The organism is Kitasatospora sp. NPDC091335 (assembly GCF_044757205.1).
Taxonomy (GTDB): Bacteria; Actinomycetota; Actinomycetes; order Streptomycetales; family Streptomycetaceae; genus Kitasatospora.
In genome coordinates this window covers 294,972-407,288 of sequence record NZ_JBIVUM010000001.1, presented here as the reverse complement: position 1 = coordinate 407,288, position 112,317 = coordinate 294,972, and the positions used below count along the sequence as shown (strand labels likewise).

At 72.8% G+C, this 112,317-nt stretch carries 100 protein-coding genes, 1 other RNA gene, 3 pseudogenes and 1 riboswitch (1 of these 105 cut by a window edge); of the genes and pseudogenes, 47 read left to right on the top strand and 57 right to left on the bottom strand.

Going from position 1 to position 112,317, the window contains the following annotated elements; genetic code table 11:
* A protein-coding gene (gene hemA, locus ACIQOW_RS01845; protein ID WP_401078593.1) for a 5-aminolevulinate synthase crosses the window boundary here: on the top strand, positions 1 to 443 show its 3' portion. It extends 805 nt beyond the left edge of the window; the window shows 443 of its 1,248 coding nt (coding positions 806-1,248); the start codon falls outside the window, past its left edge; its stop codon occupies positions 441 to 443.
* Positions 440 to 2,008, top strand: coding sequence for a long-chain fatty acid--CoA ligase (locus tag ACIQOW_RS01840; RefSeq protein WP_401078590.1), 1,569 nt, complete (start codon positions 440 to 442; stop codon positions 2,006 to 2,008). Before hemA ends, ACIQOW_RS01840 begins: the two co-directional genes overlap by 4 nt.
* A 215-nt stretch (positions 2,009 to 2,223) precedes the next feature.
* Here ACIQOW_RS01840 and ACIQOW_RS01835 read toward each other — a convergent pair whose 3' ends face one another.
* From ACIQOW_RS01835 to ACIQOW_RS01825, 3 genes are all read right to left on the bottom strand, one after another.
* The gene (locus tag ACIQOW_RS01835) at positions 2,224 to 3,069 is read right to left on the bottom strand and encodes a GNAT family N-acetyltransferase (RefSeq protein WP_401078587.1); all 846 of its coding nucleotides are present in this window, start codon (positions 3,067 to 3,069) and stop codon (positions 2,224 to 2,226) included.
* 96 nt (positions 3,070 to 3,165) lie between these two features.
* Positions 3,166 to 3,363, bottom strand: coding sequence for a hypothetical protein (locus ACIQOW_RS01830; RefSeq protein WP_401078584.1), 198 nt, complete (start codon positions 3,361 to 3,363; stop codon positions 3,166 to 3,168).
* 1 nt (position 3,364) lies between these two features.
* Entirely contained in the window at positions 3,365 to 4,483 is a 1,119-nt protein-coding gene (locus ACIQOW_RS01825) for a radical SAM protein (protein WP_401079767.1), read from the bottom strand.
* A gap of 297 nt (positions 4,484 to 4,780) precedes the next feature.
* On the opposite strand from ACIQOW_RS01825, the gene ACIQOW_RS01820 reads away from it, so the two are divergent.
* Positions 4,781 to 6,043 carry a transcriptional regulator gene (locus tag ACIQOW_RS01820; protein ID WP_401078581.1) on the top strand — a complete coding sequence of 421 codons (1,263 nt, stop codon included), beginning with the start codon at positions 4,781 to 4,783 and terminating at the stop codon, positions 6,041 to 6,043.
* A 190-nt stretch (positions 6,044 to 6,233) separates the two neighbouring features.
* Here the strand turns inward: ACIQOW_RS01820 and rnpB are convergent.
* The 4 genes from rnpB to ACIQOW_RS01800 all read right to left on the bottom strand — a co-directional run bounded on the left by rnpB (position 6,234) and on the right by ACIQOW_RS01800 (position 9,925).
* Positions 6,234 to 6,631, bottom strand: an RNA gene (gene rnpB, locus ACIQOW_RS01815) — RNase P RNA component class A.
* Positions 6,632 to 6,644: 13 nt separating this feature from the next.
* Complete coding sequence (locus ACIQOW_RS01810) at positions 6,645 to 8,087, bottom strand: DHA2 family efflux MFS transporter permease subunit (protein ID WP_401079765.1); 1,443 nt, start codon at positions 8,085 to 8,087, stop codon at positions 6,645 to 6,647.
* A 193-nt stretch (positions 8,088 to 8,280) separates the two neighbouring features.
* Entirely contained in the window at positions 8,281 to 9,732 is a 1,452-nt protein-coding gene (locus ACIQOW_RS01805; RefSeq protein WP_401078578.1) for an RNB domain-containing ribonuclease, read from the bottom strand.
* Positions 9,733 to 9,775: 43 nt separating this feature from the next.
* A complete protein-coding gene (locus tag ACIQOW_RS01800) occupies positions 9,776 to 9,925 on the bottom strand; it encodes a hypothetical protein (protein ID WP_401078575.1) in 150 nt (49 codons plus the stop codon).
* A gap of 122 nt (positions 9,926 to 10,047) precedes the next feature.
* On the opposite strand from ACIQOW_RS01800, the gene ACIQOW_RS01795 reads away from it, so the two are divergent.
* Both ACIQOW_RS01795 and yaaA read left to right on the top strand, forming a co-directional pair.
* Positions 10,048 to 10,497, top strand: coding sequence for a DUF3995 domain-containing protein (locus ACIQOW_RS01795; protein WP_401078572.1), 450 nt, complete (start codon positions 10,048 to 10,050; stop codon positions 10,495 to 10,497).
* Between the two features lie 42 nt (positions 10,498 to 10,539).
* Complete coding sequence (gene yaaA / locus ACIQOW_RS01790) at positions 10,540 to 11,325, top strand: peroxide stress protein YaaA (protein ID WP_401078569.1); 786 nt, start codon at positions 10,540 to 10,542, stop codon at positions 11,323 to 11,325.
* Between the two features lie 53 nt (positions 11,326 to 11,378).
* Here the strand turns inward: yaaA and ACIQOW_RS01785 are convergent, their stop codons facing one another.
* Genes ACIQOW_RS01785 through ACIQOW_RS01775 form a run of 3 tightly spaced genes read right to left on the bottom strand, consistent with a single transcriptional unit; the run spans position 11,379 to position 14,126 of the window.
* Positions 11,379 to 12,518 (bottom strand): bifunctional RNase H/acid phosphatase, encoded by a 1,140-nt coding sequence (locus ACIQOW_RS01785; RefSeq protein ID WP_401078566.1) that lies wholly within the window; start codon positions 12,516 to 12,518, stop codon positions 11,379 to 11,381.
* 4 nt (positions 12,519 to 12,522) lie between these two features.
* Entirely contained in the window at positions 12,523 to 13,266 is a 744-nt protein-coding gene (locus ACIQOW_RS01780; protein WP_401078563.1) for a zinc ribbon domain-containing protein, read from the bottom strand.
* Between the two features lie 23 nt (positions 13,267 to 13,289).
* Complete coding sequence (locus ACIQOW_RS01775) at positions 13,290 to 14,126, bottom strand: Nif3-like dinuclear metal center hexameric protein (protein WP_401078560.1); 837 nt, start codon at positions 14,124 to 14,126, stop codon at positions 13,290 to 13,292.
* Positions 14,127 to 14,878: 752 nt separating this feature from the next.
* Between ACIQOW_RS01775 and ACIQOW_RS01770 the strand changes: the two genes are divergently transcribed.
* The 3 genes from ACIQOW_RS01770 (at position 14,879) to ACIQOW_RS01760 (ending at position 18,941) form a co-directional block, all read left to right on the top strand.
* On the top strand, positions 14,879 to 16,408 hold the full coding sequence (locus tag ACIQOW_RS01770) for a hypothetical protein (RefSeq protein ID WP_401078557.1): 1,530 nt from the start codon (positions 14,879 to 14,881) through the stop codon (positions 16,406 to 16,408).
* On the top strand, positions 16,405 to 18,396 hold the full coding sequence (locus ACIQOW_RS01765; protein ID WP_401078553.1) for an alpha/beta fold hydrolase: 1,992 nt from the start codon (positions 16,405 to 16,407) through the stop codon (positions 18,394 to 18,396). The genes ACIQOW_RS01770 and ACIQOW_RS01765 overlap by 4 nt, the downstream gene beginning before the upstream one ends.
* Positions 18,397 to 18,767: 371 nt before the next feature.
* Positions 18,768 to 18,941, top strand: coding sequence for a hypothetical protein (locus ACIQOW_RS01760; RefSeq protein WP_401078551.1), 174 nt, complete (start codon positions 18,768 to 18,770; stop codon positions 18,939 to 18,941).
* Positions 18,942 to 19,071: 130 nt separating this feature from the next.
* On the opposite strand, the gene ACIQOW_RS01755 is transcribed toward ACIQOW_RS01760, so the two are convergent.
* Complete coding sequence (locus ACIQOW_RS01755) at positions 19,072 to 20,157, bottom strand: alcohol dehydrogenase catalytic domain-containing protein (protein ID WP_401078548.1); 1,086 nt, start codon at positions 20,155 to 20,157, stop codon at positions 19,072 to 19,074.
* Between the two features lie 280 nt (positions 20,158 to 20,437).
* Between ACIQOW_RS01755 and ACIQOW_RS01750 the strand changes: the two genes are divergently transcribed.
* The 4 genes from ACIQOW_RS01750 to ACIQOW_RS01735 all read left to right on the top strand — a co-directional run bounded on the left by ACIQOW_RS01750 (position 20,438) and on the right by ACIQOW_RS01735 (position 24,522).
* Entirely contained in the window at positions 20,438 to 21,091 is a 654-nt protein-coding gene (locus ACIQOW_RS01750) for a class I SAM-dependent methyltransferase (protein WP_401078545.1), read from the top strand.
* Positions 21,092 to 21,276: 185 nt separating this feature from the next.
* A complete protein-coding gene (locus ACIQOW_RS01745) occupies positions 21,277 to 22,368 on the top strand; it encodes a hypothetical protein (protein ID WP_401078542.1) in 1,092 nt (363 codons plus the stop codon).
* 7 nt (positions 22,369 to 22,375) lie between these two features.
* The gene (locus ACIQOW_RS01740) at positions 22,376 to 23,413 is read left to right on the top strand and encodes an N-acetylmuramoyl-L-alanine amidase (protein WP_401078539.1); all 1,038 of its coding nucleotides are present in this window, start codon (positions 22,376 to 22,378) and stop codon (positions 23,411 to 23,413) included.
* Between the two features lie 188 nt (positions 23,414 to 23,601).
* The gene (locus ACIQOW_RS01735; RefSeq protein ID WP_401078536.1) at positions 23,602 to 24,522 is read left to right on the top strand and encodes a hypothetical protein; all 921 of its coding nucleotides are present in this window, start codon (positions 23,602 to 23,604) and stop codon (positions 24,520 to 24,522) included.
* Between the two features lie 126 nt (positions 24,523 to 24,648).
* On the opposite strand, the gene ACIQOW_RS01730 is transcribed toward ACIQOW_RS01735, so the two are convergent.
* The 3 genes from ACIQOW_RS01730 to ACIQOW_RS01720 form a co-directional block, all read right to left on the bottom strand.
* On the bottom strand, positions 24,649 to 25,710 hold the full coding sequence (locus ACIQOW_RS01730; protein ID WP_401078533.1) for a prenyltransferase: 1,062 nt from the start codon (positions 25,708 to 25,710) through the stop codon (positions 24,649 to 24,651).
* The gene (locus ACIQOW_RS01725; protein WP_401078529.1) at positions 25,707 to 26,450 is read right to left on the bottom strand and encodes a class I SAM-dependent methyltransferase; all 744 of its coding nucleotides are present in this window, start codon (positions 26,448 to 26,450) and stop codon (positions 25,707 to 25,709) included. Before ACIQOW_RS01725 ends, ACIQOW_RS01730 begins: the two co-directional genes overlap by 4 nt.
* 123 nt (positions 26,451 to 26,573) lie before the next feature.
* The gene (locus tag ACIQOW_RS01720; RefSeq protein WP_401078526.1) at positions 26,574 to 27,884 is read right to left on the bottom strand and encodes a glycosyltransferase family 4 protein; all 1,311 of its coding nucleotides are present in this window, start codon (positions 27,882 to 27,884) and stop codon (positions 26,574 to 26,576) included.
* 233 nt (positions 27,885 to 28,117) lie between these two features.
* Between ACIQOW_RS01720 and ACIQOW_RS01715 the strand changes: the two genes are divergently transcribed.
* From ACIQOW_RS01715 to ACIQOW_RS01690, 6 genes are all read left to right on the top strand, one after another.
* Complete coding sequence (locus ACIQOW_RS01715; protein ID WP_401078523.1) at positions 28,118 to 28,738, top strand: TetR family transcriptional regulator; 621 nt, start codon at positions 28,118 to 28,120, stop codon at positions 28,736 to 28,738.
* A 149-nt stretch (positions 28,739 to 28,887) separates the two neighbouring features.
* Positions 28,888 to 28,971: riboswitch (cobalamin riboswitch) on the top strand.
* 105 nt (positions 28,972 to 29,076) lie between these two features.
* Positions 29,077 to 30,318 (top strand): prenyltransferase/squalene oxidase repeat-containing protein, encoded by a 1,242-nt coding sequence (locus ACIQOW_RS01710; RefSeq protein ID WP_401078520.1) that lies wholly within the window; start codon positions 29,077 to 29,079, stop codon positions 30,316 to 30,318.
* A complete protein-coding gene (locus ACIQOW_RS01705) occupies positions 30,318 to 31,022 on the top strand; it encodes an SCO2322 family protein (RefSeq protein WP_401078517.1) in 705 nt (234 codons plus the stop codon). Before ACIQOW_RS01710 ends, ACIQOW_RS01705 begins: the two co-directional genes overlap by 1 nt.
* Positions 31,023 to 31,075: 53 nt before the next feature.
* Positions 31,076 to 32,185, top strand: coding sequence for an energy-coupling factor transporter transmembrane protein EcfT (locus ACIQOW_RS01700; protein ID WP_401078514.1), 1,110 nt, complete (start codon positions 31,076 to 31,078; stop codon positions 32,183 to 32,185).
* Positions 32,182 to 33,813, top strand: coding sequence for an ABC transporter ATP-binding protein (locus tag ACIQOW_RS01695; protein WP_401078511.1), 1,632 nt, complete (start codon positions 32,182 to 32,184; stop codon positions 33,811 to 33,813). Before ACIQOW_RS01700 ends, ACIQOW_RS01695 begins: the two co-directional genes overlap by 4 nt.
* The gene (locus ACIQOW_RS01690) at positions 33,810 to 34,646 is read left to right on the top strand and encodes an ECF transporter S component (protein ID WP_401078508.1); all 837 of its coding nucleotides are present in this window, start codon (positions 33,810 to 33,812) and stop codon (positions 34,644 to 34,646) included. The genes ACIQOW_RS01695 and ACIQOW_RS01690 overlap by 4 nt, the downstream gene beginning before the upstream one ends.
* Here ACIQOW_RS01690 and ACIQOW_RS01685 read toward each other — a convergent pair.
* From ACIQOW_RS01685 to ACIQOW_RS01670, 4 genes are all read right to left on the bottom strand, one after another.
* Positions 34,643 to 34,969 carry a hypothetical protein gene (locus ACIQOW_RS01685; protein WP_401078505.1) on the bottom strand — a complete coding sequence of 109 codons (327 nt, stop codon included), beginning with the start codon at positions 34,967 to 34,969 and terminating at the stop codon, positions 34,643 to 34,645. The genes ACIQOW_RS01690 and ACIQOW_RS01685 overlap by 4 nt on opposite strands.
* A 170-nt stretch (positions 34,970 to 35,139) precedes the next feature.
* Positions 35,140 to 35,439, bottom strand: coding sequence for a helix-turn-helix domain-containing protein (locus ACIQOW_RS01680; RefSeq protein WP_401078503.1), 300 nt, complete (start codon positions 35,437 to 35,439; stop codon positions 35,140 to 35,142).
* Positions 35,440 to 35,670: 231 nt separating this feature from the next.
* A complete protein-coding gene (locus tag ACIQOW_RS01675) occupies positions 35,671 to 36,759 on the bottom strand; it encodes a methyltransferase domain-containing protein (protein WP_401078500.1) in 1,089 nt (362 codons plus the stop codon).
* Between the two features lie 14 nt (positions 36,760 to 36,773).
* Positions 36,774 to 36,926 (bottom strand): hypothetical protein, encoded by a 153-nt coding sequence (locus ACIQOW_RS01670; RefSeq protein WP_401078497.1) that lies wholly within the window; start codon positions 36,924 to 36,926, stop codon positions 36,774 to 36,776.
* Positions 36,927 to 37,243: 317 nt separating this feature from the next.
* Here ACIQOW_RS01670 and ACIQOW_RS01665 point away from each other — a divergent pair, with 317 nt between their 5' ends.
* The 5 genes from ACIQOW_RS01665 to ACIQOW_RS01645 all read left to right on the top strand — a co-directional run bounded on the left by ACIQOW_RS01665 (position 37,244) and on the right by ACIQOW_RS01645 (position 44,014).
* The gene (locus ACIQOW_RS01665) at positions 37,244 to 38,557 is read left to right on the top strand and encodes an XRE family transcriptional regulator (protein ID WP_401078495.1); all 1,314 of its coding nucleotides are present in this window, start codon (positions 37,244 to 37,246) and stop codon (positions 38,555 to 38,557) included.
* A gap of 65 nt (positions 38,558 to 38,622) precedes the next feature.
* The gene (locus ACIQOW_RS01660; protein WP_401078492.1) at positions 38,623 to 39,273 is read left to right on the top strand and encodes a M15 family metallopeptidase; all 651 of its coding nucleotides are present in this window, start codon (positions 38,623 to 38,625) and stop codon (positions 39,271 to 39,273) included.
* A gap of 205 nt (positions 39,274 to 39,478) precedes the next feature.
* Positions 39,479 to 41,773 carry an excinuclease ABC subunit UvrA gene (locus tag ACIQOW_RS01655; RefSeq protein WP_401078489.1) on the top strand — a complete coding sequence of 765 codons (2,295 nt, stop codon included), beginning with the start codon at positions 39,479 to 39,481 and terminating at the stop codon, positions 41,771 to 41,773.
* A gap of 62 nt (positions 41,774 to 41,835) precedes the next feature.
* Positions 41,836 to 42,732 carry a LysR family transcriptional regulator gene (locus tag ACIQOW_RS01650; protein WP_401078486.1) on the top strand — a complete coding sequence of 299 codons (897 nt, stop codon included), beginning with the start codon at positions 41,836 to 41,838 and terminating at the stop codon, positions 42,730 to 42,732.
* Positions 42,733 to 42,802: 70 nt separating this feature from the next.
* Positions 42,803 to 44,014 (top strand): acyltransferase family protein, encoded by a 1,212-nt coding sequence (locus tag ACIQOW_RS01645; RefSeq protein ID WP_401078483.1) that lies wholly within the window; start codon positions 42,803 to 42,805, stop codon positions 44,012 to 44,014.
* Positions 44,015 to 44,076: 62 nt separating this feature from the next.
* Here the strand turns inward: ACIQOW_RS01645 and ACIQOW_RS01640 are convergent, their stop codons facing one another.
* The 3 genes from ACIQOW_RS01640 to ACIQOW_RS01630 form a co-directional block, all read right to left on the bottom strand.
* Complete coding sequence (locus tag ACIQOW_RS01640) at positions 44,077 to 44,400, bottom strand: antibiotic biosynthesis monooxygenase family protein (RefSeq protein WP_401078481.1); 324 nt, start codon at positions 44,398 to 44,400, stop codon at positions 44,077 to 44,079.
* Positions 44,401 to 44,623: 223 nt separating this feature from the next.
* On the bottom strand, positions 44,624 to 45,103 hold the full coding sequence (locus ACIQOW_RS01635) for a CYTH domain-containing protein (RefSeq protein ID WP_401078479.1): 480 nt from the start codon (positions 45,101 to 45,103) through the stop codon (positions 44,624 to 44,626).
* A 37-nt stretch (positions 45,104 to 45,140) separates the two neighbouring features.
* Positions 45,141 to 47,225, bottom strand: coding sequence for an MFS transporter (locus tag ACIQOW_RS01630; RefSeq protein ID WP_401078477.1), 2,085 nt, complete (start codon positions 47,223 to 47,225; stop codon positions 45,141 to 45,143).
* A gap of 328 nt (positions 47,226 to 47,553) precedes the next feature.
* Between ACIQOW_RS01630 and ACIQOW_RS01625 the strand changes: the two genes are divergently transcribed.
* The gene (locus ACIQOW_RS01625; protein WP_401078475.1) at positions 47,554 to 48,795 is read left to right on the top strand and encodes a peptidoglycan-binding protein; all 1,242 of its coding nucleotides are present in this window, start codon (positions 47,554 to 47,556) and stop codon (positions 48,793 to 48,795) included.
* 49 nt (positions 48,796 to 48,844) lie between these two features.
* Here ACIQOW_RS01625 and ACIQOW_RS01620 read toward each other — a convergent pair whose 3' ends face one another.
* From ACIQOW_RS01620 to ACIQOW_RS01605, 4 genes are all read right to left on the bottom strand, one after another.
* On the bottom strand, positions 48,845 to 49,432 hold the full coding sequence (locus ACIQOW_RS01620) for a TMEM165/GDT1 family protein (RefSeq protein ID WP_188296349.1): 588 nt from the start codon (positions 49,430 to 49,432) through the stop codon (positions 48,845 to 48,847).
* A gap of 296 nt (positions 49,433 to 49,728) precedes the next feature.
* Positions 49,729 to 50,514 carry an ABC transporter permease gene (locus ACIQOW_RS01615; protein WP_401078472.1) on the bottom strand — a complete coding sequence of 262 codons (786 nt, stop codon included), beginning with the start codon at positions 50,512 to 50,514 and terminating at the stop codon, positions 49,729 to 49,731.
* Positions 50,515 to 50,561: 47 nt separating this feature from the next.
* Positions 50,562 to 52,184, bottom strand: coding sequence for a dolichyl-phosphate-mannose--protein mannosyltransferase (locus ACIQOW_RS01610; protein ID WP_401078469.1), 1,623 nt, complete (start codon positions 52,182 to 52,184; stop codon positions 50,562 to 50,564).
* A 209-nt stretch (positions 52,185 to 52,393) separates the two neighbouring features.
* Positions 52,394 to 53,698: an MFS transporter gene (locus tag ACIQOW_RS01605; protein WP_401078467.1), complete on the bottom strand. Its 1,305-nt coding sequence runs from the start codon at positions 53,696 to 53,698 to the stop codon at positions 52,394 to 52,396.
* A gap of 144 nt (positions 53,699 to 53,842) precedes the next feature.
* Here ACIQOW_RS01605 and ACIQOW_RS01600 point away from each other — a divergent pair, with 144 nt between their 5' ends.
* Positions 53,843 to 54,424 carry a MarR family winged helix-turn-helix transcriptional regulator gene (locus ACIQOW_RS01600; RefSeq protein ID WP_401078465.1) on the top strand — a complete coding sequence of 194 codons (582 nt, stop codon included), beginning with the start codon at positions 53,843 to 53,845 and terminating at the stop codon, positions 54,422 to 54,424.
* A gap of 195 nt (positions 54,425 to 54,619) precedes the next feature.
* Here the strand turns inward: ACIQOW_RS01600 and ACIQOW_RS01595 are convergent, their stop codons facing one another.
* The 3 genes from ACIQOW_RS01595 to ACIQOW_RS01585 all read right to left on the bottom strand — a co-directional run bounded on the left by ACIQOW_RS01595 (position 54,620) and on the right by ACIQOW_RS01585 (position 58,084).
* Positions 54,620 to 56,437 carry a glycosyl hydrolase family 18 protein gene (locus ACIQOW_RS01595; RefSeq protein WP_188296343.1) on the bottom strand — a complete coding sequence of 606 codons (1,818 nt, stop codon included), beginning with the start codon at positions 56,435 to 56,437 and terminating at the stop codon, positions 54,620 to 54,622.
* Between the two features lie 302 nt (positions 56,438 to 56,739).
* The gene (locus tag ACIQOW_RS01590; RefSeq protein ID WP_401078461.1) at positions 56,740 to 57,363 is read right to left on the bottom strand and encodes an FxLYD domain-containing protein; all 624 of its coding nucleotides are present in this window, start codon (positions 57,361 to 57,363) and stop codon (positions 56,740 to 56,742) included.
* Positions 57,364 to 57,523: 160 nt separating this feature from the next.
* Entirely contained in the window at positions 57,524 to 58,084 is a 561-nt protein-coding gene (locus tag ACIQOW_RS01585; protein ID WP_401078458.1) for a DoxX family protein, read from the bottom strand.
* A 214-nt stretch (positions 58,085 to 58,298) separates the two neighbouring features.
* Here ACIQOW_RS01585 and ACIQOW_RS01580 point away from each other — a divergent pair, with 214 nt between their 5' ends.
* A complete protein-coding gene (locus ACIQOW_RS01580) occupies positions 58,299 to 58,931 on the top strand; it encodes a MarC family protein (RefSeq protein ID WP_188299409.1) in 633 nt (210 codons plus the stop codon).
* Between the two features lie 46 nt (positions 58,932 to 58,977).
* Here the strand turns inward: ACIQOW_RS01580 and ACIQOW_RS01575 are convergent, their stop codons facing one another.
* Positions 58,978 to 59,517 (bottom strand): NADPH-dependent FMN reductase, encoded by a 540-nt coding sequence (locus tag ACIQOW_RS01575; RefSeq protein ID WP_401078455.1) that lies wholly within the window; start codon positions 59,515 to 59,517, stop codon positions 58,978 to 58,980.
* A gap of 77 nt (positions 59,518 to 59,594) precedes the next feature.
* Positions 59,595 to 60,059 (bottom strand): Lrp/AsnC family transcriptional regulator, encoded by a 465-nt coding sequence (locus tag ACIQOW_RS01570; RefSeq protein ID WP_223244969.1) that lies wholly within the window; start codon positions 60,057 to 60,059, stop codon positions 59,595 to 59,597.
* A gap of 190 nt (positions 60,060 to 60,249) precedes the next feature.
* Between ACIQOW_RS01570 and ACIQOW_RS01565 the strand changes: the two genes are divergently transcribed.
* Both ACIQOW_RS01565 and kynU read left to right on the top strand, forming a co-directional pair.
* Positions 60,250 to 61,080 carry a tryptophan 2,3-dioxygenase gene (locus ACIQOW_RS01565; RefSeq protein WP_401078452.1) on the top strand — a complete coding sequence of 277 codons (831 nt, stop codon included), beginning with the start codon at positions 60,250 to 60,252 and terminating at the stop codon, positions 61,078 to 61,080.
* A gap of 107 nt (positions 61,081 to 61,187) precedes the next feature.
* Positions 61,188 to 62,414 carry a kynureninase gene (gene kynU, locus ACIQOW_RS01560; protein WP_401078450.1) on the top strand — a complete coding sequence of 409 codons (1,227 nt, stop codon included), beginning with the start codon at positions 61,188 to 61,190 and terminating at the stop codon, positions 62,412 to 62,414.
* Between the two features lie 177 nt (positions 62,415 to 62,591).
* Here the strand turns inward: kynU and ACIQOW_RS01555 are convergent, their stop codons facing one another.
* The gene (locus tag ACIQOW_RS01555) at positions 62,592 to 63,536 is read right to left on the bottom strand and encodes a hypothetical protein (RefSeq protein WP_401078448.1); all 945 of its coding nucleotides are present in this window, start codon (positions 63,534 to 63,536) and stop codon (positions 62,592 to 62,594) included.
* A gap of 76 nt (positions 63,537 to 63,612) precedes the next feature.
* On the opposite strand from ACIQOW_RS01555, the gene ACIQOW_RS01550 reads away from it, so the two are divergent.
* Complete coding sequence (locus ACIQOW_RS01550) at positions 63,613 to 64,266, top strand: TetR/AcrR family transcriptional regulator (RefSeq protein WP_401078445.1); 654 nt, start codon at positions 63,613 to 63,615, stop codon at positions 64,264 to 64,266.
* A 103-nt stretch (positions 64,267 to 64,369) separates the two neighbouring features.
* Here ACIQOW_RS01550 and ACIQOW_RS01545 read toward each other — a convergent pair whose 3' ends face one another.
* The 3 genes and pseudogenes from ACIQOW_RS01545 to ACIQOW_RS01535 form a co-directional block, all read right to left on the bottom strand.
* Positions 64,370 to 64,486, bottom strand: a complete 117-nt coding sequence (locus tag ACIQOW_RS01545; RefSeq protein ID WP_223244812.1) for an LPXTG cell wall anchor domain-containing protein — start codon at positions 64,484 to 64,486, stop codon at positions 64,370 to 64,372.
* 1 nt (position 64,487) lies between these two features.
* Complete coding sequence (locus ACIQOW_RS01540) at positions 64,488 to 64,673, bottom strand: pentapeptide repeat-containing protein (protein WP_401079762.1); 186 nt, start codon at positions 64,671 to 64,673, stop codon at positions 64,488 to 64,490.
* A 116-nt stretch (positions 64,674 to 64,789) separates the two neighbouring features.
* Positions 64,790 to 65,863 (bottom strand): annotated as a pseudogene (locus ACIQOW_RS01535) (choice-of-anchor A family protein); the annotation flags it as partial.
* A 239-nt stretch (positions 65,864 to 66,102) separates the two neighbouring features.
* Between ACIQOW_RS01535 and ACIQOW_RS01530 the strand changes: the two are divergent.
* The 3 genes from ACIQOW_RS01530 to ACIQOW_RS01520 all read left to right on the top strand — a co-directional run bounded on the left by ACIQOW_RS01530 (position 66,103) and on the right by ACIQOW_RS01520 (position 68,360).
* On the top strand, positions 66,103 to 66,810 hold the full coding sequence (locus ACIQOW_RS01530) for a 4'-phosphopantetheinyl transferase family protein (RefSeq protein WP_401078442.1): 708 nt from the start codon (positions 66,103 to 66,105) through the stop codon (positions 66,808 to 66,810).
* Positions 66,811 to 66,953: 143 nt separating this feature from the next.
* Positions 66,954 to 67,436, top strand: coding sequence for a hypothetical protein (locus ACIQOW_RS01525; RefSeq protein ID WP_401078439.1), 483 nt, complete (start codon positions 66,954 to 66,956; stop codon positions 67,434 to 67,436).
* 84 nt (positions 67,437 to 67,520) lie between these two features.
* Complete coding sequence (locus tag ACIQOW_RS01520; RefSeq protein WP_401078436.1) at positions 67,521 to 68,360, top strand: helix-turn-helix domain-containing protein; 840 nt, start codon at positions 67,521 to 67,523, stop codon at positions 68,358 to 68,360.
* A 12-nt stretch (positions 68,361 to 68,372) separates the two neighbouring features.
* On the opposite strand, the gene ACIQOW_RS01515 is transcribed toward ACIQOW_RS01520, so the two are convergent.
* The gene (locus ACIQOW_RS01515) at positions 68,373 to 68,813 is read right to left on the bottom strand and encodes a hypothetical protein (RefSeq protein ID WP_401078433.1); all 441 of its coding nucleotides are present in this window, start codon (positions 68,811 to 68,813) and stop codon (positions 68,373 to 68,375) included.
* Between the two features lie 136 nt (positions 68,814 to 68,949).
* Positions 68,950 to 70,005, bottom strand: a complete 1,056-nt coding sequence (locus tag ACIQOW_RS01510) for an Lrp/AsnC family transcriptional regulator (RefSeq protein WP_401078430.1) — start codon at positions 70,003 to 70,005, stop codon at positions 68,950 to 68,952.
* Positions 70,006 to 70,119: 114 nt separating this feature from the next.
* Between ACIQOW_RS01510 and ACIQOW_RS01505 the strand changes: the two genes are divergently transcribed.
* On the top strand, positions 70,120 to 70,923 hold the full coding sequence (locus tag ACIQOW_RS01505) for an inositol monophosphatase family protein (RefSeq protein WP_401078428.1): 804 nt from the start codon (positions 70,120 to 70,122) through the stop codon (positions 70,921 to 70,923).
* A 75-nt stretch (positions 70,924 to 70,998) separates the two neighbouring features.
* Here the strand turns inward: ACIQOW_RS01505 and ACIQOW_RS01500 are convergent, their stop codons facing one another.
* The 6 genes from ACIQOW_RS01500 to ACIQOW_RS01475 all read right to left on the bottom strand — a co-directional run bounded on the left by ACIQOW_RS01500 (position 70,999) and on the right by ACIQOW_RS01475 (position 77,981).
* Complete coding sequence (locus tag ACIQOW_RS01500; RefSeq protein WP_401078426.1) at positions 70,999 to 71,895, bottom strand: amidohydrolase family protein; 897 nt, start codon at positions 71,893 to 71,895, stop codon at positions 70,999 to 71,001.
* The gene (locus tag ACIQOW_RS01495) at positions 71,892 to 73,526 is read right to left on the bottom strand and encodes an acyl-CoA dehydrogenase family protein (protein WP_401078423.1); all 1,635 of its coding nucleotides are present in this window, start codon (positions 73,524 to 73,526) and stop codon (positions 71,892 to 71,894) included. Before ACIQOW_RS01495 ends, ACIQOW_RS01500 begins: the two co-directional genes overlap by 4 nt.
* Positions 73,510 to 74,151: a TetR/AcrR family transcriptional regulator gene (locus ACIQOW_RS01490; protein ID WP_401078420.1), complete on the bottom strand. Its 642-nt coding sequence runs from the start codon at positions 74,149 to 74,151 to the stop codon at positions 73,510 to 73,512. The genes ACIQOW_RS01495 and ACIQOW_RS01490 overlap by 17 nt, the downstream gene beginning before the upstream one ends.
* 250 nt (positions 74,152 to 74,401) lie before the next feature.
* The gene (locus ACIQOW_RS01485; protein ID WP_401078417.1) at positions 74,402 to 75,943 is read right to left on the bottom strand and encodes a S28 family serine protease; all 1,542 of its coding nucleotides are present in this window, start codon (positions 75,941 to 75,943) and stop codon (positions 74,402 to 74,404) included.
* Positions 75,944 to 76,227: 284 nt separating this feature from the next.
* On the bottom strand, positions 76,228 to 77,082 hold the full coding sequence (locus tag ACIQOW_RS01480; RefSeq protein WP_188300349.1) for a serine protease: 855 nt from the start codon (positions 77,080 to 77,082) through the stop codon (positions 76,228 to 76,230).
* A gap of 269 nt (positions 77,083 to 77,351) precedes the next feature.
* Positions 77,352 to 77,981: a TetR family transcriptional regulator gene (locus ACIQOW_RS01475; RefSeq protein WP_401078413.1), complete on the bottom strand. Its 630-nt coding sequence runs from the start codon at positions 77,979 to 77,981 to the stop codon at positions 77,352 to 77,354.
* Positions 77,982 to 78,132: 151 nt separating this feature from the next.
* Here ACIQOW_RS01475 and ACIQOW_RS01470 point away from each other — a divergent pair, with 151 nt between their 5' ends.
* From ACIQOW_RS01470 to ACIQOW_RS01455, 4 genes are all read left to right on the top strand, one after another.
* The gene (locus tag ACIQOW_RS01470; RefSeq protein ID WP_401078411.1) at positions 78,133 to 78,288 is read left to right on the top strand and encodes a hypothetical protein; all 156 of its coding nucleotides are present in this window, start codon (positions 78,133 to 78,135) and stop codon (positions 78,286 to 78,288) included.
* Between the two features lie 56 nt (positions 78,289 to 78,344).
* The gene (locus tag ACIQOW_RS01465) at positions 78,345 to 78,683 is read left to right on the top strand and encodes a DUF4190 domain-containing protein (protein WP_401078408.1); all 339 of its coding nucleotides are present in this window, start codon (positions 78,345 to 78,347) and stop codon (positions 78,681 to 78,683) included.
* Positions 78,684 to 78,855: 172 nt separating this feature from the next.
* Positions 78,856 to 79,740, top strand: a complete 885-nt coding sequence (locus ACIQOW_RS01460; RefSeq protein WP_401078405.1) for a metallophosphoesterase family protein — start codon at positions 78,856 to 78,858, stop codon at positions 79,738 to 79,740.
* Positions 79,741 to 79,925: 185 nt separating this feature from the next.
* On the top strand, positions 79,926 to 81,341 hold the full coding sequence (locus ACIQOW_RS01455; protein WP_401078402.1) for an MFS transporter: 1,416 nt from the start codon (positions 79,926 to 79,928) through the stop codon (positions 81,339 to 81,341).
* Positions 81,342 to 81,509: 168 nt separating this feature from the next.
* Here ACIQOW_RS01455 and ACIQOW_RS01450 read toward each other — a convergent pair whose 3' ends face one another.
* The 8 genes and pseudogenes from ACIQOW_RS01450 to ACIQOW_RS01415 form a co-directional block, all read right to left on the bottom strand.
* Positions 81,510 to 84,089 (bottom strand): FtsX-like permease family protein, encoded by a 2,580-nt coding sequence (locus ACIQOW_RS01450; protein WP_401078400.1) that lies wholly within the window; start codon positions 84,087 to 84,089, stop codon positions 81,510 to 81,512.
* A 32-nt stretch (positions 84,090 to 84,121) separates the two neighbouring features.
* The gene (locus ACIQOW_RS01445) at positions 84,122 to 84,877 is read right to left on the bottom strand and encodes an ABC transporter ATP-binding protein (RefSeq protein ID WP_401078397.1); all 756 of its coding nucleotides are present in this window, start codon (positions 84,875 to 84,877) and stop codon (positions 84,122 to 84,124) included.
* Positions 84,874 to 85,173, bottom strand: coding sequence for an SHOCT domain-containing protein (locus tag ACIQOW_RS01440; RefSeq protein WP_401078395.1), 300 nt, complete (start codon positions 85,171 to 85,173; stop codon positions 84,874 to 84,876). The genes ACIQOW_RS01445 and ACIQOW_RS01440 overlap by 4 nt, the downstream gene beginning before the upstream one ends.
* 269 nt (positions 85,174 to 85,442) lie before the next feature.
* Positions 85,443 to 86,120, bottom strand: a complete 678-nt coding sequence (locus ACIQOW_RS01435) for a response regulator transcription factor (RefSeq protein ID WP_188295108.1) — start codon at positions 86,118 to 86,120, stop codon at positions 85,443 to 85,445.
* The gene (locus ACIQOW_RS01430; protein ID WP_401078391.1) at positions 86,117 to 87,319 is read right to left on the bottom strand and encodes a sensor histidine kinase; all 1,203 of its coding nucleotides are present in this window, start codon (positions 87,317 to 87,319) and stop codon (positions 86,117 to 86,119) included. Before ACIQOW_RS01430 ends, ACIQOW_RS01435 begins: the two co-directional genes overlap by 4 nt.
* A gap of 146 nt (positions 87,320 to 87,465) precedes the next feature.
* Positions 87,466 to 89,991 carry an ATP-dependent Clp protease ATP-binding subunit gene (locus tag ACIQOW_RS01425; protein WP_401079760.1) on the bottom strand — a complete coding sequence of 842 codons (2,526 nt, stop codon included), beginning with the start codon at positions 89,989 to 89,991 and terminating at the stop codon, positions 87,466 to 87,468.
* A 146-nt stretch (positions 89,992 to 90,137) separates the two neighbouring features.
* Positions 90,138 to 90,842, bottom strand: coding sequence for a VIT family protein (locus ACIQOW_RS01420; RefSeq protein WP_401078389.1), 705 nt, complete (start codon positions 90,840 to 90,842; stop codon positions 90,138 to 90,140).
* Between the two features lie 129 nt (positions 90,843 to 90,971).
* Positions 90,972 to 91,563: pseudogene (locus tag ACIQOW_RS01415) on the bottom strand (HAD family hydrolase).
* Positions 91,564 to 92,203: 640 nt separating this feature from the next.
* On the opposite strand from ACIQOW_RS01415, the gene ACIQOW_RS01410 reads away from it, so the two are divergent.
* The gene (locus ACIQOW_RS01410; protein WP_401078386.1) at positions 92,204 to 92,845 is read left to right on the top strand and encodes a DUF4433 domain-containing protein; all 642 of its coding nucleotides are present in this window, start codon (positions 92,204 to 92,206) and stop codon (positions 92,843 to 92,845) included.
* A gap of 38 nt (positions 92,846 to 92,883) precedes the next feature.
* On the top strand, positions 92,884 to 93,954 hold the full coding sequence (locus ACIQOW_RS01405) for a macro domain-containing protein (RefSeq protein ID WP_401078384.1): 1,071 nt from the start codon (positions 92,884 to 92,886) through the stop codon (positions 93,952 to 93,954).
* Between the two features lie 140 nt (positions 93,955 to 94,094).
* Here the strand turns inward: ACIQOW_RS01405 and ACIQOW_RS01400 are convergent, their stop codons facing one another.
* Positions 94,095 to 94,247, bottom strand: a complete 153-nt coding sequence (locus ACIQOW_RS01400) for a hypothetical protein (protein WP_401078381.1) — start codon at positions 94,245 to 94,247, stop codon at positions 94,095 to 94,097.
* 2 nt (positions 94,248 to 94,249) lie between these two features.
* On the opposite strand from ACIQOW_RS01400, the pseudogene xerC reads away from it, so the two are divergent.
* Together xerC and ACIQOW_RS01390 are read left to right on the top strand one after the other, a co-directional pair.
* Positions 94,250 to 95,242: pseudogene (gene xerC / locus ACIQOW_RS01395) on the top strand (tyrosine recombinase XerC).
* Between the two features lie 401 nt (positions 95,243 to 95,643).
* On the top strand, positions 95,644 to 95,871 hold the full coding sequence (locus tag ACIQOW_RS01390; RefSeq protein ID WP_401078378.1) for a hypothetical protein: 228 nt from the start codon (positions 95,644 to 95,646) through the stop codon (positions 95,869 to 95,871).
* A 166-nt stretch (positions 95,872 to 96,037) separates the two neighbouring features.
* Here ACIQOW_RS01390 and ACIQOW_RS01385 read toward each other — a convergent pair whose 3' ends face one another.
* Both ACIQOW_RS01385 and ACIQOW_RS01380 read right to left on the bottom strand, forming a co-directional pair.
* Positions 96,038 to 96,628 (bottom strand): alpha/beta hydrolase, encoded by a 591-nt coding sequence (locus tag ACIQOW_RS01385; RefSeq protein ID WP_401078376.1) that lies wholly within the window; start codon positions 96,626 to 96,628, stop codon positions 96,038 to 96,040.
* Between the two features lie 473 nt (positions 96,629 to 97,101).
* Positions 97,102 to 97,230, bottom strand: coding sequence for a hypothetical protein (locus ACIQOW_RS01380; RefSeq protein WP_401078373.1), 129 nt, complete (start codon positions 97,228 to 97,230; stop codon positions 97,102 to 97,104).
* Between the two features lie 212 nt (positions 97,231 to 97,442).
* On the opposite strand from ACIQOW_RS01380, the gene ACIQOW_RS01375 reads away from it, so the two are divergent.
* A complete protein-coding gene (locus ACIQOW_RS01375) occupies positions 97,443 to 97,625 on the top strand; it encodes a hypothetical protein (RefSeq protein WP_401078370.1) in 183 nt (60 codons plus the stop codon).
* 23 nt (positions 97,626 to 97,648) lie between these two features.
* On the opposite strand, the gene ACIQOW_RS01370 is transcribed toward ACIQOW_RS01375, so the two are convergent.
* A complete protein-coding gene (locus ACIQOW_RS01370) occupies positions 97,649 to 98,623 on the bottom strand; it encodes an IS5 family transposase (RefSeq protein WP_401078368.1) in 975 nt (324 codons plus the stop codon).
* On the opposite strand from ACIQOW_RS01370, the gene ACIQOW_RS01365 reads away from it, so the two are divergent.
* The 3 genes from ACIQOW_RS01365 to ACIQOW_RS01355 all read left to right on the top strand — a co-directional run bounded on the left by ACIQOW_RS01365 (position 98,610) and on the right by ACIQOW_RS01355 (position 103,914).
* Entirely contained in the window at positions 98,610 to 101,153 is a 2,544-nt protein-coding gene (locus ACIQOW_RS01365; RefSeq protein WP_401078364.1) for a hypothetical protein, read from the top strand. The genes ACIQOW_RS01370 and ACIQOW_RS01365 overlap by 14 nt on opposite strands.
* 1 nt (position 101,154) lies before the next feature.
* Positions 101,155 to 101,586, top strand: coding sequence for a hypothetical protein (locus ACIQOW_RS01360; RefSeq protein ID WP_401078362.1), 432 nt, complete (start codon positions 101,155 to 101,157; stop codon positions 101,584 to 101,586).
* Positions 101,587 to 101,778: 192 nt separating this feature from the next.
* Positions 101,779 to 103,914, top strand: coding sequence for an RNaseH domain-containing protein (locus ACIQOW_RS01355; protein ID WP_401078359.1), 2,136 nt, complete (start codon positions 101,779 to 101,781; stop codon positions 103,912 to 103,914).
* A 30-nt stretch (positions 103,915 to 103,944) separates the two neighbouring features.
* Here the strand turns inward: ACIQOW_RS01355 and ACIQOW_RS01350 are convergent, their stop codons facing one another.
* Positions 103,945 to 105,747: a hypothetical protein gene (locus ACIQOW_RS01350; protein ID WP_401078357.1), complete on the bottom strand. Its 1,803-nt coding sequence runs from the start codon at positions 105,745 to 105,747 to the stop codon at positions 103,945 to 103,947.
* A 138-nt stretch (positions 105,748 to 105,885) separates the two neighbouring features.
* On the opposite strand from ACIQOW_RS01350, the gene ACIQOW_RS01345 reads away from it, so the two are divergent.
* Positions 105,886 to 107,667: a hypothetical protein gene (locus ACIQOW_RS01345; protein WP_401078355.1), complete on the top strand. Its 1,782-nt coding sequence runs from the start codon at positions 105,886 to 105,888 to the stop codon at positions 107,665 to 107,667.
* Here the strand turns inward: ACIQOW_RS01345 and ACIQOW_RS01340 are convergent.
* On the bottom strand, positions 107,651 to 109,792 hold the full coding sequence (locus ACIQOW_RS01340; RefSeq protein WP_401078353.1) for a tetratricopeptide repeat protein: 2,142 nt from the start codon (positions 109,790 to 109,792) through the stop codon (positions 107,651 to 107,653). The two genes, ACIQOW_RS01345 and ACIQOW_RS01340, sit on opposite strands and share 17 nt — an antisense overlap.
* Before the next feature lie 884 nt (positions 109,793 to 110,676).
* On the opposite strand from ACIQOW_RS01340, the gene ACIQOW_RS01335 reads away from it, so the two are divergent.
* Positions 110,677 to 111,318 carry a hypothetical protein gene (locus ACIQOW_RS01335; protein WP_401078351.1) on the top strand — a complete coding sequence of 214 codons (642 nt, stop codon included), beginning with the start codon at positions 110,677 to 110,679 and terminating at the stop codon, positions 111,316 to 111,318.
* 187 nt (positions 111,319 to 111,505) lie between these two features.
* On the opposite strand, the gene ACIQOW_RS01330 is transcribed toward ACIQOW_RS01335, so the two are convergent.
* Positions 111,506 to 111,844, bottom strand: coding sequence for a hypothetical protein (locus tag ACIQOW_RS01330; protein ID WP_401078349.1), 339 nt, complete (start codon positions 111,842 to 111,844; stop codon positions 111,506 to 111,508).
* Positions 111,845 to 112,317: the final 473 nt, after the last annotated feature.

The window sequence follows — 112,317 nt, the reverse complement described above, 5'->3', positions numbered from 1 at the left end:
CCCGCGCGTTCGTCTTCACCACCTCGTTGCCGCCGGCCGTCGCGGCGGGCGCGCTGGCCGCGGTGCGGCACCTGCGGGTGGACGGGACGGAACGTCTGCGGCTCGCCGAGAACGCCCAGCTGCTGCACAGCCTGCTGGACGACGCCGACATCCCCTTCAGGTCCTCCGACTCGCACATCGTCTCCGCGGTCGTCAGCGACGACGCCCTGTGCAAGCAGGCGTCGGCGCGGCTGCTCGACCAGCACCGCATCTACGTGCAGGCGATCAACGCCCCCAGCGTGCGCGCGGGTGAGGAGCTGCTGCGGATCGCGCCGTCGGCGACCCACAGCACGGCCGACGTGCGGAAGTTCGCGGAGGCGCTCGCGGGGATCTGGCTGGACCTCGGCATCCCGGGCGCCTCCGAGCGGAAGGGATCGCCCCCGGTCGCCGGGGGCACACGGTGACACGGCCACTGGCCGCCGTGCTCGCGGACACCGCGGCACGGCGGCCGGACGAGCCGGCGCTGATCTGGGACTCCTCCTCCGTCACCTACGGGCTGCTGTGGGAGCGGGCCCGCACCTGCGCGGCCGAGCTGCGGCGGCACGGGATCGGGCCCGGCGACCGGGTCGCGCTACTGCTCCCCAACACGCCGCAATTCCCCGTCGTCTACTACGGCGCGCTCGCCCTGGGCGCCACCGTGGTCCCGCTCAACACGCAACTGCGGTCCGGCGAGATCGAGTTCGTGCTCGCCGACAGTGGCGCCCGGGCACTGGTCTGCGCGGAGGCGACGGCGGACGAGGGGGCGACGGCGGCGGCCGCCGCGGGCGTCACGCTGTTCACGGTCGGGGCCGGTCACCGCGACGCCGTACGGCTCGACCCGCGTGATCCGGCCCCGCCCGTCCCCAGCCACTTCGCCGGCTCCCCCGACGACGTCGCGGCGATCCTGTACACGTCGGGCACCACCGGCCGCCCCAAGGGGGCCGTGCTCACCCACCGCAACATCGTCACCAACATCGAGGTGACGGCCGCGGCCCCGTTCGACGTGCGGCCCGACGACGTGCTGCTCTGCGCCCTTCCGCTGTCGCACACCTTCGGCCAGACCTGCCTCATGGGCACGGCGTTCCACGTCGGCGCCACCGTCGTCCTGATGCCCCGGTTCACCGCGGTGCCCGCGCTCGAACTGATGGCCCGGCACGGCTGCACCGTGTTCATGGGCGTGCCGACGATGTACCACGCGCTGCTCGCGGCCGTCGCCGACGGGGTGCCCGCGCCGCGGCTGCGGCGGGCGTACAGCGGCGGTTCGGCGCTGGCGGTACCGGTGCTGAACCGGGTCAACGAGGTGTTCGGCTGCCCGGTGTACGAAGGGTACGGGTTGACCGAGACCTCCCCCTGCGTCGCCTACAACATGCCGGGGTCGCCCGTCCGACCGGGCACGGTCGGGACACCGATCGACGGTGTCGAGGTCGCCATCGCCCGGGCCGACGTCGAGGGCCGCGTCGCGCTGCTGCCCCCGGGGGACGTGGGCGAGGTCGTCGTCCGCGGCCACAACGTGATGTCCGGCTACCTCGGGCTCCCCGAGGAGACGGCCGCCGTGCTCGTCGACGGCTGGTTCCGCTCGGGCGACCTGGGCGTGCTGGAGGCCGACGGCCGTCTGCGGCTGGTCGACCGGAAGAAGGACGTCATCCTCCGCGGCGGCTACAACGTCTACCCGCGCGAGGTCGAGGAGGTGCTGCTGCGGCATCCCGCCGTCGCCCAGGCCGCGGTGATCGGCGTTCCGGACGACCGCCTGGGCGAGGAGGTCTGCGCGGTCCTGGTGCCCCGGCCGGAGTCCGCGCGGTCCCCGGACCTGGCGGCCGACATCATCGACTGGAGCCGGGAGGCCCTGGCCGGCTACAAGTACCCCCGCCGGGTCGAGTTCACCGACTCGCTGCCCCTGGGCCCCAGCGGGAAGGTCCTCAAGCGCCTCCTGGTCTCCCGGCTGCTGTCCGAGCGGGACGGGACGGAGGCCTCTCCGCACCCGGGGCCGTGACTGCGGGAACCCGACGGGACGAGGGGAGCGGCGGCCCGCCCGAGCGGGCCTGCCCCGAACGGCCGGAAGGGGCCTCCGACGCGGGTCGGAGGCCCCTCCGGGGGCAGCGCCCCAGGGTAGCCACCTGCGGAAACGCCGTCCCCGGCAGTCCGGTCGCCGCGCAATCGCCACACCTCCGGAGGCCGCCACTCAGCCGGCTTCTTCAGAGGGCTTCGTCAGACGGTGGTGGTGCAGACGAATCCGAGGTCGGCCAGGCCCTCGCTCCGGCACAGCCGGTCGGATGCGCCCCCGGCAGCTGTCTGCAAGAGCTGGTAGTCGGCGTCGTACTCCTTGCCCCAGTGCATCGCCGCGCGCCACAGGAGCCGCCCGAGGCCGAGACCGCGGTATTCCGGCAGAACACCGAAGTACTGCGGGAGGAGTCGTCGCCTGCCGATGGGGTCGGCCATGGTCTCCATGGGGCCGGTCGCGCCTACTACGTGCTCGTCCCGGACGGCGACCAGCACGGGGCCGACGCTGTCGATCCGGGAGTGCAGGAACACGAAGCCCTCGCCGGCCAACTTCTCGGCGAACTCGGGGAAGGTGGTCCGGATGGCTTCCGGCTGTTGGCCGAGGGCCTCGATTCCCTCGACGGCCGGTGCGTCCTGGTCGAAGGTACGGAGCTGTACACGGGTAGAGGCGGCCACTGGGTCGGGGGCGTTCTGGAACCACACCACACGGGCTTGAGACGCGTCGCGCCCGGCGGCGAGCTTGGCGGCCAGCTCCTCGGCCTCCTGCCGGTGCTCGCAGGCGCCGTAGAGATGGACGCGCAGGATGCCGCGACCGGTGATGGTGGGGATCAGCGTGCGCGCCTGGTCCTGAACGACGGCGTCCACCAGGACTTGCTCGTCCTTGTGGTCGGACCACCGCCGGTCCTTGTCGTGCGGCAGGAATTCTCCAGTGCCGGCGACGGCGAACACCTCGGCCAGAAGCTCAGCGGAAACAGCGTCGGGGTGGAGTGGCCCGAGCGTCGGAAGATACGGGACGCACATCACGGGGCGCAGCAAGTCCCAGCGCAGATCCATACCCGCACCCTACTCGCCGGCCCTGCACGGCTCAGGCCCCGACGCGGAGAGCGCCGGGGCCTGAGCGTTACTGATCAGGTGCGATCAGCGGGTGGTTCAGTGCGGGTTGTCGTCGCCCGCGTTGCACGAGCACTTCACGCTGTCCATGACGTCGTCCAGGTCGCCGACGGCGATGATCTCGATGACGGGCGGGGTCGGGGCCGCGATCGGCCGCGTGAGGTACGGCAGGCGCTGGGCCGGACCGTCGTCCTGGAGCGGACGCCTCGGAGAGAGTTCGACAGCTACAGCAGTCATGTCACCCTGCTTTCTTGATCCCGTGCTGGCAGTAACTTGCGAGTGGTGCCTTCGCCTCCTGGTAGTGCTTGGCCAGCGGCCGGCACACGGTGCACGCGCCGGAGAGCCGGCAGCCGGAGCATCCACCGGTGCGAAGCATGAGGCGGTCGGCGATGGCGCCGAGCCGGGCGAGGCCGTCGATCCCCTCGGTGGGGAGGCTGATTTGGTCGTCACGGCCGATCTTGCAGATGGACACCAGCCCGTGTGGGTCGGTGTGGAAGAAGGTGTGTCCGGCGTTGCAGCCGCCGAACGGCTTGCGCATCCGCAGGTGTTCCTTGGACTGCGCGGTCAGCGACTCCGCCCCGCCGTAGATCGTCGGAGTCATGTTGGTGAAGACGTTGTACTCCAGCCCCCAGCCTTCGCACAGGGCGATCATCGCCTGTTCCTCGGTGGCGTTGTCCTCGGTGACGATGATGCTCATCCGCAGCGGCAGCTTGGCCCTGCGGCCGGCGTTCATGCCCTGGATGAACAGGTCCCAGGCGCCCTGCCGCTGGGTCAGCTCGTCGTAGCCGGCCTTGGTCGCCCCGTACATCGACACCGTGACCCGGTAGGGCGGGCGCTCGCGGAACATCTCCAGCAGGTTCTCCCGCCACAGCAACGAGGCGTTGGTGGAGACGGTGATCATCATGCCCAGCTCGAACGCGCGGCGGTACGAGGGCATGAAGTCCCGGTCCACGGTGGGCTCGCCCCCGGTGATCTGGATCCAGAGAACGCCGGCCTCGGCCATGATGCCCAGGCAGGTGAGTTTGTCCGCGAGCGGCATACCCGAGTTGACCTTGAGCCCGAGATAGCAGTGCTTGCACGTGTAGTTGCAGCCGAGGTTGATCTCCCAGCTGGCTCGCGAGTAGCCCCACGTGGAGGGCTGCCGGACCAGCAGGACGTCACCCGCAGGACGGCCGGTCACGTCCAGGTCGGCCCACTGGGCGCGCACGGCATCCGCCAGCCACGAGGGAGCTGTCCGGGCGGGGTCGTGGGCACGCAGCTCCTCGTAGTTGGCCTGCGGGAGCCGGAGACCGCCCCGGCCACCAGGGCGCACCAACAGGTATTCGTCCAGGAACGGACTGGCGATCAGGTCGTGCACGTGTTCCCCTCCTTCGCCGAGCGGTTCTGCCTCGTCGGTGTCGGCATGGATCGGGCCGCGCTCGGTGAGCAGCAGCGTCGTCATGGCCGTCAGGGCGGCCTCCGGTAGTCAGGGGCTGCCCGGCGCTCGTCCACGGGACCGAAGAGGATCGGTCATTCCTCGCACCGGGTGGCTGTTAGTCATTGAACGGCGCGGGCATGCCGTAGGAGAGGGGCCACGAAGGGGTGCGTTTTCCACCAGGGGACCACCGGGAGGCCAGAATTGATGCCCTGTCAACTATGAGCTAGGGGGCCGCAGGTGAGCGGTGTCAGCCTGGACGGGATCGGCCGACTGTTGCGGGAGATCCGCGAGGCGCATCCGAAGAAGACGCGCGCCGAGCAGGCAGAGTTGGTCGCCGCCGCAAGTGGCGAGTGGTGCGACTGGGAGACCATCAAGCGGTGGGAAACCGAGAGGCGAATTCCGCAGAAACCCTCGTACCAGGGGATCGCCGACGCCTACGGTCTGACCGTGGGCCAGGTGTCCGAGGCCGCCGCCGCCTCCCGGCGGTACCGGAGTGGGCGCAGCACGAAGGGCAACAGCGTGGACAGGCGGAAGTTCATCGGAGCAGGTATAGGAGCAGCCGCCGGCCTCGTCGCGCTGCCCGGCATCGCACAGGCCCACGAGGGGATCACCGCAGCGCTCAGGCCATCCGGAGAGGGTGATCTCGCCTACCTGGAGTCGGCGTTCGAGCAGCACCGGGGCGGCTACCGCGGCCGGGCACCGGGGGCGGTGCTGGCCGAGATGATGGGTGATCTCGATCTGCTGGGAGAGGTGCTGAACCGACCTCACCCGGCGCGTACCCGTGCGGACCTCGCCCGGACGGCGGCAGGCATCGCGGGCTTGGTGGCCATCGTCCAGCACGACCGCGGTGACCAGCGCGACGCCTACCGCTGGTTCGCCACCGCCGAGCAGGCCGCGCGGGAGTCCGGTGATCAGCGGATGATCGCGTGGGTGCTGGCCCGGCACGCCATGGTCCCGCTCAACTACGGCGCTCCCGGGGCGGCCGCTCGGGTCGCCGAGCAGGCCCGGCGGGAGGCGGGGAGCAGCCCGACGGCGGCCGCAGCGCTCGCTGCGGCCGTCACAGCGCGTGCTCTGGCAGCCTCCGGCGACCTCGAAGGCGCCCGGCGAGCGGTGGACGACGCGCGGAATCTGGCGGAGCGCCTGAACGGCGCCGAGGCGGCCGACACCTGGTTCGGCTACCCCGAGCAGAAGCACCACGTGCACCTGTCGCAGGCGTACACACTGCTGGGGGACACGGGCAGCGCCTACCAGGCGCAGGAGGACGCCTTGGCGCTCACGGACTCTCCGTCGGTCATGGCGCGCGCCCTGCTGGCAGTGGACACCGCCGCATGCCTCCGCGTCGACGGCGACCCGACCGGTGCGGCCGAGATGGCGTCCGGAGTGTGGGAGCGGCTGCCGGCCGCCTACCGTGAGGGCCTGATCCGATCCCGCACCGAGACGCTGCATCGCCGGCTCACCGGTCGGCCGTACGCGCTGCTCGGAGAGGCGCTGGCCGGCTAGCTGCAACGAGGCTACCGGGGGCTCTTGGACGCTGCTTCGACCGTTCTCACCGCCACACGATCGCCACCGCACACCCAGAAACAGGTTGCAGTAGGCGCGAAGAGTCGGCAAGCGATTACAGATCTTCGAGACATGAAAAGGCCCCTGATCTGCGAAGTTGCAGATCAGGGGCCTCACTCAAGCCAGGCGGCGGAAGAGTCGGCCTGTACGCCGGGTTCTGTCTCCCGGGTTGCTTGCGCGGCCCGGGGAGGCGGCCATCCATCTAGGGCTGCCGTTGCCGACAGCCTCGTGCGGTCCACCCGCGGACTCGGGCGAGCAGCCTTCGAACGTCCGCGCACGGTGCCCGAGGGCACCGATCTTGACCTTGCTCCAGGTGGGGTTTACCTAGCCGTCCGGGTCACCCCGGTCGCTGGTGGTCTCTTACACCACCGTTTCACCCTTACCCACCGCGAGAAGCGGTGGGCGGTCTGTTTTCTGTGGCACTGTCCCGCGGGTCACCCCGGGTGGGCGTTACCCACCACCATGCTCTGTGGAGCCCGGACGTTCCTCGGCGGGTCTGGGACCCGTCGCGACCGCCCGGCCGACTCTTCCGCCGTAGTGGTCATGGTAGCCGCTCGGGCGGCGCCTCCCGAACCCGGGACCGGACGGCGGGCGGCTCGGCGCCGAGCCGGGCGGCCACCCGGGCGGCCGTGGCGCTCGCCCAGGCGGTGGTGGTGACCAGGCCCAGGGCGAGGACGGCGCCGCCGAGACCGACCAGGATCCACCAGCCGGCGTGGCTGGCCGGGGCGAAGCCGGTCGCGACCGGGCCGGCCACCGCCGAGGTGACGACCGTGCCGATCACCGCCACGCCCAGCGACTGGCCGACCTGACGGCTGGTCGAGGCGACCGCGGCCGCCACCCCCGCCTGGGCGCGCGGCATGCCGGCGACCGCGGCGTTGGTGATCGGCGCGTTCACCATGCCGAAGCCGAAGCCGAACAGCGCGTACGCGACCAGCAGCAGGGCCGGCGGGGAGTCGGCGGCGAGCCTGGTGAGCAGCAGCCCGCTCGCGGCGAGGCCGAGCCCGGCCGCGACCAGCGGCAGGCGCGGGCCCCGGCTGCCGACGATCCGCCCGGACAGCGGCGCGCAGACCAGCATCATCCCGGCCATCGGCAGCGTCCACAGGCCGGCCTCGACCGGGCCGTAGTGCCGGACGTCCTGGAGGTAGAGGGTGTTGAGGAAGAGGAAGCCGCCGAGTGCGGCGAAGGCGCAGACCGCGGTGACGGTGGCCCCGGCGAACGGCGCGCTCGCGAAGAACCGCGGGTCCACCAGCGGCTCGGCCACCCGCCGTTCCCAGAGCGGGAACGCGATCAGCGCGGCCACCGCGGTCCCGGCCAGGGCCAGGATCAGCGGGGAGGTCCAGCCGTGGCCCGGGCCCTCGATGATCGCGGCGGTGCCGCAGCCGAGCAGCACGATCATCAGCAGCTGCCCCACCGGGTCCAGCCGGCGCGGCCGGGGCGCGCGGGACTCCGGGACGTAGCGGGCGGTCAGCGCGATGGCGGCGAGCGCCACCGGGACGTTGACCAGGAAGATCGACGGCCAGCCGGCACCGTCCACCAGGAAGCCGCCGAGCAGTGGGCCGAGCGCCATCGAGATGCCGACCACGCCGCCCCAGACGCCGATCGCCCTGGCCCGTTCCCTCGGGTCCGTGAAGGTGTTGGTGATGATCGACATCGCCACCGGGTTGAGCATCGAGCCGCCCACCGCCTGGAGCGCCCGGAACGCCACCAGCCAGCCCAGGCTCGGCGCCTGACTGCACAGCAGGGAACCGAGCGCGAAGCAGACCAGGCCGGTCTGGAACACCCGGCGGCGGCCGAAGCGGTCGGCCACCGAGCCGAACAGCATCAGCAGCGAGGCCAGCACCAGGGTGTAGGCGTCGATGATCCACTGGAGCCCGGACGCCGGGGCGCCGAGGTCCCGCTGGATCACCGGCAGGGCGATGTTCACCACGGTGTTGTCGAGGCCGACGATGAACAGGCTCAGGCAGCAGACCGCCAGGACGAGCAGACGGCGGCGGGCCCCGGGCTCGGACCCGGGGGCGGGCGCGGGAGCGGCGGCGCGGGGCTGGGGGGCGGGCACGGACCGATCCTCCCACCGCGGGACGGTCCGGGGCGGGTGGGCGGCGCGTCCGGGTGGCGTGTCCGGACAGCGGCGGCGGGCCCGGGCAGTGGTGGCGGGCCCGGACAGTGGTGGCGGGCGGCTACACCGCCGTGAAGCGGACGGTCCCGGTGGCCGGGTCGGCCGTCGTCAGCCGGACGTCGATCACCCGGCCGAGCGGCAGCCCGGCCCCGGCTCCGTCACAGCGGGCCCGGACGGCCGGGTCGCGCAGCTGGACGGTGCCGGAGCCCGGCCGCCTCTCGTCCACGTCGACGACCACCGCGGCGAAGGCCTCGCCCTCCCGGCCCGCCAGCAGCTCCGCCTCCACCAGGTCCACGCAGGCCCGTTCGACCTCGCCGGCGCGGCGGTCCCCGCCCGCCATCAGCGCCGGGACGGCCGGCAGCGCCTCGCGCGCCCAGTCCGGCACGTCCTCCCCCGCGGCCACCGCCGCGCACACCTCCTGGGCGAAGCGGTCGCCGAGCCGGCGCAGCGGCGCGGTGCAGTGCGCGTACGGGGCGGCGAGCGCGGCGTGGTCGGGCTCGGCGGGCACGGGCAGGCCGCGGGACTCGTCGAAGGCGTGGTAGCCGGCGCCGCGCAGCAGGCCCGTGCAGGCGGTCAGGAAGGCGGCGTCGAGCGGGGCGTCCGGGTCCAGGGAGCGGATCAGCTCGGGGTACGGCACCGACTGCGGCCAGTCCACGTCCAGCGCGGCGGCGATCCGGCGCAGCCGCTCGTACCCGGCGGCGGGCGCGGCGGGCAGGGTGCGCAGCAGGCCTACGCCGGCGTCCAGCATCAGCTCGGCCGCGGCCATGCCGGTGAGCAGGGAGATCTGGGCGTTCCAGCCGTCGGCGGGACCGGGGGCGCGGTAGCCGAGGACGTAGCCGTGCGAGGTCTCCTCGACCTCCTGCTCGGGCACCGGCAGGTTGATCCCGCCCCGGGCGCGCTCCTGCTCCTCGCGCAGCCCGCCGACGGTGGCGAGCAGGGCGAGCTGCTCGTCGGCGCCGCCGAGTCCGACCGCGCGCTCGACGGCGGCGTAGTCCAGGCGGCGGTGCGAGCGGACCACGGCGCGGCGCAGGTCGGCGAGGACGACGGCGCCGTCGGCGTCCAGGTCGAGCTGCCAGAGCAGGGCGGGGCGGGGCTCGCCGGGCAGCAGGCTGGCGGCGTCCTCGGAGAGCCGGGTGGGATGCAGCGGGACGCGGTGGTCCGGGAAGTAGAGGGTCTCGACCCGGCGGCGGGCCTCGGTGTCGATCGCGCCGCCGGGGCGGACGAAGGCGGCGACGTCGGCGATCGCGTAGTGCACCCGGTAGCCGCCGCCTGGGCGGTGGGTGAGGTGCATGGCCTGGTCGAGGTCGCGCGAGCCGGGCGGGTCGACGGTGAACAGCGGCAGGTCGGTGGCGTCGTACTCGGGCAGCCGGGGCCGCTCGGCCGCCTCCTCCGCCTCGGCGAGCACGGCCCGCGGCCACTCGGTGTGGATCTCCAGGCGGGTGCGGAGCTCGGTCAGCTCGGTGTTGATCCGGGCGGAGTCGACGGCCTTGACGCGCAGTTTTCGGCGAGGCATGCCCGCCAGGGTAGAGCGGGACCGGGTGGTTCCGGACGGAGGCTCAGCGTCCCGACAGCGACTTCAGGTCCTTCGCCGCCAGGGCGATCGCGTCGTCGTAGCCGCCGGTCGCGAGGCGGAGCACGAACGCCACGGCCTCGTCCGGGTGCGGGTCGGTGTACGGCTCGCCGTTGTAGTCGAGGAACAGCAGCATCGCCTCGAACGCGGTGCGCTTGTTGCGGTCGACCAGGGGGTGGTTGCGGACCGGCGGGCCGGCGGCGGTGTAAGCACTCGTACGGTGGGATCGACTGACCGGCTGCGAAGGGGGTTCGGGCGATGGGTGCGACGAGGGCGACCGGGGGCGTGGTGGCCGCGGCGCTGGCGGCGACCGGGGTGCTGCACGCGGTGTGGGCGGTGACGCCGTGGCCGTTCGGCTCCGCGGAGGAGTTCGCGGACAGCGTGGTCGGACAGGGCGACGGCGTGCCCCCGGCGGCCGCGTGTCTGGCGGTGGCGGGGGCGCTCGGGGCCGGGGCGTACCTGGTGGGGTCGGAGGCCGGGGTGCTGCCGGCGGTCGGGCCGCGGCGGCTGCGGCGGGCCGGGGTGCGGACGGTGGCGGGGGTGCTGCTGGCGCGCGGGGTGGCCGGTCCGGTGCTGTTCGGGCGGGTGGACGAGCGCTCGGAGCGGTTCCGGCGGCTGAACGCCCGGTACTACTCGCCGCTGTGCGTCGCGCTGGGGGCGGGGGCCGCGGCGGTCGCGCGGGCGGGGGCCGTGCGGCGGGCGCAGTAGGGTGGCTGGGTTCGTCCGCCACAGATCGTCGAGGAGTCCGCTGTGCTGGTGCTGTTGCCGCCCTCGGAGGGCAAGGCCGGGTCCGGGGACGGCGGGCCGGTGGCACTGGACCGGCTGTCGCTGCCCGGGCTGACGGCGGCGCGCGGCGCGGTGCTGGACGCGCTGGTGGGCCTGTGCCGGGGCGACGAGGACACCGCCGCCGACGTGCTCGGGCTCTCCCCCGGCCTGCGCGGCGAGATCGCCAAGAACGCCGGGCTGCCGACGGCCGGTGCCCGTCCCGCGGGCGAGGTGTACACCGGGGTGCTGTTCGACAACCTCGGCCTGGCCACCCTGGACGCCGCCGCGTACGACCGGGCCGAGCGCTCGCTGCTGGTGTTCTCCGGCCTCTGGGGCGCCGTGCGGATCTCCGACCGGATCCCGTCCTACCGCTGCTCGATGGGCGTCAGGCTCCCGGAGCTGGGGGCGCTCGGGGCGTACTGGCGGAGCGCGATGGCCCCCGTGCTCCCCGAGGTCGCGGACGGGCTGGTGCTGGACCTGCGCAGCTCCGCGTACGCGGCGGCCTGGAAGCCGGCCGGAGAGGTGGTCTCCAGGACCGCGACCGTCCGGGTGCTCCAGGAGCGGGACGGCAGGCGCACCGTGGTCAGCCACTTCAACAAGGCGACCAAGGGACGGATCGTCCGGGACCTGCTGGTCGCCGGGGCCGAGCCGAAGACCCCCGGCGAGCTGCGGGACGCCCTGCTGGAGCTGGGCCACCGGGTGGAGACGGCGGCGGAGGGCACGGCGCGCAAGCCGTGGCAGCTGGACGTGGTGGTCACCGAGGTGCACTGAGGTGCACTGAGCCGGGCGGCCGGGCCTGGTGCGCCGGGCCCGGCGTACCGGGCTCAGCGCAGGTGCGAGGTGTCGTTGAGCAGCCGCAGCGAGGCGTTGCCGTCCGCGTAGTACTGGACGGCGCAGATCGAGGCGGCGGACAGCTCCATCCGGTACATCGAGTCCGGCGGGGCGCCGAGCGCCAGCCGGACCAGGGTCTTGATCGGGCTGACGTGCGAGACCACCAGCACGGTCCTCCCCGCGTACCTGGCCAGGATCTTGTCGCGGGCGACACCCGCCCGGTGGGTGAGCGTGGTGAAGCTCTCACCGCCGCCGGTCGGCTTGGCCTTGGCGGAGCCGAGCCAGGCGGTCAGGTCGTCCGGGTACCGCTCCCGCACCTCGGCGAAGGTCAGGCCCTCCCAGTCGCCGAAGTCGACCTCGCGCAGCCCGTCCTCGTACCGGACCTCCAGGCCGAGCCGGGCGGCGACGGTCTCGGCGGTCTGCCGGGTGCGGCGCATCGGGGAAGCGACGACCGCCTGGACGCTGCCGCGCGCGGCCAGCGCCTCGGCGGCCCGCTCGGCCTGCCAGCGGCCCTTGTCGGAGAGCTCCGGGTCGCTGCCGCCGCTGCCGGAGAAACGCTTCTCCGGGGTGAGCGGAGTCTCGCCGTGGCGCAGCAGGACGAAGGTGGTGGGCGTGCCGAGGTCGGCGGGGGCGGCCCAGCCGGCCTTGGGGGCGGCGGTCTCCGGTGGCGGCTCGTCGGCGGTGCCGGCCGGGGCCTTCGGCCTGGGCTCCCACTGGCGCCCCGCCTTGCCCGCGTCCATCGCCTCGTTGGCCAGCCGGTCGGCGTCCTTGTTCCGCTCGCGCGGGATCCAGGTGTACGCCACCTGGGCGCGCGGGAAGACGGTGCGCGCCTCGGCGGCGAGCGGCCGCATGTCGGGGTGCTTGATCTTCCAGCGCCCCGACATCTGCTCGACGACCAGCTTGGAGTCCATCCGGACGTCGACGGAGGCGTCCGGGTCCAGCTCGCGGGCCGCCCTGAGCCCGGCGATCAGACCCTTGTACTCGGCCACGTTGTTGGTGGCGTGGCCGATGAACTCGGCGGCCTCGGCGACGATCTGCCCGGTGTCCCCGTCACGGACCACCGCGCCGTAGCCGGCCGGCCCCGGGTTGCCCCGGGACCCGCCGTCAGCCTCGACGATGAAGCGGGCCGCCACCGGCTCAGACGCCCGATTCGGCGGTGCGGACCAGGATCCGCGAGCAGTTCTCGCAGCGGACGACCTTGTCGGCCGGCTCGGCCTTGATGGCGTTCAGCTCGGTGATCGAGAACTCGGTGCGGCAGCCCTCGCAGCGGCGCTGGTAGAGGCGGGCCGCGCCGACGCCGCCCTGGGTCTCGCGCAGCTTGGTGTAGACCTTGATCAGGTCGGCCGGGATCACGGCGGAGACGGCCTCGCGGTCGCGCTTGACCTTGTCGGCCTCCGCGTCGATCTCGGCGAAGGAGGCGTCGCGGCGGCCCTCGGCCTCGGTGAGGACGATGGTGGAGTGCTCCAGGCGGGCGGACAGCTCCTCGACCCGGGTGACGGCGCTCTCCTGGCGCTCCATGATCCCCAGCACGACGTCCTCCAGGTCGCCCTGGCGCTTGGCGAGCGAGCCGATCTCGTGCTGGAGGTTCTCCAGGTCCTTCGGCGAGGTGATCGCGCCGGAGTCGAGGCGCTGCTGGTTGCGGGCGGCACGGGCCCGGACCTGCTCGACGTCCTGCTCGGCCTTGGTCAGCTCGCGGGCGGTGTCGCCCTTCTGGGCCTCGGCGGCGACGACGAGGTCCTTGAGCGCGGTGTGGTCGGCGGTGGCCTTCTCGATCTCGGCGTGCTCGGGCAGGCTCCGGCGCCGGTGGGCCAGCTGGTCGAGCTTCGAGTCGATGGCCTGGAGGTCGAGCAGGCGGATCTGGTCGGCGGGCGCGGCGTTCAAGCGGAGAGCTCCTGTGAATCGGGTCAGGCGGTGAAGGACATGGGGGCGTGCGCGGTCCACGGGTCGGTGACCCGGTGGGAGACCTTGGTCTCCACGGCCCAGCCGCGCTTGTCCGCGGCGGCCAGCAGGGCCCGCTCGGCCAGGGTGAGCCAGGGCCACTCGGTGGCCCAGTGGGCGGCGTCGATCAGCGCGACGGGCGCCGCCTCGGTGGCCTCGGAGGCCGGGTGGTGACGCAGGTCGGCGGTCAGGTAGGCGTCCACGCCGGCCGCCCTGACCTCGGCGAAGAGGCTGTCGCCCGAGCCGCCGCACACCGCGACCCGGCTGACCAGCCGGTTCGGGTCGCCGGAGACTCGGACGCCGGCGGCGGTGGCGGGCAGGCCCCCGGCGACCCGGGCGGCGAAGGCGGAGAGGGTCAGCGGGGGCTCCAGCAGGCCGATCCGGCCGGTGCCGCGGCGGCCGAGCGGGTCGGTCGGGTCCGGCACCAGCGGACCGGTCACCCGCAGGCCGACCGCTTCGGCGAGCGCGTCCGAGACGCCCGGGTCGGCGTGGTCGGCGTTGGTGTGGGCGACGTGCAGGGCGATGCCGTTGCCGATCAGCGAGTGCACCACCCGGCCCTTGAAGGTGGTGGCGGCGACGCTGGTGGTGCCGCGCAGGTAGAGGGGGTGGTGGGTGACCACGAGGTCGGCGCCCCACTCCACGGCCTCGTCGACGACCGCCTGGACGGGGTCGACGGCGAACAGCACGCGGTCGACCTCGGCCTGAGGGTCTCCGCAGACCAGGCCGACGGCGTCCCAGGACTCCGCCCACTGCGGCGGGTAGACCTCTTCGAGCGCGGTGATGACGTCGGACAGTTTCGGCACCTGTCGAGACTACCGTGCGCGCGGGGGCGGTCGGGCCTCGGCCGTTCGGGGCCGGGCCGGGCCGCGGGGTGCGCCCCGGCCGGGCGGCGTCCGATCCGTCCGTGGCCTGCCCGCCTCCTGCTCCGCGCCCGCTGCCCCTCCCCCTTGCTCGTCTCCCTTCCTCGCGGCCGGATCGCCAGTGGGCCACCGGTGGGCCGGACCGGGGCGCCGGCGACGTTCGGACGGGGGTGCCGAGGGCGTACGGATGCGCGTCAACCCGTGGCCGGACCTGAGCCGGCCTGCGGCGGAGGGCACGCGGACGGCCCCGCGCGGGCCGTGCACGCCGGTGCGCCGGGGTCCCACTGCTCACATCAGTGGGCTCGTACGAATTCGAAACCGTCGCTGGATCACCCTTAAGAGTGAAGTGACCGGCTCTGCGTTGAGCTGCCGGTTTTCTCGAAACTAACTTCAGTCCTGCGAACGGGAGTTGCCCCGGGCGCCGCGAGCAGTGGGCACCCGGTGGCGGCGGCCGGGGCGAAGGGATGGGGTGGCGAATGGAGGCGGGCAGATCGCCGCGTACGGCCGGGGACGGGGGATCGCCGGGGTGCGGAGCCGGTGCGGCGGGTCCGTGGCCGGAGGCGACGCGGGCGGTACTGGCCGGCGCCGGAGGGCGGGGAGGCCGCGGCGACTGGGACGTCACCGTCGGTGGTTCCTGGTGCACGGCCAGGCCGCCCACGGCCGTACCGCTGCCGGAGCGGGGGTGGAAGCTCCAGGTGAGTGCGGCCGCGGTGGCGGGCGAGGCGGTGCTCTCGGCGGTGGTCCGGGTGCTCGCCGCGGACCCGTGCGGCTTCACCTTCGCCGCCGCGCGGGAACGGCCGGACGGACTCGACTCCCGCGACCGCGACCGTGACCGCGACCGCGGCCCGGCGGGCACGTTCATCACCGTCTACCCTGCCGACGACGCGCAGTTCCGGCGGCTGGCGGCCGAGCTGGACCGGGCCACCGCCGGGCTGCCGGGGCCGGTGCTGCGCTCCGCCCGGCCGTACCGGCCGGGGAGCCTGGTGCACTACCGGTACGGGGCGTTCGCGCCGGCGGCGGAGCCGGGCGACGACGGGGGGTGCCGCTCGGCGCCGCGCGGACCTGCCGGGGAGCGGACCGAGGAGGCGCACCGGGCGCCGGGGTGGCGGCCGGACCCGTTCGACGGCCCGGGGGCGGGTGCCCCGCGGGCGGCTTCCGGCCGGGGCGGGGGCGGAGACGGGGTCCGGGCGGCCGGCCGGTACACGGTGACCACCGCCGTCCGGCAGGGCGCGCGGGGCGGGGTGTTCCTCGGGCGGGAGGTGTCGAGCGGCGCCGAGGTCGTGGTCAAGCAGGCCCGCGCGCGCGGAGAGGGAGAGGAGCACCGGGCCGGCCCCGACGCCCGCGACGCACTGCGCCGCGAGGCCGCGCTGCTCGTCCGGCTGGAGGGACGGGGGCTGGTGCCGCGCGCCCTCGAACTGATCGAGGGGGACGGCTCCGTCCTCCTGGTGCAGGAACGAATCGCCGGACAGCCGCTGGGCGACTGGGTGGCCGCCAGGCTGCGGCGCGACAGCAGCCCCGACGTCGACTGGGCCGAGGCCAGGACGGTGGTGCACGGTCTGCTGGACCTGGTCGAGCGGGTGCACGCCCAGGGGCTGGTGCTGCGCGGCCTCTCCCCCGGCAACGTGGTGGTCCGCCCGGACGGCACGCTGCGGCTGGTCGACCTCGGACTCGCCGCCGAGACCGGACGGCTCGCGGGCCCGGCCGGCTCCCCCGGCTACCGCGCCCCCGAGCACGGACCCGGCCGGCTCGCCCCCGCGCACCGCCGCGTCGCCGACCCGGCCGTCGACCTGTACGCCCTCGGCGGGCTGCTCTTCCTGCTGGCCACCGGGTACGAGCCGCTGCTGCCGGAGGACCTCCCGCGGGCCCGCCCGGTCGCCGAACGGCTCGGCCGCTGGCTCGCCCTCGCGGCGCGCACCGGCGGGACCGCGCGACGGCTGGCGCCGGTGATCCTCGGGCTGCGGGCCGAGGAGCCGGGGCAGCGGTGGGGGGTGGCCCGGGTACGGGCGGCGCTGCGCGAGGACGGCCCGGGCGCGGGTGCCGTACGGTCCGCCGCCGTCCCGCCGCCCCGGCACGCCCCGCCCGGTCAGGGTGCGGCCCCGACGGACCGGGTCACCGCCCGGACGCCCCCGGGTGCCGCGCCGCCCGCACACCGACTCCCGGCCGGCACCACGGGCCCGGCCGGCATCACCAGCCCGTCCAGCACCACAGGGGTGAGCGGAGCATGAACGTGGCCATCCGGACCATGACCCAGGCCCTGCGCCGGCTGAGCTTCACGTTCGCCGCCGACGGCAGCCACGCGGCCTGCCTGGCCTCCTCCGCCGACAGCGGCTGGTACGCGGAGAGCTGGCGGCTGCCGCCCGACGGCGGACCGGCCACCCCCACCGCGCTGCCGCTGTCCGGCAACCGCTCGGAGAGCCTGCGCTCGCAGCTGGTCGCGCTGCCCGACGGCTCGGTGCTGGTCTGCCGGCACGACGGCGAACGGCACGACCTGGTCCGCCTCTCGGCCGGCGGGAACACCACCGTGGAAGAGCAGTCGGGCTCACTGCGGATGACCGGGCTGCGGGTGCTGCCGCTCCCGCGGCCGGCCGGGGCCGGCCCGCGCACGCCGGTGGCGCTCGCTCTCGGCAGCGACACCCGCCCGGCGACCACCGCCTGGCTGCTGCGGACGGACGGGAGCGAGCCCGAACGGGTCGCCGAGATCCCGGGGCTGCACGGCGGCGGCACCTGGCTGGACCGTACGGGCTCGCTGCTCGCGCTGGACCGGGTGAACGCGGGCATGGTCCGCAGCGTGGTGCTCGACCTGCGCAGCGGCGGCGCCACCCCGCTGCTGGAGATCGGCCCGCACAGCAACGACCGGCTGGTGCTGTTCGACCCGGACAGCCGGTTCGCGATGGTGCGCAGCGACGCGCCCGGCACCGACCGGCTCGGCTGGGGCGTCCTCGGTGCCGGGGAGCCGGTGCGGTTCCCCGAGTGCCTGCACGTCGCGGGCATGTTCCTGCGGCCGGTCGCGCTGCGGGTGGCGGCGGACGGCCCCCGGGTCGCGGTGCAGATCGACCACGGCGCGGGTTCGGCGCTCGCGCTGTGGCGACCCTCGGCCGGGCGGCTGGACCCGCTGCCGATCCCGCCCGGGCGGCTCGGCTCCGTCGGGCACTGGGGCGAGGCGGGGCTGCGGCTGCCGTACTCCTCACCGGACCATCCGACGGCGCTGGCCACCCTGGACGTGGACGCGCTGCTGGCGCACGGCCCGCTGCCGGCCGCCTCGGGGCCGATGCCGCTGCCCCTGCAACTCGCCCCGCTGGCCTCCGGGTTGCCCGGTCCGTGGCGGGACACCGTCCTGCCGTGGCAGCCCGGCGGGGTGCGCCCGGTGCGGACCGCGCCGGCCGGCTGGCGGCTGGACGGCAGCACCCCGCCCGGCGACGGCGGCCGCTGGCACCCGGCGCAGAGCCTCGAACTCGCGGGCCCGGCAGGCCCGTTGGAAGCCGTGGTGTACGGCGGGGACGCCTGGCTGAGCAGCCCGCACCTGGTGCTGGCGCTGCACGGTGGGCCGGCGGACGCCTGGCGGCTGGAGTTCGACCCGGCGCTGCAACGGATGGCCGCCGAGGGCCTGGCGGTGGTCGCGCCGAACCAGCGCGGCTCCACCGGCTACGGCGTGACGCACGCGCTGGCCATCCGGGGTTCCTGGGGCGGGCCCGACCTGGACGACGTCCTCTACCTGCTGGACGGCATCGCGGGCCAGCGCGCCGCGCTCGGCCTGGAGCCGCCCGCCCTGTTCGGGGTCAGCTACGGCGCGTTCCTGGCCCTGCTGGCGGCGGCGCACGCCCCGGCCGGGCAGGTCTCCCGCTGCGCGGTGGTCGCGCCGTTCCTGTCCGGCGGCCGGCTTCTGGCCGAAGCGGCGCCCCCCGTACGGGCGTTGACCACCCGGCTGGGCGGCGGCGAGCCGATCGCCGACGCCCGCGGACCGCGCGACGTGCTGCAACTGGCGCACCGGCTGAGCGCGCCGCTGCTGGTGGTGCACGGCAACCGCGACGAGGTCGTGCCGGTGAGCCAGTCCCGTTCGCTGCGGCACGAGTTGCTGCGGATCGGCCGGGTCGAGGGCGAGGACTTCCGGTACGTCGAGGCGGCCGGCTCCGGGCACGAGGTGCTCGCCGAGGAAGGCGCCGCCGTGCTGCACGAGCTGCTGGGCACGTTCCTGCGGACCGGCCGTCCTGGCTGATCCGCAGGACCGGCCCACCGAGGCCCCGGGGCAACTGCCCGGGGCGCGCCCCGACACCGGCCCCGCACCACGCTGGGCGATCCGGGTGAACTCTCCGCAGGTGGGCTCCGGTTGCCCGGATTGGTCCGGACCAATCCGCCCCCGCCCCGGGTCGTGGTGCCGGCCCGCTTCCGCACCCCCGGAGCAGCACCGGACGCGCGTCATGATGTCGATAGGATCTCGTCAGTCCCGGCCGTTATGGTGGCCGGGGCACGGGCCGCGATCACCGGCTACGGGCGCGTACGGAGCGCCCGATCGGGGACCCGACCGTGCGCCACCGGCGCCGGCCGGGCGCCGATGACCTGCACCCTCCGCACGGAAGACGATTCTCAATGTCCGACACCCTCACCGACACCACCGGACCCGCGGTTGCCGGGACCGACGCCGACGAGAAGACGGCCGCGGACTTCGCGTCGCACGGCCGCCACCGCGGCCGCTCCGCCGCCGAAGACAGCCCGGAGACCGACCCGCACGGCCGCCACCGCGCGGCCGGGGCCTGGGGCTGACCCCACCGGCAGGACACAGCGGCACCCGCACGAGGGCCCGCCGGGAGAGCACGGACTCCCCCGGCGGGCCCTCGGCACAAGCCCGTCGGCACAAGCCCGTCGGGACGAGCCCGCCGCAACGGACCCGGCGTCACGCGTCCATCGTCACGACCGTCCGCAGCGCCTCGCCGCTGCGCATCTGCGCGATCGCCTCGTTGACCTCAGCGAGCCCCACCCGGTGGGTGACCATGCCGTCGAGGTCGATCCGCCCGGCCCGCCAGAGGTCCACGACCAGCCCGATGGTGCGCGCCACCGTGGCCCCGCCGTAGAGCGAGGGCAGCAGGCGCTTCTCGTTGAAGAACAGCTCGCCCATGGTGAACTGCGCGAGGTCGTCCTGCGCGCCCGCGCCGATGACCACCACCGCGCCGCCGCGTCGGGCGGCCTCGTAGCCGGCCCGGACGGTGGCCGCGCGGCCGACCGCCTCGAAGACGTGGTCGAAGCCGCCGCCGGGCAGCTTCCTGGCCGCCGCCTTCAGCTCCTCGGGCGCGATCGCCTCGGTGGCGCCGAAGGTCAGGGCGCGCTCGCGACGCGAGGCCACCGGGTCGACGACGGTGATCCGGCCGGCGCCGCAGACCCGGGCGCCCTGCACGGTGGCCACGCCGACCCCGCCCGCCCCGATCACCGCGACGGAGGCGCCGGGCTCGACCCGGGCGGTGTGCACCGCGGCGCCGACGCCCGTGGTCACCCCGCAGCCGATCAGCGCGGCGGCCTCGTACGGGAGGTCGGCCGGCACCTTGATGACGGCGTTCGCGGCGACCACGACCTCCTCCGCGAAGGCCCCGGTGCCGTAGAAGCCGGAGGCGCTCAGCCCGCCCTCGGCGATCAGGAAGCCCGGGGCGCCGAGGCCGCGCAGGCTGGCGACGCACAGGTGGCCGCGGTCCCGCAGGCAGTGGTCGCAGTGGCCGCACGGGGCCATCCAGCAGAGCACCACGCGCTCGCCGACGGCGAGGCCGGTGACGCCCTCGCCGACCTCCACCACGTCCCCGGCGCCCTCGTGCCCGGGGACGAACGGCGCGGGCTGCGGCAGCACGCCGCTCATCGCGGAGAGGTCCGAGTGGCAGAGGCTGGCGGCGCGCATCCGCACCCGTACGGTGCCGGGACCGAATCCGACGGCCGTCACGTCGTCGCGGACGTCGAGGGTCTCCTGGCCGGTCTCGTGCAGGACGGCTGCGCGCATGGTGCTGCTCCCGGGGTGCCTCGGATCGACGGTCGCGCCGATTCTGGCACGGGCGGAGCGGCCGGACTAGAACGCGTTCCACAGAGAACCGGCCCGCGGAGCTGTGGGAACCCGCCGTCCGTCCGCCGCCGGGCCGCTCCGCGATCCGGTCGGGCCGACACCTCCACGGGTCGGCACCACCGCGGACGCCCCGGCCCCGACCGGCCCGGCCACGGCTCCCCCGCTACCGTCGAGTAGGGTCCGTGCACGTCCGCCCACGCCCGACCCCGAGGAGCACCTCATGTCCGACCTGCTGCTGAGCGCCGAACCGGCGCCCGAGGTGCTGGCGGCGTTCGAGGCGGCCACCGGGTTCATGCCGGCGGACGAGGGCCTCGCGCTGTACGCGGCGGCGGTGGCGGCGGCCCGGAGCACCGGGCAGCCGGTGCTGGAGATCGGCACCTACTGCGGCCGCTCGGCGATCCTGCTCGCGGCGGCGGCCCGGGAGGCCGGGACGGTCGCGCTGACCGTCGACCACCACCGCGGCTCGGAGGAGCAGCAGCCCGGCTGGGAGTACCACGACCCGACCCTGGTCGACCCCGAGGTCGGCCTGATGGACACCCTGCCCCGCTTCCGCCGCGCCCTGCACGCCGCCGGGCTGGAGGAGCACGTGGTGGCACTGGTCGGCCGCTCGCCGAGGATCGCCGCGCTGTGGGGCCGCCCGCTGGGCCTGGTGTTCATCGACGGCGGGCACACCGACGAGCACGCGACCGGCGACTACGAGGGCTGGGTGCCGCACCTGGCGCCGGAGGGCCTGCTGGTGGTGCACGACGTCTTCCCCGACCCGGCGGACGGCGGCCAGGCCCCGTACCGGGTGTACCTGCGGGCGCTCGCCGAGGGCTTCGAGGAGGTCTCGGTGACGGGCTCGCTGCGCGTCCTGCGCCGCGCCGCCCGCTGACGCTCCCTCACCCGTCCGTCCCCACCGGCCGCCGGACCTCCGGACCGGTCGATCCGCCGAGCAGCCCCACGGCCCCGCACCGATGCTCTAACGTCGTGCCGGGGCTGTCGGTCGGGGGTTCGAACGGTACGGTGGCCGCGCAGCACCAGGCAGGGCATCGGCGGACGGTGGGGGCCAGCAGCGACATGACGGACCAGCAGAACAGCGCTCCGGCGGTCTGGGACCCCACCGCGCGCGGCGGGGCCGGCGGCTGGGTGCGCGGCCCGCAGCGCCCGGCCGACCCGCAGCCCGCCCCCGGAGCGCCGCGGCCCGGCTCACCCGGCTACGACCCGCCGACCGCCCGGCTGTTCCCCGGCCCCACCCCGCCGCCCCCGGCCGCACCGCCCGCGGCCGCGCCGTTCCCCTCCCACGCGGACCCGCGGACCCCGGCCCCGCCGTACGAGACCGCCGGCCACGACTACCACCTGCAACCGCCCGTCGCCCCGCCACCGCCGCCCCCGTACGGCGCCCGGCCCGACTACCCGACCGGCCCCGGGGACGACGAGGACCGGCCGGCCGACCGCAGGACCCCGCTGCTGATCGGCTTCGCCCTGCTCCTGGTGCTGGCGATCGGCGGCGGTCTGCTGTTCGCCGCCCGGGGCGGCGGCGACAAGGGCGAGCAGGCCGCGCCCCCGCCCGTCACCGCCCCGCCGACCGGCTCGGACAACCTGCCGCCCACCCCCGCGCCCACCGGGACGGACGCCGCGGCGAGCGCCTCCGCGAGCGCGTCCGGCGCGCCCACCGGGACGCCGTCCCCGACCGCGACCGGCCCCGGCCCCGGCGCCCAGGCGCAGGCCCAGGCGCTGGACGGCCTGCTCAGCGAGGGCGAGAGCGCCAAGGCCCCGATCGGCAGCGCCGTCGCCAAGGTGACCAGCTGCCCGCCGAAGGCCGACATCGAGAGCGCCGCCCAGGTCTTCGACAGCGGCGCGAGCCAGCGGGCCGCCCTGCTGACCAAGCTCTCCCAGCTGAGCGTCACGGACGTGCCGGGCGGCGCGGACGCGGTGAACTCGCTGAAGTCCGCCTGGCAGCTGTCCTCCGACATCGACAAGGCGTACGCGAGCTGGGCGCGCGCCGTCGCCGCCCAGGGCTGCACCGGCAGGGCCCCGGCCAACCAGGACAAGAAGCGCGCGGACGAGCTCAACCCGCAGGCCACCCAGGCGAAGACGGACTTCATGAACAAGTGGAACCCGATCGCGAAGAACTACGGTCTGACTCCGCGCACCCAGGACAGGATCTGACCGACCCGTGACCGGTTCCGCCCCTCGACCGCCCCGTCGTTCCGCCCTGCTGCGCACCGCCACGGCGGCGGCGGTGGCCGTTCCGCTCTGTACGGCGGGCTGGTTCGGCTGGCGGGCCCTCGACCACGCCGGCCCGGCCGGCAGCACGGCGGCCCCGGCCACGGCGGCAGCGTCCGCCGCCTCGGCCACGACGCCTCCGGCCGCACCGCCCCCGGCCGATCCCGGCACCGCCGACACCGCCACCGACACACCGCTCACCCCTCCGGTCGCACCGCCGCCCACCGGCAGCGCCCCGGCCGAGGCACCCGCCACGACCCCGCCCCCGGCCACGCCCACCGCGGCGACGGACCTGACCGGCCGCACGGTCCTGCTCGACCCCGGCCACAACCCCGGCAACTCCGCCCACACCGCCGAGATCAACCGCCAGGTGGACATCGGCAACACCCGCAAGGAGTGCGACACCACCGGGACGGAGACCAACGCCGGCTACACCGAGGCCGAGTACACCCTGGACGTCTCCCGGCGGGCCCGCGCCATCCTGACCGCCAGGGGCGCGAAGGTGGTGCTGGTCCAGGACGGCGACCGCCCCTGGGGCCCGTGCATCGACGAACGCGCCCGCGCGGGCGCCGACGCGCACGCCGACGTCGCGCTCTCGGTGCACGGGGACGGCGGCCCGGCCGCCGGCCGCGGGTTCCACGTGATCATGCCCGCCAGGGTGGTGGCGGGGAAGGCGGACAACGCGGCGATCGTCGCCCCCTCGCGCCGGCTCGGCCTCCTGCTGCGTGACCGGTTCCACGCCGCGACCGGCGAACCGTACGCGGACTACACCGCCGAGGAGGGCCTGGACACCCGCTCCGACCTGGGCGGGCTCAACCTCTCCACCGTCCCCAAGGTGTTCATCGAGTGCGGTAACATGCGCAACTCGACGGACGCGAAGCGGATGACGGACCCTCAGTGGCGCCAGCAGGCGGCCCAGGGGATCGCCGACGCACTGACCGCGTTCCTGACGACCCAAGAGAAGACCGAAGAGCGACACGGGAGTTGAACCGCGTGCCCCCCGGGGGGCGACGGTCCGCCCGGACCGCACGGTTTGCAACGACTTCGCCCCATTCCCGGTCCCGCCGTGCACCGGCAGGAGGGTTGGGCCTAGGCTTCTGATCCGTTCGGGAGTTTCGGCCGGTCGACCCGACCGCGCGAACCACCGTCCACGACACGTCAACGAGGGGAACGTTAGTGAATCTGCGCGCTCTCACCAGGGGAGACGCCGCCGTCGCAGGCGCGGCCGTCCTGCTCTTCATCGCCTCCTTCCTGCCCTACTGGACCGTGGACTGCGGTGGCAGCCGGTACTGCCCCTCGTCGCAGAACGCGTGGAGCACGGACTTGTTCCCCATCCTGCCCTCGATCTACCTCCTCGGCATCGCCGCCGCGGTGCTGATCCTGGTGCAGCGCTTCCAGGGTGCGGCCGCGGCCAACCGCCAGGTGCTCGGCCTGCGCCTGGACCAGTGGGGCATCGGCTTCTCCGTCTCGGCGCTGTGGACGTCGGTCTGGGCGCTCGGCGGCGGCACCTCCAGCTCCGTCGTCAGCCACGGCTTCGGCGCCTGGCTCGGCTTCATCGCGCTGCTCGCGCTCGCCGGTGCGGCCGCGGCCGCACCCGTGGTGCCCGCGCTGAAGGCCCCGCTGGTCACCGACCGCCCGGCCGCCGTCCCCGGCCAGCCCGGCCAGTACGGCTACCCGGGCCAGCCCGGCCACCCGGGTGCGCCCGGCCAGTACGGCTACCCGGCCCAGGGCCACGACCCGGCGTTCGGCGCCCAGGCCGCCCAGGCCGGCTACGGCTACCCGGCCGGTCAGACGCAGCCCGGCCAGCCGGTCCCGCCCGCCCAGCCGCAGGACGCCGGCACCCCGGCCCCGCAGCCGGCGGCCCCGGTCGCGCAGCAGCAGGCGGCCCCGGCGGCGGACTTCCAGCCCTTCTGGTTCGCCGTCCCGGCCCCGCGCCAGCTGGCCCCGAAGGACAACCCGGCCGGCGCCCCGGTCGGCGAGGTCGTTCCCGGCACCTGGTACCTGGCCGTCGAGCAGCGCGGTGCCGCGCTGGTCGCGCAGCTGCCGGACGGCAGCCAGGGCGTGCTGGCCGACACCACGGGCATCCAGCGCGGCTGACGCCCCCGGGCGCACACGCGGAAGGGGCGGGACCGGTTCTCCGGTCCCGCCCCTTCGCCGTGTCCGCGGCCACTCGCCGTGGCCGTGCCGCTTCGCAGCGTCCGCGGCCCTTCGCGGCGTCCGCGCTCAGCAGCAGTCCTGGACCACCAGCCCGGCGGGCAGTTGCTCCCCGCCGAAGACCGCGACGGTCGCCGGGTCGCCGCCGAGCGCGGCCACCGCGAGCAGCAGCGCCCCGGCCGTCCAGGTGGTGCGCTCCTCGGGCCAGATCGCGTCGTCCTCGAAGACGTACCCGGTCCAGTACGAGCCGTCCTCGTGCCGCAGGTGCTTCTGGAACCAGCGCAGGATGTCCACCGCGCGGTCGGACTGGCCGATCGCCCAGAGCGCGAGCGCCAGCTCGGCGCTCTCCCCGCCGGTCACCCACGGGCGGTCGCTGACGCAGCGCACGCCGAGGCCGGGCACGACGAAGCGCTCCCAGTCCCGCTCGATCCTGGCCACCGCCGCGTCGCCGCGCAGGCCGGTGCCGAGCACCGGGTAGTACCAGTCCATCGAGTAGCGGCCCTTGTCCAGGAACCGCTCCGGGTGGCGGGAGACGGCGTGCCCCAGCCGTCCGGCCGCGAGCTCCCAGTCGGGCTGCGGCTCCTCCAGGTAGTCGGCGACGGCCAGGCCGCAGCGCAGCGCGTGCAGGATGCTGGACGAACCGGTGAGCAGCGCCTCGTCGGTGGCGGTGCCGTCCTCGTCGACCCGCCAGGCGATCGGGCCGCCGGGCAGCCGCAGCCCGACGATGAAGTCCAGGGCGCGCCGGACCGTCGGCCAGATCCAGTCCAGGAAGGTGTCGTCGCCGGTGCTGAGGTGGTGGTGCCAGACCCCGACCGCGACGTACGCGCAGAAGTTGCTCTCCTTGGCCCGGTCGGTGACCACGCCGTCGGTGTAGGCGGCGTACCAGGAGCCGTCCGGGTTCTGGGCGGCGGCGAGCCAGCGGTAGGCGGCCTCGGCGGCGGCGTGCTGGCCGGCCGTGTCCAGGGCCATCGCGGCCTCGGTGTGGTCCCACGGGTCGAGGTGGTGGCCGGCGAACCACGGTATGGCGCCGTCGGGGCGCTGCTCGGCCAGGATGCTGCGCACGGTGTCGGCGGCCTGCTCGGCGTCGAGCACCCCGTCGAGCAGCAGCGCCTCGGGGACGGCGGCGGTCATGCCGCCCCGCCCGGCGCGCGGTTGGGCTTGGAGGCGTACGCGACGAAGCTCTTGCCGATCACCGGGTTGAGCGCCCGCTCGGCGGCCTTGGTGAGGGTGCTGATCACCGGGGTGCCGACGATGTCCCAGACCAGCAGCTGGTGGTAGGCCTTGACCGGCAGCGCCTTGTCGTTGCCGACGCCGACCGCGCACTTGATCCACCAGTACGGCGAGTGCAGCGCGTGCGCGTGGTGGGTGCCGTACGGCTCCAGGCCCGCGTCCCTGAGCTTGTCGAGCAGCTCGTCGCCCCGGTAGATCCGGATGTGGCCGCCCTCGTTCGCGTGGTACTCGTCGGACAGCGCCCAGCAGATCTTCTCCGGGAGCCAGCGCGGCACGGTGACGGCGAGCAGGCCGCCCGGCTTGAGGACCCGGAACATCTCGTCGAGCACGCCCTTGTCGTCCGGGATGTGCTCCATCACCTCGGAGATGATGATCTTGTCGAAGTGGTCGTCCTCGAACGGGAGCGCCAGCGCGTTGCCCTCGATCGCGACCGCCGACGCGCCCCCGGGGGCCTCACCGGCCTGCTCCATCGCCGCGAACCACTTCCTGACCTCGGCGATCTCCTCGGTGTTCTGGTCGAGGGCGATCACGTTGGCACCGCGGCGGTAGCACTCGAACGCGTGCCGGCCCCCGCCGCAGCCCAGGTCGAGCACCCGGTCGCCGGGGGCGAGCGGGAAGCGCGAGAAATCGACGGTCAGCACTGCTGGACTCCCATTCCTATTGCTACCAAGCGTCCTTGACGCTTCGTCACGCTTTCTGTCCGCCACGACGGGCCTCGTCTCACCCCGCCTCGCCGGGGAGACTCGGCCCGCCGTCCCGGGCGGCTAGGCCACGTACCGCCAGCCGGGCCCCGAGCGGGCCCGGGCGCCGGCGCCGGTGGCGATCGCCGCGCGGTAGGCCTCGGCGGTCAGCTCGGCGGCCCGCTCCCAGGTGAACCGGGCCAGCACCCGCTCCCGTCCGGCGGCGCCCAGGCCGGCCCGCAGCTCAGGGTCGTCCAGCAGCCGGCCGAGCGCGGCGGCCAGCGCGTCCGCGTCCCCCGGCGGCACCGCCAGGCAGGACTCCCCGTCGGGACCGGCCACCTCGGGGATCGCCCCGCCGGTGGTGGCGACCAGCGGGGTGCCGGTGGCCATCGCCTCGGCGGCGGGCAGCGAGAAGCCCTCGTACAGCGAGGGGACGCAGGCCGCCTCGGCCGAGCGGTAGAGGTCGACCAGCTCCCGGTCGGTCAGCCCGCTGCGGAACTCGATGTGCTCCGCCAGCCCGAAGCGGCGCACCGCCTCGGCCACCGGCCCGTCCTCCTTCTGCGGCTTGCCGACCACCACCAGGTGCGCGTCCCGTTCGGTGCGGACCTTGGCGAGCGCCTCGACCAGGAAGACCAGGCCCTTCAGCGGGACATCCGCGCTGGAGGTGGTGACGATCCGGCCGGGCACCCGCGCGACCTCCGCCGAGGGCGACCAGAGCCGGGTGTCGGCGCCGATCGGCACCACCGAGATCGCGCCCGGCGCGACGCCCAGGTGCCCGGCGATCTCGCGCTGCGAGGTGCCGGAGACGGTGATCACCCGGTCCAGCCTTGCGGCGACCCGGCGCTGCATCCGGGTGAAGGCGTACCAGCGGCGCAGCGAGAGCCGCTTGACCCGGGTGGTGGCGGCGTCCAGCTCCAGCTGCCGGTCCACGGTGATCGGGTGGTGGATCGTGGTGACCAGCGGGAAGCCGTGCCTGGCCAGGCCCAGCAGGCCGTAGCCGAGGGTCTGGTTGTCGTGCACCACGTCGTAGCGGCCTTTGTGGGCGGCCAGGTAGCGACGGGCGCGCAGCGAGAAGGTGAGCGGCTCGGGGAAGCCGCCGGTGCGCATGGTGGCGAACTCCAGCACGTCCACCGGGCCGCGGAACTCGTCGCGGGCGGGGGTGCGGAAGGGGTCGTCGGCGCGGTAGAGGTCCAGGCTGGGCAGCTCGACCAGCCGCACCGAGCCGGGGCCCTCGACCTCGTCCAGCACCGGGTAGGGCTGGGCGCCGATCACGTCCACGTGGTGGCCGAGCCCGGCCAGCTCGCGCGAGAGGTGCCGTACGTACACGCCCTGACCGCCGCAGAAGGGGTCCCCGCGGTACGACAACAGGGCAATCCGCAGCGGCTGCGCGGTCATCCTGGGCCCTCTTCTCTAGCTGCTATCGGTGCTGCCGGTCGTGTCTTCCGGTCGCTAAAGTAGATCAGGTTTCAGTGGCTGCGGAACTCGTCATCGACCACGTGAACAATGAGAGACCTCGAAGATACCGGCCCGTAGCTTTCCCTCAGGAGCCAGGGCTGGTGATTCCCGCCACGCCGAATCCTGCCGACCATGTGGAGCACGCCGCCACTCTCGCCCGCCCGGGAGCACCCTTGTCGCCGCCCTCTCCTTCGCCCCTGCCGCCGGTCCCGCCCCCGGGCGAGCCGCCGCTGACCGCACGCCAGGCCGAGCGGCGCCGGCGCATCCTGCGGGCCGCCACCGCGCTGGCGGTGCGGGGCGGGTACGAGGCGGTGCAGATGCGGGAGGTCGCGGAGGGCGCGCAGGTCGCCCTCGGCACGCTCTACCGGTACTTCCCGTCCAAGGTGCACCTGCTGGTGGCGGTGATGCTGGAGCAGTTGCAGGGCCTCCACGAGCACATCCGGCGGCACCCGCCGACCGACGCCGAAGCGGCGCCCCGGGTCGCCGACACCCTCACCCGGGCCTTCCACGCGCTGCAACGCGAACCGCTGCTGGCCGAGGCGATGGTCCGGGCACTGTCCTTCGCGGACCGCTCGGTCGGGGCCGAGGTGGACCGGGTCAGCGCGGCCACCGGACAGCTCATCCTGGACGCCATCGGCCAGTCCGGGCCCCCCACCGAGAGCCAGCGCGCGGCCGTCCGGGTGATCGAGCACACCTGGCACTCGGCACTGGTCGCCTGGCTCTCCGGGCGCGCCTCGATCGCCGAGGTACGGGCCGACCTGCACACCGCGGCCCGGCTGCTCACCCTGCCCTGAGCCCTTCCCTGAGCCCTTCCCTGAGCCCTTCCCGGATCCCGCCGTGAGTCCTTCCCGACTGGAACGTGTTCCTGCCACGGCCCGGGCCGCCGGTGCGCTCCGGCGGCTACAGTCGACGGGCAGGACAACTCCATCCCGTTCCTCTCCCGGGGAAAGCCGGTGCGAATCCGGCGCTGACCCGCAGCCGTGAGTCCGGCGCCGTGCCCCGGCCGCCCGGACGAGTCGGAGCACCCGGGGAGGGGCGAGCGGCCGGACCAGGCGCACGCGCCCGGCACCGTCGAGGTCTACGGAACGGCCCGCCCGGGCCACCACCGCTCACCGAAAGGCACACCCGCACCATGCTGACCGCCGCCCGTCTGGGCGCCGCCGCCCTGTCCGCCGCGCTGCTCACCGGCCTCGCCGCAGGACCGGCCCTCGCCGACGTCCCCGCCCCCACCGTCCCGGACGGCCTGTACGGCAAGAGCGACCCGACGTACGACGGCGTCTGGCGGCAGTCGCTGGCGCTCACCGCCCTGACGGCGGCCAAGGTCACCCCGGCCGACTCGGCGGTCGGCTGGCTCACCGGACAGCAGTGCGAGGACGGCGGCTGGCCCTCCTACCGGGCCGCCGGCGCGGCCTGCGACACCAAGTTCGAGGACAGCAACGCCACCGCCGTCGCCGTCCAGGCCCTGATCGCCCTCGGCGGCCACCAGGACGCCGTCGACAAGGGCGTCGCCTGGCTCAAGGCCAACCAGAACGCCGACGGCAGCTGGGCCTACAACCCGGGCAACCCCGGCGACGCCAACTCCACCGGGCTCGCCGTCAACGCGCTGTTCGCCGCGAAGACCGACCCGGCCGGCGTCGCCAAGGCCGGCAGGTCCGCCTTCGACGGGCTCGCCCTGTTCCAGCTCGGCTGCGCGGCCCCCGCCGACCAGCGCGGCGCCTTCGCCTACCAGCCCGACGGGGTCGGCGGCGCCCCCGCCCCGAACGCCCTGGCCAGCGGCCAGGCCGCGCTCGCCGCCGGCGGCGGCCACCTGCCGGTCTCCGGCTCGGTGCGCTCCGACGCCGCCCCCAAGGCCCTCACCTGCGCCTCCGACGCCACGGCCGCCGGGGCCCCGGTTGCGCACGCGGACTCCGGCGAGGCCGTCGGCGCCTACCTCACCGCCCAGCTCGCGGCGAACGGCGACCACCTCAGCCTCACCACCCCGGGCGCCGCCCCCACCCCCGACTACACCGCCACCGCCTGGGCCGCCCTCTCCCTCGTCCAGAGCGGCCACCCCCAGCAGGCGGCCGGCGCCGTCGACTGGCTCGCCAAGGAGGGCGCCGGCTGGACCAAGGGCGGAACCGACGCCGGCGCCACCGCCACCCTCCTGCTGGTCTCCCAGGCCGCCCACCGCGACACCGCCGCCCTGACCGGCGAACTCACCGCCCTCGGCCCGGCCCCCAAGGCCGCCGGAGCCGCCGCCTCGGCGACGGCCACCCCGGCGAAGAAGAAGGACGGGGGCATCGGCCAGTACTGGCTGATCGGCGTCGGGCTCCTCGTCGGCGTCGGCGGCGGCCTCCTGCTGAGCCTCCAGCGCAAGCGCAACCCGCACCTCTGATGCGGCCCGCACCCCATCCGGCCCCGGGCGGCACCCGGCCCGGCAGGCCCGGGCGGACCGTCGCCCGGCTGCTCCCGCCCCTCCTCGGGGCGGTGCTGGTGCTCGCCTCCGCCGCCCCCGCGCAGGCCGCCGGGTACCGCTACTGGTCGTTCTGGCGCGGCGCCGAGGGCGGAGCCTGGACGTACCAGCAGCAGGGCCCCGCCGTCGCGGTGCCGCCGGACGGCTCGGTGGACGGCTGGCGGTTCGCGCTGAGCCCGGACGGCGGGCAGGACGCCGCCAAGCCGCGCACGGCCGGGAGCTTCGCGGAGATCTGCGCGGACACGCCCGCGCAGGACGGGCACAAGCGGGTGGCCGTCGTGCTGGACTTCGGGACCGCCGAGGACGCCGGTTCGTCCGCCGCCCCCGAGCCCGGGCAGCGGACCGCCTGCGCCGCCGTCACGCCCCGCGCCACCTCGGCCGAGGTGCTGGCCGCCGTCGCCCCGCCGCTGCGCTACGACACCAACGGGCTGCTGTGCGCCATCGCCGGGTACCCGAAGGCGGGCTGCGGGGACCAGATCGGCGCGGCCGGCGCGGCCGGGACCGACGCCGGGTCCACCGACCACGGCGGCAGCGGCCCGGACGTCGGCCTGATCGCCGGTGGCGCGCTGGTCGCCGTCCTCGCCGGCGGCGCGGTCTGGCAGGCGCGCCGCCGCCGTCACTCCTAGCCCCCGCCCCGTTGGCCCCCCGTGCCCCCCGTAGCCCCCACCCAGGAAACACCGTGAGCAGCACCGCCGTCCATAGCACCAGGCCGCCCACCGGCCCCCGTCAACTGCACCCCGGGGCCTGGTGGTTGTGGGCACTCGGACTGGGCGCGGCGGCGACCAGGACCACCAACCCGGCGATCCTGCTGCTACTCGCCGCCGTCGCCGGATACGTGGTCGCGGCCCGGCGCGGCGACGCGCCCTGGTCCCGCTCGTACGGGGCGTTCCTGCGGCTGGGCCTGCTGGTGCTCGGCATCCGGATGGTGTTCGCGGTCTTCCTCGGCTCACCGGTCCCCGGCACCCACGTGCTGTTCACGCTGCCCGAAATCCCGCTGCCCGCCTGGGCGCAGGGCGTCCGGATCGGCGGCCGGGTCACCGTCGAGGGGCTGCTCGCGGCGCTGTACGACGGGCTGCGGCTGGCCACCCTGCTGATCTGCGTCGGCGCCGCCAACTCCCTGGCCAGCCCGGCCCGCCTGCTGCGCGCCCTGCCCGGCGCGCTCTACGAGGCCGGCGTGGCGGTGGTGGTGGCGATGACCTTCGCGCCGAACCTGGTCGCCGACGTCCGCCGGCTGCGCGCCGCCCGGCGCCTGCGCGGCCGCACCGACAAGGGCGTCGCGGCCGTGCTGAGCGTCGGACTCCCGGTGCTGGAGGGCGCGTTGGAGCGGTCCATCGCACTGGCCGCGGCGATGGACACCCGGGGCTTCGGCCGCACCGCCGACGTCCCGCGCCGGCTCGCCAGGGCGACCGCCGCGCTCACCCTGGCGGGGCTGCTCGGGGTCTGCCTCGCCGCGTACGGGCTGCTGACGGCCGGCGGCGCCGGCTGGGCACTGCCGGTCCTGCTGACCGGCCTGGCCGCCGCCTTCGCCGGACTGCTGCTCGGCAGCCGACGATCCGTCAGGAGCCGCTACCGGCCCGACCCCTGGGCCCTGCCGGAGTTGCTGACCGCCGGCTCGGGGGCGGCCGTGGCGGCCCTCACCACCTACCTGGCCGCCCAGGACCCGGCCGCCTTCGCCCCCACCGTCGTCCCGCCGACCGTCCCCGCGCTGCCGCTGGCCGCCGTGCTGACCGTCCTGCTCGGCCTGGTACCGGCGTTCGCCGCCCCGACCCCGCCCCGGAGGGCATCGTGATCACCTTCGAGCAGGTCTCCGTCCGGTACGCGGACTCCGCCGCACCCGCGCTCAGCGACGTCGACCTCACCGTCCCCGAGGGCGAACTCTGCCTGCTGGTGGGCCCGTCCGGCTCCGGCAAGTCCACCCTGCTGGGCACGGTCAGCGGGCTGGTGCCGCACTTCACCGGCGGCGTGCTGCACGGCCGGGTCACCGTCGGCGGCCGGGACACCCGCGAACACCGGCCGCGCGAACTCGCCGACCTGGTCGGCACGGTGGGGCAGGACCCGCTGGCGCACTTCGTCACCGACACGGTGGAGGACGAACTCGCCTACGGCATGGAGTCGCTGGGCCTGCCCGGCGACGTGATGCGCCGCCGCGTCGAGGAGACCCTCGACCTGCTCGGCCTCGCCGACCTGCGCGACCGCTCGCTGAGCTCCCTCTCCGGCGGCCAGCAGCAGCGCGTCGCGATCGGCTCGGTGCTCACCGTGCACCCGCGCGTCCTGGTGCTGGACGAGCCCACCTCGGCACTCGACCCGGGTGCGGCGGAAGAGGTGCTGGCCGTCCTCCAACGCCTCGTGCACGACCTCGGCACCACCGTGCTGATGGCCGAGCACCGGCTGGAGCGGGTCGTCCAGTACGCCGACCAGGTGCTGCTGCTCACCCCCGGCGCCCCGCCCGTCCTCGGCGAGCCCGCCGAGGTGATGACCCACTCCCCGGTGCACCCGCCGGTGGTCGGCCTCGGCCGGCTCGCGGGCTGGCGGCCGCTGCCGCTCTCCGTCCGCGACGCACGCCGCAGGGCCGCACCGCTGCGTGCCGAACTGGACGGCCGGGCACCGGCCGCCGCCGCCGTCGCGTCCGGCGAGCCGATCGCCACCGCCGGCCGCCTCGCCGTCCGGCGCGGCCCCGTCCCGGCGCTGCGCGGCGTGGACCTCGCACTGCGCCCCGGCGAGATCACCGCCCTGATGGGCCGCAACGGCGCCGGCAAGTCCACCCTGCTGGGCAGCCTGGTCGGCCTGCACTCCCCCGCCTCCGGCAGCGTCCGGGTCGGCGGGCGCACCCCGCACCGCACCCGCCCCGCCGACCTGATCCGCGAGGTCGGCCTCGTCCCGCAGGACCCGCGCGACCTGCTGTACGGCGAGTCGGTCGCCGCCGAGTGCGCCGCCGCCGACACCGACGCGGGCGCCGCCGCCGGCACCTGTCGCGCCCTGGTCGAACGCCTGCTGCCCGGCATCGCCGACGACACCCACCCGCGCGACCTCTCCGAGGGCCAGCGGCTCACCCTCGCCCTCTCCGTCGTACTCACCGCCCGGCCCCCGCTGCTGCTCCTGGACGAGCCGACCCGCGGCCTCGACTACGCCGCCAAGGCCCGGCTGGTGGAGATCCTGCGCTCGTTGGCCGCCGAGGGCCACGCCGTGCTGCTGGCCACCCACGACGTCGAGCTGGCCGCCGAACTCGCCCACCGCACGGTGATCCTGGCCGAGGGCGAGATCGTCGCGGACGGCCCGACCGCGGAGGTGGTGGTCTCCTCGCCCGCCTTCGCCCCGCAGGTCGCCAAGGTGCTGGCGCCGGGGCCGTGGCTCACCGTCCGGCAGGTCGCGGAGGCACTGGGCACGGGGGCGCCGGGTACGGAGGCACCGGGCGCATGAGTACTCGTCCCGTCCCGCTGGGACGCCGGTCCGTCGCGGCACTGCTGTCGGTCTCCCTGGTCGGCGTCGCCGCCTTCGGCTGGCCGCTGCTCGCCTCCACCGGATCGGCGCTGGTCGGCCACTCGGCGGACGCGCCGTGGCTGTTCGCCCTGCTGCTGCCGCTCCTGCTCGCCGTCGTCATCGCCCAGATCTCGGAGGGCCGCTCGGCGGGCGGCGGGGCTCCCGGCCTGGACGCCAAGTCGGTGGCCCTGCTGGGCGTGCTGGCGGCGGCGGGCGCGGCGCTGCGTCCGCTCGGCGCGGGGACGGCGGGGCTGGAGCCGATGTTCTTCCTGATGGTGCTGTCCGGGCGGGTGCTCGGCCCGGGCTTCGGCTTCGTGCTCGGCTCGCTGTCGATGTTCGCCTCCGCGCTGCTGACCGGCGGGGTCGGGCCGTGGCTGCCGTTCCAGATGCTCGCCATGGGGTGGGTCTGCCTCGGCGCCGGGCTGCTGCCGGGGCCCTCCTCCCTGCGCGGCCGCCGCGAACTCCTGCTGCTCGCCGGGTACGGAGCGGTCGCGTCCCTGCTGTACGGCACGATCATGAACCTCCAGGGCTGGCCGTACATCGGCGGCCTGGCCGGCTCCGTCTCCTTCGTCCCCGGCGACCCGCTGCCCGCCAACCTGGTCCGCTTCGCGGTGTACTGCCTGACCACGTCGCTGGGCTGGGACCTGCCCCGGGCCGTCCTCACGGTCGTCCTGTGCCTCACCCTGGGCACCCCCGTCCTGCGCGCCCTGCGCCGCACCACCCGCCGCGCCGCCTTCGACGCCCCGGTCACCTTCCGCCCGCCGGAGCCCTAACGGCACGCCCCGCACACCTGCCCGGCCCCGGCGACGGGCCGCCCGCACATCCCGCCCCGCCCGGGGCACTCGTGCCGGCGCGGCCCGCCGCCTTCGTGCCTGGGTGCCGGAACGATCGGCACCTTGGCGATCCGCGCCGCCACGATGGCGCCGACGCTGTGCGTGACCCTGTCCGGCAGCGGCGCCGCGATGATCCCCGCCAGCGCGTCTCGCGTCCACCCGCCCGCGAGCAGCCCCTCCACCCGCGCGGCCTGGTCGCTGAGCGGCTTGCCCGCCAGGGCCATCCTCGGCTCCCGGCGGCCGAGTTCGAGCAGCAGCGCCATGCCCGCCGTCAACTTCCCGGAAGGACGGACGGAAGGTTCTTCCACATCCTTCGTTTCCGGTTCCTTGGACGGGCTTCCCGCCTTCCCGCCGCCTGGCCCGCCTGGAGCTGGGGCACCGGCGGCCGGAGGTACGGGAGGCGGCGGCACCGTACGCGCAGCCTTCCCCGACGTCACCGGCACCTCGTGAACGGAGACGACCGTCCGCACCTGCCCGGCAGCGGATCGCGCTGCGTCCGCCGCACATAGTGCCCGGCCGCCTCCAGCTCCCTGAGCGCCCTCGCGACGGTCGTCCGCCCTTCGACGCTCTTGGCGGCGAGCGTCCGGACGTCCTCACGCGCCCCGTCCGGCAGGCTGAGCAGGTAGCTCAGCAGCCCGCGCGCGGCCCAACTCAGCGCGTGCTTACGGACGACGTGGCCGCTGTCGAGGATCGTGTACCCGGGAGCATGCTTGGGGATACGATGAATCTGCATCGTGGAGGCTCTCTCTCCTGGTGTCGAACCCCGGGGTGTTGGCGCACCGCCGGGGTAACTCTTGCCCGATCGCCGAGCGCCCCTTCCGAGCACCCGGCATCGCAATCTTCACCGTAATGCTGTAACGCCCCATCAAATTCCCTCCCACATCACTCATTTAGGCGGCGCAAACGCGCACAGCCAGGCGCGCCCCCGGCGCGTGAGCCGTGGGCGCTCCTCGCGATCCAGCGGTCAACCGATCACGCGCTCCGGCTGGTCCAGCCACACCCGGTGCTCGCCCGCGGCGGTGACGGTCAGGCCGAAGCGGTCGAGGCCCGGCTCGCCCTGGCGCTGCCACCAGGCGTGGGCGGCGGTCACCTCGTCCCACAGGTTGCGGGGGCCGGACTGCGAGACGGCGTGCCGGCCGTCCCGGTCGGCGAGGCGGCAGTGGGCGTACGAGACCCCGTCCCACACCTCCAACCGGCCCGTACCGAACCGGTCGTAGCCCGCCCACACCTCCTGCCGGAACAGGCCCGGCAGCCGCAGCCCGATCGCGAAGGCCGCGTCGGTGTGCTCGGCCACGGCGGCGGGGTCGAGCGCGGACGGGCCGTACCGGACGTCCTCGATCTCGAACTCGCCGCTCCCTGGCCGCTGGTCCCGCACCCACATGAAGGCGACGTCCTCGACGAACGGCCCGCTCGCGGAACGGCCGTCGTCGGCGACGGTGAGCCTCAGCAGCCCGCCGTTGCAGAACGCCGTGCCGTACGGGACGACGATGACGCCGCCGGGCACCGTCTGCTCGATCAGCGTCCCGGGGACGCGTTGCACGGCGGCGGTGACGTGGACCCGGTCGTACGGCCCACCCGCCGGGTGGCCGAGCATGCCGTCGCCGACCACGGTCCCGACCGGCAGGCGGTTCGCCACCAGCCGGCACCGCGCGGCAGCGGACAGTTCGGGGTCCAGCTCCACCGTGGTGACGTTCTCCGCCCCGAGCCGGCGGGCCAGCAACGCGGCCGTCCAGCCCGAACCGGTGCCGATGTCCAGCGCCCGCATGCCGTCGGCGACTTGGAGGTGCCAGAGCATCCGGGCCACGACGGTCGGCATCGAGCTGGACGAGGACGGCGTGCTGCCGTCCTCGTCCAGCCGGGTCACGAGCGGGATGTCCGAGGCGACCGCCTCCCCCCATTCGGCGGGCTGCTCCGCCCGGTCGATCCACCCACCCCCGCGGCGGATCCGGTCCGGAACGAACAGCCCACGGGGCACGGCCCGGAACGCCGGCTCCCAGTCGGCCGACAGCGCCCCGGACTCCCGGAGGGCATCGGCGAGCGCGCTCCACCTCATGCGGTCGTCACTCCTCAAGGCCTGGACGGCTTGGGCAGGTTGGTCGGCGGCGCGTCCCGCTTGCCGTCCTGCGAAGCGGTGTCCGGCTTCCCGGAGTGGCTGCCGCCCTTGCCCCCACCCGCCTGGCCGGGCCCGTCGGCGCCGGGCCCTCCGCCGTGCTTGCCCATGTCCTGCTCCTCTCGAACGTGCTGAAGATCGTGGTCGTCGGTCCACCGCTCCGCCGGTCCGGTGGACGGGGCGTGCGCGGGCCCATCGGCTTGGGCGGGGGCGGTTTCGGCTCGGGCCAGGACATGGGCGTGCTCCTCTCAAGGCTGAAGACGGAAGACGGCCGGGCAGCCGACCCTGTCTGCGAAGGAGCCCGGCCGGCCCGAGTCGAGTACAGCCCAAGGAGCCGTCACCGAACAGGCATTGCCGGTAGTCCCGGGGTTGTCCCACCCTCGCCCACAGTAAGCTTCCGGTCACTGTCGATGATGGGATTGACCCCGTGCACGACCCGATCCGACACCCCCTCGCCTACGCCCGCGAACTGCGCCGCTGGTCGCAGGGAGACCTCGTCGCGGAGCTGGACAAGGCCGCCCGCCGTCACGGGCTCCTCTCCGGTGCCGACAAGACGGCCATCAGCCGCTGGGAGCACCGGCGCAAGACGCCGAACGCCGACTCCCAACTCCTCATCGCCGAAGCCTTCGACGTCCCGGCCTCGGACCTGGAGGCGTACGGCTGGCCCCACTGGCTGCCCGGGCGCGACGAACCGCTGCCGCTGGGGGCCGCCCACACCGTTCACGCACTCCACGACACCCGGAGGGCTGCCATGGACCGCCGCAGCTTCATGACCTTCAGCGCGATCTCCCTGACCGGCCTGGCCGCCCAGTGGGCCGCCGCCCGGCCCGAACACCTCACCTCGGCCCTGACCGGCAAGCGCGTGGACGGCGAACTCGTGGACTGGCTGGAGGACGCCAGCGGGAAGCTGGCCGCCCTGCCCACCGAACAGCGCCAGCACACCATCCGCCTGATGGACGCCCACCTGGCCACCGTCACGGACCTGATCGCGGAGGGCCGGTACAACGAGACGACGGGACGTCGCCTCCACCGGCTGGCCGCCTCGCTCGCCACCACCTGCGGCTGGCACCGCTTCGACCAGGGCCGGCACTGGGCGGCCGGAAAGTTCTGGGAGGCCGCCCTGCAATCCGCGCACGCCGCGGGCGACCGCGACCACGGCGCCGGAGTCCTGTCCGACTTCGCCTACCAGGCCACCTGGCTCGGGGAGCCGAAGGTCTCCGTCGAGCAGCTCGGACACGCGCTGCACGGCGTCTCGCACCCCACCGCCCGGTCCCTGCTCCTCCTCCGCCGCGCCCGGGCCCACGCGGTACTCGGCGACCGCTCCGCCTGCTACCGGGACCTGTCCGACGCCGAATCCACCCTCACCGTCGAAGCCGCCGACCCCGCGCCCGGGTGGTGCGCGTGGATGAGCCCGGCCGACCTCGCCGTGGACTCCGGCCGGTGCCTTCTGGACCTCGGCCGGGCGGGCGACGCCCGTGCCAGGATCGCGGAAGGGGTGGCCCTGCTGCCCCGCGCCAGGGACAAGACCCGCGGCATCTTCCTGACGTACCAGGCCAGGAGCTGCCTGAAGGCCGGGGACGTGGAGCAGGCCCTGGCCGTCACCGGCGAGTCGCTCGACCTGGCCACCCGCATCGGCGCACCCCGCTGCGCGGCCCTGGTCCGCGAACTAGCACCGGCGTTCAAGCGCTACCGCCGGGTCGACGGCGTCCCGGAGTTCCTGGAACGCCTGCGGGTAGGCTGAGCGCCCATCACCCGCACGGGAGCGCGCCCCTCGCACAGCGCCGGTTCCCTTCCCCAGGAGGCGTGTTGAGCGAGATCGTCCTCATGTCCGACCCGAAGGTCGCCGCGATACCCGTCGAGGACTGCGGCGATCGGCTCCTGGACGTCCGGAGCGGCGCCGTGCTGCCGGTCGACGAACGCAAGCAGGACGGCACCGGGGCCTTCGCGCACCTGCGGGCCGGCGTGCTCGACCGGCTGCTCGACGCGCAGGCGGCGCTGCCGGACGGCCTGCGGCTCCTGTTCGTCGAGGGCTACCGGCCGCCGGCGCTCCAGAGCCGCTACTTCGACGAGTACGCCGCCGAGTTGCGGGCCGCGAACCCCGGCTGGCCGGACGGGCGGATCAGGTCGGCGGCCAGCCGCTACGTCTCGCCGCCGGAGATCGCGCCGCACAGCGCCGGGGCCGCCGTCGACCTCACCCTGGTCGACGCCGACGGCCGCGAACTCGACCTCGGCACCAGGGTCAACGCCAGCCCGGAGGAGAGCGCCGGAGCCTGCTACACCCACGCCGAGAACATCGGCGCCCGGGCCCGCGCCAACCGGCGGCTGCTCAGTGACGTCCTGACCGGCGCCGGGCTCGTCAACTACCCCACCGAGTGGTGGCACTGGTCGTACGGGGACCGCTACTGGGCGCTGGCCACCGGCGCGCCGTCCGCGCTCTACGGCCCGGCGCACCGGTAGCCGGCACCCGCTGCGACACGCGGCCGGTGGAGCCCTGCCGACCGGGGCCCCGGCCCGGGGTCAAGATGGCGTCGACACCGCACCGCACCCCGTGTTCCCGTCGGTGCGGGCGTACCCGGACGCCACGCTCGCCGGCTGATCCCGGCCGAACAAACAGCCGAGCAAATCACCGGGCAAATCGCCGATCAAATCTATGATGGCGGACATGGGCGTTCAGCATTCCACCGGCGAATCCGTCATCCGTGTCGTGGGAGCGGCCGTCAACAACCTCAGAAACGTCAGCCTGGACCTGCCGAAGAAAGCCCTGACCGTCGTCACGGGAATTTCCGGATCCGGCAAGTCCTCACTCGTGCTCGACACCGTCGCCGCCGAGGCGCAGCGCCTCGTGAACGACACGTACGCCTCCTTCGTACGGAACCGGCTGCCGCACATGCCGGCGCCCGAGGTGCAGTCGATGAGCGGCCTCACCTTCACCGCGATCATCGACCAGCGCCGCTTCACCGGGAACTCCCGGTCGACCGTCTCCACCGCCTCCGACATCGCCCCGCTGCTCAGGCTCGTGTTCTCGCGGATCGGTGAGCCCTCCGCCGGGTACTCTCCCGCGTACTCCTTCAACGACCCGGCGGGCATGTGCCCCGACTGCGAGGGCCTCGGCACCGTCGTCGACATCGACGTCGAGGAGCTGATCGACCCGGACCTGAACATCGACGAAGGGCCCGTGCGGTTCAGCCAGTTCCGGCCCGGTGTCTACCGCTGGAAACGCTTCGCCCACTGCGGACTGTTCGACCGGAAGAAGCCGTTGCGGGATTACACGGACGAGGAGATGCGGCTCTTCCTCTACGCGGACCGGTACAAGCTGCCGAACCCCGATCCGCAATTCCCCAAGACCGCCCGCTTCGACGGCGTCATCACCCGGATGCGCGACGTCTACGTGAAGAACCGCCCGACCAAGATGTCCCCGCAGGTGCACGAGGAACTGGAACGCCTCACCACCCGTCGGGTCTGCCCCGGGTGCGACGGCGCCCGGCTGAACGCCGCCGCCCGCGCCAGCCTCGTCGACGGGCGTTCGATCGTGGACTGGTCGGCCATGTCGGTCGCCGACCTGCGCGAACTCCTGGACGCGGTGGACGATCCGCGCGTGGCACCGGCCCTGGCCGGCATCCGGCACACGCTGGACGCGCTGCTCTCGGTCGGGCTCGGCTACCTCTCGCTCGACCGCGAGTCGTCGACCCTCTCCGGCGGCGAGGCCCAGCGGGTGAAGATCGTCCGGCACCTCGGCAGCGCCCTCACCGACATCACCTACGTCTTCGACGAGCCCTCGACCGGCCTCCACCCCGCCGACGTGCGGCGACTCAACCAGCTCCTGTTGAGGCTGCGCGACGCGGGCAACACCGTCCTCGTCGTGGAGCACCACCCCCAGGTGATCCGCGTCGCCGACCACGTGGTCGACATGGGGCCGGGCGCGGGGGCGGACGGCGGCCTCGTACGATTCGAGGGGACGCCGGAGGAACTGCGCACCAGCGACACCGTCACCGGGCGGCTGCTCTCCACCCCGCTGGAGGTGCGTCGCACGGTCCGCGAGCCGCGCGACCGCGTCCGGGTCGTCCGCGCCTCGGCGCACAACCTCACCGGCTTCGACGTCGACATCCCGATCGGTGTCCTCACCGCCGTCACGGGCGTCGCGGGCTCCGGCAAGAGCTCCCTCGCCACCAATGAACTCCCGCGCCAGCACCGCGAGTTCACGGTGGTCGGACAGGATCCGCTGCGCGGCGGCGTACGGTCGATGTCGCTGAGCGTCCTCGGCGTCGCCGACGGAGTGCGCGAGGCGTTCGGCGCCGCGTCCGGGCTCGAACCGGCCTGGTTCAGCTTCAACTCCAAGGGGGCCTGCCCCGCCTGCCGGGGCAAGGGCCACATCACCACCGAACTCGCCTTCCTGGACGACGTCGCCACCCCCTGCGACGCCTGCGGGGGCGAACGCTTCAACTCCACGGCCCTGAAGGCGAAGCTCGACGGCCACACGATCGCGGACGTCCTGCGGATGACGGCGGGCTCCGTGGCCGGCCTCTTCTCCGGCCGCCCGGACATCGCGGAGCCGATGAGGTGGCTGGAGCGCGTCGGGCTCGGCTACACCGCCGTCGGGCAGTCGCTCGACACCCTCTCCGGCGGCGAGAAGCAGCGCCTCCTGCTCGCCCGGCACCTCAGCGCCTCCGCCGGTTTCGCCGAGGAGCGGATCGTCCTCGACGAACCGACGACCGGCCTGCACCCCGGCGACGTGGAACGGCTGGACGGGCTCTTCGCCGAACTGGTGGACGCGGGCGCGACCCTGGTCGTCGTCGAGCACAACCTCCGCGTCGTCGCCCAGGCCGACCACGTGATCGACATCGGCCCCGGCGCCGGGTCGGACGGCGGCCGCCTGCTCTTCACCGGCCCGCCGGCCGAACTGGCCCGCCGGACGGACTCGCTCACCGGCAGGGCCCTGGCGGAGGCGGCGGCCGGGTAGGACGGGGCGCGTCCCCGTACGCTGTCCCGCAGCACCGGGAACGAAGGCGTTCGGGGGAGCCAGTGGAACTACGTCAGTTGCGCGTCTTCGAGGCCGTCGTCACCCACCGCACGGTCACCGGCGCGGCCGTGGCGCTCGGGCTCGCCCCGTCCTCCGTCTCCGAACAGGTCCGCACCCTCGAACTCAGCCTCGGCACCGACCTGTTCGACCGGGCCAGGCGCGACATGACCCTCACCTCGGCCGGGGAACGGCTGCTGCCGTGGTCCCGGCGCCTGCTCGACCAGGCCGAACAGGCACGCCGCGAAGTCGTCGTCACCCGGGCCCGCCTCCGGCTCGGCGTCCTGGCGGCCATCGCCGCCACCCACCTCCCCGCGGCCCTGGCCCGCCTCACCGACCGACGGCCCGGCCTGGACATATCCCTCCACACCGAGCCCTCCAGGGACGCCCTCCTCGCCGGCGTCGCCGCCGGAGCCCTGGAGGCGGCCCTCATCCTCGACCTCCCCGGGCCGCTCGGCGCCCTCGGCTTCCCCCTGCCGCCCGCCCCGCTCGACCACCGCGACCTCCAGCACGTCCCCCTCGCCCTGGTCGCCGCCCCCACCCACCCCCTCGCCCGCGCCACCACCCTCACCCGCGAGAACCTCCGCGGCCACCGCCTCCTCGTCGACTCCCCCGCCTGCTCCTACCACCTCGCCGGCGAACACCTCCTCGGCCACCACGTCCGACGCCTCCACACCGGCGCCGTCCCCGTCACCCGCGCCTGCGCCGAACAGGGCCTCGGCATCGCCCTCCTCCCCGCCTCCGCCGTCCACGACCACCTCACCGCCGGCACCCTCACCCGCCTCCCCCTCGACCCCCCGCCCCTCCACCTCCGCCTCCTCTGGCGCACCGACCACGAACCCCTCCCGAGCCTGCGCGATGCCGCGGTCGCGGCCATGTCAGGATCGGCCCCGTTCCTCTAGGATCACGAGGTTCGACCCTCACCGAAAGACCATCGGCGCCGTGGGCGCCGCATAAATTCCAGAGAACACGATGACCGAAGAGCTCACACCCGTCGGGGGACTCCCCCTGGCGCCCGCACCACCGGGCGGCACGACCGTCCTCCCCCTTCGCCAGGACCACCCGGCCTCGGCCGCCGGCGCACCGGGCCTCGCACCGAAGGCCGCACGCCCGCCGCGCATCCTGGTGCTCGACGGGCTGCGCCTCGTCGCCGCCGTGTCGGTGCTCGGCTTCCACTACCTGGCCGGGGCGGAGACCGTCCCCTGGCAGCGGACCTCGACGGAGCTCTTCCCCCGGCTCCACCGCCTCGCCGGGTTCGGCTGGCTCGGCGTGGTGTTCTTCTTCATGATCAGCGGCTTCGTCATCTGCATGTCCAGCTGGGGCAAGTCGCTGCAGAAGTTCTGGCAGAGCCGGGTCCTGAGGCTGTTCCCGCTCTACTGGGCCGCGGTCGTGATCGGCACGCTCGCCAACCGCTACGGCCCCCACCCCCCGGGCGAACAACGGATCACGCTCAGCCAGATGCTGACCAACCTGACGATGCTCCACGAACCGCTGGGGGTACGGCACGTGGACACCGTCTCCTGGACGCTCTGGATCGAGCTGCGCTTCTACATCATCTTCTCCGTCGTCGTCCTGCTGGGCACCAACGTCCGCCGGGTCTCCACCTTCTGCTGGTGCTGGGCACTGGCCGGCGTGTTCGTGCCGAAGGCCGGCATTCCACTGCTCGACACGCTCCTCTTCCCCGACTGGGCGCCGTTCTTCATCGCGGGCGTGGCCTTCTTCCTGCTCCGCAAGGAGGGCCGGATCACGGGCGAGACGCTCGGCATCCTGGTCCTGTCCTGGTTGCTGGTCCAGCAACACCTGCCCGCGGTCATGGCCGCCGAGGGACACGGCATCGACTGGAAGGCCTGCCTGACCGCCATCACCGCCATGTACGGCCTGATGTTCCTCGTGGCGCTGGGCAAGCTGGACAGGATCCAGTGGCGCTGGCTCCCCGTCGCCGGGGCGATCTCCTACCCGCTCTACCTCATCCACCAGTCGGTCGGCGTGCGACTGATCTGGCGCTGGAACGAGCGCCTCGGCGCCTGGACGACGCTGGTCTCCGTCACCACGGCGATGCTCCTCGCCGCCTGGCTGCTCTACCGCTTCGTCGAGAAGCCGCTCACCCCGCACCTCCGCCGCCTGGTGGCCCGCTCCCTCCCGAACCCCCGGCTCCCGTCCCCCACCAGCCCACTGACCCGCTAGGCACGAATCCGCCGCCGGCCACCCCACGGGCGGCCGGCGGCGGACCGTCGAACCGCGCGGCGTCAGGCCTTGGGGCCCGCGGACTGGACGACCTCGAAGGACCAGAGGGTCGAGCCGGAGGCGGCGGGGCGCTTGGGGGCCTCGCCGGAGGCGCCGTTCTGGTGGGCGGACTTCATCGGGCCCTCCATCCAGGCCTTGAAGTCCTCCTCGCTGCGCCAGCGGGTGTAGACCAGGTACTGGTCGGTGCCCTCGACGGGGCGGAGGAGTTCGAACCACTCGAAGCCGTCCGAGTTCTCCACCGCGCCGGCCCGGGAGGCGAAGCGCTGCTCCAGCACCTCGCGCTGTTCGGCCGGCACCGTCAGGACGTTGATCTTGACGACGGACATGGGCGCACACTCCTTCTGCTCCGGTGACTGCTTACGGGGAGCAGTCTGCTACACCTCACAAGCCGTGGCTCAGGCGATCCACGGCGGGAGGACGCGCTGGTCGTCGCGCGGGGCGAGGCCGCAGGCGCCCTCGGGGGTGCGGGCGTCGCCGGCTCGCCCCCGGGGACCCGTTCCGCCTCGACACCCCGCGCTGGTTCGGCACGCCGTAAGCCCCGCGCCGGCGTCAGGAGTCGGGCAGTCCGCGGGTCGCGAGGGTCTGGTTCTTGTACGCCTTCACACCGGTGACCTCGGCGCCGAACCACTCCGGCGCCGAGAACACCGCCGCCTCCGCCTCCGATCCGAACTCGACCTCGACGGTGCGCAGCCCGGCCAACTCGCCCTGGTAGACGTCCGCGTAGACGGTGACGCCGGACACGTCGAAGGTGTAGCGGTCCTTGACCAGGCGGGCGCCCTCGGTGGCCGGCCAGAGTTCGGTGAACTCCCGCTCCTCCAGCTCGCGTTCCACCTCGATCCGGACCGGTGCGCCGGCCGAGGAGGCCTTCCGCTTGACGCCGAGGACGCGGCTGCCGCCGATCCGCCGCAGCCGCACCTCCGTCCCGTCGTCCTTGATCGCGATGTAGCCCTGCTCGATGTGCTGCCGCACCGCCGTCTCCGGCGGCTCGAAGGCACCCAGCAGGAACTTGCGCTCGATTTCGAGCGGCATGGCCGCACCATCCTTCCCCGACACGGCGAGGGGGCCGTCAGAACGACCGCCCCTCCCCACGGTACGGCGCCTCCGGCCCCGCCGGGTCCGGCCGGTCGCGCCGGTCCGCGCAGAGCGAGGAGCTGAGCCGGTTCAGCAGCCCGGCGAGCTCGGCGTACCGCTGCTCGTCCCAGTCCCCCAGCAGTTCGGCGAGCTGGGTGCGCCGGGCGGCGACCAGCCGCAGGGCCGCCTCCTCGCCCGCTTCGGTGAGCCGCAGCGGCAGCCGGCCGGCCCGCGCCGCCAGCCCCCGGCCCTCCACCTCCCGGACTGCCTCCTCGATGACGGAGACCGGTACGACCCGCCGCTCGGCCAGTTCGGCCGGTTCGACCGAGCCGTGCTGGTGCATCTGGAGGAGCAGCCAGCTGGAGGCGGGCAGCAGGTCCAGCCCGGCGGCCTCGGTGATCCGCCGGAAGAGGTCGCGCCGGGCCTCACGGCTGTTCAGCACGGCGAGCGCGCGGGCGATCTCGTCCAGCGAGCTGCGCTCCACCGGGTTGACCCCGATGGACTCGCTCAGGTCCGGCGCGGTGACGGTGGAGCGCAGCTTCTGTTCGCGCAGGAACAGCGACAGCACGAAGGCGACCACCGCGATCGGCACCGCGTACAGGAACACCCGGGTGATCGACTCGGCGTACGCGTGGTAGACACCTGGCTGGACGGCGGCCGGCAGCTGGGGAATGACCCGCGGGTCGGAGGTGATGACCTCCGGCCGGAACCCGGGCGGCAGCGGCACTCCCGCCAGGGCGTCGGCGAGCCGGCTGCGCAGTCCGCTCGCGAAGATCGTCCCGAAGACGGAGACGCCGAAGGACGCCCCGATGGAGCGGAAGAAGGTGGCGCCCGCGGTGGCCACGCCGAGGTCCTCGTAGCCGACCGAGTTCTGCACGATCAGCACCAGCACCTGCATCACCAGGCCGAGGCCGAGGCCGAAGACCAGGAAGTAGAGGCTCATCTCGGCGGTGCTGCTGTGCTCGTCCAGCCGGGAGAGCAGCAGCAGCCCGACGGTGGTCACGGCCGTCCCGGCGATCGGGAAGGCCCGGTAGCGGCCGGTGCGGGCGACGATCTGTCCCGAGCCGATCGAGGTGAGCAGCATCCCGAGCACCATCGGCAGCATGTGGATGCCGGACATGGTGGGCGAGACCTGCTGGACCACCTGGAGGAAGGTCGGCAGGTAGGTCAGCGCGCCGAACATCGCGAAGCCGATCACGAAGGAGATCACCGCGACCAGGCTGAACGTCCGCGAGCGGAACAGCCGCAGCGGCAGCACCGGCTCCACCGCGGTCCGTTCGACCAGGACGAAGGCGAGCAGCAGTACCAGCCCGAGCACGCCGAGGCCGACGATCTGCCAGGAACTCCAGGCCCAGGTGGTCCCGCCGAGCGAGGTCATCAGCACCAGGCAGGTGGCGACGGCGGCGATCAGGGCGGTGCCCGGGTAGTCGATCCGGTGCTCGCGCCGGACCTCCGTCCCGTGCAGCACCGCCGCGATCACCACCAGGGCGACGATGCCGATCGGCAGGTTGATGTAGAAGACCCAGCGCCAGCTGAGGTGGTCGACGAACACCCCGCCAAGCAGCGGTCCGAGCACGCTGGTGACGCCGAACACGGCGCCGAAGAGGCCCTGGTAACGGCCGCGGTCCCGGGGGGCGACGAGGTCGCCGACGATCGCCTGGGAGAGCACCATCAGCCCGCCGCCGCCCAGGCCCTGGAGGGCGCGGAAGGCGATCAGCTCGCCCATGTTCTGGGCGATCCCGCAGAGCACCGAGCCGAGCAGGAAGATCACGATGGAGGCCTGGAAGAAGCGCTTCCGGCCGTACATGTCGCCGAGCTTGCCCCACAGCGGGGTGGCGGCGGTGGAGGCCAGCAGGTAGGCGGTGACCACCCAGGAGAGGTGGTCGAGGCCGCCGAGGTCGCTGACGATGGTCGGCAGCGCGGTGGAGACGATGGTCTGGTCGAGGGCCGCGAGCAGCATCGCCAGCAGCAGGGCCCCGATCGGCACCCAGAGGTTGGGGACGGTGACCGCCGGCGGGCCGTTCCCGCCCGCGGCGCTGCCGCCCGCGGGACTCCCGGACGCGGCGCGCGGATCCGTCATGGCGTCTCCATGGGGTCGCGGGCCCGTCGGCCGGGCCGTGCGGATGATCACTCCCAGCTCACCGCGCTGGTCGGTTCGTCCCGATATGTTCCATCGGGTTGAGCCGAGCGTAAGCGCCGGGGACAACCGCCGCGCCCCGGGCGTTCTCGGAGGAGCCAACCGGCACCAACCGGCACAACATCCCCGCCGAAGGACGGACGCCCCTGTCCACCCTCCGGACAGTCCTGCATAATCAGGCGCGATCGTGCGCCCGGCCCGCTCGGAACGTACGCCGAACGACCGAAACACCCGCCCGCGGAATCGACGCGAAACCGAGGAGGACCGGCCGATGCCGGACCAGCACTGCCCGACGTGCGGCACCGCACGCTCCACCGGGTGCGGCTGCGTCCCGGACCCGAGCCTCACCGAGACCGCCGTCCTGCCCCACATCGAGGGCCCGCCGCTGGTCCGCCCGTACGTTCCGCAGACCGCCGGACAGGTGGCCGACGAGGCCCACCCTGGCGCCCCGGTGGTGGACCCCTTCGCGACCACGATGCTGCCGCCGGTCCCCCCGGGGCTGCCCGGTCCGCCGGCCCCTCCCCCGCTCGGCCCGGACGCGGACGCGTACGCCACCACCGTCTTCCCGCCCGTCGGCCCGGACCAGGCCCCGTTCGGGCCCGGCACCGGCGACCACCCGGACGCGTACGCCACCACCGTGCTGCCGCCGGTCCCGCCCGCCGGGCCGGGCGGGGCCCCCGGGTACCCGGCGGCCGCGCGGGCCCGGATGCGGCCACAGGCACAGCAGCAGACACGGACGCAGCCGCGGACGCCGTCTCCGACGCCGGACGGGAACGAGATCGGCCTCTTCCCGTTCGGACAGGGCCCGGACGCGCCCGCGCCGGAGGCCGGCGGCGGCCGGGCCGCCAGACGGGCGGCCGAGCAGGCCGAAGAGCACCCGCTCGCCCGGCGCAAGGGGCTGCTCGCCGGAGTCGGCGCCGCCCTGGTGGCGCTCACCATCGGCATCGCGTACGCGGTGACGCCCTCCGACGAGCCGTCGGCCAAGCAGGCGCAGCCACTGCCGACGACCACCCTGGCGCCCGCTCCGGTGGACCCGCCCGCCCTGGCGACGTCCACCCCGAGCACGCCGCCGCCGACCAGCGAGGCACCCAGCCCGACGCCGACACCCACCCGCAAGCCGAGCCCGACGAGGACGGCCGCCCCGACGCCGACACCCCCGCCGACCGCCGAGGCCCCCTCCGCGCCCCCGCCCCCGGTCCAGGTGCCCACGCCGACCCCCACCCCGACGCCCACCCCGGCCCCGGCCCAGACGCCCACCGCCGCCCCGACCTCTCCTGTGGACCCGGCCCCCCGGGTGTTGGAGTACGGGATGAGCGGCCCCGATGTCACCGCGCTCCAGCAGAAGCTCGCCAAGGTCGTCTGCTGGGCGACGGTGCCGGTGACCGGCCAGTACGACGACACCACCGTGAACACCGTCGGCTACGTCCAGTGGATCTGGGACATCAAGGGCGACAAGCGGGGCGTCTTCGGCCCCAACACCCGTGCCGCCCTGGACAAGCGCAACAGCTGCTGACCGCGGGCCGTCAGCCGGTGATGCCCCCGTCAGCCGGTGACCGCCCGCGTCAGCCGGTGATCGCCCCGAAGATACTGATGCCCGCCAGCACCACCATGATCGTCGCCGCCACCCGGATGATCAGCTTCATCGGCACGTGCTTGAGCAGCTTCTGCCCACCCACGATGGCGATCCCGCCGACCGCGCACAGCGCCAGCCAGGAGCCGATGCCGACGGCCAGCGGGTCGGCGTACTTGGCGGCCAGGTTGGCGGTCATGATCTGGGTCAGGTCGCCGAACTCGGCGATCGCGACCACCACGAAGCTCGCCCCTGACACCTTCCAGAAGCTGTTCGAGGACGGCTCCTTGGCCGCGTGCTCGTCCTCGTCGCCACCTCCGTGGAACAGCAGCATCGCCGCGCCGACCAGGAACAGCGCGCCGGTGACGCCCTCCACCCAGCGGTGCGGCAGCAACGTGAGCAGGTGCCCGGCGACGAGCGCGAGGCCCACCTGGAGGGCGAAGGCGGCGGCGATGCCCGCGAAGACGTAACTCGCGCGGTACTTGGTGCCGAGCACCAGGCTGGCCAGCGCGGTCTTGTCCGGCAGTTCGGCCAGGAAGATGATGCCGAAGGTCAACGCGGCAACGGTGAGACTCATCAGAAGTTTCCTCGGTCGGGCTGCCCGGCCACCGCGGCTCCGTCAGGGGACGCTCCGGCCCGACAGCACTGGTCATGGTCACAGCACTGCGGCCGAAGGTCTCGCCGGCGCCGCCCTTCGGACGGTGCCCCGGGCGCCGGGCCCCTGGGGGCCAGTATGTCGACGGTCCGGTGGAGGGCTACTCCCCTTCAACGGGCCCAAGCGTACCGGACGGCGTCAACCGCCTATCCGGAAACCCTGCCGGCCAGGGGAGACCGCCCCGCCCCGGGAACCCAGCCGGTCCCCGGAGGCTGCTCCGCCTACCGGCCGCCCCCGCCCGGCTCGACCGCGATCAGCCCGCGAGCGACCAATTCCAGCACCACCACGATGGCCACCGACTCCACCGCCAGCAACCCGATCAGGACGAACAGCTGCACCGCCCCCGCCTGGACCGGCGAGGCCCCGCCCAGCAGCATCCCGACGAACGCCCCGGGCAGGGTGACCAGGCCGACCGTCCGGGTCTGGTCCAGCGCAGGGACCAGTGAGGTCGCCGCCGCCGTCCGGCAGATCTCCAGCCGGGCATCGCGTTCCTCGAAGCCGAGCGCCAGCGCGGCCTCCACCTCGCCGTGCCGCAGCCGCAGCTCGTCCAGCGCCCGCCGGCCGGCCAGCGAGGTCGCGCTGAGCGCGCCGCCGATCAGGATGCCCGCGACCGGGATGACGGACAGGCCCCGGGGCGGCAGCAGCCCGACGCCCAGCAGCAGGGCGAGCACCGGCAGTACCCCGGCACCGATCGGGGCGGCCGCCCGGACCCAGTCCGGCCCCGGGGTCATCCGACGCCCCGCGGTGTGCACCGCGACGGTGAACATCAGCACCACGAACAACGCCGACCACCAGAGCGAACCGACCACCCAGGTGATCACCGCGGCGACCGCGGCCAGCTGCACCACCGCGCGCAGCCCGGCCCGCAGCACCGCGTGCCCGTGGCCGAGCAGGCACCATCCGGCCACCGCGACGGCGGCCAGCAACAGCACCGCGGTGACCACCCCGAGCACCGGGGTGACCGGCAGCAGCTGGCCCCCGGCCGCCGCCAGGCCCACCGGGCCCATCAGTTCCGGCCCGTCACGTCACGTATCCAGCCCATCGGCCAGGCCCGTCAGATCCAGCTGGTGAACCACATCCGGTCCTGCCAGGACGACATCGGGATCACCTCCGCCGTGTAGAGCGGGTAGAAGAAGGCGAAGCAGCCGACGATGGCGAGCACGATCGCCCCGGCCCCGATCGCCCCGATCCGGCGGCGCTCCGGGCTGCATCCGGCCGGGCCGAGCATCGCCCCGAGCATCTGGGCGACGGCCAGGCACAGGAACGGCACCAGCACGACCATGTAGAAGGAGAAGATCGTCCGCTCCTGGTACTGGAACCAGGGCAGGTAGATCCCGGCCACCGCGCACAGCACCGCGCCCGAGCGCCAGTCCCGCCGGAAGAACCAGCGCCACAGCAGGTAGACCAGCGCGAAGCAGGCCGTCCACCACAGGAACGGCGTGCCGAGGCCGAGGATCTGGGCCGCGCAGCCGCCCGAGGAGGTGCAGCCGCGCTGCCCGTCCGGGATCTGCTCCCAGTACATCGAGACCGGGCGGCCGTCGACCAGCCAGGAGAACGGGTTGGACTGGTAGGTGTGCGGGGTGCTCAGGCCGGTGTTGAAGTCGTACATCTGCGCGTGGTAGTGCCACAGGCTGCGCAGCGGCGCGGGCACCCAGCTCATGGGGACCTGCGGCAGCGGGACGCCGAGGACGCTGTCCGGGGAGAGGCCGGCGCGCCCGTCGGCCCAGTGCCGGTCGTAGCCGCCCCCGCCGTCGGCGCCGGTGCCGCCGGTGGCCAGCCAGCCGCTCCAGGAGCCGACGTACACCACGAAGGCGGACCCGACCATGGCGAGGAAGGCGGGGACGGCGTCCCGGCGCAGCATGGAGCGCCAGGGGCGGCGGGCCCCTGCCCCGCGGCGGCCGGACTGGTCCCACAGGACGGTCAGGATGCCGAAGGCGGCGAGGATCATCGCGCCGTTCCACTTGACCGCGCAGGCCGCGCCGACGAACACCCCGGCGGCGATCCGCCAGGGGCGCCACCCGAGCCGGACCGTGTCGCCGTCGACAGCCGCGGCCAGCCGGGCGCGGACGTGGTCGCGGTCGATCAGCAGGCTGCCGAAGGAGGCGAGCACGAAGAACATCTGGATGCCGTCGAGCAGGCCGACCCGGCTCATCACCAGCTGGAGGCCGTCCACCGACATCAGCAGTGCGGCGGTGCAGCCGAGCAGGGTGGAGCCGAGGAGCCGGCGGCCGATCCGGGCCAGCATCAGCACGGTGACGGTGCCGAGCAGGGCGGTCATGAACCGCCAGCCGAAGGGGGTCAGTCCGAACAGCTGCTCGCCGATCGCCATCACCCACTTGCCGAGCGGCGGGTGCGCGACGAACTCGGGCGCGGAGCTCAGCGGGATCGACTGCGGGTGGCTCAGGATGTCGGCGTTGGCATGGTCGGGCCAGGTGCCCTCGTAGCCCTGCCGGAGCAGCGACCAGGAGTCCTTGGGGTAGTACGTCTCGTCGAAGACGAAGGCACGGGGGTAGCCGAGGTTCCAGAACCGCAGCAGGCCGGCGAAGAGCGCGACGCCGATCGGTCCGAGCCAGCCGGAGCGGTCGGCCGCCCAGCGGACCAGGCCCCCGCGCGGGGCCGGTGCCGGGGCGGCGGGGGCCGGGGCCGCCGGTGGGTGCGTGAGCGCCGCTTGCGTCATAGCCTCGCCGATTCGCCTGTCTGCTCTGCCTGTGTCCTGGCTCTGCCCGGCGCTTGGCTCGCCCCGGGGGCCTGCCGCGCCGGCCGGGGCCGGGTCGGCGGTCAACAGCCACTGACACTATGTGGCGGTGCTCGCGAAGCCAAGCGCGACGGGCGCCGACCAGGTGACCTGGTCGGCGCCCGTCGTGGACGCCCCTCGGGGCCGTTCCGCTAGGCGGCGGTCTGGAGCTCCCGGACCGGGACCGTGTGGACCACGGCCGGGGCCGCGTTGTCCTGCTCCGGCGTGAGGTACGGACGCAGCCGCATCGCCATGACGACGATCAGCACCGTGGAGCCCGCCATGGCCGCCAGGTAGAGCGGCCAGGTGCCGGAGCCGACCAGCAGCACGCCGACGGCCGGACCGACCGCGATCGCGATCTGCTTCACCAGGGCGTACCCGGCGTTGTAGGTGCCGAGCATCCGGGCCGGGGCGAGGTCCGCGACGATCGGGCCCATGGTGGGCGCGAGCAGCGACTCGCCGACCCCGAAGAGGGCGTAGATCGAGACGATGGCGACCGTGGCGGCCATGGTCTCGGTCCTGATCAGACCGGCCACCAGGGCCATCGCCCAGGCGCCGAGCCAGACCACGCCGGCCGCGGCCATCGCGGTGGTGCGGCGGCGCCGCGCGGTGATCCGCACCATGAACATCTGGAGCACCACGATGGTCAGCGCGTTGGCGCCGATCGCGAAGCCCAGGGTGGAGGGCGCGGTGCCGACGGTGTCGGTGGCGAAGGCCGCGACACCGGACTCGAACTGGCCGTAGCAGGTGAAGAAGATCAGCCCGGCGAGCAGGCAGAGCCGCAGCATCGCCTTGTCGGCGACCAGGGCGCGCAGGCCGGTCGGGCCCTCGGTCTTCTCCTGGACGACGCTCAGCTGGAGCTTGGGCATCCGGGCGGTGCCGGTGACCAGGGCGAGGCCGAGGAAGGTGGCCGCCTCGATGGTGAACAGCCGGGTGAGGCTGGCCGGGTCCGACACGTTCACGATCTGCCCGCCGACCAGCGCACCGATGCCCATGCCCAGGTTGACCAGGGTGAACTGGAGCGCGAAGGCGTGCGAGCGGGTGGCCGCGGTGGAGCAGCGGACGATCATCGTGGCGAGCGCCGGCTGGCAGGTGGTGACACCCGCGCCGAACAGGAAGGAGGAGACCAGCAGGGCCGGGGTGCCGGTGGCGTGGCCGAAGGCGAACGCGCCGGTGGCGGCGAGCGCCGTCCCGGCCAGCAGCACCGGGCGGGGGCCGTACCTGTCGATGCCGCGGCCGATGAACGGGAGCACGGCGAGGGCCGCCAGCGCGAAGACGGTGAACACCATCCCGGCCGCCAGCGAGCCCAGCCCGCGCACCTGGTCCACGTACACGAACATGTACGGCATCGTGAAGCCGCTGCCGAACGCGCTGAGCGCGTTGCCGATCTGGACGCGGCGCAGCGGGCCGCCCGCTCCACGCCGCTGCTGCCTCTGCTGCTTCACCGTGCCGGTCACCGTGCACATCCCTTCCTGGCTTCGACTGGATACTCTTAGATCCAGAAGAGTTCAGAGCTAAAGTTTGACGAGATGAAGTCTTAGCACCGGAAGAGTGCGGAGTCAAAGGCTTAAGGAGTGCACGCTCGTGCGACACTGGTCCGCATGACTACGGACAAGCCGCGGCCGGCCACCGGCAAGCCCGCCCCGGCCACCCCCCTGGAGTTCGGCATCGCCGAGCAGGTGGCCCTCTACCAGCGGGAGTTCCCCACCGTCGACCCCCAGGTGGAGACGATCGTGCAGACCCTCAACCGGGTCTCCCGGCGGATGGGCGTGGCGTACGACCGGCAGCTGACTGTGCTCGGAATCACCTCCGCCGAGTGGGAGGTGCTCAAGGCGCTGGTGGTCTCCGGCAGCCCGTACCGGCTCGGCCCCGGCGAGCTGGCCAAGCGGCTCGGGCTCACCCCGGCGGCGATGACGCACCGGATCGACCGGATGCTGGCCGACGGCCTGGTCACCCGGGAGCGGGACGAGAGCAACCGGGTGCGGGTGATCATCGAGCTGACCGAGACCGGCCGCGACAAGTGGCTGGAGTCGATGCGGATGGCGGCGGTGTTCGAGGAGGAGCTGCTCCAGGACGTCCCGGCCGAGGACAGGACCGTGCTCTCCTCGATGCTGGAGCGGATGCTGCGGCGGATCGAGGAGAGCCGCCCGGACGCGCCCGGACGCGCCTCGGACCCGGCGTAGCCCGCGGGAGGCGGCCCCGGAAGCGACACGGGGAGCCGCCCTGGGAGCGACCCGGGAGCCCGGAGAACATCCGGGGCGCACAGCCGGGGAGAACGCATGAGTCCGGCCTGCCGGGAGGATGAACCTCCCGGCAGGCCGGACTCGTCACGTCAGGTGCTGCGAGGGTCCGTCAGGCCCTCGGCGGTCCGTCGACCGTCAGCAGGGACCGTTGTCGGTCCAGACGCCCCACTGGCCGCTCTGGCTCGGGTCGTCGCCCTTGGTCCACCACTTGTTGGTGTAGTAGTGGCCCTTCCAGGAGACCTTGGTCGAGGTCGCGTAGGTGGTGTTGGTGTCCCAGCTCGGCGCGGCCTGGCAGGCCGGCCCGGTCGGGGTGCCGGTCGGGGTGCCGGTCGGCGTGCCCGTGGGGGTGCCGGTCGGGGTGCCGGTCGGCGTCCCGGTGGGGGTGTCGGTCGGGGTCGGGGTCGGCGTGCCGGTCGGCGGGGCCGGGCAGCCGGTGGCGGAGCCGTTGGTGGCGCTCACGACCTTGTCCCACAGCGCGGTCTTGGTGCCCAGGTCGTACAGCGAGAAGACGAAGGCGCCGCCGAGGCCGTTGCAGTGCGCGTAGTCGAGCTTGGCCTGGATCGACTTGGCGTCCTCACCGCTCCAGAAGGTGTTGCCGTCGTAGAAGTACGTGGCCTTCGCCTCGTCGTCCCAGAAGGTCTTGGCCGGGTTGTCGACGAAGCCCGCGAGCTCCTTGTACATCTGGATGCCGGGGACGTTGCCCGAGTTCGCGGCGCCGCCCGCGGGGGCGGTGGCGGGCTGGAAGAGCCCGTGCTTGCCGTTGTCCTTCACCCCGGTCCAGCCGCGGTAGTAGAACGGCACACCCATGTTGATCTTGTTGGCGGGGAAGCCGCCGGGGATCCCGTACTCCTTGTCACCGACGGTCCACGCCTTGATGGCGTTGTCGATGGAGTACTTGCCGTTGCCCGGCTTGGCCGGACCCGACGGGTCGTTCGGGCCGGAGTAGAGCGCGGCCTGGTGGTTGGTCGGACCCTGCGGGTCCCAGCCACCGTGCATGTCGTAGGTCATGACGTCGAGGAAGGTCAGGTACTGACCGATCTTGTCGGTCTCGACGTTCATGATCTTGTCCTGGCCGGCGCCGACCGCCGCCGCCAGGGCGTAGGTCTTGCCGTCCGTCTTGCCCTGGGCGTCCAGCTGGGTGCGGAACTCCTTCAGCAGGGCCGTGAAGTTCTGCTTGTCGGCCGGGCTGGAGATGTTGCCGGTGTGGCCGCCGCCGCCCGGGTACTCCCAGTCGATGTCGATGCCGTCGAAGACGCCGGCACCCGTGCCCGGTCCGCCGAAGCCACCCTCCTGCGGGAGGTTGCCCTTGATGAACATGTCGAGGCAGGACGACACCAGGTGCTTGCGCGAGGCGTCCGTGGCGGAGGCCGGCGAGAAGTACTTGGAGTAGGTCCAACCACCGATGGAGAGCAGGACCTTGAGGTTCGGGTTCTTCGCCTTCAGCTTCTTCAGCTGGTTGAAGTTGCCCGCGATCGGCTGGTTCCAGACGTCGCCGACGCCGTCGACCGAGATGTCCGCGCCGAAGCTCTTCTGGTAGTCGGCGAACGCGTCGGCCGCGCCGTCACCCGCGTTGGGGTTGTTGTCGTTCGTGTCGGCGGCCTTGGTCGCCTGGAAACACCCGAGGTCGGTCGGGTGGATGTTGGCGAAGTCGTAGATCAGGTAGTCCAGGTTCTTGGCGACGCCGGTGTCCTGGATCGTCTTGGGGTAGTACGCGTTCGCGTAGATCGACCACTGGTCGAAGTAGGCGACCTTGATGCCACCGCTGCTCGCGGCCGCACCGGTGGAGTTGGTGGTCGCGGCGTTGGCCGCGGCGCCGCCGGACAGCGCCAGGCCGGCGCCGAGCAGCAGGGAGGCGGTGGTGCCGGCCGCGATGGCGGCCAGGCTCTTGGGACGGCGGCGCCGGCCCTCCTGCGGAGCCGGGGTCCCGGCCCTTTCAATGCGTGAGCGCAGCATGGGTGCGTGACTCCTGGTTGTGGGGGTTCCCGTCGCCCCGGGGGCACGCGTCCGGGGTGGGGCCGGACGACCGGGACATGACAGGCATGGGTGGGGAATCGAGCGGTTTCAGACCATGACGGACTACCGGGATGTGCCAAACCGGCGTCAGCAGCACAAGGCTGCTGACGCCGGTTCAGGGGCTCCCTGCACCTGGGCAATAAAAATGGACTAGACCAACTGCCCCGTCAAGGGGTCCTGTTGGGCCTTGAGCCCCGCTTAAGGTTCCAACCCCCTGCTGAGCTGGGCGGTTTCGGCTTGAGTCAGTAGCGGACGGCGTTGGCCACCTCGGCCTTCACCGTGCCGGTGAGCTCCCGGTTGCCGTGCGCGGTGGCCTGGGCGCTCTGCCCGGCGGCCACGTCCTGGACGGTCACCGCGGTCGCGTCCAGCACCTTGCCGGACTCGTCGGTGAAGTTCAGCTGGATCACGTACCGGTACGACTGCTGGCCGTGGTTGGTGACGGTCAGCGGCACCTCCGCCTTGCCGTCCGAACCGGTGGTCGCCGCCCCGGCCGTGACGTCCCCCTTGGCGTCCAGCCCGCCCTTGATCCCGGCGACGGCCGAGGAGGCCGCCGACACCGCCGCCGAGGCCTTCGCCTCCGCCGAGGCGATCGCCGCGCCCGCCCCGCCGGCCGCCGTGGCCAGCGCCGAGGCGGCGGAGGCGGCGGCGCTCGCGCCCTTCTCCACCGCGGCCGCCGCCTCGGAGGCCACGGTGCTCGCGCTCTTGCCGGACGAGCAGCCGGCCAGCACCGCGGCGCCGAGCACCGCCAGCGCCACCACCCCCGCCGCCACCCGTCGTCGGCTGCGCACCGGCGGTGCGTCCAGGTCCTGCGCGGTGGCCCTCGGCGGGGTCGGGGAGCTGGCGCGGGTGAGCGGCTGGCGGTCCATGCGGTCCCTCGTTTCCGGTCGGCGCCGGGCCTCCCGGCACGCCTCCCCGCCCACCCTCCGAGGGGCGGTGGACCGCCGCCAGCAGGGCTGCTGCCTCCGGGTGAAGCGGCCGCCGGGGCGCAGGACGGCAGGCCGTGCGAGAACGGGCCCTGGGGCAGCCCTACGAGAGCCCCGAGCCCTCCTGGGTGTCCGTCTCCACCGCGGCCCGCTCCTCGCGCAGCCGCACCACGTGCCGGCGCCGCGCGACCACGCCGTACGCCCCGGCGGCGCTCGCCACGAAGGCCGCCAGCCCGACCCACGGGCGGTCGAGGACGTGGCCGGTCAGGTGGTCCAGCGAGTACCGGCCCGCACCGGCCAGACCGATCGCCAGCCCGGTCGCGCCGAGGAAGGCCGGGTACTCGTAGCCGCCGGACACGGCGAAGAAGCCGGCCGGGGCGTGCACCGACACCGCACCCGCCATCGTCCCCGCCACCACCGCGCCGGCCGCCGGCGTGGCCAGCCCGGCCACCAGCAGCGCGCCGCCGCCCGCCTCGCCGAGGCCGGCCGCGAGCGCGCTCTGCCGGGCCGGGTGGAAGCCCATGTGCTCCATGGCCTGGGTGGCGCCCTCCAGGCCGCCGCCCCCGAACCAGCCGAACAGCTTCTGGGTGCCGTGCGCGATCAGCACCCCGCCGACCGCGCTGCGCAGGGCCAGCAGGCCCAGGTCCTTACGGTTCAGGCACATGTCGCAATCCTCGTTTCCGCGGCGGAGCGGTCCTGCCGGGAGGCAGTCCTGCCTCCATGGGAAGCGAGGGCGCCCGCCCCTTCGAGCCGGGGCCGCCATCCGGGCGAATTCGCCCGCGACCAGGAATGAACCGCCGGGCGAGGAGATTCACGCCACGCCCGGCCGCGGGGCGTGGCGGACCGGCCGCGTGGGGCCCCGCGGTCATGCTTGGCCCATGTTCGTCTTCAACCTGGCCAGCGCCTTCATCACCTTCTTCGCCGTGGTCGGCCCGCCGAAGACCCTGCTGTCCTTCGCCCGGCTGGCCGGGACCAGGAGCAACCTGGAGCTGCGCCGGCTGGCGGCGCTGAGCACGGTCATCTCCGCGGTGATCGGCCTGGTGCTCGGCTTCGGGGCGGACGAGCTGACCACCCTGTTCCACATCAGCGACCAGTCGCTCCAGCTCGCGGGCGGGGCGATCTTCTTCGTCTACGCCGTCGCCCTGGTCTTCGGCGTCCACCTCGGCTCGGACGGCGACGACGACGAGCACCTGGCGAACCCGCTGGTGGACGGCATCCGCGAACTGCTGCTGCCGTACATCGCCAGCCCGCTCGCCATCACGGCCGTCCTGGTCGCCTCGCTCAACCAGGACAACTGGGGCTGGAAGGCCGCCGTCGCCGGGGCGTACGTCGCCGTCGCGGTGATCAACTACCTCTGCGTGGCCGTGCTCGCCCCGCTGATGCGGCGCACCCACCGCACCTCGCTGGAGGTGCTGTCCCGGCTGCTCGGGCTGCTGCTGGCGGCGGTCGGCGTCGAGCTGTTCCTGGAGGGCCTGGCCGGGCTCGGGGTGCACCTGCCGGAGGGGCACTGAGCCGCTCCCCGGCGACCGGATTCCGACGGTTCAGCCCCTCGGCCGCTCAGCCGGCAGCCAGACGGGCCAGCACCTCGCCGATCCGCTCGCGCACCCGCGGGTCGGCGACCAGCCCGTCCCCGCCGACCGCCCCGCGCTCCAGCGGCAGCCGGACGCAGGCCTCGTCCAGCACGGCCGCGCCGGTGTAGCCGAGCACGGTGCGCAGCGTGGCCTCGGCGCCCAGGCCGCGGCCGGGGCCGGCGGAGTTGATCCAGCCGGCGGGCTTGTCCGAGATCTCGGTCCCGCCGACCGTCCAGTCCAGCAGGTTCTTGAACGCGCCCGGCAGCGTCCCGGCGTACTCCGGGGTGCAGACCAGCAGCGCGTCGGCCGCCTCGATCGCGGCCCGCAGCGCGGCCACCGGCTCCGGCAGCGGATCGGTGTCCTGGTCCGGGTCGAAGTGCGGCAGCCCGGCCAGTCCGGCGTAGTACGTGGTCCGCAGGCCCGGGGTGGCCGCGGCCACGGCGGCCGCGGTGCGCAGCACGGTCTCGTTGGTGGAGCCCACCCGCAGGCTTCCGGGCAGCAGCAGGATGTGGCGATCGTTCGGCATGCCCGGAACCTACTCCCTGACGTCCGCGTCAAGGACAGCCGGCGACGACGCGGCAGCGGTCGGCGCGGCACCGGCGGTCAGCGCGGCGGCACCACCGGGCGCCAGGGCACCGGGCTGGACAGGATCATCGAGCTGGACGGCTGGCCGTAGCCGCCGAGCCGGTCGCACACCGCCTCGAACTCGGCCATCGTCGACACCGCGACCAGCAGCACGCAGCACGCCCCGCCGGTGACCCGGTGCAGCTGGACCACCTCCGGCCAGGTCGGCACGTCGGGGTCGCGCAGCACGCAGCGCGGGCCGTAGCACTGGATCTGGACCAGCGCGGTGATCGGCAGCCCGGCCCTGGTGAGGTCCACGTGGGCGTGGTAGCCGCTGATCACCCCCTCGGACTCCAGCCGGCGGACCCGTTCGGCCACCGCGGGTGCGGACAGGCTCACCCGGCGGGAGAGTTCGTTGTACGAGAGCCGGGCGTCGGCCTGGAGCTCGGCCAGCAGGCGACGGTCGACGGCGTCCAGGACGGCCTCCCGGGTGGTCGGAACCAACGGATTTCCAATCACAAGGCGAATCGGCGGAACGCCTTGCGAACGACAGCTCGGAAGGCGGTTGCGATACCCGTCGACCATTCAAGCGGGAGGCACCGCCGCCGCACAATGGGCACCGGTGGAACCCGGCGGTCCGTCTGGTTCACCGGAGACCGGGCGACGCGGCCCGGAGGGATCAGGAGGGATCGGGATGGGGCACGACACGGCGCAGACGCCCAACCTGTCGTTCGGTCGGGACGGAGCACCGGGCCGGGGCACCCCGTACGCCCAGTACGCCCGCCTGGAGGAGCTGCACGGCCTGCAGCACCCGCTCAGCGAGGAGCCGTCCGAGCTGTCGTTCATCGTCACCACCCAGGTGATGGAGCTGCTGTTCGACCTGCTGCGGCACGAGTGGACGCTCGCCCTGCGGGCGCTGCGCGAGGACGACCTGACCGCCGCGCTGGCCGCGCTGCGCCGGAGCACCCACACCCAGGACGTGCTGGTGGAGTCCTGGGACCTGCTGGCCACCATGACGCCGCGCGAGTTCAACTCCTTCCGCTCGCTGTTCGGCGAGGCCTCCGGCTTCCAGTCCTCCGCCTTCCTGCACCTGGAGTTCCTGCTCGGCAACCGGAACGCCGCGCTGCTGAAGATGTACGACGGCATGCCGCGGACGCAGGCCGAGCTGACCGAGGCGCTGCGCTCCCCCGGCCTGTACGACGAGGCGCTGGCGCTGCTGGCGCGGCGCGGCGTGGCCCCGCGGCGGACCCCCTCGGAGGAGCGCTACCAGCCGTCCGCGGAGATCGAGGCGGCCTGGCGGCGGGTCTACACCGAGCCGGAGTTCGCCGGGCTCCAGCCGCTCGGCGAGGCGCTGCTGGACGTGGCCGAGCGGGTCACCAGGTGGCGCCAGCGCCACCTCTCGACGGTCAAGCGGACCATGGGCGCCAAGCCGGGCTCGGGCGGCTCCAGCGGGCTGGCCTGGCTGCGCAGGTCGGCCGAGCAGGACGTGTTCCCCGAGCTGTGGACGATCCGGGACGGCCTGTGACGGGCCGGGCCCCGGCGGGCACGACCGGGATGAGCGGCACGGCCAGGACGAGCGGGACGAGCGGGACGGGACGAGCGGTGCACACCGAGGACGAGGGAGGGACGGGCATGACCACGCGCGAGGAGTGCGCGGCGCTGGACGCCGTGGACCCGCTGGCGGAGTTCCGCGAGGAGTTCACCCTGCCGGACGGGGTGATCTACCTGGACGGCAACTCCCTGGGCGCGCTGCCGGCGCGCACGCCCGAGCGGGTGCGCCGGGTGGTCGAGGAGGAGTGGGGCCGGGAGCTGATCCGCAGCTGGAACGACGCCGGCTGGTTCGAGCAGCCGTACCGGCTGGGGCGGCGGATCGCGCCACTGGTCGGGGCCACGCCGGCGGAGGTGGTCGTCTGCGACACCACCTCGGTCAACCTGTTCAAGGTGCTGTCGGCCGCGCTGCGGCTGCGCCCCGGCCGCGGCACGGTGCTCGGCGACGCCGAGGCCTTCCCGACCGACCTGTACATCGCCGAGGGCGTGACCGGCCTGGCCGAGGGCGCGCGCAGCGTGCTGATCCGCCCCGAGGAGCTGGACCGGCACCTGGACGGGGACGTCGCCGCGGTCGTCCTCTCGCACGTGGACTACCGCACCGGCGAACTGCTGGACATGCCGGGGATCACCGCCCGGGTACAGGCCGCGGGCGCGCTGATGATCTGGGACGTGTGCCACTCGGTGGGCGCCCTGCCGGTCGGACTCGGCGCCGCCGGAGCGGACTTCGCGATCGGCTGCACCTACAAGTACCTGAACGGCGGCCCCGGCTCGCCGGCCTTCCTGTACGTCGCCGAGCGGCACCTGGCGGCCGGCCCGCTCCAGCCGCTGAGCGGCTGGTTCGGCCACGCCCGGCCGTTCGCCTTCGAGCCCGGGTACGACCCGAAGCCGGGCATCGGCCGGTTCCTGACCAGCTCGCCCTCGCTGCTCGGCCAGGCCGCCCTCGGCGCCTCGCTGGACGTCTGGGAGCGGGCCGACCTGGCGGCGGTACGGGCCAAGAGCCTGGCGCTGACCGACCTGTTCGTCTCGCTGACCGAGGGCCTGGACGGGGTCGAGGTGGTGACCCCGCGCGAGCACGCCCGGCGCGGCAGCCAGGTCGCGCTGCGGCACGCCGACGGCTACCCGGTGGTGCAGGCGCTGATCGAACGCGGGGTGATCGGCGACTTCCGCGCGCCGGACCTGATGCGCTTCGGCTTCACCCCGCTCTACCTGTCGTACACCGAGGTCTGGGACGCGGCCCGGCAGCTGGCCGAGGTGCTGGAGAGCGGCGAGTGGCGGGCGGAGCGCTTCTCCCGCCGGGGCGAGGTGACATAGCCGGCCACGGGCACGCACCCCGCACCCTGACCGCCGCGACCGCCCTGCTCCGCCGGGACGTCGGCGGGCCGGCCGTCGCCCTGGCCGGCCGGGTGATCGGCGAGCCGGTGCACGCCGTCGCCGCCCAGGGCCGCACGGTGGAACGGTTCTTCGAGTCGAACCAGCCCGTGCGGCAGGTCAGTTCGTCAGCTCCTCGACCAGCCGGCGGTAGACCTCGAAGGCCGGCTTGGGCGTGTAGTCGTCGCGTAGCAGGCCGACGTGGGGGAACAGCCCCGCGCCCGCGCTGTCCGCGTCCCGCAGGGCGAAGAAGGCGTAGCCGGTGACGTTGAGCTCGGCGGCGAGCCCGGCGACCGTCCGGACCACCTCCGCCACCACCTCGGCCTGCCGCGCCTCGCTCCGCCCGGGGCCGGTGGGCCAGCCGTTCTCGCAGATCCGCAGCGGAACGCCGGGCCCGATCCCGGCCAGGGGCAGCGGGTCGCGGCGGAATCCGGTGACCACCGCCCTTACCGCGTCGGCGAGTTGCCCGGGCGGGACGGGACGGAAGACGTCCGGGAAGAAGTCCAGGCCGACGTAGTCCAGGGCGCGGTGGAAGCGCTCGTCGGCCAGCCGGCCGAGTTCGGCCCAGAAGGTGTCCGCGGGGTCGAAGGAGGGCACCGCGTTGAAGCCGACGGCCAGGTCGTCGAACCCGTGGGCCAGGGCCTCCTCCTTGGCCGCGACCACACCCTCGACCAGCGCCCGGCGGACGTTCGGGATGCTGCCGTCCACGGGCGGGAGGTCGAGGTTGGGCTCCTCGCAGATCTGGAGCAGGGCGAGCCGGTGCCCCTCGGCCCTGACCGTCCGCCGGACGAAGTCCAGCCAGCCCGCCGTCTTCCCGCCGCGCTCCCGGTACTGGAGCACCAGGTCGAGCCTGCGCCCCTCGGCCGCGTACTGCCCGGGCCGCTCGGGGGCGTGCTCGCCGCCCGGGTACGAGCGGTAGGCACGGACCAGGAACTCGGTGGCGCCGCCCTGGAGTTCGCGCAGGGCGGCGGTGATCCTGGCGGGGTCGTCGGGGCGGACCGGAGCGATGACGCCGGTGTCGTCACCGACCGGTCCGCCGGGGTAGATGCCGAAGGTGAAGGTCATGCCGTCACGGTAGCCGATATTTTTGGTGTCACCGCAAATTTGGAGTCACACCATGCTCCATGGGTAGGATCCGGCCATGGGACTTCGCGAACTCAAGAAGCAGCAGACCCGGGAGCTGCTCTCCGACACCGCCATGGGCCTGTTCGCCGAGCGCGGGTTCGACCGGGTCACGGTGGTCGAGGTCGCCAGGGCCGCCGGGGTCTCGCCGAACACGGTCTTCAACTACTTCCCGACCAAGGAGGACCTGTTCTTCGACCGGCAGGAGGAGGTGGTCGCCCACCTGGCCGAGGTGGTCCGGCACCGCCCCGCGGGCGGTTCCGCCGTGGACGCCGTCCGGGCCGACCTGCTGGCGGCCTTCGCGAGCGGGGAGCCGACGGTCGGGCTGAACCCGGGGATGACGGCGTTCTGGCGGATCGTCGAGGGCAGCGCCGCACTGCGGGCGCGGCTGCTGGAGCTCGGCGAGCGGGCCGAGGCCTCGCTGGCGGCCGCCCTGGCCGAGGAGTCGGGGGCCGCCCCGGAGGACCCGCTCCCCCGGATCGTGGCCGGCGCCGTCGCGGGGGCCCACCGGGCCGTGCTCGGCGAGGTCCGCCGGGCCGTGGTGGCCGGGGAGCCCACCGAGGCCGTACGGGCCCGGGCCGAGGCGGCGGTGGACCGGGCCTTCGGCCTGCTCGCCTCCGGCCTCGCCCGCTACCCGGCCGAAGACCGGGCGCCTGGGCGCGGAGGCCGGTGACGGAAACGGCGCAGGCCGCCCGGTCGGATCGACTCGGGCGGCCTGCGCCGCTGTTCGGCTGGTCAGCTCATCGCGTCCGCGGCCCTCCGGCCCGTACGGACCGTCAGCTGTGGCGACCGCGGCGACGGGCGGCCAGCACGGCCAGACCGCCGAGGCCGAGCAGGCCCACGCCCGCCAGGCCGAAGATCACCGGTGTGTTGCCCGCGCCGGTGGAGGGCAGCTCACCGCCGGGGTGGTGGCTGGTCGGCTCCTTGGTCGGGTGGTGGCTGGTCGGGGCCGGACCGGCGCTCGATGTCGTCGCGCCGGCCGACGGCGAGGTCGGCGCGGGAGAGGTCGGCGCCGGGGACGTCGGGGCGGGAGACGTCGGAGCCGGCGAGGTCGGCGTGGGAGAGGTCGGAGCGGGAGATGTCGGCGCCGGCGAGGTCGAGGTCGGGCTCGGCGACGTCGGCGTCGGGGACGGCGTCGGCGAGGTCGGCGACGGGCTGGGCGTCACGGCGCAGTCCGGCAGGTCACCGTCGAACGGGTAGCTGTGGATCTCGTACCCGCCGGTGCCGGTGTGGATCAGGTTGCCCGCGAGGTACACCCGGCCGTTCATGCCCGGCTGGGCGATCGTCGTGGTGCCGCCCGGGTTGCCGGCCATGACCGAGCCCTGGAACTGGGCGCTGCCGAGGATCTGCGCCGAGGTCGCGGTCGGGAAGTTGTACATCAGCTTCGAGCGCATCTCGGTGGTCTGGTCCCCGGCCAGGCCGGTGCCGGTGTAGGTGTTGATGACCGGGCTGTCCCCGAGCATGTTCACCACGACGGTGGCGCCGGCCGGGATGTTGTTGAAGACCAGGCCGATCTGCCCGCCGGTCGGCGAGGCGAGGTTCTGGGTGACGTTGAAGACCTGCTTCGCGCTGGTCCCGTCGCCGGTGAAGGTGGCCTCGCTGGCGGTGACGGCGACGGTGCCGGTCGCGGTGGCCCGGCCGACGCAGTCGGAGATCTCCTCGATCTGGGTCAGCACCGTCTGGTAGGGCGCGGCGGCGTTCGGGTCCTGGATCGACTCCCCGGTCGGGTCGATGTTCACGGTGCCGGTGACGGTGCCCGCGTGGCGCAGGTTGCCGAAGGCCGGGCCGGTCGAGTCGCTGCCGCCGATCAGGATGCTGTTGCCGGCCACGACGTCGACGTTGCCGCCGGTGGTCACGAAGTCGCTGCCGTTCGGCGGCACCACGCGCGAGCCGACGCCGACGACGCCCATGTTGTAGATGCCGCCGCCGTTCTTGTCGACGGTCAGGTTCCCCAGGGCGACGATCTTGCCCTCGGCCTCGGCGGCGCGGCCGTTCACGGTGTAGTTGCCACCGGTGAAGACGTTGATGCTGGCATCGCGGCCGGGGAAGTCGCCGTTGTTCGGCGGCGGCCAGGTGGCGGGGCAGTCCGGCCCCGAGCAGGCGCCCAGCGGCGGGGCCAGCGGAGCGGCCGAACCGACCGTCAGCACCGCGGCCAGCGGCAGCGCCGTGAGGGCCGTCGCCACGGCGACCCTGACGGCCCGGCGTCCGCGGGTGGCGGGCGTTCTCACGGTGGTCGTTCTGTGATCCGGCGAACCGGTGGCCTGACCCATCGACAATCCTCCGCGCATGAGAATGAGTGCAGGTCTGGACGACCTGTCACGTTCCGTGATATCTGCTGGCGACCCCACAGATCTGGGATATCCAACCCCAAAACGGACTATTCGCACCCTACAGAGCCTCAGATCGAATCCGAAATTCATTCGAACGGAGCAGTCGATTGCCAGGCGGGCACGGCCGAACGGGTCGGACAGGGGTTCGCGGGCCACGACCCAGGCCCTAGGTTGGAGACATGACCACCGAGGCCCAGGACCAGAGCGCGCCGCTCGTCGCCGTCACGTCCGTCGACGCCGTACTGCGCCACCCCGAGGTGGGCGAGCACCTGCTGACCGCCCTGGAGCGGGAGCGCGCCGCGCGCTTCCGGCACGAGTCCGGGCGGACCGAGTTCACCGCCGGGCACCTGCTGGTCCGGCTCTGCGCCGCCCGGCTGCTCGGCGTTCCCGTGGCCGGCCTGGTGCTCGCCCAGCGGTGCCCCGACTGCGGGCTCGCCGACCACGGCAAGCCGTACCTGCCGGACCACCCCGGAGTGCACGTCAGCCTGTCGCACACCCAGGGCGTGGTCGCGGCCGGCGCCGGGTTCCAGCCGGTCGGGGTGGACGTCGAGCTGTCCGCCAGGAGCGGCTCGCTGCGCGCGGTCGCCCGCCGGGTGCTCGCCCCCGCCGAGCTCGCCCTGGTCGAGGCCGACCCGGAGCCGGAGCGGGCGTTCCTGCGGCTGTGGGTGCGCAAGGAGTCACTGATCAAGATCGGGCGGGCCTCCCTGGAGACCCTCCGCAGGGTCGACCTCTCCGCCCTGCCGCTGACCGTCCCGCCGGGCGCCCCGCTGCGCAGCCGCTACGAGGACCTGCACCTGCTCGACTGGACCGCCCCGGAGCACTCCGCCGCCGTCGCGGCCGTCAGCACCGCCCCGCCCCGGGTCGTGGAGCTCACGACGGCGGGCTGAGCACCTGGGAGGAGCGGGCTCCGGCGGCCCACCCGCGCGGTGGTCCGCCGGATAAGCGGTGTTAGCGTGCCTGGTCGTGGGCACGCCGACACGCGTGCCCGCCGACTCCCCAGCTGCCCACCGGATCCAGAGGGTGCCCCGCCATGGCCAAGTTCCTGCTGAGCCTGCACGTCCTCGTGTCGGTCCTGTTCATAGGCCCGGTCGCGGTGGCCGTCAGCATGTTCCCCCGCCGGGCGAAGGCCGCCCTGGCCGGCGGTCCCGACCAGGCCTCGGACGCCGGGGTGCTGCGCGTGCTGCACCGGATCACCCAGGTCTACGCACTGCTCGGGGTCGCGGTGCCGCTGCTGGGCATCGGCCTGGCCCAGGTGATGGACGTGCTCGGGCAGTCCTGGATCATCGTCTCGATGGTCCTGACCGCGCTCGCCGCGCTCTCCCTGCTGCTCTTCGTCCTGCCCGGCCAGCAGGCCGCCGTGGACGCGCTCGGACTCGACCCGTCGGACGAACGGCACACCAAGGCCGTCGGCGGCCTGAAGCTGCTGCCGATGACCGCCGGGGTGTTCAACCTGCTGTGGGCCGTGGTCGTGGTGCTCATGGTCATCCGCCCAGGGTCGAGCACCGGGGTCTGATCCCCCGGTCCTCCCCTCCCGCGCCCCTCCCACCGCCCGCGCCCCCTCCCGCCGACCCGTCCCGTTCGAGTACCGTCCTGGGCCATGACGATCATGGCGGGCATGGGCAGCCCGACGGGAACCGGCGTCGGCCCGCTGCTGCGCGGCTGGCGGGAACGACGGCAGCTCAGCCAGCTGCAACTGGCACTGCGGGCGGACTCCTCGGCCCGCCACCTCAGCTTCGTCGAGAACGGCCGCTCCCGCCCGAGCCGGGAGCTGGTGCTGCGCTTGGCCGAGCAGCTGGACGTCCCGGTACGCGAGCGCAACACCCTGCTGCTGGCGGCCGGTTACGCCCCGCACTACCCCGAGACGCCGCTGGACGACCCGTCGATGGCCGCGCTGCGCGGCGGGCTGGAGCGGCTGCTGGCCGCCCACGACCCGTACCCGGCGGTCGTGGTCGACGGGTCCTTCCGGGTGCTGGCGGCCAACCGCGCGCTCGGGCTCCTCGTGGACGGCGTCGCCCCGCACCTGCTGGAGCCGCCGTTCAACGCGATCCGGGTCACCCTGCACCCGGACGGGCTGGCGCCGCGCATCGTCAACCTGCGGCAGTGGCGGCGGCACCTGCTGGAGCGGATGGAGCAGCAGCTGGAGCTGGTCCGCGCCGAGCCGCTGCGGCGACTGTACGAGGAGGTCCGCGGCTACCCCGAGCCCGCCGGGGACCCGGCGGACGGGCCGGACGGGGACCCGCCGGCCGCGGACGGCTTCCCGTTCGCGCTGCCGATGCGGATCCGGCACGAGGGGCGGGTGCTCTCCTTCCTCTCCACCATCGCGACCTTCAACACGCCGCTGGACGTCACCGTCTCCGAGCTGGCCCTGGAGGCCTTCCTGCCGGCCGACGCGGAGACGGTGCGGTTCCTGCAGTCCGTGGTCGGTCCCGAACGCTAGGGTGCGTCGACCCTACGGCGTGCCCCGCTCCCGGCCCTCCCGCCGCAGGGCGGTGAACTGGAGGCCGGCGAACAGGGCCACCGCCGCGGCCTGCGCCGGGATCCAGACGAACCCGGCGGTGGTCGGCTCCAGCCACAGCCCCATCGCGACCAGGCTGAGCACCACCCAGGCCAGGTTGACGTCGATCACGGCCCGCACCCCGGCCACCGGGGGCCGCCGGCGGACGGCCAGCGCGCCGACCGCGAGCGCGTAGCCAAGGAGGAGGAGCCCGACGTCGACCAGGGTGGCGCGGCCGGCGCCGAGCAGCTCGCCGAGCGGGCCGGAGAAGGCCAGGTAGGCCAGGCCGTTGCCGCCGGTGACCAGGGCGTCCAGGGCGAGGGCGCCGCGCACCGTCCACGGTGAGAGGACGGACCCGGGCCGGGCAGGCGTGAGGGTGTTCGCGTGGGCGGACATGACGGATCGCCTCCTGTCGGGGGTGGGAGCCCGGGGCCTCGACGGCCTCACCGGGTGCCTCCACCCTGCCCGGTGGGGCGGCGGGCGTCGATTACCCCGCGGGTAAGGGCCCGCGCCCCGGATCCCGGCCGACCCGCTACGGCCGCCGGGGCGGCTGCCGGAGCAGGACGCCCGCGCGCTTCACCGCGCGGGCGGTGATGGTGGTCTCGGCCCTGGCGGCGCCGAGCGGGCCGAGGGTGTCGGTGAGGAAGCGGTACAGCTCGGTGTGGTCCGCGCAGAACACCGTGGCCAGCAGGTTGGTCGGGCCGCTGGTGGCGAACACCCCGTGCACCTGCGGGTGACGGGCCAGCGCCGTGCCGACCTCGGCGAGCCGGCCGGGCGGCAGGTCCAGCCAGAGGTTGGCGTCCACCGCCATGCCCAGCAGCCGCGGATCCACGGTGGCGTGGGTGCGCAGCAGCCCGGCTCCGTCGAGCCGGTGCAGCCGGCGGCGCACGGTGGACTCGGGCGCGCCGACGGCCGCGGCCAGGGCGGCGTGGGACTGCCGGGCGTCCTCGCCCAGCCGCTCCAGCAGCGCACGGTCCAGGCCGTCCAGCGGCGGCTGCCCGGCGGGGCGCGGGGCGGCGGCGGGCCGCGAGAGGGATTGCCGCGGGGCGGAGGGGCCCGGGGCGGAGGGACGCGGGGCTGCGAGCCCGGCGAGCGCGGCGGCCTCCTGCTCCGTCAGGTACCCGGCCCGCCACTGCCCGGCGTCGGCGAAGGCGTGCAGCACGGCGTGGGTGGTGGTCTCGGTGACGGCGCCGGTCGCGGGCAACTGCCCGTACAGCAACCGGTCCCTGGAGGCGGCGTCGGTGAGCATCACGGCACCGACCTCGTGGCCGCCGAGCATCACGTCGACGAACGGGACGTCGGGACGGTCCGCGAGGGCCTGCGCGACGGCGTCCACCCGGCCGCTCAGCACCCGGACCCGCAGCAGCAGCGCGCCCACGGCGGCGTCCTCGACATCGGGCAGCCGGACCACCCGCAGCACCCCGGCCTGCCGCATCCGGGCCAGCCGGCGGGTGACCGTCCGGGCGGAGACGCCCAGCACCTCGGCGATCCGGCCCGGCTCGGCCCGTCCGTCCAGCTGGAGGGCGCAGACCAGGCGGCGGTCGAGGGTGTCCAGTACGGCGTCCGGATCGGCGGTCGAGAGGTCCACGGTGTCCGATCTCCGTCACTTCCGGCGGCTGGAGCGTCCTGTTCGGCAGCCCTGACGGTACTCCTTGTCCCGGCCGGCCGGCGCGGACCCGGCCCCGAGCGAGGAGGGACCACCGTGACGAACGAGCTGTGGACGCTGGCGGAAGGCGTGACGGCCGCGGTGCGCGAGGTCGGGGCGGGGCTGGCGGCACGCCGGTCCGCCGACCCGGTCGCGGCCCGGACGGTCGAGGAGGCGGCGGCCCGCTTCGCCGAACTGGACGGCCCGGCGGCCGCGCTGCTGCGGGAGCGGCTGACCGCGCTGCGCCCGCGGGCCGGCTGGGCACCGGAGGACCTGGAAGGCCCGGTGCCCGCCGAGGGCGAGTGGTGGCTGTGCGACGCGACCGACGGCGCGGTGCAGTACCTGCTGGGGCAGCCGCACTGGGCGGTGACCGCGACGCTGGTGCGGGACGGCGCCGCGGTGCTGGCCGTGGTGCACGCCCCGGAGCAGGACGGCCGCACCTACCGGGCGGTGCTCGGCGGCGGGGCCGAGCTGGACGGGCGGCCGATCGCGCCGCTGGAGCGGGAGTTGGCGGCCACGGTCGCCGCCACCAGCCAGCCGCCGCGGGTGGCCGCCGACCCGGTGGCACTGCGCCGGGCCGGCGAGTCGCTGTCCGCGATGGCGGGCGCCGTCCTGGCCGTGCGCAACCTCGGCCCGACCGCGCTCCAGGTGGCCCAGGTCGGCTCCGGGCACCTGGCGCTGTTCTGGGAGTACGGCCCGGACGCGGGCAACCTGCTCCCCGGCGCGCTGATCGCGAGCGAGGCGGGCGCGGCGGTGACGGACGCCGCCGGATCGGCCTGGACGGCCGGTTCCGACGGCTTCCTCGCCGCCGCGCCCGGGCTGCACGGCCGGGCGCTGGAGGTGCTGCGGACGGTCGGCTGACCGTGGCCGGCGGCTGACGGCGGTCGGCGGTCGGCTCGCAGCCCGGGGGCCGACGGCCGACGACGGCCGCCCTGGTCAGCCGGCCGCCCCGGCGGGCAGTCCGAAGAGGGCGGCCGCGTTGTCGTGGCACACCGCCCGCAGCCACTCCTCCCCCAGCCCCAGCCCGGCCAGCGCCTCCAGCTGGTGGACGTACCGGTAGGGGATGTTGGGGAAGTCGCTGCCGAGCAGGACGCGGTCCCCGAGCCCGCGCAGGCGCGGCAGTTCCTCGCGCGGGAACGGGGTGTCGGCCTCCGCGAAGTCGGTGAACGCGATGGTGGTGTCCAGCCGGACGGCCGGGTGGCGCTCGGCCAGGTCGAGGAAGTCGCGGTACTCGGGCATCCCGAGGTGGGCGACCACCAGGACCAGGCCCGGGTGCCGCTCCAGCACCGCGCCGATCGGGCCGGAGCCGGTGAACTTGCCCGGCACCGGCCCCGACCCGCAGTGGGCGACCACCGGGGTGCCGGTGTCGGCGAGCAGCCCCCAGACCTCGTCCAGCAGCGGGTCCGCCGGGTCGTAACCGCCGACCTGGAGGTGCGCCTTGAACACCCGGGCGCCGTCCTCGATCGCGCGGGCCACATAGTCGGGCGCCTCGGGCTCGGGGAAGAAGGTCCCGGTGTGCAGGCACTCCGGGGTGCGGGCGGCGAAGTCGGCGGCCCAGCCGTTCAGCCAGCCGGCCATGCCGGGCTTGTGCGGGTAGAGCATGGACGTGAACGCCAGGACGCCGAAGTCCCGCAGCCGCCGGACGCGCTGCTCCTCGGCCTCGCGGTAGGTGATCGGCCAGGGGCGGTTCACCAGCGGGCCGGCCGCGTCGAAGTAGGCCCACACCTTGTCGAGGACGTTCTTCGGCATGAAGTGGGTGTGCACGTCGATCAGCCCCGGCAGGCCGAGGTCCTGCCAGAACTTCCTTACGCCGTCCTCCTCCTGACCGCTCATGCGGTCACCGGGCGGGCCCGGTCGATGATCGCCGCGGTGTCGGCGCCGGCCGGCAGGGTGCCGAAGGCAGCGCCGCGGTCGGCGCCCAGCCTGCTCGCGCAGAACGCGTCGGCCACCGCCGGGCTGCCGTACCGGACCAGCAGTGAGCCCTGGAAGGCCAGCGCCATCGACTCGACCAGCCGGCGGGTGCGGTACTCCAGGTCGCCCTGGTCGGCCAGTTCCTTGCGCAGCGCGGCGACGGCCGCGTCCAGCCGGCGGTCCGCGCCCGCCGCGGCGTCGAGTTCGCCGAAGAAGGCCTCGACACTCTCCGGGCTCCTGGCCATCGCGCGCAGCGCGTCCAACGCGGCGACGTTGCCCGAGCCCTCCCAGATCGACACCAGCGGCGCCTCTCGGTAGAGCCGGGGCATCCCCGACTCCTCCACGTAACCGTTGCCGCCCAGGCACTCCAACGCCTCGGCGGAGTGCGCGGGACCGCGCTTGCACACCCAGTACTTGGCCACCGCCAGGCCCAGCCGCCGTACCAGCGCCTCGTTCCCGTCCCCGGCCAGGGTCAGGTCGGTGGCCCGGGCGAGCCTCATGGCCACGATCGTGGCGGCCTCGGACTCCACCACCAGGTCGGCGAGCACGTTGCGCATCAGCGGCTGGTCGACCAGCGCCTTGCCGAACGCCCGCCGGTGCAGGGCGTGGTGGACCGCGCGGGTGGCGCCGTACCGCATGCCGGAGGCGGCGCCGACGGTGCAGTCCAGGCGGGTCATGTTGACCATCTCGATGATGGTCGGGACGCCCCGGCCCTCCTCGCCGACCAGCCGGCCGACCGCGCCGTCGTACTCCAGCTCGGCGGAGGCGTTGGACTTGTTGCCGAGCTTGTCCTTGAGCCGCATCAGGTGCAGGCGGTTGCGCTCGCCGTCCGGCAGGACGCGCGGCAGCACGAAGCAGCTGAGACCGCCGGGGGCCTGGGCGAGCGTCAGGAAGAGGTCGGACATCGGCGCCGAGGTGAACCACTTGTGGCCGGTGAGCCGGTAGGTGCCGTCCGGCTGCGGGGTCGCGGTGGTGGTGTTGGTGCGGACGTCCGAGCCGCCCTGCTTCTCGGTCATCGACATGCCGGCGATCAGCCCGCGCTTGGTGCCCGGCTCGCGCAGCCCGTAGTCGTACTCGCGCGCGGCCAGCAGCGGCTCCAGCTCGACGGCCAGGGCGGGGTCGGCGCGCAGCGCGGGGACGGCGGCGTAGGTCATCGAGACCGGGCAGGTGTGGCCGGCCTCGACCTGGCCCCAGACGAAGAACCCGGCGGCGCGGGCGGAGTGGGCGCCGGGCCGTTCGTCGCGCCAGGGCGCGGCGTGCAGGCCGTACGAGACGGCGGTGCGCATCAGCTCGTGCCAGGACGGGTGGAACTCGACCTCGTCGATCCGGTGGCCGAAGCGGTCGTGGGTGCGCAGCACCGGCGGGTTCTCGTTGGCCAGCCGCCCCCACTCGGCGGCCTGCTCGGAGCCGGCCAGCCGGCCCAGCTCGCGCAGCTCGGGCTCGGCCCAGCCGGCGTCGGCCCGCCGCAGGGCGTCGAGCAGGGTGGGGTCGGCGGCGGTGTCGTGTCCGTACGGCAGGGGCACCTGGTTGGTGACCTCATGCGTCGCTGTCATCGCGTCCTCCCAGGGCACGCAGGGTGAAGGAGACCAGGGCGGGGACCACCTCGACGGTGGCCTCCCGGGGGTCGGTGACCCCAAGGCTTTCGGGTAGGGCGGCGAGCGGCCCCGCCAGCGCCTCGCCGACCGCGCCGACCAGGGCGGCCGCGGTCAGCACCGGGTCCTGGCCCGGCAGTTCGCCGCTCGCCACGGCCGCGGCGATCTCGGTGGCGATCACGTCCCGGAACGCCCGCCGGAAGACCAGGCGCTCGCCGTCCACGACCGTGTCGGCCGGCTCGACCAGCAGCGCGTACGCCAGCCGGGGCGCGCGCAGGGCGCGGGCGGCGAAGGTCTCGACCACGGCGGCGATCCGCTGCCGCGGGGTGTCCCGGAGGGCGACGGCGGCGTTGACCGCCTCGATCTCACCGGTGACCACCCGGCGGAACAGCTGCACCGACAGCTCGGCCTTGTTGGCGAAGTGCTGGTAGAGGCTGCCGGTGGCGATCCCGGCGCGGTCCGCCACGGCGGCCATCGTGCAGCCGCCGTAGCCGCGCTCGGCGAGCAGGCCGACCGCCGCCTGGAGCACCGCTTCGCTCTGGGCGTCGAGGCGGGCTTGTACGGCGGGGGTGCGTCGGTAGGCCATGGAAGCATTGAAGCACTGATTCACTGCTTCGGGGAGGGGTGGCGGCGGCCGGTCCTGCCGTGCGGAACGCGTGAGGAGGCCGCCCCGGAACGCGGGGCGGCCTCCTCGGCCTGCTCGTGGTGCCTGTGGTGCCTGTGGTGCCTGTGGTGCCTGTGGTGCCTGTGGTGCCTGTGGTGCCTGTGGTGCCTGTGGTGCCTGTGGTGTCTGTGGCCCTCGCGGTGTCTGCGGTGCTCGCGGTGCGGAGCGGCTGCTACAGCGGACGGCGCTCCTGCTCCAGCCGGCGGCCCTCGACGTCCAGCGGGCCGAACTCCGGGATCGACCGCGGCGACGCGGCGAGCGAGCGGGCGGCGTCCGGCTGGCCCAGACCGGCCCACTCCTGCACCTTGGCGGTGGCCTCCGCCGACTGCGCGGCGGGCAGCTGCCCGATGTTGGAGCCGTGGTTGCCCCCGGGCACCGTGTAGACGTAGCTGTCCTCGCTGCCCCGGCCGAGGTGGAACGGCTTGGCGCCCCACGGGTCGTTGCCGCCGTAGACGTACATGATCCGCTCGCCCTCGCGCTTCACCCAGCGGTCGATGTCGGGCATCGCGTTGCGGTTGAAGGTGGTCGGGATCTCCTTCGGCACGAAGCTGCGGACCGAGTAGGTCTCCTTGTAGTCGTAGTGCAGCACACCGTTCAGGTGCGAGACGTCGAAGAACGGCGCGCCCAGCTCGGTGGCGGCCTGGTAGTAGTACGCGGTGTACTTCGCCAGCGACTGGTCACTGTTGCCGGTGATGCCGGCCTGCGCGTCGAACCAGGCGTACAGCTCGTCGTCGGTCGCGGTGGCGGCCACCGGGACCTTGGCGCAGTCGGACGCCAGGCTGTACTGCCAGAACCCCCAGATGACGTCCAGCACGCCGGCCTCGTACGCGCGGTCCGGGGTGCCGAGGGTGTTGAAGGTGGAGCCGGCCGCCTGGTTGTCGGCGACGTAGCGGGCCTCCAGCCGGTCGCGGCGCACCAGCAGCTCACGCTGGGCCGCGTTCAGCCGGGCCCGGCACTCGGGGGTGCCGACGGTGCGGAAGAACTCGCTGTAGGCCGCGTAGTCGTTGACGTCCGTGTTGTTCGGCGCGACGTAGGCGATCGTGCCGGCCACGTCGTCCGGGTAGAAGCGGCGGTAGTAGGTGGAGGACATGCCGCCCTTGCTGGCACCGGTGGACAGCCACTCCTGCTGGTAGATCCGCTTGAGCGCGGTCACCAGCCGGTGCGAGTCCGCGGCACCCTGGCGGATGCCGGCCTTGGACCAGTCCGCCGGGGCCGGGCGGGAGGGGGTGAAGAACCGGTACTCGATGGACACCTGGTTGCCGTCCACCAGCCGGGTCGGCTCGGTGCGGGACGGGTTGGTGCCCACGTTGTAGCCGCTGGTGTAGAAGACGGTCGGGTGGTCGTAGCCGCGGTGCAGCAGGGTGAAGCGCTGCTGGAAGGTGCCCAGCCAGGGGCGGTTGTGGTCGACCGGCTGGGTGTAGGTGGCGACGAAGTAGCGGTGACCGGTGGTGGTCGGCTTCTCCTCGGTGATCGTCACGCCGGGGATCGCCGCCAGGCGGTCCTTGATGTCGGCGTTCGGGTCGTCGGCGGGGCTCCGGCCGTGGCGGGACCCGCTGCCCTGGTCCCCCTGCGCGCCCTGGTCCCCTTGCGCGCCCTGAGCACCCTGAGCGCCCTGGGCTCCCTGGTCGGCTGCGGCCGGGCTCACCAGGCCGCCGAGCGTGAGCAGCGGTATCAGCAGTGTGGAAGCCAGCAGCCTTCTCACGGTGGTGGTCATCGACTCTCCATCTCTTCACGGGATATGGCTGCCGCCGGTCGGTGCGACCGGGCGGCGCGGGTGGTTCGGCGGCCGTCCGATGGACGGCCGAATGGGCCACCCGCGGTTCGCGGATGGCCCATCGGGAGAAAAGTGCTGGTCAGCGGGGTCGCCCTGCTCGCTCTGGGGTGGCTGCCGGCCGGGTGCTCCGGGCCTGCGGTCCGGTCGGGTGCTCCGGGTCGACGGTCCGGTCGGGTGCTCCGGGTCGACGGTCCGGCCTGCGGTCCCGGCCTGCGGCCGTCCGGCTACGGGCGGGGCAGGGTGCAGCCGGGGAGGGTGAGGTCGAAGCGGTTGCCGGCGGCGAAGCAGGCCGGGATCCCGTAGGTCTCCTGGGCGTAGCCGATGCCCCGGCGGACCGTCACGTTGCCGCTCTGGTCGACCTCGCAGGGGTTGTTCAGGGTGCAGCGCTCGCCGTTCTCGTTGATCGTGTTGTTGACCGCGACCACCTGGTTGGTCGAGGCGTCGACCACCGGCGAGCCGGAGGTCCCGCCGATCACGTTGCAGGTCGAGGTGTAGCGGAGCGAGTCCTTGAAGGTCCAGTCGCCTTCCTTCAGCCGGTAGGCGAAGCCGTCGGCCGAGCAGGAGTAGATCTTCTTCCAGTAGCCGGAGACGACCCGGATCGAGCTGCCCTGGACCGGGTGGGTGGCGGCGACGGTCAACGGGGCTATCCCGTACCGGGACTGGATCGAGGCGTAGCTGGTGTTCAGCTGGTAGATCGACACGTCGGTGTCGGTCATCGCGCCGTAGACCACCTTGGTCGCGCGCAGCGTGGCGACGCCGCCGCCGGTGGAGTTGAGCAGCGTGAAGGTCCGGCTGGAGGCCTGGTTGAGGACCACCTCGCCCGGGCCCGGCATGCCGGTCTCCAGGCAGTGGCCGTTGGAGAGGATGAGGGCCGGGTCGCTCGCGGCCGAACCGGGCATCCGCACCAGCGAGCCGGAACAGTTGCTGAGCGCTACCGTCCCGGCGAAGGTGACGGCGGCGACGGGCTTGGCAGCGGACTCGGCGGCGGGGGCTGCGGCCTGGGCCGGAATGGCTCCGACCAGGGCGGTAGCCCCGGTGACCAGGAGCGTTGCGGCCGTGCCTATGAGCGGCTTCTTCATGAGAGACCTCTCGGTGTGGGGGTCCACGGGTGGGGGTCCACCAAAGCTGTCGCGGACATGACCCACTGTCAAGAGTCAAAGCATCACCAAGAAACCGTCCAGGACGCATTGGCCAGTTACCGCCGCCGGCGGCACCGAGGACCGACCGCCCCTCGCACCGGGGGCGCCGGACCCCCTCCGATGCGGTCAGCCCTCCGATGCGGTCAGCCCTCCGATGCGGTCAGCCCGCCTGTGCAGCCAGGCGCCGATGCGGTCAGGCCCCCGACGCGTCAGCTCCCCTGCCAGTGCGCCCGGCCCAGGCTGATCAGCCGCAGCTGGAGGCGCGCGGTGGCGGCGATCCGCCGCTCGCGGCCCGGGTCGGTCTCCAGTGCCTCCAGGAAGGCGGCGGCCGTGGAGACCATGTGGTCGACGTACAGCTCGGCGAGCATCCGCAGGTCCTGCTCGCTCCACCCCCGCGATCCCGGCTGCGGCTCCAGCACCGTTCCCACCTCGGCGGCGAAGCGCCCGAGTTCGGCGGCGATCGCCTCACGCACCTGCCGGACCCCGCCGTGCCGTTCGCGGGCCAGGAAGCGGACGTGCGCACGGTGTTCACGGACGTGCCGCTCGATCACCTCCACCGCGCGGTCGATCAGCTCCTCGGCGTCGCCGGCCTCGGCGAGCACCGAGCTGATCATGACGTGCAGGCTGGCCAGCGACTCCTCGACCAGTGCCACACCGAGGGCGGCGAGGTCCGGGAAGTGCCGGTAGAAGGCGGCCGGGGAGAGCCCGGCCTCGCGGGTGACCTCGCGGACACCCAGGCTCGCCAGGTTCTGATCGGCCAACAGGTGCAGCCCGGCGTCCAGCAGCGCCCGCCGGCTCTGCTGCTTCTGGGCCTGTCTGACCCCAACGGTGTGACTCACGCCATTCAGTAAACAGTTGTTTGCCGAACTTGGCCAGCCGAGCGTAAGGTGAGTCGAAGTCAGTGAACACTTGTCAACCGAAATCGGCGCAGCCTCAGCCTCAGTCGCGGTTCCAGCCCGCGGTTCCAGCCCACAGCCGAAGGAGCAAGCCGTGATCCTGTTCTCCGCCCTGGTCGCCATGGGCGTCCTGATCGGCACCGCCGCCCACACCTCGTTCCCGGTCTTCCTCGCCGCCTCCGCCGGCATCACCGCCTGGCTGCTCGCCTTCGGCGCCCGCGAAGGCATCGCCCACCTCCGGCACCGCTGACTTGCCACTGCCCGGACCGCACCCGCGGCCACTCCACAGAGAGGACCCGCACCACCATGAGCACCGTCACCGCCCGTCAGGCCATCAGCCACCGGAGCACCGACCGCCGGGGCGCCGACCGTCAGAGCACCGACCGCCGGGGCGCCGACCGTCAGGACATCGCCGAGGCCGACGGCCTCGCCGTCGCCTCCTTCCTCCTCGGCCTCCCCGGCCTGCTGCTGTTCAACATCGTCCTCGGACCGATCGCCATCACCCTGGCCACCCTGGCCCTGCTCCGCGGCACCAGCCGACGCGGCCGCGCCGTCCTCGGCCTGGCCCTCGGCATCGCCTCACTGGCGATCCTCGCCGTCACCACCGCCACCTCGCACGGGGTGCTCATCGACCTCCGTTCCTGAGTCTGGTCCAACTCTCCTGCCGAGCCCGGTTCCTGACGTCGCACCCGCTTCCGCCCGGAGCCCCTGGCCGCCGCGCCGACGGCTCGAACGACTGATCCCGCCAACCCTCCCCACACCCTGGCCCCGCCACGTAGGGTGGGCCCCATCGGCCGGGCGACCTCAGGGGGCAGGAGTGACGACGGAGAACCGCAGCGACGCACAGCCGGAACGGACCGCCCCGACGGGCGGACGGCTGCTCGCCGTGAGCGATCTGCACATCTCCTACCAGGAGAACCGCGACCTGGTGGAGAAGCTCCAGCCCTCCCACCCCGGTGACTGGCTGCTCGTCGCCGGCGACGTCGCCGAACTCACCACCAGCATCGAGTGGGCCCTCGGCCTGCTCGCCGAGCGCTTCGCCCGCGTGGTGTGGGTGCCCGGCAACCACGAGCTGTGGACCCACCCCGAGGACCCGGTGCAGCTGCGCGGGGTGGCCCGCTACGAGCACCTGGTGGAGCGCTGCCGCCGGCTCGGCGTGGTGACCCCGGAGGACCCGTACCCGCTCTGGGAGGGCTCCGGCGGACCGGTCCGCATCGCCCCGCTCTTCCTCCTCTACGACTACTCCTTCCGCGCGCCGGGCACGACCACCAAGGAGGCCTCCCTGGCGGCCGCCTACGAGAGCGGCATCGTCTGCGCGGACGAGCGGATGCTGCACCCGGACCCGTTCCCCGACCGCGACTCCTGGTGCCGCGAGCGCGTCCGGCTGACCGAGAAGCGGCTGGCGTCCTGCGAGCCGGACGTCCCGCTCGTCCTGGTCAACCACTACCCCCTGGTCCGGCAGCCCACCGAGATCCTCTGGTACCCCGAGTTCGCCCAGTGGTGCGGGACCGAGCTGACCGCCGACTGGCACACCCGGTTCAACACCGCGGCGATGATCTACGGCCACCTCCACATCCCGCGCCGGACCGCCTACGACGGCGTCCCGTTCACCGAGGTCTCGCTCGGCTACCCGCGCGAGTGGCGCAAGCGCGGGCTGCCGGACCCGCTGCTGCGGGAGGTCTTCCCGCAGGCGACGGGCTGACCTCCGGGTGCACCGCCCGCCGGAACCGGCGCCGGACGGACGCCGAACCGAAGGGCGGCCGAGTGCCCGCACGCCCTCGCACCGTGGCCCAGGCAGGCTCGGTCCGGCTCGGCTCGGCTCGGCTGTGACACCCATGACGCGATCACCGGTCTTCCGCAGCACCGGTCTTCCACAGTTGGGAAGCAATGCCCGAGCAGACCCTGGAACGGCCCGCGGACTCCGAGGACGGGATGTTCTCCCGGAAGTACGCGGCCGCCACGACCACCTTCACCGCGGTGATGTTCCTGACCGGGTTCGCCGCCCTGGCGGTGGTCCCCACCCTGCCGACGGCGGCCCGGGCCCTGGACGGGGTCTCCCTGTTCCCGGTGGTGGCCGGTTGCTTCGTGGCGGCCAGCCTGCTGGGCGGAGTGCTGGGCGGCCACTGGGCCGACCGCTCCGGGGCCCGCCGGCCACTGGCGGCCGGCATGGTGCTGTCGGTGGTCACCCTGCTGGTCTCCGCCACCAGCACCTCCATAGGGCAGCTCGCCGCGGGCCGGTTCGTGGACGGGCTCGCGGCCGGCATGGTCGCGGTGTCCGTCAACACCGCCATCGGCCAGGCGTATCCGGAGCACCTGCGCCCCCGGATGCTGGCCCTGATGAGCACGAGCTGGATCATCCCGTCCCTGGTGGGCCCCCCGCTGGCCGGACTGGTGTCCGAGTGGTGGTCCTGGCGGGTGGTGTTCTACGGCCTGGCCGCGCTGTCCCTGCTGCCGGCGCTCGCGCTGGTGGTCGTGCTGCGCGGCCGCTCCCCGGCGGAGGCGCCCGCGCCGTCGGGCGACCACCCGTCGCGCCCGCCGCTGCTGGTCGCGGCGGCGCTCAGCCTCGGCGCGGCGCTCGGGCAGTACGGCGTCTCGGGCTGGGACATCCGCCATCTGCTGTTCGTGGCCGCCGGGTTGGTCCTGCTGGTGCTCCTCGCGCCGCGGCTGCTGCCCGTGGGCACCTGGCGGGCCGCCCGTGGCCTGCCGGCCACGGTGCTGCTGCGCGGTCTGGCCTCCGGCACGTACTTCACCGTCGAGGCCTTCCTGCCGCTGATGCTGATCACCGAGCGGCACACCGCCGCCGTGGTGGTCGGCGTGGCGTTCACGCTCTCCGCCGTGGTGTGGGCGGGCGCCTCCTGGGTCCAGGGGCGACTGCTCCAGGACGTGCCCCGGCACCGGCTGGTCTCCGTCGGCGCGGGGATCATGGCGGCGTCGGTCGTGCTCGCCGCGGCCGGGGCCCTGCGCGGGGTGCCGGCGCTCGCCGCCGCGGCGGCCATGCCCCTCGCGGCCGTCGGCATGGGCCTGTTGGACCCGTGCCTCACCGTGCTGTCGCTCTCGCACAGCCCGGCCGGACGCCAGGGCTACGCGAGCAGCGCGATGCAGACCAACCAGAACCTCGGCCAGATCACCGTCATGGCGCTGTTCTCCGCCGTGCTCAACACCGTCCTGGGGCTCGGCGCGTCCGAACTCGTCGGCTACGGCGCCGCCTTCGGACTGCTGCTCGCACCGACCCTGCTGATCGCCCTGCTCGCCGTGCGCGCCCGGGGCTCCGTCAGCCCGCGGCCCCCCGTCGAAGCCCGGTAGGACCCGCCGCCACCGGACGGCTGCACCCTTCGGCTGTCCCATGCGTGCTTCTCTCCTCTCTCCTTCTCCCAGGAGCAACTCCGCGAAGGCCCGACCGCTCGTTCCGGTCGCCCGCTCCGTCAATCCACCACTCCGCCGCTTTGCCAGTCCGCTACTCCACTTACTCCACTACTCCGCCGCGATCGCCCGCAGGACGTCCAGCCGCGCCGCCCGGCCCGCCGGGCGGAGTCCGGCCACCGCGCCCGCCAGCAGCCCGGCCGCCAGGACCACGGCCAACTGCCCCGGCGGCATCGCGAACGATCCCGTCCCCGCACTGTCCGAGGCCCGTACCAGCGCCCAGCCGAGGAAGGCGCCGAGCCCCAGCCCGCCGACCGTCCCGAAGGCCGCCACCAGCACCGACTCCCAGCGCACCATGCCGCGCAACTGAGCCCTCGTCTGGCCGACCGCCCGCAGCAGCCCCAGCTCCCTGGTCCGCTCGTGCACCGCCAGCGTCAGGGTGTTGGCTATCCCCAGCAGCGCGATCAGCACCGCCAGTGCCAGCAGCGCGTAGACCACCGACAGCATCGTGTCGACGCCGGAGGCCGCGCTCTTCGCGTACTCGGCGCGGTCCTGCACCTGCGGACTGCCGTACCGGACCAGCGCCCGTTCCACCGCCGCCCTGCCCGTCGCCACCGGGACGCCGTCGCGCAGCCCGACCGCGACCATGGTGTCGGCGTCCTGCCCCCGGTGCGGGGCCCAGGCCTGCCGGGTCATCAGGTAGTCACCGGCCAGTCCGCCGCCCTCGTACAGCGCGCGGACGGTGAACGGGCCGCTCGCGCCGTCGGTGAAGGCCACCGTGACGGACTGCCCGAGCCGCCAGCCGCGCTGCCCCGCCTCGCTGCGGGAGACCGCCAGCCCGTCCGTACCGAGGGCGGCCAGCGAGCCGTCGACCCGGCCGAGGTCGACGATCCCGGCCAGCCGGGCCGGGTCGGTGACGTCCAGCGTCCTGCCGTGCCCGTCGATCCGGGCCACGCCCCGGCCGAGCCCGACCGTCTGCCGCACCTCGGGCAGGACGGCCAGGGTGTCCGCCACCGCGGGGCTGATCCCGCTGCCACCGGCCCCGAACGAGGCCGTGGTGACGGCGAGATCGCCCGCGAAGGACTTGTCCACCGTGTCGTCCAGGGTGGCCTTGATCGAGGCGCCGAAGACGGTGAACAGCGTGACCACCGCGACCCCGATCATCAGCGCGCTCGCGGTGGCCGCCGTCCGGCGCGGGTTGCGGGCCGCGTTGCGCCGGGCCAGCACCCCGGAGACCCCGCGCAGCCTGGGCAGCGGCGCGCCCAGGGCGCGCACCGCGAGGGCCGCGGCGACCGGGCCGAGCACCACCGTGCCGGCCGACACCGCCAGCGCCCCGCCCGCCGTCAGCAGCACGGACGGGCCGTCGGTGGCGCCGAGCACCGCCACCGACACGCCCCCGGCCGACAGCAGCCCGCCGAGCACCACCCGGACGGTGCCCGAGCGCCCCTGCGCCGCCCGGTCGACACCGGTCTCCCGCAGGGCCGCCAGCGGGGCAGTCCGCCCGGCCCGGACGGCCGGAAGCAACGCGGAGCCGACCGCGACCAGCGTGCCGACCAGCAGCGGCAGCAGGACGGCGGCCGTGCTGATCACCATGCCGCCGGTCGGCAGGGCGAAACCGAGCGCCGAGAACAGCGACTTGAGCCCGGCGGCCACCCCGATGCCGCCCAGCAGCCCGCCCAGCGAAGCCAGCAGGCCGACCGCCAGCGCCTCCGCCAGCGTCGCCCCGAGCACCTGGCCGCGCCCCGCGCCGAGCGCCCGCAGCAGCGCGTTCTCCCTGGTCCGCTGGGCGACCACGATGGCGAAGGTGTTGTGGATGGTGAACGTCGCCACCAGCAGCGCGATCCCGGCGAAGACCAGCAGCAGCGTGGTGAACATGGTCAGGAACCGCCCGGACACCAGCTGGGTGGACTCCTGGGTGGCCGCCGCGCCGGTGATCGCCTGGACGCCGGCGGGCAGCTGCGGGGTGATCCGGTCGACCAGCTCGCGCTGGGAGACCCCGTCCACCGCGCGGACCTGGATCGAACCGGCCTGCCCCTCCCCCTTGGGCGTGAGGTACCGCTCGGCGTCCGCGAAGGTCATCGCGGTGAAGGTGCTCGGCCCCATGCCGTCCGCGCTCGCCCCGAAGGTGGCGATGCCGACGACGGTGACCGGCACCGGATCGGGCGTGCGCAGCACGGTGGTCGAACCGAGGTGCAGCCCGCCCGCCTCGGCCGCGCCCCGGTTCACCACGACCTCGCCCGGGGCGGCCGGCGCCCGGCCCTCGGCCAGCCGGTACGGGTTGAGCCGGCCGTCGGTCAGCCAGTTGCCCGCCAGGGTGGGCGGGCCCTGACCGCCGATCGGCTTGCCGTCGGCGCCGATGAGCTGGCCCGCGCCCTGGACGGAAGGCTCGGCGGCCGCCACCCCCGGCACCGTGCGCAGGCGGTCGGCGAGCGCCGCCGCCACCGGTGCCCGCACCCCGCCGACCGTGCCGGCCGAGTCCAGCACGTCGGCGCTGCGGACCACGGCGTCGGTGCCGGCGTTGGCGTCGGCGAAGAGGGTGTCGAAGTTGGCCCGCAGGGTGTCGCCGAGCACCATCGTGCCGGTCAGGAAACTCACCCCGAGCAGGACGGACAGCAGGGTGCCGGCCAGCCGTCGCCGGTGGGCGCTCAGCGAGCGCAGGCTGAGCCGGAGGGGAACCGTGTTCACGCGCATGGCCCTCGTGCCGCGCCCGGCCCTCCCCGCACTCATGACCGCCCCCGTTCGAAGGCCTTCATCCGGTCCAGCACCTGGGCGGAGGTGGGCTGTCGCATCCGGTCCACCAGCCGTCCGTCGGCGAGGAAGAGCACCTCGTCGGCCCAGCCGGCCGCCGTCGGGTCATGGGTGACCATGACCACGGCCTGGCCCGTCTCGTCCACCGCCCGGCGCAGCAGGCCGAGCACCTCGCCGCCGCTGCGGGAGTCGAGGTTGCCGGTCGGCTCGTCGGCGAAGACCACCTGGGGCCGCCCGGCCAGTGCCCGGGCCACCGCGACCCGCTGCTGCTGACCTCCGGAGAGCTCGCTCGGACGGTGCCGGAGCCGGTCACCGAGGCCGACGACCTCGATCAGCGCCGCCAGCCAGGCTTCGTCGGGGGCCGCCCCGGCCAGGTCGAGCGGAAGGGTGATGTTCTCCAGGACGGTGAGCGTGGGCACCAGATTGAAGGCCTGGAACACGAAGCCGATCCGCTCCCGGCGCAGCAGCGTGAGCCGCCGGTCGTCGAGCCGGCCCAGCTCGGTGTCACCGATCCAGGCACTGCCCGCGGTGAGCGTGTCCAGCCCGGCCGCGCAGTGCATCAGGGTGGACTTGCCCGATCCGGACGGGCCCATGATCGCGGTGAACCGCCCGGCCGGGAACTCCACCGTCACGTGGTCCAGCGCCCGGACCTCGGTGCCGCCGACGCCGTGGATCTTCACGGCGTCGGCGACCCGGGCGGCCGCGTCCCGTACGACGTCCAGGGTGGTCACCTGGCGCCACCGCCCTTGGCGTCGCCCCTCGGCGACTCACTGAGCACGGCCCGCTTGGCGCGGTACTCCTCGGCGTCGATGTCGCCCTCGGCGTAGCGGCGGCCCAGGACGGCCAACGGGTGCTCCGTCACGGCTCCGGCACCGGCTCCGTAACCGGCGCCGAACCCGCAGCCGTGCCGCCGCCAGACCGTGCGGCGCAGCACCGTGATCACCAGGACCACCACGGCGATCCAGACCAGTGGGACCAGCAGGATCCACGGGCCGGGGCCGTGCCAGTCGGCCAACTGCGTGTACATGGTGGTTCAACTCCTCGGTGGAGGGATTCCAGGACCTCGGGGGGTTCCCGAGATGTCCAGAGCCTCCCGCCGAGGGGCCTCATCGCGCGTCCTACCAGCAGCGGCAGTCGGGGTACTCCCGGGAGAGTACGGACCTCCGGCGACACGCCGGTCCTGGAGTAGCTCGGCGCCGATCCGGGCCGGCCACCACTCGTGCCCGGCCGCACGCCTCCGAACCGGCCGCACGCCGGACCCGCCGCACAGAACCGGCCCCACCGCGGAGGGGCGGCTCAGCCCAGCCAGCCCGGCCGCACCAGCCCCGACTCGTAGGCCAGCACCACCAGTTGCGCCCGGTCCCGGGCCCCGAGCTTCAGCATCGCCCGGCTGACGTGCGTCTTCGCCGTCAGCGGGCTGACCACCAGACGCCGGGCGATCTCCTCGTTGGACAGCCCCATCCCGACCAGCGCCAGCACCTCGCGCTCCCGCTCGGTCAGCATCGAGATGTCCGAGAGCCCCTCCGGCACGGCCTCCGGCCCCTTGGACCGGGCGGCGAACTCGCCGATCAGCCGTCTGGTGACCCCCGGCGAGAGCAGCGCGTCACCCGCGACGGCGACCCGGATCGCCCGCAGCAGGTCGGCCGGCTCGGTGTCCTTGACCAGGAAGCCCGCCGCTCCCGAGCGCAGCGCCTCGAAGACGTACTCGTCCAGTTCGAAGGTGGTCAGCACGACCACCCGCACGGAGGACAGCGCCGGGTCCTCGGCGATCCTCCTGGTCGCCTCCAGCCCGTCCATCCGCGGCATCCGGATGTCCATCAGCACGACGTCCGGCACGAGTTCACGGGCGAGCCGCAGCGCGGCCTCGCCGTCGTCCGCCTCGCCGACCACCGTGAGGTCGTCCTGGAGGTCCAGCAGGGCCCGGAAGCCCGCCCGGACCAGCAGTTGGTCATCCGCCAGCAGTACCCGAATCAATCGCTCTCCACCTTCGGTGTCGGCAGCTCCGCCCGGACCCGGAAGCTGCCGTCCGGCAGCGGCCCCGCGGTGATGGTGCCACCGGAGGCCGCCGCGCGTTCCCGCATCCCGACCAGCCCGCTGCCGGAACCGCCCGCGTCACCGGGCACCGCGGGCCCCGGGTCCTCCACCCGGACCACCAGCACGGCCGGGTCCGTCCAGTCCAGCACCACGACCGCCTCCCGGGCCGCCGAGTGCCGGACGACGTTGGTGAGCGCCTCCTGGACGATCCGGAAGGCGGTGAGGTCGACGGTGGCGGACAGGGCGCGCCGCTCGCCGCGCTCGTACACCTCGGTGTCCAGGCCCACCCGGTCCGCCTGCTCGGTGAGTTCGTCCAGCCGGTCCAGCCCGGGGGCCGGCCCGCGCGGCGCCTCTCCGGGCCCGCGCAGCGTCGCGAGCACCTGGCGGACCTCGCCGAGCGCCTCCTTGCTGGTCGACTTGATGGTGACCAGCGCGCTGCGGGCCTCCTCGGGCCGCCGGTCGAACAGCGCGAGCGCGGCCCCCGCCTGGACGTTGATCAGCGACAGGCTGTGCGCCAGGATGTCGTGCAACTCCCGGGCCATCTTGAGCCGTTCCTCGTTGGCCCGGCGTTCCTCCAGCTGCTGCCGGTAGGCCCGGTGGGCGGCGATCCGCTCGTGTCTGAACCGGACCAGCTCGCCCCCCGCCATCACCAGCAGCAGCCAGGCCGACAGCACGAGTTCCCCCGGCCAGATGCTGCCGGACGGCGGCGCCGCGCGCTGCCAGCCCGCAGGCAGCACGAAGGTGACCAGCAGGTGCACCAGGTAGACCCCGGCCACCCCGGCCCAGGCCGCCCGGCGGTGCCCGGTGCCGATCGCCACGCAGCAGGCGATCAGCCAGCTCAGGAAGGCCGGCCCGTACGGGTACCCGGCGGCCAGGTACCCGGCGGTGACCGCCGAGGTGCCGGCCACCACCGCGACCGGCCGGCGGACCCGCAGCACCAGCAGGGCCGGTCCGAGCAGCAGCAGGAGGTAGCCGACGGCGTCCAGCGGGGCCCGCCCGTGCTGGTTGTGCGCGGCGAAGGTCGAACCGACCACCTGGACCACCGCGGCCGCCGCGGCCAGCCCCAGCGGGTACCCCGCCTTGGCCGCGCGCACCCACGGCGGATGCCACGGCGCTGGCGGCTCGGTCGGCGGGGACATGGGCGGCATCATGCCCACAAGCTAGACCCGCGGCCCGCCCTCCCGCGTCCTCCGCCAGTGGCGTTCGGGCGTACTCCCGCTGGAGTACGCCCGAACGTGGTCGCCTTCAGCGGATCGCGGTTGCCGCCGGCAGGACCCGGTCGCCGTCAGCCCTCCGCGGCAGCGGCGGCTGCCTCCGCCTCCTCGAAGGTCGCCGACGCCTCCGGCCGCGCCAGCGTGACCACCAGTTCCCCGTCGCTCACGTCCGCGATCAGCGTGTCCCCCTCCCGCACCGTCCCGTCCAGCAGCAGGTTGGAGACCCGGTTGTCCAGCTCCGACTGGATCGTCCGGCGCAGCGGCCGGGCCCCGAACTCCGGCTGGTACCCCCGGTTGACCAGGTATTCCTTGGCCGCCTCGGTGACGTCCAGCCCGACGTCCTGGGCCCGCAGCCGGCGCCGGCTGCGCTCCAGCAGCAGGTCCACCACCGACAGCAGGTCCTTCCGGGTGAGCGCGTGGAAGACGATCACCTCGTCGATCCGGTTGAGGAACTCCGGCCGGAACTGCCCGCGCAGGTCCCGCAACAGGTCGTCGCGGATCTCGTCCACGTTCCCCGCGTGGTCGAGGATCCGCTGCGAGCCGATGTTGCTGGTCATGATCAGCACGGTGTTGCGGAAGTCGACCGTACGCCCCTGGGAGTCGGTCAGCCGGCCGTCGTCCAGCACCTGGAGCAGCAGGTTGAAGACGTCCGGATGGGCCTTCTCCACCTCGTCGAAGAGCAGCACGCTGTACGGCTTGCGGCGCACCGCCTCGGTCAGCTGGCCGGCCTCCTCGTAGCCGACGTACCCGGGCGGGGAGCCGACCAGCCGGGAGACGGTGTGCTTCTCCTGGAACTCGCTCATGTCGAAGCGGATCATCCGGTCCGGGTCGCCGAACAGCAGCGCCGCCAGCGCCTTCGCCAGCTCGGTCTTGCCGACGCCGGTCGGCCCGAGGAAGAGGAAGGAGCCGGTCGGCCGCTCCGGGTCGCCCATCCCGGCCCGGCCGCGGCGCACCGCCTGGGCGACCGCGGTGACCGCCTCGTCCTGGCCGATCACCCGCTCGTGCAGGTGCTCCTCCAGCTTGAGCAGCCGCTCCCGCTCGGTCGCGTTCAGCTCCGCGACCGGGATGCCGGTGCGGGAGGAGAGCACCTGCGCGATGTCGTCGGCCGTCACGTCGACGACCTCCTCGCGCGACTCGGCGATCGCCGCCAGCTCGTCCTCGGTCTGCCGCAGCTCGGTCTTCAGGTTGGCGGCCCGGACGAACTCCTCGTCCGCGACGGCCTCGTCCAGCTCCCGCTTCAGCTTGGTGATCCGGTCCTGCACCCCGGTCGCCTCGGTGGACCCGCTCAGGCTGCGCAGCCGGACCCGCGCTCCGGCCTGGTCCAGCAGGTCGATCGCCTTGTCGGGGAGGAAGCGGTCGCTGACGTACCGGTCGGAGAGCGTGGCCGCCGCGTCCAGCGCCTCGTCGGTGAACCGCACCTGGTGGTGCGCCTCGTAGGCGTCGCGCAGCCCCTGGAGGATCCCGATCGTCTCCTCGACGCTCGGCTCGGGCACCAGTACCGGCTGGAAGCGGCGCTCCAGCGCGGCGTCCTTCTCCACGTGCTTGCGGTACTCGTCCAGCGTGGTCGCGCCGACCACGCTCAACTCGCCGCGGGCGAGCGCCGGTTTGAGGATGTTGCCGGCGTCCATCGAGCCCTCGCCGCCACCCGCGCCGACCACGGTGTGCAGCTCGTCCAGGAAGAGGATCACGCTCTTCTCGGCCGCGGTGACCTCGTCGATCACGTTCTTGAGCCGCTCCTCGAACTCGCCCCGGTACTTGGAGCCGGCCACCAGCGCGGTCAGGTCGAGGGTGACCACCCGCTTCCCCCTGAGGCTCTGCGGCACGTCCCCGGAGACGATCCGCTGGGCCAGCCCCTCGACGATCGCGGTCTTGCCGACACCGGGCTCGCCGATCAGCACCGGGTTGTTCTTGGTCCGCCGGGAGAGGATCTCGACGGTCTGCTCGATCTCCTCGGCCCGCCCGACCACCGGGTCCAGCCGGCCCGAGCGCGCCGCCTCGGTGAGGTCGCGCCCGTACTCGTCCAGCGTCGGCGTCTCGCTCGGGTGCGTGCCCGTGCTGCTGCGCTCGCCGCCCGTACCGCGGCCCTCCATCACGGACTTCAGCGCCTCCTGCGAGGGCGCCGCGTTGCGCAGCGCCACGCCGGCGCCCGAGCGCTCCTGGTCCAGCAGCGCGCCGAGGATGTGCTCCGGGCCGATGTACGAGGCGCCGACCGCCTGCGAGCGGGCGTGCGCGGCGAGCAGCGCGCGCTTGGCCGAGGGGGTGAGCGCGGGCTGCCCGTCCACCGCGTCGGGGTTGCCGGACGGCAGGGCGTGCTCCAGGTCACCGGAGAGCCGGTCCGGGTCGATGCCCGCCCGCTCCAGCATCCGGCGCGAGGGGTCCACCCGGGTGGCCGCCCAGGCCAGGTGCGCGGTGTCGAGGTCGCTGGAGCCGTCCTCGGCCGCCCGCTGCGCGGCCAGCGCGAGCAGTTCCTGCGAGGACTCGCTGAGCAGCCGCCCGATCGGCACCCGCTGCACGGCGGGCGGGGAGGCCAGCGGGCTCATCCCGAAGAACCGGCTGAGCAGGTCGGAGAACGGATCGTTCGATCCGAACGGGGGCATGGTCACGGCAGTTCACCTCTCCCAAGCGGTTTGCAGCCACACAAACACAGGCCGCACCGCCGCGCCTGTCGAGCCGGCCGGGGCCGTCACCCGGCGTGGCCGGAGCCGTCCGCGGCCCGAGGCCCCGCGGTCACCCGGTCACCCGGTCACCCGGTGACCTGATCCAGCAGCACACCGCCGCTGTACGTCACCGCCATCGCCAGCAGCCCGCCCGCGACGTTGCGCATCACCGCCCGGCCGGGGCCGGCACCCCCCAGCCGGGCGCTCGTCCAGCCCGACAGGGTGAGCGCGAGCACCACCGACCCCACCGTCACCAGCAGCCGCCACGACTCCGGCGGCAGCAGCACCGCCAGCAGCGGCACCAGCGCGCCCAGCGTGAACGCCGCGGCGCTGGCCAGCGCCGCCTCCCACGGATTGGTCAACACGTCGGGGTCGATGCCGAGTTCGGTCTGCGCGTGGGCGGCCAGCGCGTCCTGCTCGGTGAGCGCCACCGCCACCTCCCTCGCCAGGCCGTCCTCCAGCCCGCTGCCCCGGTAGTAGTCGGTCAGCTCGTCGAGCTCACCCTCCGGGTCCTCCGCGAGCTCCCGCCGCTCCTGCGCCAACGCGGCCTGCTCGGTGTCCCGTTGGGTGCTGACCGAGACGTACTCCCCGGCCGCCATCGACATCGCCCCGGCCAGCAGCCCGGCCACCCCGGCCGCGAGCAGCGCCGTCCGGGAGCCCTCCGCGCCCGCCACCCCGGTCACCAGGCCGGCCGTCGACACCACGCCGTCGTTAGCCCCCAGCACGGCGGCGCGCAGCCAGTTCAGGCGCGAGGAGAGCTCCGCCCGCGTCTCCCCGACCTGCTCAGTCATCCGCCCACCGCCCTCAGGGGTCCGACCGGTCCCCCCGATCCTCGCCCGCCACCCGCGGCCCCGCCACCCACGTCCCCCCGCACCCGGCGCCTCGGCTCAACGGCGGCCCCCACGGCACCCGCTGACCGGCTATCCCAGCACGGCGGCCAGCGCCCGCCGCAGATCCTCCGGCCCCCGGTAGCGCACCCCGGTCATGCCCAGCGCCACCGCCGCTTCCACGTTCTCCTGCCGGTCGTCCACGAACAGGCACCGCTCGGGCGCCGCCCCGGCCCGCTCGGCGGCGATCTCGTAGATCCGCCGGTCCGGCTTGGCGCTGCCCACCAGGGAGCTGTTCACCACCTCGTCCGCCAGGTCCGTCAGCCCCAGCAGCCGGCGCATTGGTCACCAACACCACCCGGCAGCGCTCCCGCACCCGCGGCAGCAGCCCCACCACGTCCCCGTCCGCCCGGAACGGCGCGTTCGCGAACGCCTCCGCCAGCCCCCGCGCCTCGGCCTCCGGCACCAGCCCGGCCAGCCTCCGCGCGATCGAGTCCGCCCACTGCGCCCTCCCGATCCGCCCGAGCAGCAGCGGCAGATCGTTCTCCGGCGCGAACCCGACCGCCGCCGTACTCCCCTCCGCCACCCCCGCCGCCCGCTCCAACGCCGCCACCCGGCCCTCGTCGAAGAACCGGATCACCCCGTCCACATCGCACAGCACCGCATCGAACGCCCCGGTCACCACCCCCGCCGCCCGCTCCAGCTCCGCCACCCGGCCCTCGTCGAAGAACCGGATCACCCCGTCCACATCGCACAGCACCGCATCGAACGCCCCGGTCACCATCCCCCCTGCCTACCACCGGGCCCACGGCACCCGACGGACGGGGCACAGCCGGCACCGATGCCCGGCTCAATCACATGATCATTTGGGCGAAATTCAGGCGGCCCCGCCACGCACCAAGGCCGCGGCGAGGCCGTCCGAGGCTGCGGCAGGCCTGCCGGAACGACCGCGGCCTCGGTTCTTGCCATTCGAAGGGTGGGCGCGGACGGTTTCGAACCGCCGACATCTGCTTTGTAAGTTCGATCTTTTGACCACCCGAGCTCCAGCAACACACTAGCGCCGGCACAGCGTCGTCCACGAGCATGCGTCACCCCTCTCCGGGCGTCCGCCTGTGTTGATGTCACCCGCTGATGACAACACCCGCCCCAGCCCTGAAGCACTCAGCCGAGCAGACCATCCTGCGTAGGTCCAATGTGAAGCCAACGTCCAAGGATGGAACGACATACGAGGGCAGACCCTCGTCGCCAACAGCCTTGCGGCTCAACCGCCTGCGCTGCCTGGCCGAACCTGGCGACACCATTGGGTCGTGTGATACTCACTACGTGTGACAATCGCAGGGGGACGGCAGCTGTTCCACTTCACGCACATGAGGAACCTGCCCAGCATCTTCAACGAGGGGCGGCTCGTCTCCGACACCACGATGCAGGGCCGTGGGGGCGTACTCGTCGAGTGCGGTGACACTGCCATCAAGTCGGAGCGGCGCACGAGACCGATCACTACTGCGCCAAAAGGTGTCCCGGCGGACTACGTCCCCTTCTATTTCGCCCCGCGATCGCCCATGCTCTACAAGATCAACAAAGGCGGCGTGCCCACGTACCAGGATGGCCAACAGCCCCTCGTCTACCTGATCACCTCGATCGACAGCGTTCGCCACTCGGGCCGGCCGTTCGTCTTCAGTGACGGCAACTGCGCGAGCGCGATCACCAAGCACTTTAGTGATCTTGACGACCTGGACAGACGAGTCGACTGGTCGGTGATCGAGGCCCGCACCTGGGCCAACACCGCGGCAGATGGCGACCGCATGCGTCGGCGGATGGCCGAGTTCCTGGTACACGAGTTCCTACCCATCGGAACCATCCAGGAGATCGGCACCTACGATCAAGCTCGAAAGCGCGCGGTTGAGCAACTACTACAGGCGAGCGGCATCGACCTCAGCGTAACTGTCAGACGTGACTGGTACTTCTGACGGGTGCACACTGGCTAGAGAGCAACGGAAGGACTGACATGATCACGCGCGGCACCGGCAACCTGCTCGTTGCAGATGTCGATGCCCTTGTTAACACGGTGAACACCGTGGGCATCATGGGCAAAGGCATCGCCCTCCAGTTCAAGCGCGCCTATCCCGATAATTACGAGGATTACAGGGAAGCATGCGAGCGCGGAGAAGTCCGCGTCGGCCAGATGCATGTTCATGAGGTCTCTCAGGTCGGGGGCGCGCGCTTCATCATCAACTTTCCAACGAAGCGCCACTGGCGCTCACCTTCGCGCATCGAGGACATCGCATCCGGCCTCGTTGCGCTTCGGGATGAGATCGTTCATCGAGGAATTAAGTCCGTTGCAATTCCACCGCTCGGCTGTGGCAATGGCGGACTCTCCTGGAGAGACGTCGAACCCATGATCAACCAAGCTCTCGGGACAATTCCGGGCGTTGAAGTGAGAGTCTGGTCCCCCACGGGCGCACCCGCCCCATCGTCAATGCCGGTGAGTACGCCACCGCCGCCGATCACTCGGGAGCGCGGCATTTTTCTTGCCGCGCTGAATCGATACATCCAAGGAAGCATCGCACGAGGCCTTGCATTCGAACCGCGCGTTTCTCTCCTTGAAGCCCATAAGGTGATGTATTTCCTGCAAAAGCTTGACCTAGACCTTGGGCTTAGATTTGAGAAGGGTCTATATGGGCCATACTCGCAGCCACTGGATCGAGCGGTCTCCGCCATGGAGGGCCACTTCATCTTGGGCTACGGAGACGGCACCAGTGGCGCGCAGGCCATCCTTGAGATTAACAAGGATGCTGCCCACGAAGCCGAGGAAAGACTCCAGAACGCCCCTGACTACCAGAGGGCGATTCAAAGATTCGAAAGCCTGGCATCCGGCTTCGAAGACCCATTTGGCATGGAGCTACTTGCAACCGTGCTGTACGCCGCCGAGGACCTCGTCAATCCGCCTGCAAATCTAGAGAGCGTAACATCCTGCATTCAGGCATGGAATACGCGAAAAAAGAACCTATTCACAGGTGACCACATCGACGTTGCATGGCAACGACTCTGCGAAACAGGCCTCATTCAGGCCCACTGAGCCCAAAACTAGTCGACCCCGCCGAATGGCCCTCGGCTGCACAACTGCCGAGGGTCATTCGATACTCATGCTAAAAGTGACTTAGGCCACAGGGAACCAATCGGTCTACACCTGGTACTCCAAGGAGTATCAGGCACGCGCTAGGTCATGGCGTTTGCAATGAGCTCCATCGACTCCACGATCAGCACAGCGCCAACGGCGGCCAGTCTGGCGCCCTTTCCGGGCTTGTTTGCGTAGCCAATCGTCGGGGCGCCGGCAGCTTCCTCGGCCTCGACGGTCGCGGGCAGCGTCACCGATGGACGGCCGCTGCCAGGCCGCCGTCTACGTCCCGCAGCCGGACGGCACGTCAGCCTGCAAGTTCGTCTATGGGAAGACGTGGGACGAGTGCAACGGCCAGCGCAAGGAGTTGGTGGAGCGTGCCAAGCCGGGCATCGCAACCCCGACCCGGTCGGCGAAGCTCGCTGAGTGACTGCCGTACTGGCTGGAGCAATTCATCGCCGCCGACCGGAAGAAGACCACACAGCCAAGTACGAGACGCACGTGCGCCGCTACCCGGTCCCGCTGCTCGGTTCCAAGGGGCTGGAGTCGCTGAGCCCGCGCGACGTGCGGACGTTCCTGGCGAAGGTCACCAAGCAGTCCAGCGCCGCGACCGCGAAGGAGTCGCACCGGGTGCTCCACTCGGCGCTGAGCGCCGCGTGCCGGGACGAGCTGATCGTGCGGAACGTCGCGATGCTGGTCCCGCCGCCCCGGGTGACGAGCCGTGAGATCAAGCCGTGGACGCTCGGCATGCGGCGCGGTGAGATCGTCGGGCTCCGCTGCTCTGAGGTCGACCTCGACCACCGGGTCCTGGTCGTCCGCGAGCAGGTGCAGCGCGTCCGGGGCGAGCTGTACGCGGACACCACGAAGAGCGGGAAGCGCCGGCCGATGCCGCTCCCTCGGATCTGCGTGGCGGCGCTGCGCTGGCACCGTATGCGGCAGGACGAGGCCCGGCGCGCGGCCGGGGAGAAGTGGGAGGAGACCGGGTACATCTTCACCACCCGGCCCGGCCGGCCGATCGAGCCGACCAACCTCTACCGCTCGTTCGTCCGGGTGTCCAAGGCCGCCGAGGTCCCGGCCATCCGGGTGCGCGACACTGCTCGTCGCGTGCGGGGTGCCGCCGCGGGTGGTGATGGAGATCCTCGGCCACAGCCAGATCGGGCTGACGATGAACGTCTACACCCACGTCACCCAGGACACCCAGCGGGAGGCCATCGGCAACATGGACCGGCTGCTCAAGCGGCGCCACTGATGTCAGCCAGGCATGCCGAGGGCCCCCAGCCAAGATCGACTGGGGGCCCTCGGTGCTGGTGGGCGCGGACGGTTTCGAACCGCCGACATCTGCTTTGTAAGTTTTCCCCAGGCAAGCCTCTGACCTGCTGAAACGTCGGCCACTTGGCCGCTGACCTGCGAAGATGCCTCTCTGGGGCTCTCGCGACCTCTCCGCGTTTCTCGGCCTCATGTGTGCCGATTCCGTGCCTTGAAGTGGTCCGCCGGTCTTCCCACCGCCGCCGACTGCCTCGCTGCTCGGCCGCTCAACGGCCCTCCAAGTATCGCAGGCCCACCGCTCCCTCGCGGGCACCGAACGGGCTGGAGATCACTGCGAACCTGCGGGCGGAAGCGCCTCCTCGCCCACCCCAACTTCCACGGAACGTGACCAAGAAGCTGACCTTGCACATCGACACCATCACCCTCGAGCGGTTCGACAAACTGCTCTCGGACGCGACCATTCCTGTCACTCACCGCGCCTTGTGGCTGCTACTCACGGAGGTCCGCCAATTCGGCCTGCGAACCCTGGCCAGCCGATCAGGCGACCACCCTGGGACGCGTCGTCGCCGTGCTCTGCAGCCTCTGACCGCACGTCGGCACCAGTCCAGATGAACCCTTCATGGCATCCTTTCCCAGCGGCACGGTGGGTGGCTACCACAGCCAGCAGGCGCTGGACCGACAACCCGATGAGCAGCCATTCCCAGAGTTGGTCACCACCGGCCCTGAGCTTGGATGAACGAAGAGCCACCCAGAGAAGGCCAGCCGACTTTGTTAGCCCTCAGTGGCAGAGTGAGCCGATGAAGCGGTCCAGGCGAGAGACGACTTGCCGCAGGACCTCAACCGATCCTGCGGCATCGTCCGCAAGCTCCAGGCCATGGTCCGCCGAGGGCACCTCCAGGACATCGTGCCACAGGGACGCAGCAACTCGTGAATCCCAGACCCTGTCGGCACTTCCGCCAATGAGGAGGGTCGGCTCCATGGCTCGCCGGAGAGCCGCGGCAACGTGGTCGATGGTCAAGACCGGGGTGAGCCAGGCTGCCGGGATGTTCCTGTCAGCTGTGATGCCGCAGGCGAGGGAACCCAGGGACTTGCCGACGACGAGCCGACAAGCCCCCGCCTCGGCTTCGATGGCCTCGGTGACCTGACGCTCCACCCATGCGATCCGGTCGTCCAGCGTGAACTGCGCGAAGTCACTGGGGATCTGCCACCACAGTTCCTGGACCGTCCAGCCATGCTGGAGCAGGACACCCCGGGCGAAGTGCAGCAGGGGCCTGGCAGGCGAGTATCCGACACCTGGAACGACAACTGCGACACGATCTCGGGCTCCGTCGAAACGGATGGGCATGGCGAAGGGGACGGGATCAGGCATGACCGCAGACTACTAGTCAGCTAATCATGGACGCCCTGTCGGCAACGGGTGAAATGAGGGCCACGGACAGCGGATCAAAAGAGGGCCGGTGGGCGGTCTCGTGATCGTCCTGGGTTCAGCGGTGCTGGAGCCGGGAGGAAGCGAGGGTGATCCGCGTGGAGGACTGGGCCGAGATTCGACGGTTATATCGGAGCGAGGGGTTGTCGGCGCGGGCGGCGGCCCGTGAGCTTGGAGTTTCCCGGGGAAGGGCTCGGCGGTAGACGCGGTCGAGCCTGTGGTCCGGGAGCTGTTGAAGCAAACGCCGACGATGCCGGTCACGGTGATCGCCGAGCGGATCGGTTGGAAGCGCGGGCTGACCGTCCTGCGGGAACGGGTGCGGGAGTTACGGCCGGCCCGGTGTCGCGGACGGTCTATCAGCCGGGCGAGCTCGCGCAGTGCGATCTGTGGTTCCCGGCGGTGGACGTCCCACTCGGCTACGGGCAGACGGGACGGCCGCCGGTGCTGGCGATGGTGATGGTTTCGGGCCACTTCAGGGTGATCACCGCCCGGACACTGCCCACGCGGAGGATCGCGGTCCTCATCATCGCACCGAGCTGCGCCACAACAACACCTTGCATAAATTACCTGAACAAATTCTGAGACTTCAAAAACTACAGAACACCAAAAGCCGCATATTTCGCTAAATTAATGCGATTCGATTGAATGTAGACATTTCACCCCGAAATATCAGGGAATGTTCCAGAGAATTCCATCACACAGTTACGTCTACTAAAGGGACGCGGTGTAGCGGCCTGCCCGCACCGCTACCACGATCATGGCCAGCAACTCCCTCGTCCTCACCACCTGCATCGCCGGGGCCCTCGTGCTCCTCACGGTGGTGTGCGCGTTCACCATCATCAGCCGTACCGCGCTGCGCCGCTCCGAGCCCGCGGACAGCCCACTTGTCCTGGCCCGTCGCACGGCACTTGCCAAGGCGATGCTGCACCGACGCGGCTGAGAAAGTGTTGGGTAATCGGGTGATCACTCGTTCTTGAGGTCGTCGGCGAGGCGGCGGGCGGCTTCGGTCTCGATGGGGCCGCGCGGTTCGACCTCCTCGCCGGCGAGGCGGGCGGCCATGAGCCGGATCATGGCAACCTTGATCATCGCTTCGGCATGCGCGGTCTTGCGCTCGTAGTCCCGTGCCAACCGTCTGCACCGTCCCAGCCAGGAGAATGTCCGCTCGACCACCCACCTGCGGGGCAGCACCTGGAAGCCTTTCACATCAGCGTTGCGCGGCACCGCGACGATCTCCAGATTCTCGTGCTCCGCCGCCCAGCCGACCAGGCCCGCATCGACGATGTTGACGTAGCCGCCGTCGACCCAGACGAGCCCGACCTGCGGGAACAGCTCACGGATGCCGGACAGGACGAGCTTCGCGCCCGCCCGGTCCTGCACCGAGGCCGAGTGCACCACCGCCCGCAAGACCAGCCCGCAGGTGTCCACGAGCAGGTGGCGCTTGCGGCCCCGCACACGCTTGCCCGCGTCGTAGCCGATCGCCTCGCCGCCCTGATGGCTGCGGGCCGACTGCGAGTCCAGCACCGCCGCCGAGGGCTGCGGATCCCGGCCGTCCACCACCCGGACCCGCTCACGCAGCACGTCGTGGACCCGGTTCCACGTGCCGTCGGCCGTCCAGGCGCGAAGCCACCGGTAGGCCACGTCCCACGGCGCCAGATCGTGCGGCACCAGCCGCCACGAACACCCGCTGACCAGCACGTACAACACGGTGTCCACGACCAGCCTGCGCGGGAACTTCAGCGGACGGCCACCCCGACGCGGATCCCGCTCCGGCAGCAACGGCTCGATGACCAGCCACTGAGCATCCGTCAACAACGATTCAATCGACGACCTGGTCTTCGCCCGGCCACGATGGGATGACGTCGGCGGTGCCGAGGCTGGCCTCGGCGTCTTCACGATCGACGGCGTCGCCTCCATTGTCGGTCTGATGAACGCGGGCAAGACCACCTTCAACGACGTGCTGGTGCAGTTCGCGGTCGACAGGCAGCTGAAGGTCGGTTACCTGGTGTCCTCAGTGGGCGCCGCCCTGGAAAAGGTCCGTTTCTTCCGTGCGCTGGGCATCGACGCCGTCCCACTGATCGGCACCGGCACTCGGGGCGAGCACCTGACCGGTTACTGGGACGACCAGTTGTACGTGGCGCAGGACGGGCGCCCGGTACCGCTGCCCGACGGGGACGACGGTGCTGCGGAGTTCGCCACCGACCTGTGCCTGTTGGAATCACTGCTTGACACGACCTCGCCGGTTCGCGAGCCGCTGACCGGCGAAGAGCGTCCCTGCCGAGGCGGCCTGCGGATGGAAGGCAAGCGCGGCAAGCTGGACTGCCCTCTGCTGGCCGTCTGCCCGGCCCAGGTCGCCGAGCGGCGCATCCCGGCGGCGCAGGTGTGGGTGACCACCCCGGCCGCACTGCTGATGTCGCGCGCCCAGCCCGCCGCTTACAGAGCACGATGGGCCACCGTGTTCCAGCACGAACTGGACCTGCTGATCGTCGACGAGGCGGACCAGGTGATGACCCAGTTCGACACCAAGTTCATGCACCAGGAACCGCTGACCGCCCCGGACGGCTGGAGCAGCCGACTCGCCATCGCCTGGGCCGAGTCGCTCGGGCGGACCTGGTACGCGGCCATGGGCGACAAGAAGGGCCAGCGCTACCAGCGTTACGTCAACCACCACACCCAGGCCTTGGCCGGCCTGCTGCCCCTCCTCCTGCCCCCAGCCGATGCGAAGGACGGGTCTGCCGACGACACCGACATGCTCGGTGCGGTGGTCGCCGACGGCCCGTTCAATGGGTTCACCCTGCTGATGCACCTCGCCCGGGCCCTCCACGGCATCGTCGGGCGAAGCGAACGCGAACACGACGCGCACCTCTGGCAGCAGGCGGAAGAGTACTTCCAACGGCACTTCGCCCAACTGGTGGCCGCCCCGTTCGACGCCCCGCCTAAGGACCTGCGTCCCCTGGTCGACAGCATGACCGCCGCGTACAAGGTGGCCACCACTCCCGACCAGGAGGCCCAAGCATGGGTCGCCTCCCACGCTCCAAAGGGCCTGGACGTCCCAGCAGGCCGGCTCGAACAACTGGGCCGTCTGCTGATCGCCGGCTGCTGGAGCACTCGCCTGACCACGTCCGTATTCGAACTGTCCTCGATGCAGGAATCCGTGCGGGCCCTCACACGAATGGACGCGATTGACAGTCTGATCAAGCACCAGCCTCCCGCAGACCTGCTGGCCATCGTCCCCGAGCAGCCGATGGGCAACATGATGGCATTGCAGTGGTCGACCTCGCCGAAGAAGCCCGGTGGGGCGCTGGACGTGCTGTGGCTGCGCGGGGTCGGCCGCTGGCTGCTGCACCACCTGCACGACATGCTGGCCTGCGAAGGCATCGAAGGCCCGCACGTGGTGCTCTCCTCCGCGACCAGCTTCAATCCTCACTCCGCCCGCTACCACATCAACATCGACCCCACCCTGCTGCTGTGCCCTCCACCGGAGTGCGCCAACGCCCTGCGTCAAAGCCGCCTGTTCTTCCGGCCTCGGCGCAGGCCCGGGCACGAACGCGGCATCCTCGTCTCCGGTTCCGGCAGCAGGACCGCCCGCCAGGCAGCGGTTCGCGCGATGACCAACGCCGTGTGCACGCCCGACCCCGGCGCCCGCTCCAGCCTTCTCGACCAGGTCCTGGCGGCGTGCGACGCGGACCGCGCCAAGGCCCTGTTCATCACCCTCAGCACGGTCGATGCCGAAACCAGCGCTGTGTACATGAATACCCGAACCCCTGTGTCGGCACTGCACGTCGTCCCCGACAAGAGGCCGCCAGGAATGTATGGACTCACCCACCGCCGCATCGCAACCTTCCCCGCGACCGGCGCCCGAGTCCTGGTCGCCCCGGAGGGCTCAGCCGGCCGCGGCCACAACCTCCTCAACGAGAGGAAAGTCGCGGCGATCGGCGCGATCTTCTACCTCGCCCGCCTGCACCCGCCACCTACCGACCTCAACTTCCCCCTCGCTGTCCTCAATGCCCGCGCCATGGAGCACCTCCAACGACCGGTCCGCCACGGCGAACCAGGTGCGGACGCCGGAAAGAAGATGCGTGAGCTGGTCTTCGGCTCCCGCCGCCTGTGGACCACGATGATGGGCCGGCCGCTCAACTACCGCTCCTTGACTGATTCCTACCTGCGCAACGCGTTCGTCGCCGACCAACTCAACGCCCTCTACCAGACATCCGGGCGCGGACTGCGCGGCAATGTCCCCGTCCGCGTCTACCTCCTCGACGCGGCGTTCGCCCCGCGTGCCGCCGACCCTCGTGACCACGCAGCCGACACCGACCGCACCAGCGTCATCGTCGCCTGCCGTTCCCTGGTCCGCCTGATGCTCGCTCCCCCGGGCCCCAACGCCGGTCCCCGAACCCGCACCATCCACGCGATCAACAACGAGGTATGGGGCTTGGCCTCCCACCTGCTGGAAACCATCGACTGGGGATGACATGACCGACGCCGACACCGCCCCCGAAAAGGCAGCCACCAAGCGCAAGGCGCCGCCCAACTACTCCCACGTCCTCACCACCCTGTACACCGCCCAGCCCGGCGCGAAGCATCCCGCCCCGCTGAAGACCGCAGTGTTCCCGCCCGCCCTACTGCAGCGCTTGCAGCGCGCGTGGGCAAGCAACCCCAACGCCCGCTCCCGCTACCTGCCCACCAGCGCGCTGCGGCAGCTCGTCCAGCAGATCGAGCCCACCGTCGTCGCCGTCTCCGGATCCCTGGACGGTGCCGGGCCGTGGCTGTTCGCCCTCCGCAGCCCTGACGACGACCTGCCCCTGCAACTGGCCGTCGAAGCATGGGCCACCTCCACTGTCGCCCCCCACCAAGGGGACATCGACTGGCCGGGCCTGATCAAGGACGCCTTCCCGCTGGACTAGCGAAACGACGACATCGACCTCCTCGCCGCCGGCCAGGCCCCGAACGGCACCACGCTGCCCCGAAACCACGTCTACGACGTACTCGCCAGCTACATCGCCGTGACATGGGTGGATGAGCAACTCGCGATGCCCGGCATGCCCCACGACGGACACCTCGTCCTCGGGCCGATCGAAGACCGAGGAGTGCGTTCCGTGTACACCTGGCCCCCGGAAAGGCTCGTCGACAACGACGGAGCCACCGGCCTGTACACCCACCGCACCAGCCTGCGCGTGCTCACCGAGCCTCACGACGGCCGACTGATCATCCGAGCCACCCCACACATCGCCCGCTTCGGCGCCGCTCAGCCCGCCTACATCCCCCGCCGGGGCGGCGGCCCGGCCCAAGCCACCCTGCTGCTGTATCTGCCCAAGGGCGCCATGAGGTCCGTGGAAAGGCCCAGCCTGCTGACCGCACCGGTCACCGTCACCGGCAGCAAACTCGGCATGCGTTGGCAGGCGTTGCCCAGTGTCGCCCGTGTTCTGCCCTCTCTGCCCAGCAGCCGCTGCTACCCCGACCCCGAGCAGGTACGCACCCGACCGCAGACCGCACACGGCAGCACCCCGCAGGAACCCGACGGCACCTCGCCCCACGCCCTGCTGCTGCACGCCACCGGCTACACCTACTACGCCCCTACCGGCGAGACACCACAACCCGACACCACAACCCACGACCACCCCGTCGAGACGGGCCTTCAACCCGTCGACCACCTCCGGCTGTTCGAACACCTCACCAAACCGCTGGCCGCCTTCGGCTTCACCGCCGCCGAACCCGTCCCCAAGCCGCCCCAGCGACGCGTCCCCCGACTCGAAGCCGCCCGCCCAAGCGCCCACTACGCGCTGGAACTCTGGCACAGCCACCCCAACACCTACGAGGCGATCCACACTGCTCTCACCGGTGTCCTGGACTATCGGCACCTCGGAACGGACCCTGCCGACAGGGACCTTCACCACTACGGTGACGCCGACGGCACCCTGTCACTTCGCCTGCTCAATCCCAACACGCTCACTTCCGGCCTGCCCAAGCCCGAGAAGGACACCAAACCCGAAGACCGCTCGGCCCACCGCGCCCACGAACGCCGGAACCGCATCGACGAACTCACGGCCGCCTTCCCGGGTACCGGCAATCTCGTCGGCTGCCTCGTGGAAATCGACAAGCCCGTCGTCTTCGCCCTCGCCGGCCAGGACGACCCCAAGCCCCTCCTCAAGCAAACCCTCCCCCGGCTCGACCGCCACGTGCAGTGCCTGCATCCCGTCACCCGGAAGCCCAACCCCGAGTCCAAGAAGTCCGAAGCGAAGCCCTACCCCGGCAGCGGCATCCGCACCGACGACGTCCACCGTGCCGCCTCGTCCGTGCGCGACATCCTCCGCTCCGTCGGACACCTGCCCCGTCTGCCCCGCCCCTGCGGTATCAAGGCGGACTTCGAAATCGTCACCGTCCACATCGCCAACTCCAGGAACGGCATCGTCCCCTACGTTCTGCGCACCCACACGGACGGCACCACCACCGGCCAGCTCATCCCCACCGCCGAGCACCCCCGCGAAGCGCCCGTCCCCATCCAGGACCTCCCACTGGCCCTCACCACGGGCCGGGGTCGTATCCCCTCGCGCGAGCGCAGCCAGCTGGCCGATTTCATTATCCAGGCCTTGGCCATCGATTCCCCCGCCCCCCGCCTCTTTCTCGCCCGCGCCCAATCCCTCCGCCGAGCCGACACGTGGCAGTGGCTGCAGAACGCCCACATCACCCCCAACCGCCTCCGTCTTCCGGGCGAAGACTGCACCGTCGCCTTGCCCGGCGCCCCCCGAACCCCCACTGATCTCCCCGGCCTGCGGATCGTCCGTGTCAACGAGGCCACGTACGAGACTCCTCTGGCCTTTGGCGTCAACCCACCACCCGCAACCGCCAACCTCCAGGGTTCCGCCGACACCCCCGCAGAAGATGCTGAGCATTCCTCGGTTCCCGGGCCCGACATGCCCTTCGACGACTGGGGACGAGTCTCAGGAGTCGTCCGCTGGAACGATCACACCTACATGGCCATCAACCCTCGCCCCGACACTCAGCGGCTCTCCAAGAGCGCCTCCAAATACGACAGCGCCGACAACCTCCACAGACACGGCGCCAACCCGCATTCCCTGGAGATCCACATCTCCTTCCGCCAGCCCAAGGACAACTCCTCCGACCTCGCCGCGTACGTCAACAACCTCCGTCGGTGTCACCTGCACACCGACACTCACACCGCGCTGCCCTGGCTCCTCCACCACGCCAAGCTCCTGGAGGAGTACATCGACTGACAATCTTCATGCAGGCCGGTCGTCAACCCGTCACTTCTGCTCTGCATCCTCATCCATCCCGTCGTCGTCCTTACTCTGATCCAGGCTCTCCTCCAACAGGCCCAGCAGGATGCCTCCGAGCTGATCGAGGATCCACTGCCCAGTGGTTGATCCTTCACGAACGGTGAGGGGGTGGGTCAGCAGCGCGGTGGCAGCGAGGACAGCCAGAGCTGCCTGTCGGACGCCGATCGACGGGGCGAGCCGGTCGTACATGCGGTGTAGGTGGCCGGCCGCGCGGGCGACAAGGCGACCTTCGAACTGCAGAGGCGAGTCGTCGTGCGACCAGCCTTCGAGTACCGCGAGCACATCCGGGACGTCCTTGGGATCCCAGCTGTCGGGGTAGGCGTTGAGCCAGTTGACGAGTACCGTCAGCTCGTCATCGCCCTCGACCGGCACGAAGTGCCTTCCACCGATTCCCTCAGGGGCAGCGGAGGGTAGTGCAGCCCGGACCTGGGGCAGACTTGTATCGATGGGGTCGGTGTCAAGGACCGCGAAGAACAGAGTCCGGGTTACGGCGGCTGGCCCGTGGCCCTGGATCTCGCCGAAAGGCTTGATCTCCCAGTCCAAGGCACTGGCCGCCCGCTGGGCATGGGACTCGAACTGATTCACCGCGTGTGTGGTCATATGGGCGCGAGGGGCGTGCGGGTTGCGCTGCGCGGCTTCCGCTGCTGCCCGGGTCGCCCGCCACACAAGGCTGTAGACCTGCCCGAGGCTGCGATGCTCGGCAACCTTGTTGGCCGCCTCCTCCAAACGGGCCACATGGTTGTCGGGGACTCCGGGCAGGTTGATCTCAGCCAGCCTGTTCGAGAAGTAGCGCAGTGCCTCCTCCGCGATGACCTCCCGAACCAGGGCGAGCAGATCCTCTTGACGCACAGCCGTCATGTTGGCCGGATCGAGTGCGGAGAGAAGACGAGAATCGAGCAACTCAACTGCCCTGCCCGCGCTCGTCCCATACGGAGCGAAGTACCGCGTGAGCGTCGGGTAGAAGCTACCGGTCAACTTTGGCTCGGCGATCGCGCCAAGGTCTCCGCCAGCCTCCTCAGCAGCTCCCTCGAAGGTCTCCGGCGCCCAGACCAACGCGTCGGCCGGGGTGGAGGGGTGGATCTTCACCATATCGGCCCGCACCAACTCTCCCAGCAGGGCTGCCGACCTGCCCTCGTTCGGATACCACAAGTCCGGCCAGGCTTTGATCTCCGCGATCGGCGTGGTCGACGGTGCGTATCGCAGCAGCGCCAGAGTGGCGACCATCTGCCGGACGGATGCACCGGGCAATGCGTCGCCCTCGGAGGGGAAGCTCATGGCGTAGGTCTCGCCGATGATCTCCTGTTGTCTCAGGCGCCAGTGGTTCCGAGCGTCGTTGCCCGCTTGCTGGGCCTGTGCCCTGACCTGGGCCGCCTGCCGCTTGGAGGCGCGGGCGGGGTCGATGACGAGCCGAACCGCGGCCTGCAGGGACTCGGTGCAGTCCGCACAGGCCGGGCTATGTCCGTCCGCCAACTGCTGGAGTGCGCTCCGAGAGGTCAGACTCAACGGTTCCTTGCACTGTGGGCACGTGCGCCCTGGCACTACGGCCCGCACCCCGGCTGCAGCGACGGCGTGCTTCTGATGACCCCAGCCATTGGTGTCAATATCCTTGACCTTCTCGCACCACACTGGGTAACCGTCCGCGAAGCCCGCCAGAGCCCAGTAGCGCTCACCGATCGCCACGAGCTCCGGATCGGCTGCCTCGACCGGTACAACCGTGGGGATCAACGTGGAGAGGTCGCCAACCAGTGGCGGTTCAAGGGAATCAGTCACGGCACTACTGTAGGCGGCCATGCCGACAGACCTGCGCTCCGCAGATTTGCACGCGAACGTCCACCGAGTTCGCCGATTCATAGGAGAATCAGCTGGACCTCGCGTGGGGTCAGTGGAGAGGAACGAGAGGCAACAGAGTTGGCGGAGCAGGTGGCCGGCTGGATCGACGTCCCCGTCGGGCAGCATGCCGGAAAATGGGCCTCGCGCGGCAGGTGTCGGCGGATCCTCCTCGTGGTCCACAACGTGACGTCCGCGACCCGGCTGCTCGACATCATCCCCTTGTTCCGCGGAGACCTTCGCACCCAGTTGTTGGCGACCTGCACGGGGTCTTCGCCCTTCAAAGCCGGCGTCACCGATCTCCTCGCCTCGGTCGGCATTCCCGTGCTGCCGTGGGAACAGGCCCGGACGACTTCCGTCGATCTCGCCATCTCGGCAAGCTTTGGTGGCGAACTCTCGCTCTTTTCAAGCAAGTTGGCTGTCCTATCGCACGGGGCCGGATACAATAAGATACTTCGGACGGACGGACGGACGGACGGACGGACGGACGGACGGACGGACGGACGGACGGACGGACGGACGGACGGACGGACGGACGGACGGACGGACGGCGTGTTCGGCTTGTCCGCCGAGTGGCTGCTTACCGACGGCGCGCCCCTGGCTCGCGCCATGGTGCTCTCCCATCCCGAACAGTTCGAGCGGCTGCATGAGGCATGCCCTGAGGCTCTCCCCACCGCGGTGCTCGGCGGGGACCCGTGCTTCGACCGCATCCTCGCCGCCATCCCGCACCGGAATCGCTTCCGGCGTGCTCTGGGTGTCCGGTCCGGTCAGCGTCTCGTGGTGTTGAACTCCACATGGAACCCCGAGTCCCTCTTCGGCGACGGTGGAGCCGACGATCCCCTCCCGTGGCTGCTGCCCCGTCTCGCTGCCGAGTTGCCTGCCGACGAGTACCGGGTGGTGGTCGTCCTCCATCCGAACATCTGGCATGGCCACGGACCAGGGCAGGTCCGACTCTGGCTGGACCGCGCCGAGCGGGCCGGTGTGACGCTGATCAATCCCTTGGAGGGGTGGCGTCAGGCGGTGATCGCCGCCGACGCCGTCATCGGGGACTTCGGCTCGGTCAGCTACTACGCCGCTGCCCTGGGTGCGCCCGTGCTGCTGGGCGCGGCACCCACCGATCTCCTGGGCCCCACGTCCCCGGTGGCCGCGTTCGTCGCCCGGACTCCGCGACTGGTGCTCCACTCCGCCCTTCTGCCTCAGCTGGAACGGTTGATCGACGAACATCAACCCCTGGCCGGGCCCGACAGCCCGCGCCGGCTGACGACTGCGGTACCCGGCGAGGCGGCCGGCCTCCTACGCACTCTCTTCTACGGGATCATGGACCTCTCTGAGCCCGACGATCCGGCACTCCTGAACCCGTTGCCCCTGCCACCGTTCCAGCCCCCCGTCCGCACGGCACCGCTGCGGGTCCTGACCCGGCTTCGGCCGACATCCGAGGAAGTCACGCTCCTGCGGGTTGGCGACACCCGCCAGGAACCCTGCGCAACGGGTACCGGCCATCTTGCCGTGCACGAGGACACCTTGGACCAGGGCGTGTTGAGCCTGGCGGACGTCATCCTCCGCCACGGGAATACCGACGACCCCCGCATCGGCGCACCCCGAGAATGGGCCGCCTCGACGCTCGCCCGCTTCCCGGCCTGCTCACTCGCCGTCTTCATCCCGGGCGTCGACACCTGTGAGGCCTTGTTCCGAACCGGTGACTTCGTACGACTTCACAGCGAGACCCTTGACCCGGCCGCCGCCGCGTCCGCGCTCCTCGCACGCGTAGAGGCGGGCCGGGCCGCCGACCGGGTGTCGGTCCGTGAGCTGGCGGTGCGCACCGGCACCACCGTCCACCGCGTGACGATCACGCACGTTCCGTGAGGCAGCGCTCCCGCAGTTCGGTCAGGTAACGAAGGTGCAGGTCCGCCTGGTGTCGGCTCAGGATCGCCTCCGCCTCACCGATCCGGGCCAGGGCCTCCTCGGTCCTGCCGGTATCGGCCCAGGTCTCCGCCAGGTTGGTGAGGGTGCGAGCGGCGTTGTAGTCGTCTCCGCTGTCCCGGAAGTAGGCCAGGGCCTCGTCGAACCATGTCCTGGCACGGTCGAACTCTCCGAGGCCTCGGAGGGCCCGCCCCCGGTGGCGCTTCAACAGGGCCGCGGCCCGGGGAACGTCTCGTGCCCGTTTGTCGTCCGGTCCGACGGACCCGAGGAGGCGGTCGGCCTCCTCGAAGCAATCGTAGGCCGGCTGCCACCGCCACTGCCGCAGCCGCAGGAGCCCGAGCGCCTCCACCGCCGCGGCCTGGCCGAGCCGGTGCCCCGCTCGCTCGAAGGCGGACACGCCCGCGATCAGGAACGGCTCCGCTTCTTCCAGCAGGCCCGACTCCATGAGGCCGAAGGCGAGTTGGACGTTCATCCGCCCGGCCATCGCCGTCCCCGGGAAGCGTTGCTCCGCCACCCGGGCTCCGGCGCGCAATCCGGGCATCAGGACCTCGTGGCATCCTGCCTTCAACTGCACCGCCCAGCAGGCCTCGACCAGTTGGCAGACCTCGTCCCACGCCGCGATCGCCTCTGCGGCAAGCACCGCCTCGACGAGGTTCTCCACCTCCTCCAGGAGGGCGGAGACAGCCTGTCCCGGTTCCTCGTAGCGGCCGGGCCCGAGTTCGTCGTACAGCGGGCCCACGTGCCAGCGCTCCGGCAGCGCCGCGAAGTCGGCCGGCACCGCGAACCGGAGGAAGCAGTCCACCACCCGCGCCACCGCACCCACGCACGCGGCGATTCCGTCCACGCGGGCGGCCTCCTCCTCCGCGCACTGACGGACCGTGGAACGGTACCGGTAGCGGCCAGCAGGCGTCGGTTCGAGCAGCCCACGCTCCGCAAGGTTCGCCAGGGCCTCGGCCGCGCGCTCCTCAGTGAGTCCGCTGACCGCCGCGGCCACGGCGGGCCCGACGGCCGGCCACGGTCGCAGACCGCAGAGCCTGAACACCCGCCCCTCGTCGGGACCGAGGTCAGCGACCATGTCACGCACAGCAGTCCGGACCGGATCGCCACCCTCGTCGCCTCTCGTCCGGCCGCCGACAACCGCCTGTCGCGGTACGGACGCCAGCCGGGGGGCGGCAGCGCGCAGGGCGAACGGTGATCCGGCGCACCGTTCGAGGACCGCGGGCAAGGTGGCGCGAGCGGCCGAGAGGGCCGCTTTCCCGGCGAGGTCGGTGAGGAGGCGCTTGGCGTCCTTGTCCGTGAGCGGCTCCACAGCGATCGCCACCGCGTCGAGCCCGAGCAGTGGCCGCCGGCTCGTCACGAGGGTGACGACGCCTGGCGCCTGCGTGATCAGCGGCCGGACCTGAGCTGCCGACTGGGCGTGGTCCAGCACCACCAGGAGCCGACGGTCCGCAAGCAGGGAGCGGAACAGTTCGACCCGGTCCTGAACCAAAGGCGGAACACGTGCTTCCGGTACGCCCAGGCTCACCAGGAACCGGCGCAGCACCGTGCCGGGATCCGGCGCGGTCGCGAGTGAGCCTCCCGAGAGATCCGCGTAGAGCTGTCCGTCCGGGAAGCGGTGGAATTCCCTGCTGCCCCAGTGGATGGCCAGCGCACTGGTCCCAATGCCCTGCGGTCCGCAGAGGACGCACACCCGGGGCCGTCCGTCATGCCTACGTCCGGCCTCTCGGTCCAGGAGTGCCAGCGCCGTGCGGCGATCGGTGAAGAACCGTGCCGACGGCGGGAGGAGTTTGGGAGTCCCCAACGGCCCGGCCCAGCCGTGCCCGTGCGAGGCTACCCAGGCTCGAAGCGCCCGCGCCCGCTGTGGGTCCCGCCGAGCCTCCTCGGTCAACAGCCCTGCCAGCAAGTCCCGCCCGGCGGAGTCCGAGGGCGCTTGGACGTCCCGGCCGACGAGCCGGCGGACCAGCGCTCCGGCCGACTCCCATGCAGCCTTCCCCACCTCGTTCGCAACCCCCGCGCTCACCGCGCCGAGGGCCGCCGCCACCGCTGACAACGACAACGGCTCGATCACGCCACACCCCTTGGTCCCTCGCAGTACGGTCGGCTCGCGCCGCTCCGACCTCGTGTCCGGCCCCACGGTAGTCTGCCGCGCCCCACCGTGAACGTGAAACCTAATACCGCATGCACACGAATGGTCGCTCTGCGACGGACCTCGGCGAGACTCAGATTCCCCCGCGGCCTCCATCGTGTCGAGAGTCCGGCTGCCGACGTTGTCCGTGCCGTCACCGACCAAAGAGGGCCCCTAATGCCCAGCGAGCAGCGTGCGGCTTCCTGCCATCTGGAACGCATGGTGGCCTTCGACCTCCAGAGCGAACTCGTCCTACGCGTCGGCATCCAGCAACTCGAACCCGACAGCAGCAGACTGCGCGAGGCTCTGACCTCGCTGCACAGCCGCGCTGGGCCGGTACAACATCGGGTCTCGCCAAGAGCGGTGGTACCGAGCGAGAGCCTACCGTCCCCGCCACTACCGATCGGCTGCTGAACCAGACATTCCGCCCCTTCCTCAGCCGGTGGTGCCCGACGCTCACCGCGCCGGCTGGTCCGATGAACGCCGGCGCCGTCGATCTCAGCGCCAACTCGGGGGCCGATTTCGGGCTGACTACGACCCGGCCTGCGGTAGCCAGTCAATCGGGAGGTCGACACGTCACTGCCGCCTCGCCGAGGGGTGCGGGTCCCGATTCACCCGGTGAGCCAGTCAGCGTTGCATTGTTTCAGGAGATAGCGACGAAGGCCTCGTCCGGGAATCCGCGCAGTCCGACAGTTACAGCACCCAGGTTCCTCCGGGCACCTTCCTGTAGGGCGCTCCCTGTCTTTTCCACGCAGCGGCTCGACCTGATGGGCAGGGGCCGTGCAACGAGTCGATGGACAGCCACGAGCTGCGCTACCGTCCAGACCATGAAAGATCGTGACACCATCAGCAATGCGATCCACGGCGGCCAGGTCGACGGAACCCTCATCCAAGCAGGGGCTGTCCATGGCGGCATACAAGTGGTGAATAGAGCGATTAGAGGATCTCGTTCGAGCAGGGGTGGTCTGATCTACCGGGTCGTGGCATCGCTGGCCGGGTGCGCAGCCGTGTACGGCACAACACATGGCGGCACCCCGCTGTCGGGGTTGGCCGCGGCCTGCGAGCGTCTGGGCATTCCGGCCGAATGGACGATTCCCATCGCCGACTGGGCCAGCTCGCGCTCCGATGGTATCTGCTTTGTTGCCACGCTCCTGGCCATGATCGGCATCCTCGCCTTGCCAAAGCCCCGTAAGCTCGGGTGGGACGTAGGCGAATCCTTGGAATGGCGCAGCCCATCAACCACCGTACTGGCCGCCTCAGTAGTAGCACAGTGCGGCTGGAGCTGGTCGGCGACCATCAACATCGGGCTGGCTGCCGCTTTTAGCGTTTGGGCTGTGGGCAGGAGCCCTCATAACATCTACGGCAGATGGGGCAACGTTTCGATCGCCGCAATATCCCTTATGCTCGCCCTCCTGTTCATCCCCCTTTACGTGAGCCTCTGGCTCTTCACTCGGGATGAACCGAATTAAACATAGATTCGACGATCCGGATCTATGCTTACCTTTTCAGGCATCGATGGTCCGGGCAGCGGGAACTACGACATCACAATCAGAGAGACCACCAAGCACGTCTGCGGGGGACCGCCCCTGACCGCGGTCGAGAACGAAGGGACCCGCGAGGCCAAAGAGCTTCTGTCGTGCAATTCGGCGGGGACCGTCAGCCGTCCTGCTCCGCGCGCAGCGAAAGGTCCTGCAGCACATCCTTCGAGGATACAGCCGTCTGGCCCGAGTCGTGCACCTGTGCCAGTTGCAGAAACGCCACCATGAACCCACCGACCAGATCCATCAACGGCTCGGCGAACGCCTGGCCGACCACCGGCAGGACCTCGCTCGGCGGCTGGTCATCGTTGAACTGCAGCTTGCCTAGCGAGTCGTTCACGACCTCGCCGAGGAGTTTGGTGAACTCGGCACCGAACTCCGGTTGGTCCGACGTCAACATGCCGTCCCCAGCCGCGAGCATGGCGACAACGTGCTTCAAGACTTCATTCCGGGTCATGCGCTCTCCGACCTCACTGGACAACGGCAGCCGAGGTGAAGGCTGCCACGGGCATCATCTCTCGGGACACTGACACCCTTGCAGGGTCATGCTCTGGCATCACTCCGGGTACAACTCCAATGTCGGGCGGCTCTCCGGCGTCGCCCTCCAGCCCCGGCTGTGTGACCCCAGGTCGCGACGAACCATGCCCAGCTATCGACCCTTGCATCGCCTGCATCAACTCACCCTTCTATGCACCTGACCAGTGCATTTGCCGGAAGCAGATAGGCTGGAAGCCTGAACGGAGCCTGTTCACGGCTCGGCGTCGCTCGCTTCTGGTAACAGGAAGGTGAAACGGTTGCTCTACGTGCCGCTCTGCGGTATGGAGAATGCCGCGAGCCGCGAGCCGCGAGCCGCGAGCCGCGAGCCGCGAGCCGCGAGCCGCGAGCCGCGAGCCGCGAGCCGCGAGCCGCGAGCCGCGAGCCGCGAGCCGC

Excerpts from the sequence above, each read along its gene's own strand:
- ACIQOW_RS01365 (WP_401078364.1), top strand. The coding sequence starts at position 98,610 with ATGAACGCGGGCAAGACCACCTTCAACGACGTGCTGGTGCAGTTCGCG.
- ACIQOW_RS01565 (WP_401078452.1), top strand. The coding sequence starts at position 60,250 with ATGGGGCACGACACGGCGCAGACGCCCAACCTGTCGTTCGGTCGGGAC.
- ACIQOW_RS01635 (WP_401078479.1), bottom strand. The coding sequence starts at position 45,103 with ATGCCGCTCGAAATCGAGCGCAAGTTCCTGCTGGGTGCCTTCGAGCCG.
- ACIQOW_RS01800 (WP_401078575.1), bottom strand. The coding sequence starts at position 9,925 with ATGCTGCTGTTCCTCGACTACAACGGCGAGCCGTACACCGACCCGCAC.
- ACIQOW_RS01500 (WP_401078426.1), bottom strand. The coding sequence starts at position 71,895 with ATGAGCGGTCAGGAGGAGGACGGCGTAAGGAAGTTCTGGCAGGACCTC.
- ACIQOW_RS01720 (WP_401078526.1), bottom strand. The coding sequence starts at position 27,884 with ATGACCGCGCAGCCGCTGCGGATTGCCCTGTTGTCGTACCGCGGGGAC.
- ACIQOW_RS01655 (WP_401078489.1), top strand. The coding sequence starts at position 39,479 with ATGGGCGTTCAGCATTCCACCGGCGAATCCGTCATCCGTGTCGTGGGA.
- ACIQOW_RS01710 (WP_401078520.1), top strand. The coding sequence starts at position 29,077 with ATGCTGACCGCCGCCCGTCTGGGCGCCGCCGCCCTGTCCGCCGCGCTG.
- ACIQOW_RS01610 (WP_401078469.1), bottom strand. The coding sequence starts at position 52,184 with ATGACGCAAGCGGCGCTCACGCACCCACCGGCGGCCCCGGCCCCCGCC.
- ACIQOW_RS01755 (WP_401078548.1), bottom strand. The coding sequence starts at position 20,157 with ATGCGCGCAGCCGTCCTGCACGAGACCGGCCAGGAGACCCTCGACGTC.
- ACIQOW_RS01630 (WP_401078477.1), bottom strand. The coding sequence starts at position 47,225 with ATGACGGATCCGCGCGCCGCGTCCGGGAGTCCCGCGGGCGGCAGCGCC.
- ACIQOW_RS01615 (WP_401078472.1), bottom strand. The coding sequence starts at position 50,514 with ATGGGCCCGGTGGGCCTGGCGGCGGCCGGGGGCCAGCTGCTGCCGGTC.
- ACIQOW_RS01515 (WP_401078433.1), bottom strand. The coding sequence starts at position 68,813 with ATGTCCGCCCACGCGAACACCCTCACGCCTGCCCGGCCCGGGTCCGTC.
- ACIQOW_RS01405 (WP_401078384.1), top strand. The coding sequence starts at position 92,884 with ATGATCACGCGCGGCACCGGCAACCTGCTCGTTGCAGATGTCGATGCC.
- ACIQOW_RS01600 (WP_401078465.1), top strand. The coding sequence starts at position 53,843 with ATGACTACGGACAAGCCGCGGCCGGCCACCGGCAAGCCCGCCCCGGCC.
- ACIQOW_RS01795 (WP_401078572.1), top strand. The coding sequence starts at position 10,048 with ATGGGTGCGACGAGGGCGACCGGGGGCGTGGTGGCCGCGGCGCTGGCG.
- ACIQOW_RS01480 (WP_188300349.1), bottom strand. The coding sequence starts at position 77,082 with ATGAAGAAGCCGCTCATAGGCACGGCCGCAACGCTCCTGGTCACCGGG.
- ACIQOW_RS01330 (WP_401078349.1), bottom strand. The coding sequence starts at position 111,844 with ATGACCCGGAATGAAGTCTTGAAGCACGTTGTCGCCATGCTCGCGGCT.
- ACIQOW_RS01730 (WP_401078533.1), bottom strand. The coding sequence starts at position 25,710 with ATGACCGCCGCCGTCCCCGAGGCGCTGCTGCTCGACGGGGTGCTCGAC.
- ACIQOW_RS01420 (WP_401078389.1), bottom strand. The coding sequence starts at position 90,842 with ATGACTGAGCAGGTCGGGGAGACGCGGGCGGAGCTCTCCTCGCGCCTG.
- ACIQOW_RS01490 (WP_401078420.1), bottom strand. The coding sequence starts at position 74,151 with ATGGCCTACCGACGCACCCCCGCCGTACAAGCCCGCCTCGACGCCCAG.
- ACIQOW_RS01675 (WP_401078500.1), bottom strand. The coding sequence starts at position 36,759 with ATGAGGTGGAGCGCGCTCGCCGATGCCCTCCGGGAGTCCGGGGCGCTG.
- ACIQOW_RS01425 (WP_401079760.1), bottom strand. The coding sequence starts at position 89,991 with ATGCCCCCGTTCGGATCGAACGATCCGTTCTCCGACCTGCTCAGCCGG.
- ACIQOW_RS01705 (WP_401078517.1), top strand. The coding sequence starts at position 30,318 with ATGCGGCCCGCACCCCATCCGGCCCCGGGCGGCACCCGGCCCGGCAGG.
- ACIQOW_RS01575 (WP_401078455.1), bottom strand. The coding sequence starts at position 59,517 with ATGCCGAACGATCGCCACATCCTGCTGCTGCCCGGAAGCCTGCGGGTG.
- ACIQOW_RS01335 (WP_401078351.1), top strand. The coding sequence starts at position 110,677 with ATGAAAGATCGTGACACCATCAGCAATGCGATCCACGGCGGCCAGGTC.
- ACIQOW_RS01595 (WP_188296343.1), bottom strand. The coding sequence starts at position 56,437 with ATGCTGCGCTCACGCATTGAAAGGGCCGGGACCCCGGCTCCGCAGGAG.
- ACIQOW_RS01685 (WP_401078505.1), bottom strand. The coding sequence starts at position 34,969 with ATGGCGCTGCTGCTCGAACTCGGCCGCCGGGAGCCGAGGATGGCCCTG.
- ACIQOW_RS01485 (WP_401078417.1), bottom strand. The coding sequence starts at position 75,943 with ATGACCACCACCGTGAGAAGGCTGCTGGCTTCCACACTGCTGATACCG.
- ACIQOW_RS01585 (WP_401078458.1), bottom strand. The coding sequence starts at position 58,084 with ATGTGCCTGAACCGTAAGGACCTGGGCCTGCTGGCCCTGCGCAGCGCG.
- ACIQOW_RS01385 (WP_401078376.1), bottom strand. The coding sequence starts at position 96,628 with ATGCCTGATCCCGTCCCCTTCGCCATGCCCATCCGTTTCGACGGAGCC.
- ACIQOW_RS01670 (WP_401078497.1), bottom strand. The coding sequence starts at position 36,926 with ATGGGCAAGCACGGCGGAGGGCCCGGCGCCGACGGGCCCGGCCAGGCG.
- ACIQOW_RS01805 (WP_401078578.1), bottom strand. The coding sequence starts at position 9,732 with ATGCCTCGCCGAAAACTGCGCGTCAAGGCCGTCGACTCCGCCCGGATC.
- ACIQOW_RS01430 (WP_401078391.1), bottom strand. The coding sequence starts at position 87,319 with ATGTCCCCGCCGACCGAGCCGCCAGCGCCGTGGCATCCGCCGTGGGTG.
- ACIQOW_RS01765 (WP_401078553.1), top strand. The coding sequence starts at position 16,405 with ATGAACGTGGCCATCCGGACCATGACCCAGGCCCTGCGCCGGCTGAGC.
- ACIQOW_RS01680 (WP_401078503.1), bottom strand. The coding sequence starts at position 35,439 with ATGCAGATTCATCGTATCCCCAAGCATGCTCCCGGGTACACGATCCTC.
- ACIQOW_RS01760 (WP_401078551.1), top strand. The coding sequence starts at position 18,768 with ATGTCCGACACCCTCACCGACACCACCGGACCCGCGGTTGCCGGGACC.
- ACIQOW_RS01440 (WP_401078395.1), bottom strand. The coding sequence starts at position 85,173 with ATGTACACGCAGTTGGCCGACTGGCACGGCCCCGGCCCGTGGATCCTG.
- ACIQOW_RS01645 (WP_401078483.1), top strand. The coding sequence starts at position 42,803 with ATGACCGAAGAGCTCACACCCGTCGGGGGACTCCCCCTGGCGCCCGCA.
- ACIQOW_RS01465 (WP_401078408.1), top strand. The coding sequence starts at position 78,345 with ATGAGCACCGTCACCGCCCGTCAGGCCATCAGCCACCGGAGCACCGAC.
- ACIQOW_RS01745 (WP_401078542.1), top strand. The coding sequence starts at position 21,277 with ATGACGGACCAGCAGAACAGCGCTCCGGCGGTCTGGGACCCCACCGCG.
- ACIQOW_RS01375 (WP_401078370.1), top strand. The coding sequence starts at position 97,443 with ATGGCCAGCAACTCCCTCGTCCTCACCACCTGCATCGCCGGGGCCCTC.
- ACIQOW_RS01520 (WP_401078436.1), top strand. The coding sequence starts at position 67,521 with ATGACGATCATGGCGGGCATGGGCAGCCCGACGGGAACCGGCGTCGGC.
- ACIQOW_RS01625 (WP_401078475.1), top strand. The coding sequence starts at position 47,554 with ATGCCGGACCAGCACTGCCCGACGTGCGGCACCGCACGCTCCACCGGG.
- ACIQOW_RS01835 (WP_401078587.1), bottom strand. The coding sequence starts at position 3,069 with ATGGATCTGCGCTGGGACTTGCTGCGCCCCGTGATGTGCGTCCCGTAT.
- ACIQOW_RS01450 (WP_401078400.1), bottom strand. The coding sequence starts at position 84,089 with ATGCGCGTGAACACGGTTCCCCTCCGGCTCAGCCTGCGCTCGCTGAGC.
- ACIQOW_RS01360 (WP_401078362.1), top strand. The coding sequence starts at position 101,155 with ATGACCGACGCCGACACCGCCCCCGAAAAGGCAGCCACCAAGCGCAAG.
- ACIQOW_RS01455 (WP_401078402.1), top strand. The coding sequence starts at position 79,926 with ATGCCCGAGCAGACCCTGGAACGGCCCGCGGACTCCGAGGACGGGATG.
- ACIQOW_RS01550 (WP_401078445.1), top strand. The coding sequence starts at position 63,613 with ATGGGACTTCGCGAACTCAAGAAGCAGCAGACCCGGGAGCTGCTCTCC.
- ACIQOW_RS01640 (WP_401078481.1), bottom strand. The coding sequence starts at position 44,400 with ATGTCCGTCGTCAAGATCAACGTCCTGACGGTGCCGGCCGAACAGCGC.
- ACIQOW_RS01525 (WP_401078439.1), top strand. The coding sequence starts at position 66,954 with ATGGCCAAGTTCCTGCTGAGCCTGCACGTCCTCGTGTCGGTCCTGTTC.
- ACIQOW_RS01580 (WP_188299409.1), top strand. The coding sequence starts at position 58,299 with ATGTTCGTCTTCAACCTGGCCAGCGCCTTCATCACCTTCTTCGCCGTG.
- ACIQOW_RS01495 (WP_401078423.1), bottom strand. The coding sequence starts at position 73,526 with ATGACAGCGACGCATGAGGTCACCAACCAGGTGCCCCTGCCGTACGGA.
- ACIQOW_RS01590 (WP_401078461.1), bottom strand. The coding sequence starts at position 57,363 with ATGGACCGCCAGCCGCTCACCCGCGCCAGCTCCCCGACCCCGCCGAGG.
- kynU (WP_401078450.1), top strand. The coding sequence starts at position 61,188 with ATGACCACGCGCGAGGAGTGCGCGGCGCTGGACGCCGTGGACCCGCTG.
- ACIQOW_RS01530 (WP_401078442.1), top strand. The coding sequence starts at position 66,103 with ATGACCACCGAGGCCCAGGACCAGAGCGCGCCGCTCGTCGCCGTCACG.
- ACIQOW_RS01750 (WP_401078545.1), top strand. The coding sequence starts at position 20,438 with ATGTCCGACCTGCTGCTGAGCGCCGAACCGGCGCCCGAGGTGCTGGCG.
- ACIQOW_RS01690 (WP_401078508.1), top strand. The coding sequence starts at position 33,810 with ATGAGTACTCGTCCCGTCCCGCTGGGACGCCGGTCCGTCGCGGCACTG.
- ACIQOW_RS01830 (WP_401078584.1), bottom strand. The coding sequence starts at position 3,363 with ATGACTGCTGTAGCTGTCGAACTCTCTCCGAGGCGTCCGCTCCAGGAC.
- ACIQOW_RS01555 (WP_401078448.1), bottom strand. The coding sequence starts at position 63,536 with ATGACCTTCACCTTCGGCATCTACCCCGGCGGACCGGTCGGTGACGAC.